85 protein-coding genes and 1 tRNA gene (1 of these 86 running past the window's edge) are annotated in these 115,343 nt (G+C 48.2%); 36 read left to right on the forward strand and 50 right to left on the reverse strand.

Features of this window, described 5'->3' with window-relative positions; all coding sequences use genetic code 11:
- Nucleotides 1-59: 59 nt before the first annotated feature.
- Nucleotides 60-1,670, forward strand: coding sequence for a PepSY-associated TM helix domain-containing protein (locus tag LQ567_RS02430; RefSeq protein ID WP_231002505.1), 1,611 nt, complete (start codon nucleotides 60-62; stop codon nucleotides 1,668-1,670).
- Here LQ567_RS02430 and LQ567_RS02435 read toward each other — a convergent pair.
- From LQ567_RS02435 to LQ567_RS02465, 7 genes are all read right to left on the reverse strand, one after another.
- Nucleotides 1,664-2,398, reverse strand: a complete 735-nt coding sequence (locus tag LQ567_RS02435) for a GntR family transcriptional regulator (protein WP_231002506.1) — start codon at nucleotides 2,396-2,398, stop codon at nucleotides 1,664-1,666. The genes LQ567_RS02430 and LQ567_RS02435 overlap by 7 nt on opposite strands.
- A 347-nt stretch (nucleotides 2,399-2,745) precedes the next feature.
- Nucleotides 2,746-4,617 carry a sodium:solute symporter family protein gene (locus LQ567_RS02440; protein ID WP_231002507.1) on the reverse strand — a complete coding sequence of 624 codons (1,872 nt, stop codon included), beginning with the start codon at nucleotides 4,615-4,617 and terminating at the stop codon, nucleotides 2,746-2,748.
- A 135-nt stretch (nucleotides 4,618-4,752) separates the two neighbouring features.
- Entirely contained in the window at nucleotides 4,753-5,937 is a 1,185-nt protein-coding gene (locus LQ567_RS02445; RefSeq protein WP_231002508.1) for a glycoside hydrolase family 130 protein, read from the reverse strand.
- A 40-nt stretch (nucleotides 5,938-5,977) separates the two neighbouring features.
- On the reverse strand, nucleotides 5,978-7,801 hold the full coding sequence (locus LQ567_RS02450; protein ID WP_231002509.1) for an aryl-sulfate sulfotransferase: 1,824 nt from the start codon (nucleotides 7,799-7,801) through the stop codon (nucleotides 5,978-5,980).
- A 192-nt stretch (nucleotides 7,802-7,993) separates the two neighbouring features.
- Nucleotides 7,994-9,619: a RagB/SusD family nutrient uptake outer membrane protein gene (locus LQ567_RS02455; RefSeq protein ID WP_231002510.1), complete on the reverse strand. Its 1,626-nt coding sequence runs from the start codon at nucleotides 9,617-9,619 to the stop codon at nucleotides 7,994-7,996.
- A 51-nt stretch (nucleotides 9,620-9,670) separates the two neighbouring features.
- Entirely contained in the window at nucleotides 9,671-12,685 is a 3,015-nt protein-coding gene (locus LQ567_RS02460) for a SusC/RagA family TonB-linked outer membrane protein (RefSeq protein WP_231002511.1), read from the reverse strand.
- A 702-nt stretch (nucleotides 12,686-13,387) separates the two neighbouring features.
- The gene (locus tag LQ567_RS02465; RefSeq protein ID WP_231002512.1) at nucleotides 13,388-14,260 is read right to left on the reverse strand and encodes an AraC family transcriptional regulator; all 873 of its coding nucleotides are present in this window, start codon (nucleotides 14,258-14,260) and stop codon (nucleotides 13,388-13,390) included.
- Between the two features lie 241 nt (nucleotides 14,261-14,501).
- Between LQ567_RS02465 and LQ567_RS02470 the strand changes: the two genes are divergently transcribed.
- Nucleotides 14,502-15,236: a DUF481 domain-containing protein gene (locus tag LQ567_RS02470; RefSeq protein WP_231002513.1), complete on the forward strand. Its 735-nt coding sequence runs from the start codon at nucleotides 14,502-14,504 to the stop codon at nucleotides 15,234-15,236.
- 116 nt (nucleotides 15,237-15,352) lie between these two features.
- Here LQ567_RS02470 and LQ567_RS02475 read toward each other — a convergent pair whose 3' ends face one another.
- The 7 genes from LQ567_RS02475 to LQ567_RS02505 all read right to left on the reverse strand — a co-directional run bounded on the left by LQ567_RS02475 (nucleotide 15,353) and on the right by LQ567_RS02505 (nucleotide 25,737).
- The gene (locus LQ567_RS02475; RefSeq protein ID WP_231002514.1) at nucleotides 15,353-16,216 is read right to left on the reverse strand and encodes an SDR family NAD(P)-dependent oxidoreductase; all 864 of its coding nucleotides are present in this window, start codon (nucleotides 16,214-16,216) and stop codon (nucleotides 15,353-15,355) included.
- 801 nt (nucleotides 16,217-17,017) lie between these two features.
- Nucleotides 17,018-18,223: an efflux RND transporter periplasmic adaptor subunit gene (locus tag LQ567_RS02480; RefSeq protein ID WP_231002515.1), complete on the reverse strand. Its 1,206-nt coding sequence runs from the start codon at nucleotides 18,221-18,223 to the stop codon at nucleotides 17,018-17,020.
- Between the two features lie 9 nt (nucleotides 18,224-18,232).
- Nucleotides 18,233-19,435, reverse strand: a complete 1,203-nt coding sequence (locus LQ567_RS02485) for a TolC family protein (protein ID WP_231002516.1) — start codon at nucleotides 19,433-19,435, stop codon at nucleotides 18,233-18,235.
- 4 nt (nucleotides 19,436-19,439) lie between these two features.
- The gene (locus LQ567_RS02490) at nucleotides 19,440-22,601 is read right to left on the reverse strand and encodes an efflux RND transporter permease subunit (RefSeq protein WP_231002517.1); all 3,162 of its coding nucleotides are present in this window, start codon (nucleotides 22,599-22,601) and stop codon (nucleotides 19,440-19,442) included.
- Nucleotides 22,602-22,764: 163 nt separating this feature from the next.
- A complete protein-coding gene (locus LQ567_RS02495) occupies nucleotides 22,765-23,085 on the reverse strand; it encodes a DUF6660 family protein (protein ID WP_231002518.1) in 321 nt (106 codons plus the stop codon).
- Nucleotides 23,086-23,477: 392 nt separating this feature from the next.
- Nucleotides 23,478-24,287 carry a patatin-like phospholipase family protein gene (locus tag LQ567_RS02500; RefSeq protein ID WP_231002519.1) on the reverse strand — a complete coding sequence of 270 codons (810 nt, stop codon included), beginning with the start codon at nucleotides 24,285-24,287 and terminating at the stop codon, nucleotides 23,478-23,480.
- Nucleotides 24,288-24,543: 256 nt separating this feature from the next.
- Nucleotides 24,544-25,737: a hypothetical protein gene (locus LQ567_RS02505; protein WP_231002520.1), complete on the reverse strand. Its 1,194-nt coding sequence runs from the start codon at nucleotides 25,735-25,737 to the stop codon at nucleotides 24,544-24,546.
- 251 nt (nucleotides 25,738-25,988) lie between these two features.
- Between LQ567_RS02505 and LQ567_RS02510 the strand changes: the two genes are divergently transcribed.
- Together LQ567_RS02510 and LQ567_RS02515 are read left to right on the forward strand one after the other, a co-directional pair.
- Nucleotides 25,989-27,830, forward strand: coding sequence for an ABC transporter ATP-binding protein (locus tag LQ567_RS02510; RefSeq protein WP_231002521.1), 1,842 nt, complete (start codon nucleotides 25,989-25,991; stop codon nucleotides 27,828-27,830).
- Between the two features lie 305 nt (nucleotides 27,831-28,135).
- On the forward strand, nucleotides 28,136-28,633 hold the full coding sequence (locus LQ567_RS02515) for a DUF3276 family protein (protein ID WP_231002522.1): 498 nt from the start codon (nucleotides 28,136-28,138) through the stop codon (nucleotides 28,631-28,633).
- 299 nt (nucleotides 28,634-28,932) lie between these two features.
- Here LQ567_RS02515 and LQ567_RS02520 read toward each other — a convergent pair whose 3' ends face one another.
- The 5 genes from LQ567_RS02520 to LQ567_RS02540 form a co-directional block, all read right to left on the reverse strand.
- Nucleotides 28,933-30,600, reverse strand: coding sequence for a metallopeptidase TldD-related protein (locus tag LQ567_RS02520; RefSeq protein WP_231002523.1), 1,668 nt, complete (start codon nucleotides 30,598-30,600; stop codon nucleotides 28,933-28,935).
- Between the two features lie 9 nt (nucleotides 30,601-30,609).
- The gene (locus LQ567_RS02525; protein WP_231002524.1) at nucleotides 30,610-32,310 is read right to left on the reverse strand and encodes a TldD/PmbA family protein; all 1,701 of its coding nucleotides are present in this window, start codon (nucleotides 32,308-32,310) and stop codon (nucleotides 30,610-30,612) included.
- Nucleotides 32,311-32,502: 192 nt separating this feature from the next.
- Nucleotides 32,503-32,868, reverse strand: a complete 366-nt coding sequence (locus LQ567_RS02530) for a hypothetical protein (RefSeq protein ID WP_231002525.1) — start codon at nucleotides 32,866-32,868, stop codon at nucleotides 32,503-32,505.
- Nucleotides 32,869-32,943: 75 nt separating this feature from the next.
- The gene (locus LQ567_RS02535; protein WP_231002526.1) at nucleotides 32,944-33,906 is read right to left on the reverse strand and encodes an electron transfer flavoprotein subunit alpha/FixB family protein; all 963 of its coding nucleotides are present in this window, start codon (nucleotides 33,904-33,906) and stop codon (nucleotides 32,944-32,946) included.
- A 77-nt stretch (nucleotides 33,907-33,983) separates the two neighbouring features.
- Nucleotides 33,984-34,727 carry an electron transfer flavoprotein subunit beta/FixA family protein gene (locus tag LQ567_RS02540; RefSeq protein WP_231002527.1) on the reverse strand — a complete coding sequence of 248 codons (744 nt, stop codon included), beginning with the start codon at nucleotides 34,725-34,727 and terminating at the stop codon, nucleotides 33,984-33,986.
- A gap of 110 nt (nucleotides 34,728-34,837) precedes the next feature.
- Between LQ567_RS02540 and LQ567_RS02545 the strand changes: the two genes are divergently transcribed.
- The 5 genes from LQ567_RS02545 (at nucleotide 34,838) to LQ567_RS02565 (ending at nucleotide 41,497) form a co-directional block, all read left to right on the forward strand.
- Entirely contained in the window at nucleotides 34,838-35,149 is a 312-nt protein-coding gene (locus tag LQ567_RS02545) for a tetratricopeptide repeat protein (RefSeq protein WP_231002528.1), read from the forward strand.
- Between the two features lie 9 nt (nucleotides 35,150-35,158).
- The gene (gene tilS, locus LQ567_RS02550) at nucleotides 35,159-36,484 is read left to right on the forward strand and encodes a tRNA lysidine(34) synthetase TilS (protein WP_231002529.1); all 1,326 of its coding nucleotides are present in this window, start codon (nucleotides 35,159-35,161) and stop codon (nucleotides 36,482-36,484) included.
- Between the two features lie 65 nt (nucleotides 36,485-36,549).
- Complete coding sequence (gene mltG / locus LQ567_RS02555) at nucleotides 36,550-37,590, forward strand: endolytic transglycosylase MltG (RefSeq protein WP_231002530.1); 1,041 nt, start codon at nucleotides 36,550-36,552, stop codon at nucleotides 37,588-37,590.
- Nucleotides 37,587-38,576 carry a YihY/virulence factor BrkB family protein gene (locus LQ567_RS02560; RefSeq protein WP_231002531.1) on the forward strand — a complete coding sequence of 330 codons (990 nt, stop codon included), beginning with the start codon at nucleotides 37,587-37,589 and terminating at the stop codon, nucleotides 38,574-38,576. Before mltG ends, LQ567_RS02560 begins: the two co-directional genes overlap by 4 nt.
- A 401-nt stretch (nucleotides 38,577-38,977) precedes the next feature.
- Complete coding sequence (locus LQ567_RS02565) at nucleotides 38,978-41,497, forward strand: phosphocholine-specific phospholipase C (RefSeq protein WP_231002532.1); 2,520 nt, start codon at nucleotides 38,978-38,980, stop codon at nucleotides 41,495-41,497.
- Here the strand turns inward: LQ567_RS02565 and LQ567_RS02570 are convergent.
- The gene (locus LQ567_RS02570) at nucleotides 41,494-42,252 is read right to left on the reverse strand and encodes a class I SAM-dependent methyltransferase (RefSeq protein ID WP_231002533.1); all 759 of its coding nucleotides are present in this window, start codon (nucleotides 42,250-42,252) and stop codon (nucleotides 41,494-41,496) included. The two genes, LQ567_RS02565 and LQ567_RS02570, sit on opposite strands and share 4 nt — an antisense overlap.
- Nucleotides 42,253-42,360: 108 nt before the next feature.
- Nucleotides 42,361-42,813 carry a SufE family protein gene (locus LQ567_RS02575; RefSeq protein ID WP_231002534.1) on the reverse strand — a complete coding sequence of 151 codons (453 nt, stop codon included), beginning with the start codon at nucleotides 42,811-42,813 and terminating at the stop codon, nucleotides 42,361-42,363.
- A gap of 156 nt (nucleotides 42,814-42,969) precedes the next feature.
- Between LQ567_RS02575 and LQ567_RS02580 the strand changes: the two genes are divergently transcribed.
- The 4 genes from LQ567_RS02580 to LQ567_RS02595 all read left to right on the forward strand — a co-directional run bounded on the left by LQ567_RS02580 (nucleotide 42,970) and on the right by LQ567_RS02595 (nucleotide 46,096).
- The gene (locus LQ567_RS02580) at nucleotides 42,970-43,215 is read left to right on the forward strand and encodes a hypothetical protein (RefSeq protein WP_231002535.1); all 246 of its coding nucleotides are present in this window, start codon (nucleotides 42,970-42,972) and stop codon (nucleotides 43,213-43,215) included.
- Nucleotides 43,216-43,360: 145 nt separating this feature from the next.
- Nucleotides 43,361-44,443, forward strand: coding sequence for a 3-phosphoserine/phosphohydroxythreonine transaminase (gene serC, locus LQ567_RS02585; RefSeq protein WP_231002536.1), 1,083 nt, complete (start codon nucleotides 43,361-43,363; stop codon nucleotides 44,441-44,443).
- A 72-nt stretch (nucleotides 44,444-44,515) separates the two neighbouring features.
- On the forward strand, nucleotides 44,516-45,103 hold the full coding sequence (locus tag LQ567_RS02590) for a Crp/Fnr family transcriptional regulator (protein ID WP_231002537.1): 588 nt from the start codon (nucleotides 44,516-44,518) through the stop codon (nucleotides 45,101-45,103).
- Nucleotides 45,104-45,163: 60 nt separating this feature from the next.
- Nucleotides 45,164-46,096 (forward strand): NAD-dependent epimerase/dehydratase family protein, encoded by a 933-nt coding sequence (locus LQ567_RS02595; protein WP_231002538.1) that lies wholly within the window; start codon nucleotides 45,164-45,166, stop codon nucleotides 46,094-46,096.
- 571 nt (nucleotides 46,097-46,667) lie between these two features.
- Here the strand turns inward: LQ567_RS02595 and LQ567_RS02600 are convergent.
- From LQ567_RS02600 to LQ567_RS02610, 3 genes are all read right to left on the reverse strand, one after another.
- Nucleotides 46,668-47,306 carry a response regulator gene (locus LQ567_RS02600; protein ID WP_231002539.1) on the reverse strand — a complete coding sequence of 213 codons (639 nt, stop codon included), beginning with the start codon at nucleotides 47,304-47,306 and terminating at the stop codon, nucleotides 46,668-46,670.
- A gap of 258 nt (nucleotides 47,307-47,564) precedes the next feature.
- Complete coding sequence (topA, locus tag LQ567_RS02605; RefSeq protein ID WP_231002540.1) at nucleotides 47,565-50,144, reverse strand: type I DNA topoisomerase; 2,580 nt, start codon at nucleotides 50,142-50,144, stop codon at nucleotides 47,565-47,567.
- A gap of 220 nt (nucleotides 50,145-50,364) precedes the next feature.
- The gene (locus LQ567_RS02610; protein WP_231002541.1) at nucleotides 50,365-51,207 is read right to left on the reverse strand and encodes an alpha/beta hydrolase; all 843 of its coding nucleotides are present in this window, start codon (nucleotides 51,205-51,207) and stop codon (nucleotides 50,365-50,367) included.
- 133 nt (nucleotides 51,208-51,340) lie between these two features.
- Between LQ567_RS02610 and LQ567_RS02615 the strand changes: the two genes are divergently transcribed.
- The 5 genes from LQ567_RS02615 to LQ567_RS02635 all read left to right on the forward strand — a co-directional run bounded on the left by LQ567_RS02615 (nucleotide 51,341) and on the right by LQ567_RS02635 (nucleotide 55,736).
- A complete protein-coding gene (locus tag LQ567_RS02615) occupies nucleotides 51,341-52,099 on the forward strand; it encodes a Rossmann-like and DUF2520 domain-containing protein (RefSeq protein WP_231002542.1) in 759 nt (252 codons plus the stop codon).
- Nucleotides 52,100-52,379: 280 nt separating this feature from the next.
- Nucleotides 52,380-52,901 carry a KdsC family phosphatase gene (locus LQ567_RS02620; protein WP_231002543.1) on the forward strand — a complete coding sequence of 174 codons (522 nt, stop codon included), beginning with the start codon at nucleotides 52,380-52,382 and terminating at the stop codon, nucleotides 52,899-52,901.
- Between the two features lie 14 nt (nucleotides 52,902-52,915).
- Nucleotides 52,916-53,848, forward strand: a complete 933-nt coding sequence (locus LQ567_RS02625) for a geranylgeranylglycerol-phosphate geranylgeranyltransferase (protein WP_231002544.1) — start codon at nucleotides 52,916-52,918, stop codon at nucleotides 53,846-53,848.
- Nucleotides 53,849-53,851: 3 nt separating this feature from the next.
- On the forward strand, nucleotides 53,852-54,442 hold the full coding sequence (locus LQ567_RS02630) for a Maf family protein (protein ID WP_231002545.1): 591 nt from the start codon (nucleotides 53,852-53,854) through the stop codon (nucleotides 54,440-54,442).
- Nucleotides 54,443-54,473: 31 nt separating this feature from the next.
- Complete coding sequence (locus LQ567_RS02635; protein ID WP_231002546.1) at nucleotides 54,474-55,736, forward strand: DUF2851 family protein; 1,263 nt, start codon at nucleotides 54,474-54,476, stop codon at nucleotides 55,734-55,736.
- 78 nt (nucleotides 55,737-55,814) lie between these two features.
- On the opposite strand, the gene LQ567_RS02640 is transcribed toward LQ567_RS02635, so the two are convergent.
- Together LQ567_RS02640 and LQ567_RS02645 are read right to left on the reverse strand one after the other, a co-directional pair.
- Complete coding sequence (locus LQ567_RS02640) at nucleotides 55,815-56,285, reverse strand: hypothetical protein (protein WP_231002547.1); 471 nt, start codon at nucleotides 56,283-56,285, stop codon at nucleotides 55,815-55,817.
- A gap of 924 nt (nucleotides 56,286-57,209) precedes the next feature.
- Nucleotides 57,210-57,839, reverse strand: a complete 630-nt coding sequence (locus tag LQ567_RS02645; protein ID WP_231002548.1) for an NUDIX hydrolase — start codon at nucleotides 57,837-57,839, stop codon at nucleotides 57,210-57,212.
- 59 nt (nucleotides 57,840-57,898) lie between these two features.
- Here LQ567_RS02645 and pyrE point away from each other — a divergent pair, with 59 nt between their 5' ends.
- Nucleotides 57,899-58,531, forward strand: a complete 633-nt coding sequence (pyrE, locus tag LQ567_RS02650) for an orotate phosphoribosyltransferase (protein ID WP_231002549.1) — start codon at nucleotides 57,899-57,901, stop codon at nucleotides 58,529-58,531.
- Here the strand turns inward: pyrE and LQ567_RS02655 are convergent.
- The 7 genes from LQ567_RS02655 to LQ567_RS02685 all read right to left on the reverse strand — a co-directional run bounded on the left by LQ567_RS02655 (nucleotide 58,528) and on the right by LQ567_RS02685 (nucleotide 66,501).
- Nucleotides 58,528-58,995: a hypothetical protein gene (locus LQ567_RS02655; RefSeq protein ID WP_231002550.1), complete on the reverse strand. Its 468-nt coding sequence runs from the start codon at nucleotides 58,993-58,995 to the stop codon at nucleotides 58,528-58,530. The two genes, pyrE and LQ567_RS02655, sit on opposite strands and share 4 nt — an antisense overlap.
- 414 nt (nucleotides 58,996-59,409) lie before the next feature.
- Complete coding sequence (locus LQ567_RS02660; protein WP_231002551.1) at nucleotides 59,410-60,537, reverse strand: glycosyltransferase family 4 protein; 1,128 nt, start codon at nucleotides 60,535-60,537, stop codon at nucleotides 59,410-59,412.
- Nucleotides 60,537-61,652 carry a glycosyltransferase gene (locus LQ567_RS02665; protein WP_231002552.1) on the reverse strand — a complete coding sequence of 372 codons (1,116 nt, stop codon included), beginning with the start codon at nucleotides 61,650-61,652 and terminating at the stop codon, nucleotides 60,537-60,539. The genes LQ567_RS02660 and LQ567_RS02665 overlap by 1 nt, the downstream gene beginning before the upstream one ends.
- 8 nt (nucleotides 61,653-61,660) lie before the next feature.
- Nucleotides 61,661-62,722: a UDP-N-acetyl glucosamine 2-epimerase gene (locus LQ567_RS02670; RefSeq protein WP_231002553.1), complete on the reverse strand. Its 1,062-nt coding sequence runs from the start codon at nucleotides 62,720-62,722 to the stop codon at nucleotides 61,661-61,663.
- 367 nt (nucleotides 62,723-63,089) lie between these two features.
- A complete protein-coding gene (locus LQ567_RS02675) occupies nucleotides 63,090-65,711 on the reverse strand; it encodes a TonB-dependent receptor (protein WP_231002554.1) in 2,622 nt (873 codons plus the stop codon).
- A 90-nt stretch (nucleotides 65,712-65,801) separates the two neighbouring features.
- Nucleotides 65,802-66,362 (reverse strand): hypothetical protein, encoded by a 561-nt coding sequence (locus tag LQ567_RS02680; RefSeq protein WP_231002555.1) that lies wholly within the window; start codon nucleotides 66,360-66,362, stop codon nucleotides 65,802-65,804.
- 65 nt (nucleotides 66,363-66,427) lie between these two features.
- Nucleotides 66,428-66,501: transfer RNA gene (locus LQ567_RS02685), tRNA-His, on the reverse strand.
- A 202-nt stretch (nucleotides 66,502-66,703) separates the two neighbouring features.
- Between LQ567_RS02685 and LQ567_RS02690 the strand changes: the two genes are divergently transcribed.
- Complete coding sequence (locus tag LQ567_RS02690) at nucleotides 66,704-68,845, forward strand: carboxy terminal-processing peptidase (RefSeq protein ID WP_231002556.1); 2,142 nt, start codon at nucleotides 66,704-66,706, stop codon at nucleotides 68,843-68,845.
- Nucleotides 68,846-68,929: 84 nt separating this feature from the next.
- On the opposite strand, the gene LQ567_RS02695 is transcribed toward LQ567_RS02690, so the two are convergent.
- The 4 genes from LQ567_RS02695 to LQ567_RS02710 form a co-directional block, all read right to left on the reverse strand.
- Nucleotides 68,930-69,814, reverse strand: coding sequence for a sugar phosphate isomerase/epimerase family protein (locus tag LQ567_RS02695; RefSeq protein WP_231002557.1), 885 nt, complete (start codon nucleotides 69,812-69,814; stop codon nucleotides 68,930-68,932).
- 22 nt (nucleotides 69,815-69,836) lie between these two features.
- Nucleotides 69,837-70,724: a hydroxypyruvate isomerase family protein gene (locus LQ567_RS02700; RefSeq protein WP_231002558.1), complete on the reverse strand. Its 888-nt coding sequence runs from the start codon at nucleotides 70,722-70,724 to the stop codon at nucleotides 69,837-69,839.
- Nucleotides 70,725-70,728: 4 nt separating this feature from the next.
- Complete coding sequence (locus tag LQ567_RS02705; protein WP_231002559.1) at nucleotides 70,729-71,961, reverse strand: nucleoside permease; 1,233 nt, start codon at nucleotides 71,959-71,961, stop codon at nucleotides 70,729-70,731.
- Nucleotides 71,962-72,029: 68 nt separating this feature from the next.
- On the reverse strand, nucleotides 72,030-73,310 hold the full coding sequence (locus tag LQ567_RS02710; RefSeq protein WP_231002560.1) for an MFS transporter: 1,281 nt from the start codon (nucleotides 73,308-73,310) through the stop codon (nucleotides 72,030-72,032).
- Nucleotides 73,311-73,569: 259 nt separating this feature from the next.
- Here LQ567_RS02710 and LQ567_RS02715 point away from each other — a divergent pair, with 259 nt between their 5' ends.
- The 4 genes from LQ567_RS02715 (at nucleotide 73,570) to LQ567_RS02730 (ending at nucleotide 78,177) form a co-directional block, all read left to right on the forward strand.
- Nucleotides 73,570-74,625, forward strand: coding sequence for a sugar phosphate isomerase/epimerase family protein (locus tag LQ567_RS02715; protein ID WP_231002561.1), 1,056 nt, complete (start codon nucleotides 73,570-73,572; stop codon nucleotides 74,623-74,625).
- 36 nt (nucleotides 74,626-74,661) lie between these two features.
- Nucleotides 74,662-75,063 carry a c-type cytochrome gene (locus LQ567_RS02720; protein ID WP_231002562.1) on the forward strand — a complete coding sequence of 134 codons (402 nt, stop codon included), beginning with the start codon at nucleotides 74,662-74,664 and terminating at the stop codon, nucleotides 75,061-75,063.
- Between the two features lie 19 nt (nucleotides 75,064-75,082).
- Nucleotides 75,083-75,814, forward strand: a complete 732-nt coding sequence (locus LQ567_RS02725) for a 3-keto-disaccharide hydrolase (RefSeq protein ID WP_231002563.1) — start codon at nucleotides 75,083-75,085, stop codon at nucleotides 75,812-75,814.
- Between the two features lie 74 nt (nucleotides 75,815-75,888).
- Complete coding sequence (locus LQ567_RS02730; protein WP_231002564.1) at nucleotides 75,889-78,177, forward strand: beta-galactosidase; 2,289 nt, start codon at nucleotides 75,889-75,891, stop codon at nucleotides 78,175-78,177.
- Between the two features lie 112 nt (nucleotides 78,178-78,289).
- Here the strand turns inward: LQ567_RS02730 and LQ567_RS02735 are convergent, their stop codons facing one another.
- The 6 genes from LQ567_RS02735 to LQ567_RS02760 all read right to left on the reverse strand — a co-directional run bounded on the left by LQ567_RS02735 (nucleotide 78,290) and on the right by LQ567_RS02760 (nucleotide 85,353).
- Nucleotides 78,290-78,802, reverse strand: a complete 513-nt coding sequence (locus LQ567_RS02735) for a hypothetical protein (protein ID WP_231002565.1) — start codon at nucleotides 78,800-78,802, stop codon at nucleotides 78,290-78,292.
- A 61-nt stretch (nucleotides 78,803-78,863) separates the two neighbouring features.
- Nucleotides 78,864-79,601: a Bax inhibitor-1/YccA family protein gene (locus LQ567_RS02740; RefSeq protein WP_231002566.1), complete on the reverse strand. Its 738-nt coding sequence runs from the start codon at nucleotides 79,599-79,601 to the stop codon at nucleotides 78,864-78,866.
- 222 nt (nucleotides 79,602-79,823) lie between these two features.
- Nucleotides 79,824-81,245 (reverse strand): cation:proton antiporter domain-containing protein, encoded by a 1,422-nt coding sequence (locus LQ567_RS02745; RefSeq protein WP_231002567.1) that lies wholly within the window; start codon nucleotides 81,243-81,245, stop codon nucleotides 79,824-79,826.
- Between the two features lie 256 nt (nucleotides 81,246-81,501).
- A complete protein-coding gene (locus tag LQ567_RS02750) occupies nucleotides 81,502-82,269 on the reverse strand; it encodes a hypothetical protein (protein ID WP_231002568.1) in 768 nt (255 codons plus the stop codon).
- A gap of 143 nt (nucleotides 82,270-82,412) precedes the next feature.
- A complete protein-coding gene (locus LQ567_RS02755) occupies nucleotides 82,413-82,847 on the reverse strand; it encodes a heavy-metal-associated domain-containing protein (protein WP_231002569.1) in 435 nt (144 codons plus the stop codon).
- A gap of 91 nt (nucleotides 82,848-82,938) precedes the next feature.
- Complete coding sequence (locus LQ567_RS02760) at nucleotides 82,939-85,353, reverse strand: heavy metal translocating P-type ATPase (protein WP_231002570.1); 2,415 nt, start codon at nucleotides 85,351-85,353, stop codon at nucleotides 82,939-82,941.
- A 276-nt stretch (nucleotides 85,354-85,629) separates the two neighbouring features.
- Between LQ567_RS02760 and LQ567_RS02765 the strand changes: the two genes are divergently transcribed.
- Nucleotides 85,630-86,286: a (4Fe-4S)-binding protein gene (locus LQ567_RS02765; RefSeq protein ID WP_231002571.1), complete on the forward strand. Its 657-nt coding sequence runs from the start codon at nucleotides 85,630-85,632 to the stop codon at nucleotides 86,284-86,286.
- A gap of 708 nt (nucleotides 86,287-86,994) precedes the next feature.
- Nucleotides 86,995-87,369: a hypothetical protein gene (locus LQ567_RS02770; RefSeq protein WP_231002572.1), complete on the forward strand. Its 375-nt coding sequence runs from the start codon at nucleotides 86,995-86,997 to the stop codon at nucleotides 87,367-87,369.
- 206 nt (nucleotides 87,370-87,575) lie between these two features.
- On the opposite strand, the gene LQ567_RS02775 is transcribed toward LQ567_RS02770, so the two are convergent.
- Nucleotides 87,576-87,764, reverse strand: coding sequence for a hypothetical protein (locus LQ567_RS02775; RefSeq protein ID WP_231002573.1), 189 nt, complete (start codon nucleotides 87,762-87,764; stop codon nucleotides 87,576-87,578).
- Between LQ567_RS02775 and LQ567_RS02780 the strand changes: the two genes are divergently transcribed.
- The 3 genes from LQ567_RS02780 to LQ567_RS02790 are packed head-to-tail and all read left to right on the forward strand — an operon-like array spanning nucleotide 87,749 to nucleotide 93,452.
- The gene (locus LQ567_RS02780; protein ID WP_231002574.1) at nucleotides 87,749-88,834 is read left to right on the forward strand and encodes an efflux RND transporter periplasmic adaptor subunit; all 1,086 of its coding nucleotides are present in this window, start codon (nucleotides 87,749-87,751) and stop codon (nucleotides 88,832-88,834) included. The two genes, LQ567_RS02775 and LQ567_RS02780, sit on opposite strands and share 16 nt — an antisense overlap.
- Before the next feature lie 24 nt (nucleotides 88,835-88,858).
- A complete protein-coding gene (locus LQ567_RS02785) occupies nucleotides 88,859-92,023 on the forward strand; it encodes an efflux RND transporter permease subunit (RefSeq protein ID WP_231002575.1) in 3,165 nt (1,054 codons plus the stop codon).
- Nucleotides 92,016-93,452, forward strand: a complete 1,437-nt coding sequence (locus tag LQ567_RS02790) for a TolC family protein (RefSeq protein WP_231002576.1) — start codon at nucleotides 92,016-92,018, stop codon at nucleotides 93,450-93,452. Before LQ567_RS02785 ends, LQ567_RS02790 begins: the two co-directional genes overlap by 8 nt.
- 152 nt (nucleotides 93,453-93,604) lie before the next feature.
- Here LQ567_RS02790 and LQ567_RS02795 read toward each other — a convergent pair whose 3' ends face one another.
- Nucleotides 93,605-94,156 carry an alpha/beta hydrolase gene (locus LQ567_RS02795; RefSeq protein ID WP_231002577.1) on the reverse strand — a complete coding sequence of 184 codons (552 nt, stop codon included), beginning with the start codon at nucleotides 94,154-94,156 and terminating at the stop codon, nucleotides 93,605-93,607.
- Nucleotides 94,157-94,318: 162 nt separating this feature from the next.
- Here LQ567_RS02795 and LQ567_RS02800 point away from each other — a divergent pair, with 162 nt between their 5' ends.
- Entirely contained in the window at nucleotides 94,319-94,708 is a 390-nt protein-coding gene (locus tag LQ567_RS02800; RefSeq protein WP_231002578.1) for a VOC family protein, read from the forward strand.
- A gap of 42 nt (nucleotides 94,709-94,750) precedes the next feature.
- On the opposite strand, the gene selD is transcribed toward LQ567_RS02800, so the two are convergent.
- The 3 genes from selD to LQ567_RS02815 form a co-directional block, all read right to left on the reverse strand.
- The gene (gene selD, locus LQ567_RS02805) at nucleotides 94,751-95,794 is read right to left on the reverse strand and encodes a selenide, water dikinase SelD (protein WP_231002579.1); all 1,044 of its coding nucleotides are present in this window, start codon (nucleotides 95,792-95,794) and stop codon (nucleotides 94,751-94,753) included.
- 58 nt (nucleotides 95,795-95,852) lie between these two features.
- Entirely contained in the window at nucleotides 95,853-96,887 is a 1,035-nt protein-coding gene (mnmH, locus tag LQ567_RS02810; protein WP_231002580.1) for a tRNA 2-selenouridine(34) synthase MnmH, read from the reverse strand.
- Nucleotides 96,888-96,973: 86 nt separating this feature from the next.
- Nucleotides 96,974-97,534: a helix-turn-helix domain-containing protein gene (locus LQ567_RS02815; RefSeq protein ID WP_231002581.1), complete on the reverse strand. Its 561-nt coding sequence runs from the start codon at nucleotides 97,532-97,534 to the stop codon at nucleotides 96,974-96,976.
- 245 nt (nucleotides 97,535-97,779) lie between these two features.
- Between LQ567_RS02815 and LQ567_RS02820 the strand changes: the two genes are divergently transcribed.
- Nucleotides 97,780-103,554, forward strand: a complete 5,775-nt coding sequence (locus LQ567_RS02820; RefSeq protein ID WP_231002582.1) for an alpha-2-macroglobulin family protein — start codon at nucleotides 97,780-97,782, stop codon at nucleotides 103,552-103,554.
- A gap of 377 nt (nucleotides 103,555-103,931) precedes the next feature.
- On the opposite strand, the gene LQ567_RS02825 is transcribed toward LQ567_RS02820, so the two are convergent.
- Nucleotides 103,932-106,160, reverse strand: coding sequence for an alpha-amylase family protein (locus LQ567_RS02825; RefSeq protein WP_231002583.1), 2,229 nt, complete (start codon nucleotides 106,158-106,160; stop codon nucleotides 103,932-103,934).
- Nucleotides 106,161-106,481: 321 nt separating this feature from the next.
- Here LQ567_RS02825 and LQ567_RS02830 point away from each other — a divergent pair, with 321 nt between their 5' ends.
- Nucleotides 106,482-107,888, forward strand: coding sequence for an alkaline phosphatase (locus tag LQ567_RS02830; RefSeq protein ID WP_231002584.1), 1,407 nt, complete (start codon nucleotides 106,482-106,484; stop codon nucleotides 107,886-107,888).
- Nucleotides 107,889-107,972: 84 nt separating this feature from the next.
- Nucleotides 107,973-109,037: a winged helix DNA-binding domain-containing protein gene (locus LQ567_RS02835; RefSeq protein WP_231002585.1), complete on the forward strand. Its 1,065-nt coding sequence runs from the start codon at nucleotides 107,973-107,975 to the stop codon at nucleotides 109,035-109,037.
- A 201-nt stretch (nucleotides 109,038-109,238) separates the two neighbouring features.
- On the opposite strand, the gene LQ567_RS02840 is transcribed toward LQ567_RS02835, so the two are convergent.
- Entirely contained in the window at nucleotides 109,239-110,471 is a 1,233-nt protein-coding gene (locus tag LQ567_RS02840; RefSeq protein WP_231002586.1) for an isocitrate dehydrogenase (NADP(+)), read from the reverse strand.
- Between the two features lie 122 nt (nucleotides 110,472-110,593).
- Here LQ567_RS02840 and LQ567_RS02845 point away from each other — a divergent pair, with 122 nt between their 5' ends.
- The 3 genes from LQ567_RS02845 to LQ567_RS02855 all read left to right on the forward strand — a co-directional run.
- Nucleotides 110,594-111,193, forward strand: coding sequence for a Crp/Fnr family transcriptional regulator (locus tag LQ567_RS02845; protein ID WP_231002587.1), 600 nt, complete (start codon nucleotides 110,594-110,596; stop codon nucleotides 111,191-111,193).
- Nucleotides 111,194-111,601: 408 nt separating this feature from the next.
- A complete protein-coding gene (locus LQ567_RS02850; protein ID WP_231002588.1) occupies nucleotides 111,602-111,991 on the forward strand; it encodes a septal ring lytic transglycosylase RlpA family protein in 390 nt (129 codons plus the stop codon).
- A 203-nt stretch (nucleotides 111,992-112,194) separates the two neighbouring features.
- Nucleotides 112,195-115,343, forward strand: the 5' portion of a protein-coding gene (locus LQ567_RS02855) for a DEAD/DEAH box helicase (RefSeq protein WP_231002589.1). It continues 190 nt past the right edge of the window; the window shows 3,149 of its 3,339 coding nt (coding positions 1-3,149); the start codon lies at nucleotides 112,195-112,197; the stop codon falls past the right edge of the window.

Raw genomic sequence — 115,343 nt, forward strand, 5'->3', positions numbered from 1 at the left:
ATCGCGATGCGGGCGTTTAAACGTGCTTTTAGGCACCTGCATTTTTTGAAAGCAATGTTATGACCGACAAAAAGAGCAGCAAGCTGAAATGGGCCGTTCACCAGAAACGCTGGTTTGGAAAATGGCATCTGTACCTGGGTATTATTGCAGGTGCTGTACTCTGCGTGGTGGGGCTTACCGGCAGCATCCTGGTTTTTGCAGATGAGATCGATCAGGCATTGAATAAAGAACTGTTCCGTTCGATGGCGTCCCAACGGCGGTATTCCATCGAGGAAATCGCCACCCTGGTGCCACAAAAATACCCCGGCAAAAGAGTAGATTATGTGTTCCTGCCAAAGGAAAACGATCCCAATATCAGTTATGTCTGTTACAATTTTACTACAGAAGAGCAGTTCTTTATCAACCCCTACACGGCAACCTTAACGGGAAAGCGCTTACACCACAGTTCCTTTATCGGGTTTGTTACCGAGCTGCATACCAACCTGCTGATGCACGGACCGGGGCAATACATCGTAGGCCTGGCCACGCTTTGTCTCCTGATCCTTACGATAAGCGGTTTGCGTTTGTGGGTGCCGCAGCAATACCGGAAATGGAAACAGTGGCGGTCGGTACTTACCGTAAACTTCAGGTCGGGATGGAAGCGACAGAACTACGACTGGCACAATGTGCTGGGGATTTATTCTGCACCAGTGGTGGTGATGCTTTCACTAACCGGTTTTGCGCTGACCTTCGGCCCGGTTTTTATCGCATTTTTATTTATTCTTACCGGCCGGTCTCCACAGTCGGTGCAGCAGATTTTCGGACAAAAATCGGAATGGGTACAGGGCCGTAAGGCCCTTACGCCGGCAGGTGCCGCAACGGCAGCCCGGGCGCAATTTCCGGATGCCGTTATCCGGGGGATTGCGTACCCGGCCGACAGTACCGCGGCCTATCGTTTTGATATGCGGTCTGATGGAGTGTCGAAGGAAGGAAATCGGATCATGCTGAGTATTGATCAGTATACCGGTAAGATCCTGTTGAATAGTGAAACGGATTTTCCAAATATCGGGAACAGTTATCTTACCTGGCTGGTACCGCTGCACCTGGGCACTTTTGGCGGGTTGCCTACCCGCATCCTGGCATTTTTGGGAGGGCTGGTGCCCTCGTTGTTATTTGTTACAGGGTTCATCGTGTGGTGGCCCCGGTTTAAGAAACAGCAGGGGAAGAAGGGCGCTGTTCCGCCCCGCCCGGCGAGGAATGAAGCACAATTGCAGGCCATCCGTACTTTGCCTGCTGCGGGCTATTTTGGCGTTCATTTTAAAAAAGGATTAAAGTACGGATTGCTGCTACTGGGATCGGCTTTGGTGGCAGGGGGGGCTTTACGGACTTATTTCGGGGATCGTGATTCAACCGGCCTTGTTTGCCATTTTATATACCGGTATCCCGGTAATCGTAAACGTGGTGATCGCCCTGCTGTTATTTATGATCGGCGGTCTCCTGTTGCTCATATTAAGACGACCGATCAAAGGATTGCTGAAATACCTTTCCTTATCCCTTGCCATCCTGCTGGTTTTCCTGCCATTTGTACTGGCCATCGCCCTGCTTTCGAGGAACCTGTTTTGACAACCGGCTTGCTGCCGGAAAGCGCTGCTGATGCGCGTTGCAAGTCGGAAGAGGGGTGTGGTTACTGATCCCTGCGGCTTTCGACCGTATAAACAAAGGAATCGGCCTTGTAATAACCCAGGTTGTATTCGATAGGGCGCTCGCCCCGGTCGTATACAAACCGTTTACGGAAAAGTACCGGATCGCCCTGGGGGATCTCCAGTTTCTCCGCAATAAATTTGGAAGCCGGTTTGGCACTGATCTCTTCCTTGGAAAGATTCACCACGATATGATGATTTTTTTCCAGCATCTCATACAGCGGGGTATTGAAATCTTCTTCACCGCTGAGCCCGATCCGGGGATGAAAAAAAGAAACAAAATACACGAAGGGCGCCTCGGGACGTCCGCGTAAGCGCTCCAGTTTCAGGATCTTTTTATCCGGTGCGATCTGGAAGAAATTAGCAATAGCTTCCTCCGGATGCACCCAGCTTACATGTAATTCATAGTTTTTAATGGGAATACCACGGGTTTGCATCTCCTGCGAAAAACTCAGCCAGTTGTTGGATTTGGAGCTTACAGCAGTTCCGGCAACGCGGGTACCGATCCCTTTTTTGCGTATCAATAAACCATCATACACCAGCTTGTTCAGCGCCTGCCGCAATGTGGTACGGGAAATCGCCAACTGCTTGGCAAGGTCTACCTCGTTTGGCAATAATTTTCCATTGGCAAACTGGGGATCCTTGATCAGGTTGCGGAGCAATTGTTCGGCCTGTACGTGAAGCGGAACATGATTTTTATGATCCAGCGAAAGTTTCATCGTTTTTTAATTCTTAAAGACAAAAATAGAACTATTTATACATTTATTACCTGCTATGCTGCTATACATATGGAGTATACCAGTAGCTGATGAAAGGTACAAAAAAGAATGCCAAATAATTGGTTTTCTGCCATCTCGCTGATTTTAGTGCTTCAATTTCGCTAAAAATGATAGAACTTTCCTCACAAACAGGGTATTATCGGGAGGGTTTATGTGGTTATGTATGAACAATTGAATGTTTGTTGAAAATCACCCGTTTAATACGCTTAAGCATTATGTTCATGCATATATGACGGCATTGCCGGCAACGGGTGGTTGCGGAAAGATGGAGGGTGAATGAACCGCTATTACTGTTCCAGCGATTTCATGAATGCATCGTAGGCTTTTTCCTCCCGGTTCATTTTATCGTACCAGTTTTTTTTCAGGATCAATGTGGTAATGCCCAGTACCAGGATGGTGCTGATCAGCGACAGTTTCTGCTGAAGTACGATATACATGGGGATGAGGGTTAAACAGCATTGCCAGATGATGCCCACGGCCACATTCAGCATATCGCGTTTGAAGCCGGTATTGGTTTGCAGGCCGGGGTACCGCTCCCGCGCTTTTTGCGCTACGGGCTTCCAGAAACCCCAGGGACGTACTTTGGTATAAAAATCAATGAGGGTATCCATATCTGTTGGCCGGGATGTAAGTGTGCCCGCAATACAGCCGGCAAAGGACAATATCAGCAGTATGGGGAAATAATACAGCGGAAGGGTGTGCGGGAAGAATTCGGGAATGATCATTGCTGCGGCAATACCGGTAAGCATTCCCCAGAAAAATCCGTTGCCGTTAAACCGCCACCAGTACCATTTGAGCACGTTTGCGGAAATATATCCTCCATATAATGCGGATACGATCCATTGTAATACGGTATTGATGTTATGGATATAGATACCGATAATGGTACTGAAAGCAACCACTACCACGGCAATGATATAGCTGGCACGGATCTGTACTTTTGAAGATGCCCCCGGGTTAATGTATTTGAGGTATACGTCGTTGATAAGGTAGGCGGGCGCTGCATTAACGGTTGATGCAAATGTAGACATGAAGGCAGACAACAGTGCCGCCAGTAACAAACCGGTGAGTCCAACACCCAGGAACTGATGAATCGCCCGGGGGAGAATGGTTTCGAAATCGATCCCGGTGCCCTGTGCCCTGAAGTCGCTGCTGAAGAATACCACTGCCAGTACGGTAAAGCCCATGATCATAAGGTATCGTGGAATAAGCAGGAATACGGATACAGAACCGCTCATCAATGCCGCTTCCCGGGGTGTGCGGCAGGCCAGGATCTTCTGCATGTCGTAATTTGGCGCAGGGCCCGCCATGCTGAAGAATATTCCTTTGAACAACATCATCATTACAAAAATGGAAAACAGTCCGTACTGGTCTTCTGCTATTTTATGTGTAATGGAAGGCAGGAGCAGGCTCCAGTCGAGGTCCAGCGTCCAGCCAAAGAAAGGGGTATCCCAGCCGGCCGGTATGTGGGCTGCCAGCAGTTCCGGGCTTACCCGTGTGATGGCGGTAACCGCAATCACAATGCCGGCCGTTGTTTTAATCACAAACTGGATCACATCGCCCCATACAATACCCTTCATGCCACCCAGCATTCCATAAAAAGTAGCGATGGCAGTAAAGAAAATGCCATAAACATGGGGTGCATATTGCGGATCGATCCGGAACGGAATATAGGGCGCTACGGCTTTCCAGGGCAGGAACACTTCAATGAATTTACCGATACCAACGAAACCATAGCTCAGGAATCCCACCACACCAATAACCGCGTACAACACAACGATGGTATGGGAAAGGTTGGCGCCTTTTCCATAACCAAACCGCGTGCGGATCCATTCGGCACCGGTACGCACGCCGGAGCGGCGCAGCCATACGGAAAGATACACCATCATAAAGATCTGGTTGAACACCGGCCATAGCCAGGGGATCCAAAGGCTTTTTAAACCATAGGTAAAGGCCAGGTATACGAGCCACATGGTGCCCGAGATATCAAACATCCCCGAAGAATTGGAAAGTCCCAGCAGGTAAAAGGGCATGGTTTTGCCCCCCAGGAAATAAGTATCCATATTCTTCGAAGCCTTTTTTTTGAGCACCAGCCCAATAACGACCATCGTGAGCAGGTATACGACAATAATCAGGGCATCGATCCATTCAAGCTTCATGCAACATATTTTATCCTTTAATCGTTAGATGCGCAAATATCGGCTTCCCGGAAGAATTTTCATAAAGCAGCTTGCATCCGGACCTGTTGCTGCGTCCGTTGCAGGTGGTCATCCTGTAACAACGGCCTGCATATTCTATGCGTATTGCTCCAGGAATGCATTGTTTTTATCAATCAGTTCATTGATCTGGCGCACCGATTCCGCGGAGCGAAAGCCGTCGCGCGGCGTATGTAAACAGTAGTCCAGCAGCCGGTCGGTGGATGATACCGCTACATGCATGCGCGTATCGCTGGATGCATAGTAAATGTACAGGGTGCCATCCTCGTCGGCGATCCAGCCGTTGGAGAATAGTACATTGGATACATCACCGGTTCGTTCCTCATTTTCAGGAGCCAGCAGGTAGCCGCCCGGTTCGGCAATCAGTACCGAAGGGTCTTCCAGTGAAGTAAGATATACGTACAATACATAACGCAAACCGGAAGCGCAGCCGCGTACGCCATGTGCCAGGTGCAGCCAGCCCCTGGATGTTTTAATGGGAGGGGGGCCTTCACCGTTCTTTAATTCCTTTATGGTGTGATAATGGCGGTTGTTAATGATGGTTTCCGACCGGATCACCGGGTTGCGGATATCGTCTACCAGGGCCCAGCCGATGCCTTCCCCTTTGCCCGCGAGGATAAAATTGTCCTGCGGTCTGGTATAAAATGCATACCGCCCCTGTACAAATTCAGGATGCAGCACTACGTTGCGTTGCTGGCTGCAGGCCTGTATATTGGGAAGCCGCTCCCAGTGTATAAAGTCTTTGGTGCGTACAATGCCGGAGCTGGCGAAGGCGGCAGTCAGGTCGCCAGGTGCAGCATCCGGATGCTGCCGTTCGCTACAAAAGATTCCATAGATCCAGCCGTCTTCATGTTCGGTAAGCCGGATGTCATAAATATTTGTTTCAGCGGGCGAAAGATCCGGTAGTGAAACCGGCCGGGGCCAGAAGCAGAACTGGTCGATGCCGTTGGGACTTTCTGCAATGGCAAAAAACGATTTGCGGTCCACACCTTCCACCCGTACCATCAGGAGGTACCGGTCTTTCCATTTGATGGCGCCGGCGTTCAGGGTGGTATTGATGCCAATGCGTTCTATAAAAAGCGGGTTGGTACGGGGATCCAGGTCGTAACGCCAGGAAATAGGTACATGCTTCCTGGTAATTACCGGATGCTGGTATCTGCGCACAATGCCGTTATAATCGGCGATGGGGGTATTGGTTTTGGCAATCAGGAGTTCCTGCTCCCGGATGATGGTCTCCAAACGTTGCTGAAAATGTTCTGTCATAATTACTGTCTTTCTTGCACGAATCTTTTTTGGATCATTATCAGAATGTATCGGGATACAACGGCATGCGGGTTACCCGGTGAAATGCGGTACCACTCGGCGCCGTGATTTCCATTTCAAAGCTCACGGCTTTTGTAACGGGATCTATTTCCACAATCCTTCCTCCGTATCCGCGGGATGTGCGAACACCCAATCCCGGACAGAAGAGGATATGCCCCGTCTGCCTGAGGTATTGCACGCCCGACACCGCCTGTGCAAAGCCTTCTGCACCCAGCGCCTGTCCATAGGTCCAAACCTGTTGTACGGTTTTTTTGCTTTCATCGATCCTGTATTCTACCGCGCGGCTATAGTTGTCGGAGCGCAGACTGTTGGGGATCCAGTTCCGGTTATAACCGTTGTCAAATACGAGGATGTTGTTGTTGGGAAGTACCACGGGCGTATGGGGGCCCCATGGCCAGTCGAAATCAGGCGCGGCCGCATCACCGGAGATCACGTCCGGGTCTGTAATGGGTTGCCCGTTTTTATCAACAGGGTTCAACAGGTAGGGCTGATAGGAGGCACTCCAGTATTTGTGGGGTGAAATGATCCAGCGCACCGCGCCCGAGTGGGTGAAGCTAAAAATACCCTGGTAACGTGCCGTAGCCAGCAGGTTACCCCCTATTTCGCCTATAGAATTATTATGTGCCCAGTTATTGGGCGTTTGCGAAAATTCGGGCGGGGTGATACCGTCTGGTTTCTGGTAGCGGGAAGAATCCAGCTGTGTGGTAAGGTCCCATTCTTTTACAACGGTACCTCCGGCAGGATCCAGCTCAATAATATGATCGTTAACCCGGGGCTGTCCGTTCTTCAGCCTTGCAGCGGATTTGGTTACGGTAATCAGGAAATTACCATTGGCGGCCTCGGTAACTTCATGGTGAAACGTGTAACCAAGCTTCTGCAGATCCCACTGGTGCAGCAGGTTACCAAACATATCCATCTCCACAATCCGCTGTTGTATCTGATCACCGGCGATAAAACTGCCCTTCTTTGTACGTTTTAACCCGATGGAAGCCGAAAGTTTTTGCAGGTCGGGGGATGATTTCAGGAGCAACAACCACCGTATTTCTCCCTGGCTGTCTAACATATAGGGAAGGGATACATCGATCTCGCTCATTCCGGGATAACTAACCAGGTTCACCCCCGGCTCCATTTTCTGAGGATCGGACTTTATGACCTGTAATATGGGAAAATCGGTTACAGGAATGGCAGCGGTACGTATGCTGATTTGTGTGGTACCCCGTTCTTTGCCGTCCTTATCGGTAAAGGTAAGATCCACCTTGTTGTCATAATTGGCATACAAACCCAAAACGGGAATACTCTGCCGCTCCATTTGTTCCTGGAATAAATGAGTGATCGTGCCGGCTTCGCCATTCCTGCCGTGCACCGTCACTTTTACCCGTCCCAACGCCGGCAGCCGCAAATAAACCATTGCCGCCAGTGGGTTGTACCCGGAGGGATTGAGTTTTACATCTTCCACAATAAAATCCAGTGAAGTTCCTTTGGAGGGAATGATCAAGGTGGATCCATCACTGAAGGTAAGGGTGGTTCTCCAGCGTTCCGGCTCGGCAGCCACTTTTGTGATTTCCTGTTCCGGAATGGTTAAGGGACCTGTTTCAAAATTAAACACATAGGTGTTGCCTGCTTTGGAAACATCATTTAAAAGATCCCCTTTGTCTGCCCGGGACTGCAAGGTGGCCTTGGATGCTATTTGAACAGGGGTATCGTTCTTGCGGCTACAGGAAAACAACAGCAGCAGCAGCCATAACAGGCCCTGCCGTTGTAGCATATTCCTGAACGCTGTTTTTAACCGTACAGATAGGATCATCGTGCATATGATTTGATCCTGGCAGTTGCTTTCGATATAGCAAAGAAAGAACCAGGTAATGAGAAACATCGGCTACTTAAAAACCTCCGGGCGCTTTGCGGCAAACCCGGAGGGGAGAGGAAACCTAAGAAGGTACATTGAACGCCGCCATTTATGAAATCGTTTAATAAACCTCTTTATAAAACCGGAGGGTTACCGCCATAGCGGATGTTGCTGAATGGCGGTATTGGTATTGAGTTCCGATTCAGGAATCGGGAGGTAATAGTGCTTGGCCTGGAAGTATTCGGCACCCTGCTTTTTATTATCGGTAAAGATCTGTTTCATCTGGGCATAAGGATAGGTACGTTTCAGGTCGAAGAAACGGTGACCCTCGAAGAAGAATTCCAGTTCATTTTGTTTGATAACTTCATTCATCAGGGCATCGGCTCCATTCCAGGTTTTGTTTTCGTTAAGACCTGCACGTTTGCGGATACGTTTCAGATCGGCAATGGCATCCGGCAGATTCCCGTTTTTGATACAGGCTTCGGCATGCAGCAGCAATACCTCCGCAAAGCGGAACATCCGGAAATTATTATTCTGATTAGCCTGGTCGTACATACTGTTGGCGCCGGCTACATTTTTATAAAAGTTGGTGAACTTTTTGATCAGGAACCGGCCGGTTTTACCATCGATTACAGGGTAAACAGGCTCACCGCGCTGCCGTTTACCGGAAGCATTGTCCCACATTTTGTCGAAAGACTGGTTGCCAAACCATGCACCATCCGCAATCTTATCATTGTAATCGGAGTATTTCCAAAAAAAGCTGGTGTACATCCGCTTGTCGAAGCGGGTATCGGAGCCCGCAGGACGCTCTTCTGCGATAAAGTCTTTTACCACGGAAGCGCCGGGCATCCATTTAAACCAGGCACCTGTTTCTGCGGGGCCGGCAAAGTTGGGAATTACAAAGCCCTGTGTACAGGTAGCGCATTCGGCACCCCAGCTGCCGGAACCGTATTTGCCGTCGTACTGGAGTTCAAAAACCGACTCTTTGTTCAGCTCGGTGGTCTCTTTAAAATTGTCTTCAAAGTCGTCCGTGAGGTCGTAGGTATATGGAGCACTCAGTAATGCTTTCAGCTCGGTTTCTGCTTCTGTATAACTTTTCATATATACATAGGTCTTACCCAGGAAGGCGATAGCCGCACCCCTGGTTGCTCTTCCGGCTTCTGCGGCGGGTCTTGTAACCGGCAGGTTGTTCTTGGCCGTTTTAAAATCTTCCGCCACCTGTTTCCAAACCGCTGCTTCCGGTGAAGCCGGCTTATTGGAACCATCAGGATCATCGCCTGCAGGAACCAGGCGCAGGGGTACATCGCCAAAGTTAGATGCCAGCAAAAAATAATAGATACCGCGCATGAAGCTGGCTTCCCCGATGAGTTGCTTACGCCGTTCTTCATCCATAGTAACCCTGGATATATTTTTCAGGAACACATTGGCCCGGTTTACGCCGGTATACAGTCTCCCAAATTCGCTTTCGGCCGTACCGGCGGTGTTGGTGAAGTTGGCGTACTCCCAGCTAAATTGTTCTTCTCCGGAAAAGAACCAGATATCATCTGCCCGGTTCATGGTATGCCAGCCGGTGTATCCCCCGTAATAGCCATACATCTGACCCCGGATGGGGGAATAGATGGTAGCGATAGCAGCCTGGGCGTCTGATTCTGTTTTCCAATAGGTTTCTTCAACCGGTAAATTAGGATTTACCCGGTCCAGGAAGCTCGGTTTGCAGCTTCCCAAAGCGAGCAGAAGCGCTGTTGCAACCGACCAGTTTTTTATTGAAGTCTTCATTTATATCGTTTTTAAGAAATAAGAGTTGTTGTGAAAATGTTCATACCGTCTTTAGAAATTCGCCTGGATGCCAAAGATGATGGTGCGGGCCAACGGAAAACGGCCGTGGTCTGTACCGCCGGTCAATGCGCCGGAACCGCCCGAGTTCTGTCCGTCATTTTGTCCAAGGTCGGGTGTGTATCCTTTATATTTTGTGGCGGTAAACAAATTGTCGGCCGCAATATATACCCGTCCGGTCTTCAGGGTGGCTTTGCTTAACCATTGAGCAGGTAACGCATAGCCCAGCTCAATGGTCTTTAAGCGGAAGAAGGCTCCGTCTTCGATCCAGCGATCGCTTACGCGGCGCTTATTGTCATTGGGATCCTGCCGGGTATAACGGGGGATATCAGTATTGGTATTATTCGGCGTCCACGAATTTAACAGGCTGGTAGAATGGTTATTTACTTCATTGGTTGATTCGATCCGTGCCCGGGTATAGTTGTAAATCTTATTGCCATACATGCCGTCAAAGAAAAAGCCCAGATCAATGCCTTTGTACAGGAAATTGCCGCGGATGCCATAGGCCAGTTTAGGGAAGGCGCTGCCTACATACTGACGGTCGTCATTAGTAATGGTGCCGTCTCCGTTGAAATCGATGAACCTGATATCACCGGCTTTTGCATTCGGCTGTATTACGTTGCCTTTGGCATCCTTATACGCCTGCACTTCAGCATCGGATTGAAAGAGTCCATCTGTTTTGATAACCCAGAATCCGCCGATGGGATATCCTACTTTGGCCCAGGTAATGACCCCTTCACCCTGTGGATTGTATCCTTCAAATTGCTGCACATTGCCTACGGTTACGGCGGTTACCTCATTTTTTACAGTGGAAGCATTGGCACCGATATTGTAGGTGAGCTCACCGATCGAGTTGCGGTAGTTGGCTGCAAATTCAAAACCTTTATTGCGGATGGTACCGGCATTCATATAGGGCCGGCCGCCAAGTCCTGCTGATGGTGCCTGGTTAATATACAAGAGGATATTCTTTGTTTCCCGGGTATAATAGTCGGCATTAATGGTGAGTTTATTTTTCAGGAAGGCCAGGTCCAAACCAATATTACTGGTAACGGTTTCTTCCCAGGTAAGGTTTCTTGGAGAAACCCAGTTAATACCGGTGCTGGCGCCCTGCCACCAGGTACCACCCTGGATATAGTTGATGCCGTATACCGCTACACTTTGTGTACTATAGTTGGAAATCTCCTGGTTGCCCAGCTTACCATAGCTGGCGCGGATCTTCAGTTCGTTTACCTTGTCTTTGGCGGCTTCAAAGAATTTTTCGTTCATAAGGTTCCAGCCCAGGGCCACGGAGGGAAATACGCCATAGCGATGCCCTTCTGCAAAGCGCGAGGATCCATCCCGGCGCACCGAGGCGGTGAACAGGTACCGGTTGTCATAGCTGTAGATCAACCGGGAAAACTGAGAGATCAGCGCTGCTTCCTGCAGATTTCCCGAGGTCGTTTGCTGGGTAGGAGATCCTGCATCGATAGCGTCGGTTCCTGCCGGAAGATCGGTGCGACTGGCGCCAAAAGAGCGGATGGCATTTTCCTGTGCAGAATAACCGGCTAAAAAGGAAATATTGTGCTTGCCAAAATCGCGGTCGTAATGCAGGGTATTTTCGGCTAACCACTGGTTATTGGCGCTGGTACCTTCAGACAATGCCGACTTATTAAGGGCACTGCCATATACATAGGCCTCGCTCTTATTGTAGCTACGACCGGTGGTGCGGTTAACCCCTAAGTTGAATTTATATTTTAACCCTTTTAAAAACAGGTCCACTTCAGCATATGCATTCACCAGGATGTCTGTTTGATAATTGTGCCGGTTGTGTAAATTCAGGTAACCTACCGGGTTTTCGAGGTTTTTCATCCATCCGGCATAGGTAGCATAGCCGCCTGTGATGGTTGGATCATATATGGCCAGGAGCGGGTTCTGCCGCAGGATATCGGTGATGGCCATATCCGAAGATTTGAGATCGCCCGATTTTATGAGGAAGGTATTCCCCAGGCGGAAGTGATTATTGAAAAAACTAAACGTATTCTTTGCACGGATGTTAAAAGCTTTATACCCGGTGGTCATAAGGATCCCGTCCTGGTCGAGATAACCGGCGGAAACACTGTAGGTAGACCGTTCGCCACCGCCGGAAACATCCAGGTTGATCTTATTCACCGGTGCTGTGCGAAAGACTTCGTTCTGCCAGTTGGTATTGCTGTTGAAATCTGCTGCCTGCGTGGGCAGATAGCCGTATTCTTTCTGGAACGCCTTCCATTGGGGGGCGTCCATCAGGTCCAGTTTCTTGGTGATGTTCTGCACTCCTGTATAGGCATTTACGCTGATGGTGGGTGGCGCCGCTTTTTTTCCTCCTTTGGTAGTGATGAGCACCACACCATTGGCAGCGCGCGAGCCATAGATCGCAGCCGCAGAAGCATCCTTTAAAACGTTGATCGATTCGATGTCGTTCGGGTCTACCATATTGATATCTCCGTAAACGCCGTCAATCAGGTATAGCGGCGTGTTGGAGCCGAGTGAACTTAACCCGCGGATATTAACGCTCATTCCGGAGCCAGGCTGTCCTCCGGCATTGGATACCGTTACGCCGGCGATACGGCCCTGTAGGGCACCGGCCACGCTCTTGGCTAAATTGGCCTGCAGGTCCTTACCGGTTACGGAAGCAACTGCTCCGGTAAGATCTTTCTTCTTTACGGTACCGTATCCGATCACCACCACTTCATCCATCTGGTTGCTCTCGAGCAGCGATATAGAAATGGCGTTGGCTCCGGTAATGGTGGTTTCCGAGGTTTGCATGCCGGCATAGGAAAACTCAAGGGTTTGTCCCTTGGCGGCATCTAAAATAAAGTTTCCGTTTTGGTCGGTTACGGTTGCGGTTCCCGTTCCTTTTACGGTTACAGTTGCTCCTGGCAGGGGATTGTTATTCTTATCCCGTACCGTTCCTTTGATCTGTAACGCTTGCTGTGCCCACGTAAGGTGGCTAATGGCTCCTAAAAGCAGTATGAGTACTATTTTTTTCATACATATGGCTTGTTTGGTAAAAAAATTAGAGGGTAAAACTAACTGAAACGGCCGCAGGAGTATTTCACAATCGCATCAACTTCATTGAACAATCCGTTCTTTTTATAAAGATGAATAGGGGACTATGGAAACCCGGCATTCATGCGGGAAAGCAGGTATTCTAATGATAAATAAAGTAAGTACAACAGTCGGGTAATACTGGATCAGCGGTGCAGATTTTTTGAGTGGCGGTCTATCCGGTATCTGCTGAAGACCCATTTATTGAACGATTGGTTCATCCGGCTTGAATAATGGGCTCATGTAGTGTGTGCAGCGCTTCTTGGCGTCGTTGTGTAGAATGAGTGCCACGAAGACCGGAAGGCACGAAGAAACACAAAGGGATGGGATCGTTGGGTTGGCTGGCTCTTGGCGCCGTTGCGTGGAATAAGGGCCACAAAGACCGGAAGGCACAAAGAGACACAAAGGGGAGGATCTGTTAAGTTTGTTGGCTCTTGGCGTCGTTGCGTTGAATGAGCGCCACAAAGACCGGAAGGCACGAAGAGACACAAAGGGGAGGATCTGTTAAGTTTGTTGGCTCTTGGCGTCGTTGCGTTGAATGAGCGCCACAAAGACCGGAAGGCACGAAGAAACACAAAGGGATGGGATCGTTGGATTGGCTGGCTCTTGGCGTCGTTGCGTGAAATGAACCGTCCCGGAGACCACTCACACGATCACCTGTTGCTTTTTGAAATTATTACGGAATTCGGCGGGTGTTACGCCTTTTGCTTTTTTAAATACGCGATAAAAATAAGAGATGCTGTTGAAGCCACATTGATCGGCTACATCCTGGATCGCTGCGGTGCCTTTGAGCTTCCGCATGGCAACATTGATCCGGAAATCGAGCAGGTAATCCGTAAAGCTCATGCCGGTTTGGGTTTGCAAAAAACGGGAAAAGGTAGAGCGGCTCATATTGAGCAGGGCAGCAGCGTCGGAGAGCCGGATCATGTCGGTGATATGCTGGCTCACGTAATCCTGGAGCCGGTTGAAGCGTTCGGCGCTCCGGGTTATTTCGGGAGGGGCACCGCTGGAGAGTTCGCGGCAATCCTCGGATTTTGATAACTCGTGCAACAGGATCAGCAAACGCATGACCGAATAAAAACCATCATTTTCCATGGTGATGATGTGCAGCAATGGCTGGATCCTTTCTATGGTGGCCACACCAAAACACAAACCCTTGGCGGCCCGTTCAAAAAGCCGCTGAATGCTCCGGAACTGGTTTTTATTCAGGTATTGTTCGATGAGCTGCGGATGAAACTGGATGGTGATTTCGTGGATATTGGTAAAGCTGCAGCCGCCGTCCTTCCAGGCGTGCTTCAGTTCGGGGTTGGCGATCAGCACCAGGTCTTTTTCACCGATGCTTTCTACAGAATCGCCGATGATGCGCTGCGCACCAGCTGCACCATCTACAAAGTTTAACTCAAATTCCGGATGTACATGCACAGGAAAGGTAAAACTGGATTTACGGCGGTCAAATACAACAAAGCAATCTTTTTCAGACAACGGGGATTTTTCGCGATAAATCTCTGGTACAACCATTTCAACATTTTTACATTCAGTTACCTATGCTCAAATGTAATGCTTTTTAGGAGTTGCACTGTATTCCCGGCGCTTTTGTTGATGTTCATGAATTTAGGAGCCCCCGCAGGGGACGCCGCAGATGGGAATGCTGCTTTCCACGTTCCTTCCCGGAGACGCGGAAAGGAAGACCGTGCTGTTTGCCGCAATGGCTCCGGCAGAAGAGGCTTTATTTAAAAAATTCCGTGTTATTTTCGTAACTATGGGCAGATATTGTTTAACATTATTGTTTTTGTGGATATCGCAGGTGGCTATTGCGCAGTTCAATGATTCGACCCATCATTACCTGAATGCGGGTTTATCGGGTACGCTGAACCAGTCTTCCGGCAGTAAGAACTATCTTTTAAATAACGCGTTAAAATACCGGTTCTATAAACGGAAGTCGGAGCTTAATGCAAATGCCGCCTGGATCTATGGACAAAATAATGACGGCATCACCAATAATGATGTTACCACAGCGCTCGATTTTAATATTTACAGGGATACAGCTTCCCGTTTAAATTACTGGGGTCTTACCGCCTACACTAGCAGTTATTCCTTACGGATCAACGGTCAGTTCCAGGCCGGACTGGGAGGGGCGTATAAGCTGATCGATGACGGATTGTTGTATTTCAGGATCAGTGACGGTATTTTATTTGAACAAAGCGATATCGCACCAACCGATAGTACCCGGGAGCGTTACCATACCTTCCGGAACTCGCTGCGCCTGCAGTTGCGGTGGCATCCCTACCATGCCCTTTCTTTTGAAAGCACTTCATTCTGGCAGCCGTCGTTAAAGAGCATGGATGATTACATCGTTACCTGTCAGCTGGGGCTCAACCTTAAGCTGGTAAAATGGCTTTCTTTATCAACCCGGCTGAACTATAACCGCATTAACCGGACGGGCAAAGAAAACCTGTTGTTTACCTACGGGGTGTTGTTTGAACGTTATTTCTAACCTGGGCTAATTGGTGTTCGCAGCGTTCCCTGCGGGAGACACTGCGGTAACGGAAGGAGCGCTGCACCGCAGTCTCTTGCATCATTGCGCGAAACCCGCACCCCGCTGGTCATCAATTATTGGTATTTGGGATTAAAAAATGATTGACCTGAACTGCCGTCCTTCACCAGGTTGGTGCCGGCTACAGGTTGTTGGAAGTGATAATTTAAAGCGCCGGTGGTACCCACGGTAAGGTCGATGGTGGTTCCGGTAATCCTGGACGCTTTGGCAGAACAAAGAAACACGGCGGCATCTGCAATATCCTGCATCAGCGGTAGTGCTTTTAGCATCGTGTCATTGCGCATATTGCCCAGTACGGCGTTTGATAAAGCCGGATGCATTGCTGCAAAATCGCGGAATACCTTCGAATCCGGTGAACCGGCCGAGCGGATATTGACCACGCGGATGCCGTAGGGACCCAATTCTGAAGCCAGGTTTCTTGAAAAACTTTCGATGGCGCAGCAGGTGGGTCCAAAACCGCCGGTTAACGGGTAACCAATGCCGCCGGGTGTAGCGGTAAGCGAAAGGATTATTCCTGAACGCTGTTGCTGCATGATCCGGGCTGCGGCCGTTGCGGTGATGAAATGGGAGCGCATCGCCCGGTGAATGGGGCGTAGAAAGTCTTCCAGGTCCATTGCACTTAGCGGAATATCCTGGGTGTCCTCAAGCCCGATAAGATTCATTGAAAGATCTACCGTACCGGCTGTTGCTGCAACCTGCAGCAGGTGTTCGTTGACAGATGATTGATCCAATCCATCGACAACGGCCATAGTAGCGTTTCCTCCCGTGTTGCGGATGGCTGTAGCTACTGCCTGTACGGGTGCCTCCCGGTGACCGGTTACAAATACATGTGCGCCTTCCTTTGCAAGGGCATGGGCGATGGTTGCGCCGAGGGAGCCACCAGCGCCATAAATAACTGCATTTTTATTTTGTAGCAACATGGTCTCTTTTTTTAATGAAGTACAAATTTAAACATGCGGCATTGTACTATAATTGATAGATCGGACAATATAAGGGGGTGTTTGCGACATATGGGAGATAGATACCTTGCAGTTCAGTTTTTACTGCTAAAGCGCGCAAAGAGAATAGTGGTGATAGATATATTTGGAGCCCTTGCGAAATCCCTGTGCCCTTGTGGTTGTACTTATCGCAAACAGATGAAAATATTCGGGTCAATACCTTCGCTGGCTGCTCAAAAAATCCTTGCGCTTATTGCGGTTTAGTTTTTATCGCTAAGGGCGCAAAGCGGATAATGGTGATAGATATCTTTGAGATCCTTGCGAAGTCCCTGTGCCCTTGCGGTTGCACTTACTGCAAAGAGCGCGATGAAAACATTCGGGTCAATATACTCGCTGGCTGGTCAAAAAATCCTTGCGTTCAATGCGGTTTGGTTTTTACCGCTGAGGGTGCCAGGAGGATAATGGTAACAGATATCTTTGAGATCCTTGCGAAGTCCCTGTGCCCTTGCGGTTGCACTTACTGCAAAGAGCGCGATGAAAACATTCGGGTCAATATACTCGCCGGCTGCTCAAAAAATCCTTGCGTTCATTGCGGTTTAGTTTTACCGCAAAGCGCACCAGGAGGATGAACGTGATAGCTATCTTCGCTAATCTCGTGAGGTTGTCGTGTCCTTGCGGTTGCGTTTACTGCAACGATCGCAATGGAACTATTCCGGCCGAAACCCTTGCATCCCTTTCGGCTAAAACTGAACTATACGCTGCGCATCATTTACTCCGATGGATTTAATGTGCATGTCCTTCCGTGTTGGTCATTTTTGCCAGCAGGAAGAAGGCTCCCTTTACGGCCACCATCGCACCGGGCGGGATACTGGCCAGCGGGGTGATTTGTGTATAGCCTACATCCGATACCCCGCGGGCCACCGGAACCATCATGAAATGCGTTTCTTCCGCATGCCCTTTTTCATGTTGTGCATGTTCGTCGGCTCCGTGTGCAGGTTTATCGGTTGCTACAATAAAAATATAATCCTTCCCCTGGAAATTGACCAGTGATGCATCCGGAACAGCGGGGGCTGTTTGGGTGTTCAGACTGATATTTGCAGTTACGCCCATTCCATCGATGAGCCCGGTCTTTTCGCCTGTCACCGATGCATGTACGGGTACCGATTTTGTATCTCCCTCAAACGCTGTTCCGATCGAAAACACTTTTGCATCGTATTCCTTACCGGGGTTGTTGGTGAGCGTGAAATGAATGACCTGTCCCACGCTGATCAGCGGCAGGTCTTTTTCATATACGTTCAGGTCGAGGTGAATCTGGGAATTATTCACGATTTCCGCAATAGGGGCACTTACCGTAACATTACTGCCAATTTGTGCCATTACCTTGCTTACCGTACCGCTGATGGGCGAGCGTACCGGCAATGTGGCGGAGAACGAACGGCCGGCACCCATAGCACTAAGTTGCTGCTCAATACCGGCACGCTGGCTGCGCAGTGTTTTTAATTCGGTGCTGGCCCGCTGGTAATTCTTCAGCGGCGCAGCGTTGCCTTTATACAGATCCTGCTGGCGGGTTACTTCCAGCTCAGCGAGCTGTATCTGGGCATTGAGCTGCTGAAGCTGCTGTTGCAGGGGGATCAGGTCCGGATTTACAATGATGGCCAGTACCTGGCCCTTGTTTACAAATGCCCCGGGCCGCACATTTAGGGTGCGTACAACGCCTCCGGATAATGGGGTAACAAAGGCCTTGTTCTCATTGGGTACAGTAAGCATGCCCATCGCCTTTACAGTATTGGACAATTCTTTGTTTTCAATAGGGCCTAACTGCAGCCCGATAGATTTGATCTGGTCCGCCGTCATGGATACACCATCTTCCGCATGGGTTTCTGTTTCGGCGGCTTCCTTTTCTTCAGCGGCCGGTTCCGGCTTGCTGTTACAGGCAAAGAGAAGGCTTACTGTAAATACGATAGATAATATATGGATCTGTTTTAGCATGTGTTTGGATTATTGATGAATGAAATATAGATACTGGATTACGGCCTGGTTATACCGGTTTAATGCATCCAGGTAGTTTTTCTGCATATCTGTTGCCTGGCCCAGGTATTGCGTCAGTTCCATAAAACTGATCTCACCGCCTTTATAGCCGATGGTAGCCGCTTTAATAATGGCATCTGACTGGTGCAGGCCGCTGTCCTCATAATATTGCAGTAAAGCGTTTGCCTGTGCGGTTTCAGTAAGAGCCTGTTGTTTTTGATGCTCCATTTTTTGTGCCTGCCATTCCAGCGTCTTTTGCTGCGCTTCCATTTCTGCCTGTGCTGCAAGCATTTTTTGTTTATTGGCTCCTGCGCTAAAAATCGGGATCCCTACAGAAACAGAAAATCCTGAATACGGATTTTTCATCCCATACAGCGCCTGTGAAAAAAAGCGCCCTGAGAACTCAGGTTTTACGGCGTTTTTTTGCATGCGGATATTGGAGGCGGCGATGGTTATATTTTGCTGCTGAAGTGCCAGCAACGGATGCGACTGGCCGTTTTCCCCGCCGGGAAGCAGCAGTTTCCGCAACGGAGCATCCGGGGGCAGCAGGGATTGGTCTGTGTTCAACAGCAACATCAGCTGTTGTTGCTGTACGCGCATTTCGTTCTGTACCTCTTTTGCCTGTGCCTGCAGCTCTTTAAACCGCATTTCCGCCGCGATCTTTTCAATGCCCGCGGCTTCTCCTTTTTGGTACCGCAGTGTGGCAGCCTGTAACAAGGCACGGTAGGTACTGTCTAGCTGGCTGTATAAATGGTAACGGCCCTGCAGGTACCAAAGCTGATAATAGGCTTTCCGCACGTCTTTTTTTATTTGCACTTCTATAGCAGCGGTATTCATTTCATAATACCGGGCCTGTTCTTTAAAATATTGCTGCCGGGCTTTGTAAACGCCGGGCCATTCCAGGCTCTGGCTCACACCGATCTTTAAAACGCCTTTGGCATTGCCGGGTTGCAGGTCTTCATTTTCCGCAAAGATGCCCGTGTTCGCCAGTCCCTTTGCCGTTTTTGTAAGGGCATTGGCTTTTTTCAGTTCCGCTTTATTTACGTCGTATTCCAGATTGGCACCGGCGGTAGCCAGGGCCTCATCAATGGTGATGCGCTGTGCCGCAACGGGCAGACTTGCCATGCATAACAAGACCAAATAAAGTATATATGGATATAGGATCCGGTTCATGATTTTAATTTTCAGGATTAACAGAAGGGGAGGAGCCTCCCGGTGTGGTACTGCTTCTTGTTTCGCTCCGGTTGAACAACAGGTAGAGACAGGGAAGCACGATCAATGTAAGCAGGGTAGCGGAGATCAGTCCGCCGATCACTACTGTAGCCAGCGGACGCTGCACCTCGGCGCCCGCCCCCTGGCTCAATGCCATGGGCAAAAAACCAAGGGAGGCAACGGCCGCTGTCATGAGTACGGGGCGCAAACGCGTCATAGCCCCGGTGATCACACGCCGGTAGATGTTTTGTTCGCCTTCTGTTTTTAACTGGTTAAACGTACCTACCAGCACGATCCCGTTGAGCACGGCTACTCCAAACAGGGCAATAAAGCCCACACCGGCGGAGATGCTGAAGGGCATACCACGCAAGGCCAGGGCGCAAACGCCGCCAATAGCACTTAATGGAATCGCTGTAAAAATCAGTAAGGCCTGTTTTACGGAATGGAAGGTGAAGTACAATAAGGCAAATATGAGCAGTAAGGCTATCGGAACGGCGATCTGTAAACGGGCCGAGGCCTCTTTGAGATTTTGAAACGTACCGCCGAATGTAGTATAATAACCTGCCGGCAGCTGAAACCGGGGCTGCTTCAGCAATTGCTGGATATCTTCCACTACGCTTTCTACATCCCGGTTGCGTACATTGAACCCGATCACGATCCGGCGTTTGGCGTCTTCCCGCGTGATCTGCGCCGGCCCTTCTTTAAAGGTAACGGCTGCCAGTTCGGAAAGCGGTACCTGGTGGCCGGCCGGTGTTGGAACAAACAGGGAGGCCACGCTTTCGAGTGAGCTGCGGTAGGCACTGTCTACACGCACTACCAGGTCAAATTTCCGTTCGTTCTCAAAGATTACACCGGCGGCCGTACCTGCAAAGGCCGTGGTAACCACATCATTGATGGCGGCAATACTCAACCCATAGCTGGCAATGCGCGCGCGATCGTATTCAATGGTGATCTGGGGCAGGCCGGCGATCCGTTCGATCTGGGGAGACGATACACCCTTTATGCCGCTGATGGCCTTTGAAATGTTCTGTGCCTGTGCCAGCAGCGTGTCCAGGTTCTCTCCAAAGATCTTTACGGCCACATCCTGCTTGATGCCCGTCATCAGTTCATTAAATCGCATTTGAATGGGCTGGCTGGGCTCGGCAATAACGCCGGGTAATGTTTCCAGTTTTTCTTTCATCAGCGCTGCCATTTTTGTATAGTCCTTTGTAGTGGTCCATTCGCTTTTGTCCTTCATCACTACGATCAGGTCTGATGCATTCATAGGCATGGGGTCTGTTGCTACATCTGCGGATCCGGTTTTTCCCACAACCATTTTTACCTCGGGAAATGTCCGCAGTATTTTCTCTGCCTGGAAAGCCGTCTCTATGGTTTGCGCCAGTGAGGTACCCTGCGGCAGTCCGAACTCAATGGCATAATCACCTTCTTCCAGGCTGGGGATAAATTCGCCGCCCATACGTGTGAATAAAAACAGGGCACCCGCAAATAATACCAGGGCAATGGCAACCACGCTTTTCTTAACGCGGAGTGTTTTTTGCAATATCGGGTGATAAAAGCGTTGTAACCGCTGCATCATACGATCGGAAAAGGTTTCCTTCTGCGCGCCGTTTTTTGAAAGAAACAGTGCGCACATCATGGGGATATAGGTCAAAGAAAGCAGCAGGGCTCCCAGGATGGCAAAACTTACCGTTTGTGCCATGGGACGAAACATTTTGCCTTCGATGCCTACCAGGGTAAGAATGGGCAGATAAACAATAAGAATGATGATCTCTCCAAAAGCCGCACTGCTCCTTATTTTAGAAGCAGCCTGGTATACTTCAGAATCCATCTGCTGCTGGGTTAGCCGCTGCATCCGTTTTTTACTGTAGAGATGATGCAGGGTTGCTTCTACAATGATCACGGCACCGTCTACGATCAGCCCGAAATCGATCGCACCAAGGCTCATCAGGTTGGCGCTTACGCCAAAGAGGTTCATCATGCCGAGTGCAAACAGGAGGGAGAGCGGAATAGCGGAAGCTACAATAAGGCCGGCACGCAGGTTTCCCAGGAAAAGCAGCAATACAAAAATCACGATAAGGGCCCCTTCGATCAGATTTTTTTCTACCGTGCCGATAGCCCGGTTCACCAATGCACTGCGATCAAGAAAAGGTTCCACTTCCACATCGGCGGGTAAGGACTGCTGGATGGAGACCATCCGCTCTTTTACCCGCTTTACCACTTCGTTGCTGTTAGCGCCTTTCAGCATCAGCACAATACCGCCCACCACTTCTTTTTCGCCATTATAGGTAAGCGCTCCATAACGGGGTGGTGACCCAAACTGTACGGTGGCCACATCCCGGATCAGCACCGGAATGCCATTGGAAGCGGTTTTGATCACCATGTTCTCAATGTCCCGGAAATCCCGGGCCATGCCAATGCCCCTGATAAAATAGGCATTGGGTTTTTTATCGATATAGGCGCCTCCGGTATTCTGATTGTTTTTTTCAAGAGCGGCCACAACCTCGGGTATAGTAATGTTCATTGCCTGTAACCGGTCCGGGTTCAAACTCACCTCATATTGTTTGGTTATACCACCGAAGCCGCTGATCTCGGCTACGCCTTCAATGCCGGCCAGCTGGCGCGCCACGATCCAGTCCTGCAGCGTCCGCAGGTCCATCGGTGTATACTTTTGTTCGCTGCCTTTTCTGGGATGCAGTACGTACTGGTAGATCTCTCCCAAGCCGGTGGTTACAGGTGCAATGCCCGGGCTGCCCATACCTTCAGGGATCTGCTTTTCGGCATCCTTAAGTTTTTCACCGATGAGCTGGCGGGCAAAATAAATATCTACATTGTCTTTAAACACAATGGTGATTACACTCAATCCAAAACGGGAAAAGGAACGCATCTCTACCACATTGGGCAGGTTTGCCATTACCCGTTCAATGGGGCTGGTTACAAACTGCTCTACCTCCTGGGCGGCCAGGGTAGGCGACTGGGTAATGATCTGCACCTGGTTGTTGGTAATGTCCGGAAGGGCATCGATCGGTAGTTTGCTGGCGCTCCAGATACCCCAGATGATCAACCCGAGTGTACATACGGCAATAACGAGTTTATTCTGTATGCTGAAACGTATGATTTTTTCTAACACATGAATTCGGTTTAATGATAAAAGACGGTAATGCCGTTAGGGCATCCTTAAAACAAGGGGAAACGACGGCGCTGCTGCAACCGGCACAAATGATTGCGCGGCATGCATCTGTATACATACAGAAATAACAAAGGCTTTAGAGAAAATCCGTCGCTAAAAGGAATCAGCAAACAGGTTTGGGAGGCTGCCAGATCCGGGCTTTAAAACCGGCCAGGTACTGATCTGCATAAAGGGCGGTTTTAAAACCGGCAGGAACAATGGCACCGGACGAAACGGCGGGTGCCAGCGGAATTTTTGCTACAACAGAACTGCAGCAATTGCACAAACAAAGTGGTGTGCAATGCTCGGTGGTATGTGTATGACCGGACGCTGTTTGAAGGGCTACTACGTTATCGTCGCCATTGCAGGCATCACCGCCATCCGAACAAGGTACGGCGATAAGCGATAACAGGTAAAACCCAAAAAGAAACAGGAATCCTTTCATTGGTTGCAAAGCTAAATCATCGCAAATTGCTGAACAAATAATCCGCGGGGTTTTAATGTAACCATAGTGCAGAATTCAGCCATCAGCCTTCAGATGGCCCTGTCAGATCTTGAAGTCGGGCGTTTGCTTTGTGGATCTTGTTTTTTGAGATTTGAGATTTGAGAATCGAGACTTCAGATTTGAGATTTGTTTTTTGGTTCTCAGATTTTGCCCTTTTAGAATTTAGGGTTTAGTATTTATTAATTAGAATTTCAAGCACCGGGCTTGCTATTTGCTTTTTTGGATCTTGTTTTTTGAGATTTGAGGTTTGAGAATCGAGACTTCAGATTTGAGATTTGTTTTTTGGTTCTCAGTTTTTACCCTTTTGGAATTTAGGGTTTAGTATTTAGAATTTAAGATTTAGCATTCGGCATTTGCCTCCGGTATCCCTTTTCTTCCAGTACCCGTACAGTATTGGTGTAGGTAATGTCCAGCATCTGTGGGATCCCTCTTTTATCGAAAAGGCTGAATTGTGTCATGCCGGGCGGATCAAAGAACAGATCGCAGGCGTGTGCTTTGGAGTAAACAGATTTACCGATCGCCAGGTGCACTACCCGGTCAAATACTTTGCGGGCGCTTATTTTTTGCATGTCATCGTACATCAATGAATTTACATGCGAACCGATAAGTACATCGCATTTATTATAAATGGGTTCGATGGGGAAATTATTCAGGATGCCTCCGTCCATATATACCTTACTGCCGATGCGGATCGGGGGAAAAATATAAGGGATGCTTGCCGAAGCCAGCAGTGCCTGGAAGAGTTTGCCGTCGGAGAAATATTCCGTTCTGCCATGGGTAATTTCGGTTGCGGCGACATACAAAGGGGTTTTAAGTACGTTAAAATTATCGTCGGGAAAAGACTCTTTAAAGAGCCGTTGCAAAAAGACTGTATTAAAGATGCCGGTGGTACCCAGGCGGAACGAAGACCGGGAGAAAAAAGAGGTCCTGATCACGATCTCTTGCATTTGCTGGGGAGAAAAGCCGGCGGCATAAAAAGCACCGATGATTGCACCCGCACTGCTTCCGGATATGATACCTGGTTTAAGACCATACTCCTCCAGGGCTTTTAATACGCCGATATGTGCCACACCGCGCATGCCGCCACCGGAAAGCGTGAGACCGATGATCTTTTGTTTTTTTCGAAATGAGAAGAGGCTCATAATGGATTAAGGAATATAAAATCTAAAATAAGGAATTTAAAATTTTTGCAGCGAAGATGTTTTCAATGAGACGTTGCCGGCAAGGCATGCGCTTCTTCATTGCGGTTGGGCTTTTACCGCTAAGGTCGCAAGGGGTCCGCAAAGAGCACTATAGGAAGATGACAGGAATTATCCGGATTTCTTTGTGTTCATTGGGGTTGAATTTAAAACTGCAAGGGCGCTATAGCATGTTTTATAAAGTTTGAAACTGCCGGTTTTATTGCTCAAACAATGCAAAACCGCCACCCGTCCAGGTTTTGTCCTTGTTAAAACGTACGCCGATCATTTTACCTTTACTTAACCGCGCCAGGTTATTCACCGGCCGGGGCCGCGGAGCGCCTTCCTCCCAAAAATAAAAAATGCGTATTTCGGATTTAGCTGGTTCATCGGGGGTTTGAATCACCGCCGCATATTCCACTTTTTTCTGCAGGATCCAGTTCTCCGGATCCTTAATAGCACTGATGTCGCCGGGGGTTACGTCGATAACCACGCCCTGACCTGCAAAAGAGAAGAGCGGCTTTAATACATAGTGCTCAAGGTCTTCAGGAATTACTTTTACATCATTCAGAAAGCGGGTTTCCGGTATATTGGGATGCTGGATCATGGGGAGGGTGAATTTGCTGATCCGGTAAAACCAGTTGGGATGGGTAACCCATTCCAGGTCCAGATCTTCAAACAGGACCTTTGCTTTTTCCTGAATGGCGGCGTCCTGCTGTTGCAATTCGTCGAAGATCACCCGGTTATAGATCCGTTTAATACGCGTTTCCTTTCCGTCTTTGAGATAAAACAACTGATTTCCCCTTTTGATCAGCTCGGTAATGCATACCATTTTTATACCCAGGTAGTCTTCCGTGCAATAGAAATCGATATTGGTTTTTTGTTGCTGCGGAAAGATCTCCAGCAGGATCACGTTTTCCGGGTCTTCCCCGGCCACCACGATCTTCCGGAACAATTCCAGGTAGGTGTTCCGGTTTAACCCGCCCAGGTAGGAGGAATATCCCGGCGGAATGCCGAAATGTGCATTGAACACATCATCCAGCAGTACCTCGTAACCAAAGAGGGTGGGGAAGCCCTGCATTTCGATCAGTTGCGGCTCCAGCCCGCCGGAGGCATTCCGGCAAACGCCAAAATCGAAGGCAATAAAATGCGGGTGGGCATTTTCCCCGGGCACCCGGAAATTTTCCGGTATGGCGCGTTCCGTTTTTTCCCTGAAATCCGGTTGTGTCAATACATCCACGATCTGCTCGCAGGCGTCGATCATTTGCCGGGAAAAACTCCGGGGAACAAAAACGGGCGTTTCGGCAATGCGGAACTGTATCGGGGTACGATACCTGTTCAATGCCTGTACAAAACCCTGGAATTTCTCATCGGTAAATGCCGCATTATAAGCCTGTCTGAGTTCCGGAACCATAGTAACAATTTGTGTAAACAAGATACTGTTTTAAATTGAGATTTGAATATTCAGATTTGAGAATTCAGAATCCAGATTTGAGAATCCAGATTCCAGATTCGAGATTTGAGAATCCAGATTTGAGCATCCGGGGTTGGGATACCAGGTATCAGATTTGAGATTTCAGTATTTATATTTTTAGGATTTAGAATTTATGGTTTAGAATTTTGATTTTAGTAATTGTAATTTGAGTTTTCTTTTACTTTGCATCTATGAAGCACTTAGGCGCGCTGGGAAAATATTTCTGGAAGTATCGGGTACGGTTGGGAGCGGGCATTCTGTTTGTGGCATTGTCCAATTATTTTAATGTATTGTCACCTCAGCTGATGCGTTTTATTGTGAATTACGTTGATCAGTCGCTTACCCTTACCGGAAGCAGTCATCTTACGGAAACCCGGGGATATGATGTGCTGGTAAAGAAAATGGTGGAATGGATCACGCAATTCGGCAGCATTGCACAGGTGGTATTGGTTGCCAGTATCATTATATTGATCATGGCGTTGCTGCGGGGCTTTTTTATGTTCCTGATGCGGCAAACCATTATCGTAATGAGCCGGCATATCGAATACGATCAGAAAAACGAAGTGTATACCCAGTATCAGCGCCTGGATAGCCTTTTTTTTAAAAACCACACCACCGGTGACCTGATGAACCGGATTGCTGAAGATGTAAGCCGGGTGCGCATCTTTACCGGGCCGGCGATCATGTATATTGTTAACCTGGTTACGGTAATTGTACTCAGTGTGTTTTTTATGGTGCAAAGCAGCCTGGAACTTACCATCTATGTACTCATTCCACTGCCGGTACTGGCGGTGATCATTTATATTGTAAACAGTAATATTCATAAAAAAAGCGAAAGGATCCAGGCGGCCCTGTCTGACCTCACTACCAATGCGCAGGAATCCTATTCCGGGATCCGGGTAATCAAATCCTTTGTTCAGGAAAATGCGATGTTCCGTTTTTTCGCCATTAACAGTGAGCAGTACCGGAAAAATGCTATTGCGCTGGCAAGGGTAGAAGCCATTTATTTTCCGTCGATCCAGCTGCTGATCGGTATCAGCACGCTGTTTACCATTATGATCGGCGGACTTTATTATATTCATCATGAACACAACATCACGTTGGGAACCATCGTAGAATTTATTGTATATGTAAATATGCTCACCTTCCCGGTAAGCGCCATTGGGTTAACGGCCAGCATGGTTCAGCGGGCAGCGGCATCTCAAAAGCGGCTCAATGAATTCCTGGACATCGTACCGGAAATAAAAAATGAAACAGGCGCCACACCGGTTGCCCTCGACGGAACAATTGCTTTTAATGATGTCAATTTTACCTATCCCGATACCGGGATCCGGGCGTTGCAGCAATTTGACCTGAAGATAAAAAAAGGAGAGAAGATCGCTATCACCGGAAAGACCGGGAGCGGTAAAACAACGATTGCCCAGCTGCTGTTGCGGATGTATGATGCCAACGATGGATCGATCGTTATGCATGACCGGAATATCCGGGATATGGATGTTTTTGCTCTCAGAGAACAGATCAGCTATGTGCCGCAGGATGTGTTTTTGTTCAGCGATACGGTGGAGAACAATATCCGGTTTGGCAAGCCCGGCGCCACCAGGGAAGAGGTGGTTGCGGCAGCCGAAATTGCAGGCGTGGCAGGAGAAATAAACGGATTTGAAAAGGGGTATGATACCCTGATCGGCGAAAGGGGAGTAACCCTTAGTGGCGGTCAAAAACAGCGCATCTCCATTGCGCGGGCGCTGATCAAGGAATCGGCGCTGGTTATTTTTGACGATTCGCTGAGTGCGGTAGATGCAAAAACGGAAAAGGAGATTATGGGACGGCTGAACGCTTACCTGAGTGGGAAAACGGCCATCATCATAACGCACCGGGTCTTTTCGCTGCTTTCCTTTGACCGGATCATCGTATTGGACGAGGGCCGCATTGCTGAACAGGGCTCCCATGAAGCACTGATGAAGATCCCCGATGGGTTTTACGCCCGCCTGTATCAACGGCAGCAAATGGGATTGGGTACTGAAGAAACGGTTTGACCCTTTATGCCGGGTACATTAGCCCTGGAGCCAACAGCTATGTATCGTATACGGTTATAATAAAAAACGCTACGGGTTGTGGGATTGTTTGTGCCGTCCGTTTCCGGTGTTTTAATGGTCTTAAAAAGAAGGATGCGCTCCCGGATCGTATAAAATTTACCAGTAATGGGTCTTATAGATGCCTGATTTTGTGCATATAAAAATTGTTTAAAAAAATATGGTAAAACTTCAATAAATTTAATTTTTATTGAAAACATACATATATTTGTTTGTGTATTAATCTTTATACTTAAAAAAAGAAACACGTGGAGAACGAGCATAACGATCGTAAATTGGAGAGCATCTACAGCAAGAGACTCCGTGCCGGGAAAAGAAGAACCTATTTCTTTGACGTAAGGTCTACGAAGGGGAATGACTATTACCTGACCATTACAGAGAGCCGCAAGCGTTTTGATGATAATGGGTATGACCGTCACAAAGTGTTCCTGTACAAAGAAGATTTTAATAAGTTTTTGAAAGCATTGAATGAGGCGATCGACTATGTGAAAACAGACCTGATGCCCGACTTTAATTTTGATGCATTCAATCATGAAGACTATGATGAAGAAGGCGGGTCTGTAGCCTACCAGCCAGCATCTGTAGCGGCACCTGCAGCCACGCCGGATTTGCCGGAAGAAGAGGCGGCGCCTGCACCGGAAGCAGCGCCTGTTGCCAGTGAAAAAGCCGAGGAGGAGCTGGATACACCCGCTTCGCAGAACGATGCTCCCGCTTCCAGCAATCATGAAGAAGTAGAAAAATGGTAAGAACTTTTTAAGGATAAGAAAAAGCCGCCTCCGGGTGGCTTTTTTTATTCCCACGGTTCTTGCAAGGTATGCGACAGGTGGTGCTTGTTTTACGCTGTGCTGCTACGAAGCAAAGGCGCAGCGGGTTCATTTTAGTATATCGCTCGCAGAGGACGCAACAGAATCCGTAGGTTCATGTTGTCCGGATGAATAATGCTTTTTGATTTCCCGGAGTTTTGGATTGCACGCAACGGCGCATAAGGCAGGGCACAATGGTCCTTTGTGTTTCTTTGTGCCTTTCCGTCTTCGCGGTTCTTATTTTAGCGTTTTTTTACCTTTGATTTCCGCGCTGCTGCCTCCGGTTCTTTATCCAGCAGGGGATTGCTCACAATGATCGGTTTTGCTTTTACCACGCTGTTTTCTGCTTCCAGTTCGATTTCGCCAATGATCATGCTTTGCGGACAGATAACGGAGTATAACGATTGGTTCCACAAATGCTGCTGGTCTGCTGCTGCAATAAACCTCCGCAGGCTGCGCATATTGAGATTGGTAAATTTAAAGCCGGTAAGCAGTTCTTCCTTCATGGTAGCCGTATCAACCCGGTACAGGTAGGGTACCTGGCCATAACTTACGTTCACCCCCCGTACAATATAAGCATAGGGAAGCCCTTCTTCCCGGGCGGCTTTCACCAGCTCTTTCTTCATGTTATTTAATGGCACCACAACATCCGCCGAAAGGTTCAGTATACCCGCGCTGTAGCCGCGCTCGCCGGCGGCAAACCCTCCCGGTGCGCGAAATTTTTGAGTAGGGGTGCGGCCATTCAGCAGGTTCTTTAATACGCCGTTCTGTATCAGTACCAGTGAATCCGGAGGTATTACGCCATTATAATCGATATCAAAGGCTCCGGTGGTATGCCGGCCTTCATAGGTTTTTAAATGGGGCAGTGCGGTAAGCGTTAAGCCGGAGGCGATCAGTTTCTGCCCGAGCTTGTCTTCATAAAACGTAGTACCATTATCCGGATAAAGGATCGATTTTCTGTTTACTCCAAGACTGTAGCGGAAAAAACCGGAAATAAGATCAGCAAGCGATGCACCTTCAAAAAGCACCGGCCCAAGATATGAGCCTTCAAACTGAGGCGCATTGTCGCGCTCAATGATTTTACGGATCAGCCCCCGGGTGGTATCCTCCAGTGTTTTGTAATCGGGTAACTCCTCCATCCGGGTAACATATGTATTATAGGTTTCAAAAATATTGCTGCCTTCTTTTCCCTGCATGGAGGCTGAAATGGTCAGCGTAATTTGTGAAACGGGTTTGCGTACAATGGAGCCTTCACTGGATACGAGGTATTCCTCCCCGTTGTTAATGGCCAGATAGCAGGCTGATGAGGTGATCTGCGGATATGCAATAAACAGTGCGGAAAGCTTTTCCAGCAGTGGCTTCCATCGTTCCGCACCGGATATTGCGGGAAGGCCCCCATAGTCTTTAACAACCGGATCGATCTTTGCGAGGTCCGGCAGATCGAGTTCCTTTTGGTCTACCGTTACCCGTTTTAATGCAGCCGTGGTTGCATTGTATTGCTGCGCCGTCATTTTATACGCCCGGTCGGTTTCCAGCCAGAGCAGGCGCCGGAATTCATCGGCATTGTTTTCATCCGGCAGCATAACATAGGAACCGTCGTCAAAAAGATAATCAAAATTCCGGTGATAGTCGCCTACCAGCAATTTTACGGATGCGGTCTTTATTTCCGATGGTCCGTAGAACGGGGTTACGATCCGGCCCCGTTCGGCACGGATGGTTTGCGAAACGGCATTTCTTAATTTATAGCTGATAAAAAAAGGTTTCCCCAGATCGGGAAGACGCAACTGCTCTATGTTGCGGTTGAGTTCCTGCGAAAGTACTTTTACATAAAAGTTATCGCGCAACTCCTGTGCATCCGTTATCAAAATGAAGAAAAGGGCAGCGGCAGACAATAAAAATTTCTTTAACATCGGATGATTTTAAAAAGAAGTAGATGTGGAGGAATGTGCTGAACGGTCAAGATCGGGCCTGGGCAGCACCGGTAGTCGGTCATTAGATTTGCTTTTTTTCTGGGTTTCGATCACATCCACAAAAATCGCGGGGGAGGAAGCGGAAACGGGTACCCAGCCCGAATTGGAGCCGCACATGCCGTTAAAGGTTTCCAGGGTATTGTCGGCCGCAATGATCCTGCGGAACATCGAAAGCGGGGTGCCGATGAGGTCAACACCCCGTACCAGCTGATCCGGACGGCCATCTACAAAGACCCGGTATACCTCAATCGGCATTACATTAAATGCGTTGGGAGTGGTGCGGCCAACGGTGGTAAAACCACCCTGTACATCTTCAAAATAGTAGCCGTATTCATGCCCCTGTTTTTTGGCCTCCTTGCGGAGCAGCTCTTTTAAGGCATCGGCTGTTTGGGTTGCGGAGGCTTTAACGATCAGGTTGCTTTGCCGGCTTTCGGGAATACCACCCGGGGCTGTACGGGCATGTCCGTTTGAGCCGCTGGAACCATTGATGGGGGTACGGGTCATCAGAAAGCTCCGGAGGATACCGGCCTCTACCACATTTACTTTTTGGGCAGCAACACCTTCATCGTCATACCGGTAAAATCCGTTCACTTCGTTTTGGCCCACCTGTTTAATCGTTGGATCCAGCGTGATGCTCAGGAAATCCGGTAGCACGGGTGTTCCGATCTTATTTTTAAACGTATGACCGTCAAAATCACTTTTCATCCGTTTCCCTTCCAGGCGGTGTCCGAAGATCTCATGAAAAAACACACCGGATGCACGCCCGGATAAAATGGCCGGTCCCACAAAAGGATCGGCTACCGGGGCAGACCGGAGCGCGGTAAGCTTGGCACTCATGGTACGGATGTCCTTTAATACGCTGTCCCTGGAGGGTAAACCCGAAGGTTCATAGGCATAGTACATTTGAAACAGGGGCAGTTCCATGCCATCCGGGGCTTTGGTGGAGCTGTATACCGATTGCCAGGTACTGGTACTGTTTTCTATAATGGAAGATCCGTCGGTATCTGTAAAATATTTACGGATGATCTTGAATTCAATCGTCGCTATCCCGGTAAGCAGATCCGGGTTGGATTTTAAAACGGCTGAATAGGCGGCAAGGTTTTTACCAAGGGCATCCAGATCCGGCCGGAGCGCAGCATAACGCAGGGGCGGATCCTGGTACACCACTTTAGGGGCCGGAGAAAAATCGGCGGCTGAGTCTTCCTCGGCTACCTTTACTTTTTTATTGGTAAGGATCTGTTCGTAAGCCTGCACCGCGTTCTTGTAAGCATTGTCTGTATTCTTCCAGACTGCCAGCCGGATGATAGCGGCGTCGTCTACTGCGGGTATGCCCCCCGGAAACTGTCCAAATCCAACATTATGGGTATTATCCAGCTTGTAACTGCCCAGCCGCACTGTGGGTGAAAACACGCGGTACCGGGAGGAATCAATACCGGTAATGGCGCCAAAGGAAGTACGGATACTATAAGTGGTAATATCATCTACCCGGTAACTCATATAATACAGCCGGTCATCCGCCTTTTTCAGCTGATCAAATTCTCTTTGCAGCTCTTTTGAAAGGGTGGTCATGAGCAGATCCTGGGCAACTAAGGTTTGGGTGAGAAAGGTTAGTCCGATTGCAGCGAGCCCCGATCGCAGGTTAAAGATCATATAGTGGGTTTAAATAATTGATTTGATTAAGGATCACATCCATCACGGAAGATACCGATTTTTATGGTTCTCTGAGTAAACAGATCCGTTAAAAACGTGTCAGTCAGCGGGTCGCCGGTGTGCTCATTGTGGAGGATCCCAAACAGGGGGAAGGGCGCCGCTCCATTGACCGGTTATCAACAAGGATCCGTTTTACCGGGCAGACAATGAAGGAATAACATCGTAATACAGCGGCCGTTTATAAAAGCGTTGATCCCGGGTGGTGCTGTCCTTTTGTGGTTTGTTCCATAAATTGGGTATACGGCCTGCATGGTTTATACTCTTGCCGGCATTCAGAATGGGCTTGCCGGTTCTGTATGGGAGCAGTACCGGCATGCGATCCTGCCCGGCTATGCCTGCATGAAATTTATCGTTAAGCTTCTTAATCGTTGCGGTGTCAATAATGTAGGGGTTGGGTATGGAATATAAGTTTAAGTGGGCCGGTTTTTTAGGTGTTGTTGCCTCCTGGCCCCGCGCTGCTGTAGTACAGCATAACATTGCAATAATGAGATATTTCATGTCCGTTTTCCGGACATGATGCTACAAACCCGCTTTTTGCATAAAAAAACCGGGAAAAAATCCCGGTTCTTAATATTATCCTTTTAGTTGTTTGATGGCTTCCGTTAGTTTGGGTACTACTTCAAACAGGTCTCCAACAATTCCATAGTCGGCTGCTTTAAAGAAAGGCGCTTCGGGGTCTTTATTGATCACCACAATCACCTTGCTGCGGTTTACACCCGCCAGGTGCTGGATGGCACCGGAGATGCCTACTGCCAGGTAAAGATTTGGTGCAATGGCACCACCGGTTTGACCCACGTGCTCATTATGCGGGCGCCAGTGAGCGTCTGCCACCGGGCGGCTGCAGGCAAGGGCGGCATTCAATGCTTTTGCCAGGTCTTCCAGTATACCCCAGTTTTCCGGTCCTTTCATGCCACGCCCGCCACTTACCACGCGTTCGGCTTCGGCCAGCGGCACTTCTGAAGACTGGCGGTTAACGCTAACCGTTTTCACTTTTGGAGCATCAACAGTTACTTCAACCGGAGTAACGGTAGCCGTACCTGCGCCTGCTTCAATGGTAAAGGAATTCGGATTGAGCGTAATGATCTTTACAGGCGTAGCGATCTTTATATCGGCAAAGGCCTTCCCGGAGAATACCGATTTTTTTACGATAAAGCCGTTGGCCGTTTCCGGCAATGCTACGGCTCCGGATACCAGGCCTGCTTTCAGGCGTGCCGATAAGCGGGGAGCCAGCGCTTTACCATCGGTGTTATTGGAAAACAGGATCACACTTGCACCTGTTTTTTCTGCTATCTGCGCAATGGCTTTGGTATATACCTGCGCATCAAAATGAGCCAGGGCCTCGTTTTGAACCTGATGAATGGTTTGCACACCATATTTTCCAAGAGCCGCCAGCTCTTCTTTTACGGGTGCCAGTACCAGCCCCTCTGCCGGTACACCCAGCTGTTGTGCCAACCGGGCTCCGTAGGTTAAAACTTCAAGCGATGTTTTTTTTACCGCACCTTCTTCATTGATATCGATGAATATTAAAACAGACATTTTTAAGTTTATTGTTTTTTATTTGTCGTTTATGGTGTTCGCTGCCGCCGATAAATGACAAACCGGAAATTATTTACTTAGATCACTTTTGCTTCTTCGTGTAACAACCGTACCAGTTCCTGCACATTATCTGCATCAACCAGCTTTACTCCGGCCTTTGCAGGCGGAAGACTGAATGCGGCCACTTCTGTAAGCGCATCCGATGCCGCAGGTTCTACCACTTTAAGCGGTTTTGTACGGGCCGCCATAATACCGCGCATATTGGGGATCCGCTGTTCTGCCATTCCTTTGTTGCAGCTTACCACCACAGGCAGGGATACTTCGCATACTTCCTCGCCACCTTCTATTTCGCGGGTAACCGTAGCCGTTGTTCCATTCAACTCAAATTTTGTAGCCAGTGAAATATAAGGCAGGTCCAGCAATTCGGCCACCATGCCACCTACAGCGCTGCCATTGTAATCGATGGTTTCTTTTCCTAAAAAGATCAGGTCATAATTGTTTTCCTTTGCAATCTGCGCGATCTGAGAGGCAATTCCAAAACTATCCAGGTTTTCTGCATTTACCCGGATCGCCTCATCACCCCCCAGGGCCAGTGCCTTACGGATGATGGCATCACTGTCTGCGCCGCCTACATTGATCAGGTGAATGGCAGCAGCAGGATCGGCCTCTTTCAACTCGATGGCTCTTACCAGTGCATAGTATTCATCGTTGGGATTAATGATCCACTGTACACCCGCCGCATCAAATTTCGTATTATTATCCGTGAAGGCTATTTTTGCCGTGGTATCAGGCGTCTTACTAATACAAACTAATATCTTCATTATGGTATCACTTTTATGTTTGAAAGTTGTTTATGCAACTGTTTATGTAACCAAACAAAGATAACAGTTGTAAGGTAATAATGGACGTGATCATTAAAAAAAAGTTCATAATGAGCCGGATTGAAAAATTAGAGGAATTGTTGCGGGAAAACAGCGGAGACGCGTTCCTGAACCATGCACTGGCATTGGAATATGTAAAGACGGGCGATGATGCAAAAGCTGGTACAATTTTTAAAAACCTCCTGGAAAAGAACGAAGATTATGTGGGCAGTTATTATCATCTGGGCAAATTGCTGGAGCGCAGCGGGGATGAAACCGGAGCGATAACCGTGTATAAAAAAGGAATGGAAGTAGCACAACGGCTGGGGGAGCGGCACGCGTATAATGAACTCCGGGCGGCTTGTGAATACCTCGAATTTTAAAAAAAGGGAATGAATTTATTAAACCGGTTTATAAGGCATATTTATGAGCAGCATCTTTTTGCAAAAAATGACCGGCTTTTGCTGGCCGTAAGCGGGGGAGTGGACTCGGTGGTACTGGGGCAGCTTTGCAAACAGGCCGGTTTTGATTTTGGGGTGGCGCATTGCAATTTTCAATTAAGAGGGGCTGATAGCGATGCCGACGAGCAGTTTGTAAAAACGCTTGCCGGAAACTGGAACGTTCCGTTTTACAGCATCCGCTTTAATACCCGCGCTTTTGCCGAAGAAAACAAACTGTCAACCCAGGAAGCTGCAAGGCTGTTACGATACGAATGGTTTGGGGAGATCCGGAAGCGGGAGGTATTTGACTATGTACTTACCGCGCATCATGTTAACGACAATATTGAAACGGTAATGATGAGTTTTTTCCGGGGTACGGGCATCAACGGACTTACCGGCATCAAAGAAAAAAACGGTGCCGTGGTACGACCGCTGTTGTTTGCCAGGAGAACCGAGCTGGAGCAATTCCTGAATGAGCAGTCGCTTTCCTTTGTGCAGGATGCTTCGAACCTGAAAGACGATTATACCCGCAACTTTATCCGGAACCGGTTGCTTCCCCAAGTGGCAACTATTTACCCTGAGGTGGAACAGAACCTGGCCGGCAATATTCATCGTTTTCAGGAGGTGCATGCGTTATACCAGCAGTCGGTTGCACAATACCGGAAAAAGCTGGTAACGGAGAAGGGCAATGAGTTGCATATTCCGGTGTTGCTGTTATTGAAAACGGTTGCCCCTGCTACCGTGCTGTTTGAAATTGTCAAAGACTATGGCTTTAGTGCCGGGCAGTTGCCGGAGGTTTTTGCGCTTACCGGATCCGACCCGGGAAAATTTATTACATCGGCTACCCACAGGGTGATCCGCGACCGGAAGCATCTTATTATAGCGCCGTTGGCCGTGTCGGCCGGATCACGCATACTGATTGAAGCACCGGGAGATCATTTTTTTGAGGAAGGGCGGTTAAAGATCCTGCAACAGCAAAAGGCAGGCGCCATCCCCGAAGGAGCAAACACTGCATGGATCGATGCCCGCCTGCTGGTGTTTCCCCTCACACTCCGGCCCTGGAAAACGGGCGATTATTTTTACCCGTTGGGTATGACCAAAAAAAAGAAAGTGGCCCGCTTCCTGATCGATCTTAAACTGACGACCACTCAAAAGGAAAAAGTATGGGTACTGGAAATGGGCCAAAAGATCGTTTGGGTAGTAGGTTTGCGCATCGATAACCGCTTCCGGGTAACAGATCGTACCGGGGAAATCATCGAAATTCAATATCAAAAATAATTACCGCAGCTTTCACATTTTCCGGGAGGATCTGTAAGGGCTGCTGAAAAATCTGACTTATAATCATGGCAAAAAAGAAAAAAAAGATTCCGTATCTCCTGTTGCTGCTGCTTTTGCTGGCAGCTTTCATCCTGTTTAAGTTCCTCGGTCCCGCTGCCCACAAAACGGAAAAAGGCTTTTTATATGTAAAAACCGGAACCACGATGGAACAGCTGAAAACACAGCTGGTGAACGAAAAATTCCTTCCGGGAACTACCTGGTTCAATATGGCGGCAAGTGCACTGGGATTTAAAGCCGTAAAACCCGGTAAGTACAAAGTAGGAGGAGGTACCAGCCTGCTTTCGCTGGTGCGGATGCTGAAAAATGGCAATCAGGTGCCGGTAGACCTGGTGATTACCAAGATCCGCACAAAAGAGGCGCTGGCCGGCCGGATTGGGAAATTGTTTGAATGCGATTCGCTGAAAACGATCGGGTTCCTGAACAGCAATGATTCGCTGGCGGCGTATGAGCTGGATAGCAATACGGTAATGGCCGCGGTATTGCCGCTGAGCTATGAAATAAAATGGAACACAACGCCCCGGGCGATCTTTGACCGGTTCTTCGATGCCTATAAAAAATTCTGGACCGGTGACCGGACGAAAAAAGCCGCAGGACAGGGACTCTCACAGCTGGAGGTGATCACACTGGCTTCGATTATTGATGAGGAAACCAATAAAGCGGTAGATAAACCTAAAATTGCCAGCACCTATATGAACCGTATAGCCAAAGGAATGCCTTTGCAGGCCGATCCTACGGTAAAGTTTGCTCTAAAGGATTTTGGGATCAAGCGCATTCTATTTGGTCATCTGGCCGTAGTATCGCCCTACAATACCTACAAAAATAAAGGCTTGCCACCCGGGCCCATCTGTACGCCCCAGCAATCGACCATCGATTCGGTATTGAATGCGCCCAAAACAGATTACCTGTATTTTGTGGCCAGCAGCAATTTTGACGGGTCGCATGTTTTTACCAGTAATTATACCGAACATACTAAGTTTGCTAAAATGTACCAGCAGGCCCTGGATGTACAGATCCGGAAAAGGGATAGTATCAACGCAACACCATGAGCCCGATAAAAAATATCGTCAAACACATCAAAAATTCCCGGAGGGTAGGCTGGCTGCGGCATAAAGGCGAAACAACCGCTATCCCCGGCTTTGAGCGCGTTTCGGTATTGGATACATTCCGCGGATTCCGGAGCCAGATCAAAGACGATAATATTATCGAGCGGGCTTCGGCCATTTCGTATAATTTCTTTATGGCTATTCCGCCCACGATGATCTTTTTATTTACGCTGGTGCCGGTTATATTGGGGCTGTTTCCTACCAATTTTGATTTTAAGACCCAGATCGAGGAACAGGTTGAAACATTGATCAAGGGTGTCATTCCTGCTCCTAAAAATTACGAGCCGATTCTTGAATTTATTTTTAACATCATTCACCGGCCCCGTACCGACCTTTTATCGGCGGGTATCCTGCTTTCATTGTTCTTCTCATCAAACGCCATTATGGGACTGATGCGTTCCTTTGATAAAGACCTGCCTGGTTTTATTAAGCGAAAAGGCCTGCAGAAAAGGGGAAATGCATTGAAAGTAACATTGGTACTCGATTTCCTGTTCATACTTTGTATGGCATTGCTGGCCGCACAGGGCAATGTACTGGAATGGCTGGGTATTGAGCAGCAATGGCTCATCAACCTTATCAGCAGTACCCGCTGGGTGGTAGTGGCAGGATTGTTTTGGGTAATTGTTTCCTATATCTACCGGGCGGTTCCCTCGGTGCATAAAAAATGGACATGGATCACACCGGGCTCTGTTCTGGCTGCAGTGCTGATGACGATACTGGCCCTGGGCTTTTCGTGGTGGGTGAGCAGCTTTGGCAATTTTAATAAATTATATGGCTCCCTCGGAACCGTGCTGATCGTACTGGTGTATATTTTCATTAATTCACTCATCCTGCTGATTGGCTTTGAGATCAATGTCAGCATCCGGTCCAATGCATTAAAGCGGGACACCCGCCAGGAAGATCTCTTTGCAGAGGATGTGTTGATATAGAGTGGTTTCAGGTTTAAGGTTCAACGTTCCAGGTTAGATCCGTGCTATGCCTGGAACAAATATTTAACTCCTGATTCCTGCAACCATCCTGATCGAAGGAAAGATCATAAAGCCGTAACGGCATCTTTGCCTCCACATTTAATATTTTTCATTTCTTATTTAAATTCCCCCGTGCCAGTTGGTCTGGCCGGCGTCAGCTGAAAACTGAATCTAAGCGATCAGTAAAATCCCTCAATACTTTTTATCTCTTTATTTTTCTTTCTTTCTGTTAAACTTTCTTAATTTTCTACCGTCAAAGGACGCATAGAACCGGTTAACAATGTTTTAATCTGGCCCTGGGCTTTGTTCAATTATATTTGACCGGTTCTTTAAACAATTGCTTCATTAATAAAAAAGATTGAATGGATAACAGACGCGTATTTCTCAAAAAGTCCATGCTATTGTCGGGCGCAGCGGGGATAAAGGCAGCCGTTCCCGATAGCCTTTTAAAGGCCCTCTCCATCGACCCCAAACCGGGCAGTACCTTTTTAGATGCGGAACACATTGTGATCCTGATGCAGGAGAACCGTTCTTTTGATCATTGTTTTGGCACCCTGCAGGGAGTACGCGGTTTTAATGACCCGCGGGCCATTACCCTGCCTGATCAGAAGCCTGTTTGGTTCCAGACCAACGAAAAAGGCGAAACCTATGCTCCCTTTCGGATGAACATTAAAGAAACCAAGGCCACCTGGCTGGGGGCGTTGCCCCATTCGCGCCACAGCCAGGTAGATGCATTTAATAGCGGCAAGTATGATAAATGGTTGCCTGCAAAAAAAATGGGGAACAAAAAATACGCGGCCATGCCGCTAACCATGGGCTACTATACCCGGGAAGATCTGCCGTTTAACTACGCGCTGGCAGATGCGTTTACGGTATGTGATCAGAATTTCTGCTCGGCCATGACCAGCACTACGCCGAACCGGTCTTTTTTCTGGACCGGAAAGATCCGGGATACGGATGACGGGTATCCGAGGGATAATATCCGCAATGATAATTTTGCACATGCAAAAATGAGCTGGAAAACATTTCCGGAATTGCTTACGGAAAATAATATCAACTGGAAATTCTACCAGAATGATATTTCCTGTGGCGGCGGATACAAGGGTGAAGAGCGTTCCTGGTTATCGAACTTCGGATGCAATCTGCTGGAGTTTTTTAAAGCATACAATGTAAAATATACCCCCCGCTATGTTGAAGGGTTAAAACAGCTGGTGGAAACACTGCCGGGAGAGATCAATCAGCTGCAGGAGGAAAGCCCTTCCAGCGAAGAGGCCTCAAAAAAAATAAAGGCAGCTCTTGCTAAAAAACAGGCGGCACTGGACAATGCCCGGGCCGAGCTGGAGCGCTGGAGCCGGACCAATTTTGAGCGGCTGACGGAAAAGCAAAAGGAACTTTTTTACAGTGCTTTTGTCAACAATCAAAAAGATGCAGATTATCGCTCGGTTTCCCAGCTCAAATACGGCGATGGCGGCGCAGAGCGGTTGATGACGGTTCCTTCCGGCGATCTCCTGTACCAGTTCCGCAAAGATGTAGATGAGGGGCGTTTGCCCACGGTGTCCTGGCTGGCGGGGCCGCAGAATTTTTCAGACCATCCCAGCGCACCCTGGTATGGGGCCTGGTATGTTTCGGAGATCCTGGACATTCTTACGAAGAATCCCGAGGTTTGGAAAAAGACCATCTTTATCCTTACCTATGATGAAAACGACGGTTATTATGATCATGTGCCGCCTTTTTCGATCGCCGATAATAAAAAGCCCGGCACCGGGAAATGCAGTACGGGAATCGACACTGAGGTGGAACATGTACGGATGGAATATGAATTAAAACAGGGCATTCCCGAAAAGCAGGCCCGTGAGGCTCCGATCGGGCTTGGGTTCCGGGTACCGATGGTGATTGCTTCGCCCTGGAGCCGGGGTGGTAAGGTTTGCTCCCAGTTATTTGAGCATACGTCCACATTACAGTTCCTGGAAACCTTTCTCAACCAGAAGTATAATAAAAAGATCCGTATTGATAATATCAGCGAATGGCGCAGGGCCATCAGCGGTGATCTTACTTCTGCATTCAGTCCTTTTAACGGGGAACCGGTGCGCCAACTGCCCTTCCTGAAACGGGACGCATTTGTGGAAACCATTTACAACGCACAGTTTCAAAAGGACCCCGGGGGATTTCATCGCCTTTCGGATCATGACCTGAAACAGGCCGGAAAAGGCGGACAGGAATTTGCTTTTATGCCCCGGCAGGAGCAGGGCACCCGTCCTTCTCCCGCAATTCCATATGAATGGTATGCTGATGGAAATCTTTCAGAGGATAAAACATCCCTGCTTGTTTCCTTAAAGGCGGGAACCACCGTGTTTGGTCAAAAAGCACAGGGAGCTCCGTTTACCGTTTATGCGCCGGCGGCATTTACAGATGAAAAAGGCAATACCGATGTTTGCCGTAACTGGTCGTTTGCGGTAAAGAAAGGAGATAAACTGAGCTACGAATGGCCGGTGAAAGCTTTTGCCGATGGGAACTATCACCTCCGGCTGCACGGCCCCAACGGATTTTACAGGGAGTTCCGGGGCAGCCGCCAGGATCCTGCGTTGAAGGTGCTGTGTACCTATGAAATGAACAGGGATCAGCCTACAGGCAATGTGTTGCTACAGTTTAGCAGCGCAGTGCCGGTAACCATTGATATTGTTGACAACGCTTACAAAAATAACACGCTTAGCAAAGCCATCAACGGCAATCAGAACCTGGTGCTCAATCTGACGAAAAGTGCCGGCTGGTATGATTTCAGCATAAAGATCAAAGGCGATGAGCGCTTTGAAAAACGATATGCAGGTCGGGTGGAAACAACAAAAGAAGGGATCACAGATCCGGGTATGGGACGTGCGGTTTAGCTAAGCCGGCCCCAGTAAACCTTGGTGGCATAATGAATAATGACCTGGTTGCCGGTTTGGTACTGATTAAACAGTGCTTTAAGATCGGCAACCATTTCTGTATATCCCGGCCCATCTTTCACCGGCATGTAAGAAGAGGAAAGCAGGCGCCCTTCAAGGCCTTCATAGGTAAAGACCTGTTGGTTATTGAAAACGGATAAGGTTACCGTTCCGGGTGCAAAGAATGCTTCAATAGCAGCATCATCAATATTCCGGTGGTCTACTTTCTGGTATTGGTTGCCATGCCGTACAATGAGTTCCTCATAATCTTTTTCAAAGGCGGTTGCCGTAAGCCGTTCATTCCAGATGAGCGCCACACCACCACCAGGTTTCAGGATCCGTTTAAATTCCCGGCGGCACTGCTCGCGGTTAAACCAATGAAACGCCTGTCCGGCTGCCACCAGTGCCACGCTATGATCCGGGAGGGTGGTAGCTTCCGCGGTGCCATCAATTGCTTTAAAATCCGGGTACGATTGAAGTAATGCCTCACTTTTTTGCCGCATTTCAACATTGGGTTCAATGCCCCATACGGTATAACCTTTTTGCAAAAAAAGTTCAGCCGAGATTCCCGTACCGGAGCCGATGTCTGCAACCGGCAGCCCCGGTTTTAACAGGTGCTGCTGTTCCAGCAGGGGAATGATGGCGGCCGGATAATGCGGACGGTACTTTACATAGTCTTCTACACGGTTACTAAAACGAAGGGTGCTGTTTTGCATGGATACCATTAGAAATAGAAAATACGAAATCGGGAATGTAAAATGCAAAAGTAGTAAAAGCAAACGCTTTCAGCAAGAGGCTGGCAAGAGAACGTAGTTGTAGATATTTTAGTATGGACTATTTTTCTGCGGAGCTACTTCGAGGTGCTGCACAATCGCCAGTGACTTGATACGCTGTACTACCGAAAGGAAATCCCGCAGCCAGGAGGCAGACAGGTATTGAAATAATTTTATTTCATGCAAAAAATACAGATCGGTATTGGTAATGGTGGAAACCGTATGCCCGGAATATACTTTTAACAGGAGGTTGACCATGCCGCGTGTGATACTGTGATCACTGTCTGCCTTAAAATAGATCCGTCCATCTTCCTTATAGGCGATTACCCATACTTTTTTACTGCATCCGGCAACCAGGTTTTCATCATTCTTATCTGCCACATCCATTGAACCAGTGCCGTTGGAAACCTGTTTTAGGTGCCGGAAATAAGAGAATTTATTAACCGCAGCGGCCAGATGCTCAAACTCTGCGATGATTTTGTCCTGCATTCTGTTTATATCCATTGCTTGGTAGTTTACGGGTATTCCTAATATGTTTTGAACATAAGATAAAACGCTGAAATGACCCCAAATCGTATGTGTGTGAATAAATAATATTTACACGCATAAAACACACTGGGTATGAATGCGTTCGGAATTGATTATCTTTGGGGATAAGCTATGGATTATAAATATACACTGGATGCTGCAGACAGTTTCCTGGAGCTGCTGAAATCGCATCTGGAAAACCATCAGAAAGTGTCCCTGTTGTCCGATATCGGCGGCTGGGAGCGGGCCGAAGGAATGATCCACAAGATCGTTCAGAAGGATGGCTCGTATTACCTGGTGCTGGATAACGGCACTACCCTTGATATTTCAAAGATCATTGCGGTAAACGGAACCTTCAAAACAGATTGTTCCTGCTAACGGCGCAGATATGCTGCGAAACAATGATGTTTGTTGAAAAAAAATCAACAGATCAACATCTTATTAGAAATTAATTAAAGCCTTTAACGGGGTGCGCGGTTCTTATTAATTTTGCACCTCATTTATTTTAAAAACAGTTTTCAGAATGGAAAGAGTCTACAATTTTTCGGCCGGGCCCTGTGCATTACCGGAAGCGGTGTTATTAAGAGCACAAAAAGAGTTATTGAACTACAACAATACCGGAATGTCCGTAATGGAGATGAGTCACCGATCGAAAGATTATATGGCCATTATTGAGTCAGCAGAACAATTGTTCCGCGAGCTGATGCAGGTACCCGACAATTACAAAGTATTGTTCCTTCAGGGAGGTGCATCCAGCCAGTTTGCTATGGTTCCCTTAAACCTGATGAGCCGGAGTAAAAAAGCCGATTATGTGAATACGGGTGTATGGTCCGATAAAGCGATCAAAGAAGCATCCCGCTATGGAACCGTAAATGTAGTGGCCAGTTCAAAGGATAAAATCTTTAACTATATACCCAAGCTGGATCCGGCTACTTTTACACCGGATGCGGATTATTTTCATATTACCACTAACAATACCATCTACGGTACGCGCTACAATGAGCTGCCGGATACCGGTGCTGTAACGTTGGTGGCCGATATGTCTTCCGATATCCTGTCAAAATATTACGATGTCCGGAAATTCGGTCTGATCTATGCCGGCGCTCAAAAGAATATGGGTGCAGCGGGTGTGTGCGTGGTCATCGTAAGGGAAGACCTGTTGGGAAATGCTATGGAATTTACTCCTGCAATGATGAACTATAAAAATCATGCAGACAACGGATCCATGTTCAATACACCGCCTACCTATGGCATTTATTTGTGTAAGCTGGTTTATGAATGGCTGAAAGATCTGGGTGGGGTGGATGCCATCGCTGCAATAAATATTGAAAAAGCGCGTGTGCTGTATGAGTTCCTGGATAATTCGGCATTGTTCAGCGGTACCGCGGTTACAGAAGATCGTTCTATTATGAATGTGCCCTTTATTACAAAGGATCATGCGCTGGACGACCAGTTTCTGAAAGAAGCAAATGCCAGCGGATTTGTAAACCTGAAGGGACACCGCACCACTGGTGGCATGCGGGCGAGCATTTATAATGCCACTCCGTTGGAAACCGTACAAAAGCTGGTTGATTTTATGAAACAGTTTGAGCTGGCGAACGCATAAAGCTACATACAGCACTATATAGCATTAAGCCTCCGGTAACCTGCCGGAGGCTTAATTGTTTATCTTTATGGTATGTTGCATCCACTGATCGCTACGGTACGCCGGTTTACAACGTTTCCAGACGCAGAAGCGGCTTATTTCCTGTCTCTTTTTTCTGAAAGAAAATATAAGAGAGGCGCCCGCTTGCTGGAAGAAGGGCAGGTGGCCAATGAAGTTTTCTTTGTTATGAAAGGCAGCCTTCGCCAGTACTTTCTGAATGAAGACGGACAGGAGCGTACCTGTAATTTTTCTATGGAACAGGAGTTCCTTACCGATCTTGAAAGCTTTTCGAGGAAGTCGCGGTCGGCTTCCAGCATCGAGGCGCTTGAACCTACTACCTGTTTGGTCATTGCCTGCCCAGACCTGGTAACGGCCCTGCATACATCTCCCGCTACTGCAGAATTCTTTCGCCTCATCGTGGAAAATGTAGCCGCCGAAAATATCCGACGTACGAAATCGCTATTGTCGCTTTCACCTGAAAAGCAGTTTACAGATCTGCTCCGGGAAAAGCCCCAGTTATTTCAACGGGTGCCGCAACGTTATATTGCCCAGTACCTGGGAATTGCCCCGGAGAGCCTGAGCCGCATCCGTAAGCGCATGATGATTCCTCAGAAATCTTAACACAGATCATCGTTTGAGTAAAAGACCGGCAGTAGGTTTGCAGTTATAAAACAACCGATCATGCAAACAATTTTAGGAGCCGGTGGCGATATTGGAAAATTTCTTGCCACTGCTTTAAGTGCTTATACTAACCGGGTGCGACTGGTAGGACGACATCCGCAAAAAGTAAATGAAACCGATGAACTGATGGCCGGCGATCTGCAGGATGCGGCGCTGGTGCAACAGGCCGTAGCGGGCAGCGAGGTGGTATATATAACCGCCGGCCTGCCGTATAATGCCTCCGTTTGGGAGCAGCAATGGCCGGTGATGATGCAGAACGTGATTGACGCCTGTGTCCGGCATCGGTGCAAACTGGTATTTTTTGATAATGTGTATGCCTATGCAAAAACAGCAATACCTCACATGACCGAGGAAAGTCGTATCGATCCTCCTTCAAGAAAGGGCAGGGTAAGGGCACAACTGATCCGGATGCTGACTGCGGCTGCTGCAACAAGGGGATTGCAATACCTGATCGCACGCAGCGCCGATTTTTATGGCCCGGAAGCACGCAACGGTATATTGAACCAGCTTGTGCTGAATAATGTTAAAAAAGGAAGCCGCGCCAACTGGCAGGCCAATGTACATAAAGTGCACTCCTTCACCTATACTCCCGACGCGGCAAGGGCCACGGCGCTATTGGGTAATACCGAAGCGGCCTATGGCCAGGTATGGCATCTGCCTACATCGGAGGAACGCCTTACGGGGAAACAATTTATTGAGCTGGCAGCCGCACAAATGCAGGTACAGCCCCGCTACTTTGTATTATCGCCATTACTGCTGGCACTGGGCGGATTGTTTTCCCGCACGATAAAAGAACTCCGGGAAATGCAATACCAGAATAACCAGGATTACTATTTTGACAGTTCAAAGTTTACAAAAACATTTGGGTTTAAGCCTACGAGCTATAAGGAAGGCATCCGGCAAACGATGCTGGGAAGTAATGAAAGGGACTAATGCCACAAAGCGTTTTCGAACGCTATCTGCAGTTGCCTTGTCGGTCTTGGCGCATCTTGTGGTAACAATTTAAATGCAAGGCGCGCGAAGAAAACGCGAAGGGCGCAACGCGTTTTCGAACGCCATCTTCGGTTGCCTTAGAGCCCTTGCGGATTCCTGGCGTACCTTGCGGTTTACCATTTGCCGCGCAGGAAGCGGTAACGCGGGCTACAGACCAGATGAATAAATCCTGGCTGTTCTAAAGGCGCCTTGCCGGTCTTGGCGCATCTTGTGGTAACAATTTAAACGCGAAGGGCGCAAAGAAAATGCGAAGGGCGCAACGCGTTTTCGAACGCCATCTGCGGTTACCTTAGAGCCCTTGCGGATTCCTGGCGTACCTGGCGGTTTAATTTTTTCCGCATCGTGCACAATGGCCAAGTAACATAAAGATCTTTACATTGCTCTTCACCTTACACCTGAAGTCTTACGTACTTTATGGCCGGAGTTGGAAGGGGTGCTTGCATCGTAACAACGAAGTTTCTTCGTGCGTCTTAGTGTCTTTGAGGCTTTGTGGTACTCCGTCCCTCACCGCTTAAATGATCTTGTGTTCCAGGGCCAGCCTGATCACGGAGAACATATTGCTGGTCTGGAACTTTTGTATGATATTCCTGCGATGGGTTTCTACGGTTAACTGGCTCAGAAATAATTTATCAGCAATATCCGTACTGGAAAGTCCTTCCGAAATGAGGCGAAGGATTTCTTTTTCCCGTTTCGTAAGAACCGGGATCCCATTCCAGTCGTTGGGGCTTGGGCGGGACAGGATCTCTTTAACGGCAGGGCTCAACACCGTTTCTCCTTTCAGTCCGTTTTCAATACCATCCAGCAACTCATCGGCCGAGGCATTTTTAAGGAGATAGCCACTGGCACCGTTTTGAAGCATCTGCGAGATAATACTGCGTTCGGCCTGGTTACTGATCGCCAGCACGGTTATTTCCGGATAGTTCTTTTTCACCGCTGCGCAAAGCTCCAGCCCGGTCATATCCGGTAACACTACATCCAGCAACACCATATCCGCATTATTGGTTTTGAGATAATCCAGGAACTGGCTCCCCCTTGTAAAACTTACAATTTCAAACGGGGTTTCTGAAGTCAGCAGGTTTTTGAGTCCCTCAATAACGATGGGATGATCATCAACGATAGCAATAACGGGAAGAGGAGGGTGCTGCAACATGTAATTCCATATTTATGGTGGTATTCGCCGGTTATCTGTTGATCCACAACATGTGCAACCCGTTCAGATATCGACGATCCGGTTTAAATTTAGGTACAGCTTCTGGCATTGACCGGGGGGCGGAATCGCTGTTCTGAAAGTATCTTCCAGGCATGCCCCGTACAACAGGCCCTCCGGAACGGAGATCGGCTAATGCCTTCATTCGGTCATCCGGCGGTTGAGCCATTCAACATCGCTTACAACGCATCGGCCGGTATTTTATTTTTTCGTGGCCTTTTTAGCCGCCGCCTTCTTCTTGGCAGGCGCTTTTTTTGCTGCGGTTTTCTTTGCGGGTTTTGTAAACGCTCCCGGCAGCTCTGCCTCGATCATTTTTTTAACGGTTTCTATATTTAACTGGGCCACTTCCTCCGGCGTATATTTTGTACCGTCTTCCTTTCTTCCGAGTTTCACCATTTTTTTACCAAAACGGATAAATGCGCCCCAGCGTCCGTTTTCAAGAGCGATCTTTTCTTCGGGCCATTGCTGGATGTACCGGTTGGATTCCTTCTCCATCTTTGTTTTGATCAGCTCATCAATATCTCCCTGCGAAAGATTATCAAAATCATAACGGCGCGGCACATTAATAAACAGATCATTCCATTTGATATAGGGACCAAAACGGCCCTTGCCTTTTGTAACGGGTTTTTCTTCAAAATGAGCAATGGGCGCATCTGCTACCTGTTTTTCGCTGATCAATGCAACAGCACGCTCCATATCAACGGACAGGGGATCTTCTGTCCGGGGGATAGAGATAAATTCTTCACCCCATTTCACATAAGGACCAAAACGGCCCACATTTACAGATACCTCTTTGTCTTCATAGGTGCCCAGTGTAACCGGAAGCTTAAACAGGTCCATAGCCTCCTCGAAGGTGATGGTTTCAATGCTTTGGCCTTTCCGCAGCGTGGCAAACCGTGGTTTTTCTTCATCATCTGCGTTTCCGATCTGGATCATGGGACCAAAACGGCCCATCCGGGCAATAACCGGCTTGCCGGTTTCAGGATCGGCACCCAGTTCCCGTTCGCCTTTAATGCGCTCGGCGGTTTCAATGGTATTATCGACACCTTCCTTAAAGGGATGATAAAATTCGTCGATGAGTTTATTCCACAACAATTTACCGTTGGCAATTTCATCAAATTCTTCCTCGATCCTGGCGGTAAAGCCATAATCCATGATATTCTCAAAGTATTGCTTCAGGAAATCGGTTACCACCAGCCCCAGGTCTGTTGGAAATAATTTGGCTTTTTCAGCTCCGGTGATTTCAGTATGCTCTTTTTGGGAAAGCTGGTTCTCTTTTAAGGTAATGATTCGGTATTTGCGCTCAAGCCCTTCCTTATCGCGTTTTTCCACATATTCCCGTTTCAGGATGGTTGAAATAGTGGGGGCATAAGTAGAAGGGCGTCCGATGCCAAGTTCTTCCAGTTTTTTTACAAGAGAAGCTTCCGTATAGCGGGGAGAAGGGCGGGTAAACCGTTCGGTGCCGGTCATTTCCACCAGCGGAAGCTGTTGCCCGATGGTTAATGGCGGCAGCATGCCTTCCTGCGCTTCATCCTCCTGGATGTCTTCATCATCCCGGTCTTCGCGGTACAGCTTCAGGAACCCGTCAAATTTTACAACTTCACCGGTTGCCGACAGGAATTCCTTATTGGTGGAGATCTCTATTTTGGCGGTGGTTTTTTCCAGCTGCGCATCGGCCATCTGGCTGGCCATCGTCCGCTTCCATATAAGATCGTACAGCCGCTTCCAATCTGCATTTTCAACGGTAGTGTTGTTCATGTAGGTTGGACGGATGGCTTCGTGCGCTTCCTGTGCGCTTTCGTTCTTATTTTTAAAACGGCGGAATTGATGGTATTGCTCCCCGTACATACTCTTAATGGTATTGGTAAGATCTCCAAGTGCCGTATTACTCAGGTTCACACTATCCGTACGCATATAGGTAATATGCCCGTTCTCATACAATTGCTGTGCAAGTTGCATGGTACGGCTTACGCTATAGCCAAATTTCCGGCTGGCTTCCTGTTGCAGTGTAGACGTGGTGAAGGGCGGTGCCGGACTCCGCTTTCCCGGTTTTACCTGGATATCTTTTACCGTATAGTCGGCATTCAGGCAGGACTGTAAAAAACGTTCGGCATCTGCGGCATTGTTGAATTTGGCACCTTCTGCTTTAAATGAGATCTTTTTCCCGGCGATATCCGTTGCCGTAAAAACAGCAACAATTTTAAAGCTGCTTTGTGGTTCAAACGCGTTGATCTCCCGTTCTCTTTCAGCAATCAGCCGTACCGCCACACTCTGAACCCTTCCGGCGCTCAGGTTGTTCTTTACACTTATTTTCCGCCACAATACCGGGCTCAGCTCAAATCCAACGATCCGGTCCAGTACCCGGCGGGCCTGCTGTGCATCTACCAGGTTCATGTCTACATGCCGGGGAGCTGCCACTGCCTGCTGGATGGCCGGTTTGGTAATTTCGTTAAAAACAATGCGTTTTGTTGTTTTAGGATCGAGTCCCAGCACCTCGCATAAATGCCAGCTGATGGCCTCACCCTCCCGGTCCTCATCCGTTGCCAGCCATACTTCTTCGCTTTTTGAGGCCAGTTGCTTCAGGTCGCGCACCACTTTCTCTTTTCCCTCCGAAACCACATAGCGGGGGTGGAACTGCTTCTCAATATCGATACCCATTCCTGCTTTCTCAAGATCACGAATGTGCCCGAAACTGCTCTTAACCTGGAAGTCTTTGCCTAAAAATTTCTCAATGGTTTTTGCCTTTGCCGGGCTCTCTACGATCAGTAAATTCTTCGCCATATGCTTTTCTGAACAACGCTTTTTATTACCAAATTTTGGGCAAGATTAGAATTTTTTTTTTAAATCCGCTTATTTTTTCCCCGGAGGCGGTTCCCGTTTTTACATTTCAGTTGCTGTTTTTCATCGGGTTATACCATATATTATAATTCTGTGATGCCCTTCAAAGCAGCAGCCACAGGTGGGAAAAGTGTCAAACGAATGGTTGTTTGCCGGGTAGGTTTTAAAGAAAACCGGCTACTTTTTCCAGCACGGCAGCATCGCGGTAAATCTTGCTATGCCCAAGCCCTTCAGTAAAAATAAAATGAATATGGGCAGGAGCCATTTGCTGTATTTCGTAGGCTTCCGCCACGGGAGTGATCGGATCCTGTTTGTCGTGGATCCAAAGAATATCACTTTTAAGTGCCGGCAGGCATCTCTTTATGGTGAACCAGTTCAGGTCTTTGCCGCTAAGCCGGGTTACATTATTAAAAAATGATTGCTGTATTTGCGGGTCTCTAATGGCCATTTGTTGTAAAAAGGTGGCGGCAAGGCCGGTGGTGTCGGCCGCCGGGGCAAACAGCACTATTTTGATCAAGGCGTTATGCGGCAGTTCCGAAACGGCCAGGGTTACGGCAAGCCCACCGAAGGAATGACCGATATAGGCATCAAAAGGACCATATTGTTCTGTTAACTGTGTAACCAGTTGCATATAATCAATGGCGTTGATCCGTTTACCACCGCTGCGCCCGTGCGCCGGCGCATCAAAAGCCGTAATTTCATATCCTTTTTCTACCAGCAAAGGGATCAGGTGCTCGAAACGTTGTGTATGCGAGCGAAAGCCATGCGCAATAAGGAGCTTGCGGGCACCGCCTTTATTCCAGCAGTATCCTTTTAGCTGCTGCTCCCCGTACAAAAGGGAACGCTGTTCGGCCGACTGCAGCAACGGGCTCAATGCATAACCGGCCTTACCCAACGGGGTACAGAAAAGCCGGAAAGCATTGTTGCCCGCCCGCTCTTTGGATACCAGTGCCAGGAGGCGGATACGGGTTTTGTAAAGCTCCTTTATAAAATTTTGTAATTTCATCCGTTGAATTTTTATTTTCCGCCGTTGGTGGATGTATTATGGTCGGATGGAACCTGGTTTGAACCTACTCCTGAATATATCCGGGAGCTTCATAGCCATTTCATCAGCGATCGCAAAGGTATCTATATTTATTATGAACATTGTTATCATCGGGTCGGGAAATGTGGCGGCAGTACTCGGCCGTAAATTGCTGAAGGCGGGACATGTGATCCAGCAGATCTACGGCCGCAATGCAACCGCGGCTTCGGAGCTTGCGTACGAATGGAATACGGAATCGGCCAACTATACCAGCCTTGTTGTTAAAACCGCCGATGTATACCTGATAGCTGTGGCCGATACGGCTATTGCTGCTGTTGCCGCAGACCTGCGGTTGAAGAACAAGATCGTGGCACATACCGCCGCAGCCGTACCGATGGATGTATTAAAGGGGGTTACGGACAACTATGGGGTGTTTTACCCCTTGCAAAGCATGCGCAAGCAGCAGGAAAACAGCCCGGAGCTAACAATTTACACGGAGGCTTCCAACGCGGATACAAAAAAAGTACTGGACCAGTTGGCTGCCTCTATTACCAATAACCCGGTGCAGCCGGCAGACCTCGACAAACGGTCGCGCTTGCATGTGGCGGCCGTATTTGCCAGCAATTTTACCAACTATCTGTTTGACCTGGCAGCATCCTTTTGTAACAAAGAAGGGATCTCCTTCAGCGAATTGCTGCCATTGATCCGCAATACGGTGGAACGCCTGAACGAAGAATCGCCTTCCCAGATGCAAACCGGGCCTGCTGTGCGAAAAGACCTGGATACGATTCATAAACATCAGGAACTTTTAAAGGATTACCCCGAGCACCTTATGGTATATAATTTTTTAACGGAGGCGCTGATGCGGCATTGATGAAATAAACACAAACGCACGCAGGATTTGTTCCATTGCAGTCGTTGGGGTGCGTTGATACTCGCAGTTCAGTTTAAACCGCCAGGGACGCAAGGTTTTTTCGCAAGGTTCGCGAAGATATCTATCCCCAATAATCCTCGTTGCGTATTCTTTGCGGGTCCATAGCGTACTTTGCGGTTGAATTAAAAACTTCAGGCTACGGGAAAACGCCTCTATCCCGTTTCGGCGATTCACTTGAATCCAATACATTTGCATCACCCTTAACAATAATAAAGATCACATGAACCTGTTGCAGCGATTTCAGCGAATAAAGGTGTTTGTTTTTGACGTGGATGGTGTACTTACCAATGGCGACCTTTTGGTGCTGGAAAGCGGCGAAATGGCCCGTGTAATGTATGTGAAAGACGGCTATGCGCTGCAGCTGGCCATTAAGCAGGGGTATGCGGTCCTTGTGGTTTCCGGATCCGCGCCCTCGGCGGTGCTGGGACGTTTGAATAAGCTGGGTATCCGTGAGGTTCATTTTGCGATCAAAGATAAACAGGCCTTTATCCGGCAATGGATGGAGGAACGGCAGGTGGCTCCTGAAACGGTATTGTTTATGGGCGACGATATACCCGATCTGCCGGTGTTCGATTTGGTAGGCTTATCGGCCTGTCCTGCGGATGCCGTGAGCGAGATCCTGCATAAAGCCATTTTTGTTTCCGGCTATCCGGGTGGCAGGGGGTGTGTGCGGGAAGTGATCGAAAAAGTACTCCGCAGCAATGATCATTGGGGAAATGATGCACAGGTTGCTTCTACTTAAATTTAAAAAACCGGATGAAGAAGATAGCTGCATTTTTCAGGTTGATACGCTACCCCAACCTTATTTTTATTGCGCTCACGCAGGCGATGTTCCAGTATTGCATTTACTATCCCATTTACCATGACCGGATACCGGCCGGCGATTTGACACAATTTATACTTTTGGTGCTGGCATCCGTTTTTATTGCCGCTGCGGGAAATATCATCAATGACTATTTCGATATGAATATCGACCGGATCAACAAGCCGCAGAAAATGGTCATCGGCAAATACATCAACCGCAGGTGGGCCCTGGTATGGCATCTGGGCCTGAGTGTGCTGGGAGTGGCATTAACTGCCGTTGCCGTTAACCCGTTTTCGAGATGGTATCTTGTGGTGGCTAATATTGCCTGTGTATTGCTGCTCTGGTTCTATTCTGTAAAATTTAAAAAGGAGATCCTGATCGGCAATGTAGTGATCTCATTGCTTACGGCCTGGACGATCATGATCATCTTTCTCTCCAAATTTTCCTTCTCAGATGCTTTCGGAAACGGACATCCGGGCCAGCTGAAGCTGTTTCGTTTTGCAGTATTGTATGCCGGTTTTGCTTTTATTATTTCACTGGTACGGGAAGCTATAAAGGATGTGGAGGACATCGCCGGCGACCGCAAGTATGGGTGTAATACCATGCCGATTGCCTGGGGTGTAAATGCTACCAAAGTGTATGTGGCCGTTTGGCTGACCCTGCTGATCGCCCTGTTGCTGGTGGTGCAGTTTTATATCCTGCAACTTGGCTGGTGGCCGGGTGTGGTATATTGTGTGGCATTGATCCTGCTGCCGGCCGGATACCTGTTCCGCAAGCTAATACCGGCAAGTACGCCTGCAGACTATCATTACCTGAGTATGGTAACAAAGGGGTTGATGTTGACCGGTATTTTATCCATGGGTATTTTTTATTTTTATTTATAACGTATGGCCGGTAACCGAGTTATCCTTGCATCTTCATCGCCCCGCCGGAAACAGATCCTGGAATGGGCCGATGTGCCGTTTGAGATCCGCACAAAGGAAATTGACGAAAGCTTTAATCCCGAACTTGACCTGCCATCCGCCATTGCAGACGTGGCCCTGCGGAAGGCACAGGCCATTTTGGAAGGTGTAAGCGCCGATATCATTGTGCTGGCGGCGGATACGGTAGTGGTACTGGACAACCAGGTAATTGGCAAGCCCAAAAGCCGGGAAGCGGCGATCAACACCCTTACCCGCCTGCAGGATCGTACCCACCAGGTAATTACCGGGGTGGCCCTGGTAAAGGGGCCGGAGGAGCTGCTCTTTTCAGACATAACGGAAGTAACCTTTCACCCGTTAACACACCGGCAGATTGTTTATTACATAGACCGGTACCAGCCTTTTGATAAAGCCGGTTCCTATGCCATACAGGAATGGATCGGAGTGGCAGGTATCAAAAATATCAACGGGGATTTTTATAATGTAATGGGATTGCCGGTGAGCAGAATATTACAGGAAATGCGTAAATTGCAGTACCGATTCGTGGAAGACGAATAGGTATTTAATAACCTAGAAAAACAACAACCATATGAACGAACAGCTACTCCAGTATATCTGGCAGTTCCAGTATTTTAATGCCCGGTCTTTAGCTACCACAGATGGAACGCCTGTTCAGGTATTGAATGTAGGCATGCTGAACCGTAACCAGGGACCGGATTTTGAACATGCACGCATCCGTATCGGGAGCACTTTATGGGCCGGCTCCGTTGAACTGCATCTCAGAACCTCGGACTGGGACCGGCACCTGCATCAACACGACCGCAACTACCGGAAAGTGATCCTCCATGTAGTATACGAAGATGATGTGGCCGGCACAGCGGCACTTCCGGTGGTGGAGCTGAAAACACTGATCTCAAGAAGCTTGCTGCACCGGTATGAAGGCCTGCTGAATGCCCGGGCATTTATTCCCTGCGAAAAAATGATCGCCACTGTACCCAGCATTATCCTGAATGTGTGGAAAAGCAGGCTGGTAGCCGAGCGCCTTATACGGAAAGGCGCCCTGATCGAAGATTACCTGGAGGTCAATCATCAGCACTGGGAAGAAAGCTTCTGGTGGCTGCTGGCAAAAAACTTCGGTTTGCCCGTTAATGCAGATACCTTTGAAGCCATTGCAAAAAGCCTTCCGGTAACCTTGCTGGCCAAACATAAGCAACGGATCCAGCAGCTGGAAGCATTGCTGTTGGGGCAGGCGGGCTTGCTTGACGGTCGTTTCGAAGATCCATATCCGGTCCTGTTGCAACGGGAATACCGGTTCCTTCAAAAGAAATATAATCTCAAGCCGGTTGCCCATCCGGTACATTTTTTACGGATGCGCCCCGGCAGTTTTCCTACCGTGCGATTGGCTCAACTGGCAGCGGTGATCGCCTCGTCGGCACATTTATTCTCAAAAATCATCCGCGAAGATTCATTGGATGCAGTGCGGGCCTGGTTCCGTGTAGATGCCAACGATTTCTGGCATTATCATTATACGCTAAATGAATCCAGCACAATGAAGGTAAAATCGGTAGGTGCTTCAATGATCGATAATATCATTATCAATACCATTGCGCCCATGCTCTTTGCCTATGGTAATGTATATGGAAATGACCAGTTGAAGGAAAAGGCTATCCGGTGGCTGGAAGAAACAAAGCCAGAGAAAAACAGCATTACAAAGGGATTCGAATGCCTGGGGGCGGCCAGCCAGTCGGCGATGGATTCGCAGGCATTTATTGAATTAAAGACCCGCTACTGTGATGCCCGTAAATGTCTTTATTGTTCTGCTGGAAATTACCTGCTCAAACGGGAGAAATAAGGCGCCATAAAATGCTTTATAAAAAAAGGGCTGTATCCGCATACGGACACAGCCCCGATATTCCTTCAACAAAAACAGTTAATAACGTCTGTTACCGCCCCGGTCGTGTGCATAATCCTTGTTCCGGTTCACGCGATCATAGGTGCCTTTGTCCCGTTTATTACTACGGTAAGCATAATCTCTTATAGATACCTGTGTATGATCATACCGGTACCGGTCATAACGGTTGCGGTGGGCGATATTATCCCTCCAGGGATTGGGTGTATTGATCACTACTTTATAGGTGTTATAAAGATTAATGTTTGCAAACTGACGGGGCAGCTGGCGTACGGTTACCCAGCTTCTCCGGTCCTGGTAAATATAGGTACGGTTATATACATCGTAGTACGCATTGATCTCCGGCAGATAATAATAGCGGACCTGGTTATAGCCATGAGGTCCCCATTGTGGCTGGTTCCCGATATTAACATTGATGTTTACCTGCGCGTTTGCAGATTGTACTGCCGCCATTCCGCTTACCAGCATCATTACAATGAATAACTTTTTCATAACGACCTCCTTTGTTTTTTTGATGAATGTTGTTCTGTTATATAGACGTGATTCTAAAGAAAAAGTCTGCAAGAAAAGCGTTAATAAATTACTAAGGTTAAGCAGCGTCTATCTTGGTGTTTTTGTGCAGCTTGGATTGGGGTTTAACCGCGAAGACGCAGGGCGCAAGGCTTTCGCAATATTCGCCATGCAAGCGATATAGTGTTGACCGTATTACCATTGCGGCCTTAGCGGGTTCTTTGCGCACGTTGCGGTTAAACTTTTACCAGAGAAGGGCGAGGGGGAGATTTAATGATACGATGATCCTATTCTGCGCAGTTCTTTGATCAATGTAACCCCTGCAGCTCCCGGGTTTCTTTTTAACGCAATGGGCGCAAGGCTTTCGCAATGTTCGCCATGCAAGCGATATAGTGTTGACCGTATAACCATTGCGGCCTTAGCGGGTTCTTTGCGCACATTGCGTTTATGCTTTTACCAGAGAAGGGCGAGGGGGAGATTTAATGATACGATGATCCTATTCTGCGCAGTTCTTTGATCAATGTAACCCCTGCAGCTCCCGGGTTTCTTTTTTAACGCAATGGGCGCAAGGCTTCAGCAATGTTCGCCATGCACAGCGATATAAGTGTTGACCCTATTGCCATTGCGGCCTCAGCGATTTCTTTGCGCACGTTGCGTTAAAACTTTTACCAGAGAAGGGCGAGGGGGAGATTTAATGATACGATGATCCTATTCTGCGCAGTTCTTTGATCAATGTAACCCCTGCAGCTCCCGGGTTTCTTTTTTAACGCAACGGGCGCAAGGCTTCCGCAATGTTCGCCATGCACAGCGATATAAGTGTTGACCGTATTGCCATTGCGGCCTTAGCGATTTCTTTACGCACGTTGCGTTTAAACTTTTATCAGAGAAGGAGGGCTATCCACAAACTCATGAGGCTTGTTCCCAGGCATCCAGTACATCCACGATGGAAGGGTAGGCCTGTTCCTTGTAGGCGGCTATCTGTACAGGGGCCACCCAGCTGATTGCTGTAATGTCTTCCTCGGTTTGCGGCACCAGTTGTTCCGTAGCCGTTCCTTTCATCATAAACCAATGCGATTCTTTCAGGATATGATGCGTTCCCTGTTCATAGGTGTGATAGGTAATAAGCAAGGGGGCTCCCAGCTCAATCTTCGAAAGCCCGGTTTCTTCTTTTACTTCCCTGAGAGCGCAGGCTTCGATGGTTTCTCCCTCGTCCAGTTTACCCTTGGGCAGATCCCAGAACCCCCGCCGGTGAATCATCAGCACTTCACCGCTTTCATTCAATACCAGGCCGCCACCGGCCGGGATGATTTCGAATCTCCGGAAAAATGCATTTTTGAGCTGTTCAAAATCCGGATGGATAAAGATGCCGGTTTTGATTTCCGGCAGGGTTAGTTCCCGCAGCATCGCCTTGATCGAATGCGTGTCCAGTTCATCGATCAATACCGTTTCGGGGTGGTGGAGCAACTCCCGGAGCAGGTCATCGGGCTGGTCGCAGAGATAGAGTACTTTATTATGGGTGTGTATTTTAATTTGCATATAATTTCTGTTTTATAAAAGATGCGCTTAATTTCGCAGCCTAAATTTAGGGAGCTATTATGAACGATGCAAAAGTAGTTGCAGAAAAGTTACTGCAGGTAAATGCGGTAAAACTAAGGCCACAGGAGCCTTTTACCTGGGCCAGCGGCTGGAAGAGCCCGATCTATTGCGATAACCGGAGCGTGCTTTCGTTTCCGTTTGTGCGCGATTTTATTAAAAGTGAAATGTGCAACGTTCTGTTTGAGCAGTTTGGCGATGCCGATTGCATTGCCGGTGTAGCTACCGGGGCCATTGCCTGGGGCGCCCTTGCTGCCGATCAGCTCAAATTGCCCTTTATTTATGTACGTCCCAAACCCAAAGAGCATGGATTGGGTAACCAGGTGGAAGGTTTGTTTGAAAAAGGACAGAAAGTAGCCGTGGTAGAAGACCTGGTGAGCACCGGGAAAAGCAGCCTGCAGGCCGTAGATGCGCTGGAAGCTGCGGGGCTTAACATTGTAGGAATGGTATCGATCTTTACCTACGATTTTGCGGTGGCCCAGGCTGCCTTTGCGGAACGCCAGATCAAGTATCACCCGCTTACCAGCTACCCGGTTTTACTGGAGCTGGCACAGGAAAAGGGATTGATCAAAGAAGAAGATGCCGGATTATTGCTGAAATGGCGGGAAGACCCGGCAAACTGGACAGGGGTTTAAAATTTAAACTGACTCAATAAATCATTGGATGCCTTTTTCCCGCTGTACCGCAGCGGGAAATTTTTTATAACGCCTCCCTTGCTGAGACGGGCGTTGCCATCCAGCCTGATGTTAACGGAATCCCGGGTGATGAGGCTGAGGGAATTCGTCAGCAAATCCTTCATATTTACCTTTAACCGTACCGGAACCGAAAAATCACTTCGCGCAGGTATTTTTACATCTTCGTTTAGCAGGAAATCGCCAATATAAATATCCTGTATCCACGCCTTCCCGCCGGCATTGTTCAGCAGGGCGCCCAGTTTGTTGGGATTATTGAAAACAAGATTCATCTCCATCGTTGTTTCATTCATCCCGATCTTACCCATTTTCACGTTTTCAATACCCACAAATTTGATATCCTGGTACCGCATACAGGAGGGCAGGAGAAGCACGGCAATGGCCAATACAAAAAAGAATTTCTTCATTTCCTAGAATATTAATGAGGGCAAATTAAGGGCATTTACTGAAGCTGCGAAAAATGCACTGTTAAAACCCAGGCGGCTGATGCCATTTCTTTTAGTAATTAAGGCCAGGCAAAGGCTTCAAAGAATACTAATATTTTTGATTTTAAAAAATATTAGCAATTGATTGATTAATAAGTATTTAATATGTGTATAATTTTATTTAAAATGATACAAAATGAGGCTATTTTGATTCCGGAATTCAGTATTGCAAACATGTTTGTATTTAGGATAAAATACATTGTTTTGTGCTGATATACACCAAATTAAAATGATAATGTATATTTATAGTTGATATAAAGTATATATTCGGTTTTTCCCAAATAACAGTGCAGATTTCTTCAGGGAAATAGGGAATACCGTTTCAGGAGCAGACTATTACCAAAGGCGTTGTATGAGCTGACTGGTATTGCGGTCGTTATTAAAGGAGGTTTCGACGAGTGATTTCCGCAGTCGGATCTCGTCTTCCTCAAAGGGTTTGTAGTAGAGCTGGGAAATAATAGATGCAATGGCATTGGAGTTGTTGCCGATATGACAGGCGCTCTCCAGGCCGGTTCCGGTTACCATTGATGGTGTGGTTACGCAATGGCGACCAGAAAATAGTGAATGTAAAAGCTTTAGACGTATTCCTGTTATATTTTTATTGAAGCAGGGGAGCACGTTGATATGCGCTTTCTGAACCAGGTCGTTGATCTCCGATTCGCTGGGATTGCTGATGAGGCAGGTATGCTGGCATAGCGCAGCGGCTTTCTGCAGAGGGCGGCCGGGATCTTTACCCGCTATGATAAAGGGCACCCGTACTTTATTGAATACTTTGCTAAGCAGCCATAATGCCGCCTCCTCATTTTCTGCCACCGAAAGATTGCCATGAAAAAGACAATGGGTACCCATACCTTCCAGGCTGTTTACCTTTTGCCAGGATGGAAAAGTGGGCAATAGAAAGGCCTGATCAAACCCTTGCTCCCTAAAAAAGTCAACATCGGTTTCGGAAACGCAGGCAAGCAGGATGTTTTTGGGAAGGGTAGGTACGTATTTCTTTATCAGCCGGCTTTCTGTTTTGTAGTACAGCTTTTTAAAAAGATCGGAAGAGGCCCGGGCCAGCTCTTTATAGTAAATTTCTTCGTTATTGTGCATCCGCACACAGATCCTTCGATCCATCTGCTCTATAAAGGGAATGATGCCCGTACAATGTAACCCTTCCAGCAACACCGGGTAATTGTCTTTAGCCAGCTGTTCTTTCAGTGCTTCATTGATCCTTGAGGAAACAATATAGGGCAGGGAAAGGTTCAGGCATTCCGTTTTTTTCCGGCGTTCATACACATGCACGGATTCACAGAAAATATTCAATTCCCTGGGAACGCCCCGTTCGTTATAGCTGAAATAATGCAGGTGAACCTTTACTCCCAACCGGTGAAACGCCCGGATACGGTTCATCATATCGATTACACCTCCGTAGTCTGCCGGCCAGGGCACATCCAAACAAACAATATGCAAGTGTTGCTGCATTATAAATAAGGTTCGTAAATTTTTATCAGTACCTGCTTCTCCTGGTTCCAGTTCAGCACTTTTTGCGCTTTTAACACGTTCATTTTTACCTGCTGCACGTTTTCAACATCCTCCAGGAAGCGTGCTATTTCAGCCGCCATTTCTTTTGGGGTACGGTTATTTAAACAAAATCCAACACCGTATTGTTCGATGATGCGTTTTACCTCCGGCAACGGGGTGGCCGCTACCGGTATACCAGCTAATATATAATCAAAAAGCTTATTGGGCAAGCTTACAAGGAAATTTTCATCGGTGAACCCGTCCAGCGACAGCCCCAGGTTTGCATGAGGGGTATAATTCTTTAACTGATCCGGGGGCAGTTTATGGATCATTTCCACGCGGTTTTCAAGGCCCCACTCCGCACGTTTTTGCCGGATCTGTTCCCAAAGAAGCCCGCCACCGATATATACCAGGTAATAATCATCGGGCAGGTACTGCATCATCTCCAGGGATTCCAATCCCCCGCGTCCATGATTGATCCCCATTCCCTGCATCAGCAGCACTTTTTTGCCCACCCAGGCTACCGGACGCGCTATGGAAGAAGGCGGCGGAGGCACGGGCAGGTTGCGCACAACAGAGATGGGTGTTCCATAGGATGCCTGGTACTTGGCCTTTACCGCATCACTTACGGTATACACAATGGGAAGCCGGGGAAAAATGGCATCTTCGAGGCGCTTCCAGAATCGTTTTTTTGCGGGTGAACCTGCCAGTTCCGGTACGCCCGTAAAATATTCGTGGGTATCATAGAACAGGAATTTTTTCCGCAATTTGGCGATCATATAGCTGGGGGCAAGCGTGTCCAGGTCGTTGGCCAGCAAATAATCGGTTTTGCAAAACAATAATTTAAAAAACAGCCGGAGGTTAAATTCGGCATATTGCAAAACGCCCTTTTTAAAATAGCAGCGCATTCGTTGCGCATGAAAAGTATAATCGCCCAGGGGCAAACTGTTTCCAAAGGCCCGGCCGATCAGGCGTACATCAAAACCCATTTCCTGAAGCGTGGTACAGATCCGTATCACCCGTTGATCGGTTGTTACTTCAGATATCACAGATACGGTGATGCGCTTGCTCTTCATAACGGAATTTACAGAGAATCGGATAAATGATCGCAAATGTGTTGTGCGGCATTACCATACCCGAAGAGTGCGGCCTCATATCCCGGTGTTAACTGTGCCAGTCGCATAAATGCCTGCAGGAGGGCATCCCGGTCGGGTGCGCAGGTAAGGCCGGCTCCGGACCGGATGATCTCCGGCCATACCGGGCGCTCCATAACAACCAGTGATGGCTTTTCGGCAAAGTAAGCTTCGCGGCTCACGCCCCCGCTATCGGTAATTACAAAACTCGCCTGTTTTATAAATGCCTTCATCTGCGGGTAGCCCAGGGGCGGCATCACCCGGAAAGAGATGGTTGCCCCGGTTTCTGCGATCCTCTTTTGCGTATGCGGATGAAGGGGAACGATTACGGGTATTTGACGGTGCAGATCGTTCAGCGCGTTAATGATCGCCTCTAGATTTTTCTTTACAAGGATGTTCTCTGCCCGGTGTATGGTACAGGCCACGTAGGGGGCCGTTTCCGGCCGGAAGGAAACATCTTCCGGTATTTTGAGGTACGCATCCAGCATCAGGTCGCCGGTAAAAACCGGGCTGGCTGTTATGGCCGTGCCAAAACCTTCTGCTTTTAATGTTTGAAGGTTATGCATCGTGCAACAATAGTGCACGGACGAAAGGCGGTCTGCCAACAGGCGGTTGATTTCCTCCGGCGCTTTCAGATCCCCGGTACGCACACCGGCTTCAAAATGATGCAGTAACTGGCCCGTGCGTGCGGCTGCTATTGCTGCGGCATGCGTGGTATTGGTATCTCCATAAATGATAACGGTACCGGGCTTTTCCTGAGCCAGGCATTGTTGTATCTGCCGGGTTGTATGCGCTATAAAAAGATCGGGATCTGTATTTTCAACCTGCAATTGGATATCCGGGGCAGGCAAGGCCAGGTCATTAAAAAAGACCCCGCTCATTTCCTGACTGTGATGCTGACCCGTATGCAGGATCAGCTGCCGGGCTATTTTTCGTGCTGCGATCGCTTTGTATAAAACAGCCAGCTTGATAAACTGGGGCCGGTTCCCCACGATGTGAATGATTTGCTTCAAGAAACAAATATAACAAACCCCTGCGGGGAATGAAAAATATTCAATGTAGAATATTCAATGTAGAAGTGGAGATGCCGTTACTGCTTTATAATTTTTTGGAAATTTGAAAATTTGAGAATGTGGAAATGTGATAATGACGTAATAGCAAATAGGCAAGATAGCTCCTGCATTAAACAAAATCCCCCGTCCCCAGGTCTTCCTGACCCCTGAAAGCCAGACCTGAACGTTGAAATGTAAAACACCGTTTAGCCTTTTACCTTCTAGCGCTGATCTCCTGTTGGGTATAACAGAACTATAAAGCATCCGCATTGAATAATGATCTCCCTATCCTGAACGCAGCGTCTGATATCTGAAAACTGATTGCCATTTACTGTCCGCCCATGCCCTGCATGCCACTCTGCATACTTTCCTGTTCGCCTTTCATGTTCTTGCGTTTGAACAGGGAAGCATCGAATTTCCCGAAGCGATAGGCAAAATTGAGCCGGAAGAACTGCTGGTCGCGGGTGCGCATCTGGTGCTGTTCAAAAAAGCCGGAGCTGGTATAGATATCGCTTTTCCGTGTTTTAAAGAGATCGTTTACACTAAGGGTAACGGAAGCTGCCTTGCCTTTCAGGAACTCATATTTTAATGCCGCATCAATACCATAATTGGGCATGGTATATCCCTGGGCATTACCACTTACAGTACCACCCATAAAGCCGCGCCCCCCGCCGGAATTATTGCCGCTGCTGCCACCGGGACCCAACACGGTTTTAGAATTATAATCACCGGATAACTGCAATGTAAAGTTAGCGGGCAGTTTAAAGTCGTTATTGATCTTTCCGAACCAGCTGTAAAGCTGATCTGCGGTTGGGATCGTGGGGTCATCGATCGTGATCTTTGATGTATAGACATTGATATTGCTGGTAAGATCCCACCAGGGGGTGAGCTTGTTTTTACCAACGGCCTCAAAGCCGCCTACAAAGCTGGAATTGGCGTTGATAAAGGTATTAACCAATATCTGGCGATTATCGATGGGATGCACATCGGGCGACTGGTACCGGGTAATGAGCCCTGCGGTATGTTTATAGTATACCGAAAGGATCAGGTTGTTATTCCGGTTAAAGTTGTTGGAATAAGACAACTCAAAGGAATTGGTAAACTCCGGCTTAAGGTTGGGATTTCCCTTGTTAAGATTGAGTGAATCCGAATAATCGATGAAGGGAAACAACTGGAAGAAGCCCGGCCGGTTGATGCGCCGGCTATAGTTCAGCTGGAGATCCTGCTGATCATTGAGCTTCTGACTCAGGAACACGCTTGGAAATAAGCTAATGGGATATTTGATACTGAAATGCTGATTGGTGCCGTTCGTGAGCACGGTACCGTCGTAGTTGGAGCTTTCTACCCTTAAGCCCAACTGGTAACCGAACCGTTCGCCGATCTTACTGGAAAAGTTGCCATAGGCAGCCAGTACCTGGTCCTTATAATTGAATTGCGAAGAGAGCAGGGGTTGTAAGATCGAAGACCCGTCGGCCTGTATATAATACATATTATTAATGCTGGCCACTTTGGACTGGTTCATGCGCACGCCGGCTTCCAGTTTCGATTTATCCGAAAGGGGATTGGTATAATCGGCCTGTGCGGTGATGCGCTGGTTATTGCCATCTCCCAGTTGCTGCTGGCTGAAGCTCCGGGTTTGCGGCCCGGAGGCATCGTCAAAAATGCGGTTGCCAATTGCGGTATTGTTATCATTGCGGCTTTTGTTATAATTGAAATCAGCCGTAAGCTGGTGCCCGCTTTTCGGGAAATTATGTACGTACCCAAGGCTTCCTCCAAGATTGCGGAAACTGAAATTGCCGTTCGATTCCCTTATGGTTCTGGAATGCGCGGCATAACCATCGGCCAGGGTATCTACGAACAGGTCGCTGCCGGTATAATTTTTAAATTTACCCTTCACGCCCATTCCGGAAACGGTAATGGTATTGCGGTTATCCAGGAAATAATCAAAACCGGCCCTGCCAAACATAAACGTACCGTCTCCTACATTATGATCGGTTTGAAGGAGTTGCAGAGTGGTATCTTTTAAAAAGGTTTTCCTTGTTGTGGTACCATCCGAAATGGATTTCCGCTGACCGTAGTTGGCATTGGCAAACACATTGAATTTGCCCTGCCGTATATTGATATTCCCTCCAAAATTGGCTTTTCCCCGCTGATCGATACCAGCTCGTACATTACCGCTGTAACCAACCCGTTTTGTTTTCTTCAGTACAATATTCAGGATGCCCGCGGTTCCTCCGGATGCGTCATACTTGGCCGAGGGATTGGTGATCACTTCAACGCTTTCGATCTGGTCAGAAGGAATCTGATCCAGCGTAAGGGTAGTGGGGCGTCCGTCTACAAAGATCTGGGGGCTGCTGTTGCGGATGCTGATGTTGCCGTCGATATCCACGTTTACGGATGGAATGTTCTTGAGCAGATCCGTTGCAGTACCGCCGGCGGCCATCAGGTTATTTTCTACATTGTATACTTTGCGGTCGATGCCCAGGCTTACCGATGGCTTGGAACCGGTAACGGTTACCGTGGAAAGCGTTTGGTTGTCGATCCCCAATTTGATATTTCCAAGATCCTTGTCCAGGTTGCCCAGCAGGGACGCAATATCCCGGCTGCCTTGTTTTAACTTGGACGGATCGATAAAGGAAAACGGTTTTCTATAAGCGATATAGCCAATGCCGGTAATTTCCAGCAGGTACCGGCCCATAGCAGGTACACCGTCCAGGCGAAATTCTCCATTGGCCTTTGTCAGCATGCCGCTAACTACCGTCGTTTTATTTTGTCCGGTAGCCGAGTCTTTTTTTACCAGTAACAGTTGAATGGATGCGGCGTCGATCCCTTTTCCGGTAGCGGAATCAACTACTTTTCCATAAAGTGATCCTGCAGGCATCTGGCCATTCTGGGCATTGATACCCATTGCGAATAAGAGCATCAGCCCCAGGAAGAGTTGTTTTTTCATCAAAAATTATTTTTAGTGCGTTAGACGGTTAATTAAAGGAATACTTGTACCGCGTAAAAAAAAGGTGGTATGCATTATATGAACGGTCAATCAGCACCGGATCAGGTAAATGAACAACAGGTTTATCAACCCGATGACCAGCCCTAAAAGAAGTCCTGCATTCCGGTATTGCCGGAGTTGCAGAGACGCCTGCTTTTTAACGAGGGCCGATACCGGCTGGTTGTTCAGCTGACGGGTTACGATCTGCTCCGGATCCAGCTCTGTTTTTAAATTTCCGGCGATCTGAAGCATTACCTGGGGAAACAGGAGCTTCAGTTGATTTACAAATACTTCTTTTACTTTATCAGTAGTTTTATTGCCGATGAACATGGCCAGCATCGGGATCTCTTCCTTCAGCTTCACGTTCAAAAAATCATCAATATGTTGCTCAATCGCCGGCATTGCTTTTTCAATAAGCGCCGGATCGCTGATCTTTTGTTCGATATTTAATGATTGGTTTACGAGTGCGCCGGCCCATTGACCTGCTTTAGCGGCTAGTTGTGCATCCTGCGCCGGAAGGTACCGGTTCAGGAAATAATTGCCCGCTATAACATGAAGCAACCAACCAGTGAGGGCGGAAACCGGAAGGAGTAGTAATAAGCAATAGGACATAAAAATGAATTTTGTCGTGAGGTGCTTACAAAAAAACCCCGAATAACGATTCGGGGTTTGATCAGGGTGGCTAACCGGGTTCGAACCGGCGACCCTCAGAACCACAATCTGATGCTCTAACCAACTGAGCTATAGCCACCATTAACAGGGCTGCAAATGTAAATAAAAAATGAATATAAAAGGCAAGAAATTATTTATTTAGGAGCAAATATTTTTAATGGCGTAACTTTATTAGGAAAATTTACCAATTTATTGTCTTAAAAAAAATAACGAAATACGTAAGTCATCGTTTTAAATATTATTTTTGGGAAATGCGTGGTTTGTTAAAGTATATATTGAATATGAAAAGATTACCTTTTATACTGTTAATTATATTATTAACGGGTTCCTTTTTTGCATTTAAATCATCCATGGCCCGTACACCTCCGGGCAAATATGAGCAGATCATGGGGCTGGTGGGTCAGCTCCTGGTTCAAGGACATTTCAGCCCTCAGAATATTGATGATAACTTTTCAAAAAAAGTGTTCGACAAGTTTATGGACGACCTCGACTTTGAAAAGAATGTGTTCCTGAAATCCGATTATGATTCGCTGGCAGCCTTGTATGCTACGCGGATCGACGATGAAATAAAAGGTGCGCCGGTGCAGAGTTTCCTGGCGGTGTCTTCTGTGTTCGACAGAAGGATCCAGGAAACGGCAGAATGGAGTCAGAACATTCTTGCAAAGCCATTCGACTATACCGTAAATGAATCGATCACCCTGAATGCGGATAAGCTGCAGTACCCCACCAGCACTGCTGAGCGGCAGGATCGCTGGAGAAAGAAGTTGAAATACCTGGCACTTGAACGCTATGTTGACCTGCTGGATGAAAGAACGGCTAATAAGAACCAGAAGGGCTATGTGGTTAAGAACGATACGGAGCTGGAAAAGCAGGCGCGCAGCCGCACCGATACAGTGATCGGAAGATTGTTTGAGCGGTATAAGGCGAAGTATCGCGATGAAGATAAGTTCGATATGTTTATGAACGACATTGCCAATACGATGGATCCGCATACCAGTTTTATGGCGCCGGTTGATAAGCGGTATTTTGATGAAGAAATGAGCGGTGTGTTCTTTGGTATTGGCGCGGCACTGCAGCAGGTGGATGGGAAGATAAAAATAACCTCACTGAATGCCGGAAGTCCTGCTGAAAAATCGGGGCAATTACAAAGCGGTGATATCATTACCAAAGTGGCACAGGGCAATGGCCCCGCAGAAGACCTGATGGGATATAATGTACAGGATGCCGTGAAGCTGATCCGTGGTAAAGAAGGTACCATCGTAAAACTGACGGTCCGGAAAACAGACGGTGTGGTGAAAGTAGTGAGCCTGAAGCGGGAGAAGATCGAAAATGACTTTGATACCTACGCCAGAAGCGCGGTGATCAATGACCCGGTAAAACATACAAATGTCGGGATCATTTATCTGCCGGAATTCTATGCTGCATTTGATGATCCGAACGGGCGCCGCAGTTACCTGGATGTAGCCAAAGAAGTACAAAAACTCAAAGATGCCAAAGTGGACGGCATCATTATCGATCTGCGTTATAATGGCGGTGGTTCTTTATATGATGTGGTACAGATGGTGGGTCTTTTTGTTGGAAAGGGCCCCGTGGTTCAGGTAAAGGGCCGAATCAACAAGCCCGATGTGCTGGACGTAAAAGATGAGTCGGTGTTGTATGACGGACCACTGGCCGTGATGGTAAACGAATTCAGTGCTTCGGCTTCTGAAATATTTGCGGCTGCCATACAGGATTACGGAAGAGGGGTGATCATTGGTGGCACTTCTACTTTTGGTAAGGGAACAGTGCAGCGCAACTTTGGCCTGGATGCAAAAAATGGTATCACTTACGGAGAGTCTGACCTGGGAAATGTAAAACTGACTCTCCAGAAGTTCTACCGGGTTAGCGGAGGTTCTACCCAGTTAAAAGGAGTAGAGTCTGATATCGTGTTACCGAGCTATATGGATGTGCTGAAACTGAAAGAGAAAGACAATAAAGATGCCTTGCCTTATGATGAAATTGCAAAGGCCGATTATATGCCCTGGAAAAGTGCCTGGAACCTGCCTGAAATAAAGGCGTTGAGCGAACAGCGGCTGAAAGCAGATTCGTCGTTCAAAGTGATCAAAGAGAACAGCCAATGGCTGGTACGGGAGAATGATGAAAGCTCGCTGAATATCGAAAGCTACCGCCAGGAGCGGAAGGCGATCAAGGAAAAATCGGATCAGATGAATGCCGCTCAGAAATTAAAGAATAAAATGGATGTGACCCTTATACCGGCTGAAGCAAATAAATTTGCAAAAGACAAGAATAAGGAAGAAAGGGCCAAGCAATGGTTAAAGATATTGAGCGAAGATATCTATTTGAACCAGGCTGCTAATGTGGTGGATGATATGGTGAATATTGACCGGCTGGCCAAGAACACCGCACCACCGGCACATCCGTAATCATACATTGAAACAATCATATTAAGTATATGAAAAAACCGGCTGGAAGGCCGGTTTTTTTTGATATAGATGATTTGGTTTACGCTAAAAAACAAGCTTGTTCAAATAAGCCGCACCCTCCTTTACACATTCAACCGGGGCCTTTTCGTAAGCTTCCTGCTCCAGGATATAATGCTGCATACCTTCTGCACGGGCGGCTGCCAGGATGGTTTTAAAATCGATGGAGCCGGTACCTACGATCACACTCAGGTTCGGCTCTCCCTTTTGCGGAACAGCGCCTTTCTTCCGGTCTTTTACGTGGCAGAGTTTAAACCGGCCATTGTATTTCTTTAACCAGGCAATGGGATCCTGCCCGGCCGTAACCACCCAGTAAATATCCATTTCATAGTCCATCAGGCTTTGGTCCGTGTGCTGCATAAAAATATCCTGGGGGTACTGGCCGTCCTGCTGGCGGAAGCTATAATCATGGTTATGATAGGCAAACCGGATCCCGTTCTTTTTACAGATTTCTCCCGCCTTATTGAATTCATCTGCCAGTTTCTTGTAATCATCCAGGGTTTTCTGCGGACCCACATACGGACAGATCAGGTAGCTCATTCCGATTTCAGCCGCTTCGGCTGCCTTGCGTTCAAAGTCGGCCCGGAAATCGCAGTGACTGCTTACGATCTTCATGCCCAAACCGTCAACGTACGATTTAAATCCTTTATTTCCCATTCCCCAAAACATGCCCTGTGCTCCTTCATAGCTCTCAATCTCTTTATAGCCAAAAGCGGCGAGTTGTTTCAGAATGCCTTTCGGGTCTTTGGGCAGATCGTCTCTCAGGCTGTAAAGCTGTATGCCCAGGGCCTTGATGCTGCCGTTGATTTTTACACGGGACGAAGTATTACAGGCTGCGCTCAGCGTTGATCCCAGCATTAAGCCAAGAGCAGCGCCGCCAGACCTTTTTAAGAATTCTTTTCTATTATACATAATTTATACGTTTAGCGGGTAATTACACATCACATACAAGAACGGCATCTTTTAAGGCCTGTTTACGGTCTTCGTCTGTTTTTCCTGTTGGAATAAATTCCTGGGCTACATATCCCTTAAAACCGGTTGCGGCAATGGCTTTCATAATCGCCGGATAATTCAGCTCCTGGAGCTCATTGAGCTCGTGTCTGCCCGGAACACCTGCCGTATGATAATGGGCGAAATAGGGGTGGAAGGACCGTATATTCGCGATCACATTTCCCTCATCCACCTGCATGTGATAAATATCATAAAGCAGTTTAAAATGATCCGATCCCAAACGCTTGCAGAGTTCTACACCCCATGCACTGTGATCGCACATATAGTCGTGATGGTCTACCTTGCTGTTCAGCAGTTCCATTATCAGGGTCACATTGTGCTTTTCTGCATGTTGCAGGATCTTTTTTAATCCCTGCACGCAATTTTTGAGACCGCTTTCATCATCCATCCCCCGGCGGTTGCCGCTGAAACAGATCAGGTTTTTATAGCCGGCTTTGGCTACGTATTCGATATGCTCTGTATAATTTTTGATCAGTGTGCTGTGAAAGTTCGGCTCATTCCAGCCATCCACGAGGTTGATCTCGGCCCCGTTGCACATGCTGGAATAAATGCCGTGCTTCTTTAGTGTATCCCAGTCTTTTGGTCCTACCAGGTCAATGGCGGCAAATCCTAACTCTTTCACGGTGGTACAAAGTTGCTCCAGCGAAAGACTTCCATAGGTCCAGCGGCACACACTATGATTGATATTACCTTTTAAACTCATGTTTTTTTTATTGTTCTTTAAAACCGAGCTCCAGCCGGAAACATTGCCGGCCAGGGCTGCTGTTATTGCAATGGTTTGGATCGCTTTTCTGCGGGAGGTCTTCTTCATATAACTATTGTGGCAATTCTGCTGCTTTTGATTTATCCCTGAAAAGTAATACGAATAAGATCATCACTACGGCCGCAATACCTGCCGGAACCAGCCACACCATTTTCCATTCGGGCGTTCCTGCTGCCGTTTTATAATGCTCGGATATAAAACCTGCTACCCAGAAACCGATCAGCATCCCTACGCCATAGGTAGCTAATGTGATGAGCCCCTGAGCTGAACTTTTATATTGTTCACCGGCTTTTGCATCCGTATAGATCTGTCCGGATACAAAGAAGAAGTCATAACATACGCCATGCAGCACAATACCGGTGATGAGCATAAACGCCAGTTCGCCGGAATTGCCATATGCAAACAGGATATAACGGACTACCCATGCAAGCATCCCAACAAGAATAGTATTCTTAAATCCAAAACGTTTAAAGAATACGGGCAGCAGTAAGATAAACAGGGCTTCGGATACCTGGCCGAACGCCATCATTCCGGTAGCATTTTCGAGGCCGATGCCTGTAAGGAAGGGATTGGCATTTTGATAATAGAATGCAAGCGGAATACAGATAGCGATGGAGGCAAGAAAAAAAATCAAAAAGTTGGGGTCCTTTAGCAATTTGAGTGCATCCAGCCCGAGAATCTGCGAAACGCTGGCATTGCCCTGCGCTTTTTTGGGTGGCGTTTTGGGAAGGGTGAAGCTGAAGAGTCCCAGTATACCGGCAGCAACGGAGGCCATCAGGAAGGTGTTCCTTAAGGTGCCGTTTGTGGTATTGTTTTGCACCTCGTCCCATTTGAGCCAGCTGATCAATAAACCCGCCAGGATCCAGCCAACGGTACCAAATACCCGGATATTGGAGAACTGCTTTTCGGGATTGGTCATCTGCCGGAAAGAAACGGAATTCACCAGGGCCAGTGTGGGCATGTATACGATCATATAGCCAAAGGTATAGGGATAAAATACGCTTACATCCGGAGCCGTATACATCATGTACATCAGGATGGCGCCGGCAATATGCAAAACACCCAGGATCCGTTCGGCATTAAAGAAGCGGTCGGCGATCAGCCCGATAATAAAGGGCGCAATAATGGCTCCGTAAGATTGGGTTGAAAATACTTTCGCAATATCCAGGCCGTCTGCTTTTAAGTTTGTTCCCAGGTAGGTACCCAGTGTTACAAACCAGGCGCCCCAGATAAAAAATTCCAGGAACATCATAACCGATAACTGAACTTTGATGGATGATCTCATATTGATACTTTAACGGACGTTTAAATATTTAGTAAGAAAAGATAATTTGAAAAGGGCTAAAAAAACGGTCAGGCTGCCTGAAGCTTTTTGCTTCTGTTACGCATATAAATATTGAGGCCAATAAAGGCAGCGATCAGCACGATCGGGATCACGAGTGTGGTATTGATGATTTCAGGACCTGCTGCTTTGTTGGCCTCCGCCAGGGCCGTCTTCATTTCGAGGGAAGCTTCCGGCGCGTTGTAGGCCTTAAGGTCGGCTCCGGCCGGCAGCTTTTCACCAATCAGGCGGTCATATACACCGCCCATCAGCATCATGTATATGGACACGGCAAACATTCCTGCCCCGCCCATCAGGTTGAGCCCGATGGCCCCGGTTTTTGGAAGGTATTCGGAAACAAAACCCAGCATTGTTGGCCAGAAATAGCAAACACCCGCTCCAAAAATTAGGGCTCCTATAAAAATCATATTGCCTGAAGTATTGCCTAACAGGTAAAGTCCGATGGTAGCCACAATTGCCGACATCAGCAGCACGCCCTGTGGTGCCAGACGTTCAACGATCGGTCCGGCCAAAGCCCGGCCGATGACCATAACACCTGTAGATACCGTTAACACCAGCAGGGCATTATCGGTAATGTTGCGCAGGAGCACATCGATCCACTGACCGGTAAATAATTCGGTGATGGCCGTGCCGAACATGCAGATCAGCATAAAAATAAAAAGCGGATTGCCGAGTGAACGGTACATTTCAGAAGTAGAAATTCCGCTCGAAACGCGCTCCGTTACCGGGAACTTCAGTTTGGAAAAAAGAAATCCATAGATCAATGTCGGAATCAGCATGATACCTACCTGAACCTGCCAGCTTAATGCGGCTTTATCAAAGAAGTAAACAATAAGTGTACCTAGCACAATGCCCCCCGGAAACCATAAATGAAAGTGATTCAGCTTGGTGGTCTTATTTTCAGGATACAGTGCCGTAACCAGCGGGTTGCAGGCCGCTTCCACCGTGCCGTTGGCAATACCAATAAGCAGGGTTGAGAAGAACAGGGCCCAGAACGGATTGCCGAATTTTCCGGAAAAGATCGTTAACAGGATCCCTAAAAGATGGAAGACAAATGCAACCACTAACAGGCGCTTCATGCCAATAATATCTACTACAACGCCCCCGATAATAACCGCTAACGGAAACCCCCAGAATGCAGTGGCCGCAATGGTACCCAATTCTGCTTTATCCAGGCCAAAATCTACACCCAGCTTATTTAATATCCCGGCTCTGATTCCAAAAGAGAGCGAAGTTACCAGAAGTGCCAGGCAGCTTGCTACAAATAGTTGATGACGTTGAATGGACTTCATACCAATGCTTTCGTTATTTAATTTTTGCGTTAAAACGTATTCAGATGCTAAATGTACTATTTTTTCATTCTTGAAAATAATTATGCTGATTTTTTTTAAACCGCCAAAAAGACGGTAATTACACAGACGATTTTGGTATCCCAACCGTTTATATTACAGGAACAGGAGAAAGTGTTCAGAATACACGAAAAACTGAATTGGATTATTGAAAGTTTTGTACATTTAGCCGGTCTATTATTAAAATAAATAACGATTATATATGACTACGCTGAAAGGACCCGGTATCTTCCTGGCACAATTTGCCGGAGATCAAGCTCCCTTTAACACACTGGAATCTATTTGCACCTGGGCCGCCTCACTGGGATTTAAGGGCGTACAGATCCCCACCAACAATGACCAGTTCATCGATCTGCAAAAGGCCGCTGAAAGCAAAACCTATGCGGATGAGATCAAGGGCATCGTAAACGCAAGCGGAATGGAGATCACCGAGCTTTCTACTCACTTACAGGGGCAGCTGGTAGCCGTGCATCCGGCTTACGATCTGTTGTTTGATTCCTTTGCGCCGGAATCGGTGCGCAATAATTCAAAAGCCCGTACTGAATGGGCCATCCAGCAAATGAAGTATGCGGCAAAGGCTTCGCAGAACCTGGGACTGAACGCACATGCCACGTTTAGCGGATCCTTATTATGGCATGCATTTCATCCATGGCCGCAGCGGCCTGCCGGACTGGTAGAAGAAGGATTTAACGAACTGGCCCGCCGGTGGACGCCCATATTGAACGCCTTTGACGAATCGGGGGTTGATGTATGCTATGAGGTCCACCCGGGGGAAGATCTGTTTGACGGGGATACCTATGAGATGTTCCTGGAGAAAGTAAACAATCACCCAAGGGCCTGCCTGCTATACGACCCCTCGCATTTTGTACTGCAATGCCTGGATTACATTGAGTACATCGATATCTTTCATGAACGCATCAAGGCTTTTCACGTAAAGGATTCGGAGTTTAACCCAACGGGCAGGAAGGGGGCTTTTGGCGGTTACCAGCCCTGGCTGAAGCGTGCCGGACGGTACCGGAGCCCGGGTGATGGCCAGGTAGATTTTAAAACCATCTTCTCCAAGCTGGCCGAATACGACTTTAAGGGATGGGCCGTAATGGAATGGGAGTGCTGCCTCAAGCATCCTGAAGACGGAGCGAGAGAAGGCGCACAGTTTATCAAAGATCATATCATCCGGGTTACCGATAAGGCGTTCGACGATTTTGCCGCTACGGTAAAAGATGACGCATTAAATCGAAAAGTTTTAGGGATCAATTAATATCTTTATAAAAAAATTCAAACAAATACACAGAACATGAAGAAAGTTATTTTATCTGCGGTTATCGTGGCGGCCATCGCTGCTGCATGTGGTGGCGGAGAGCAAAAGAAATCGGAAGGAACCGGCACGGAGCCCTCATCAACCGAGAAAAAGGACGATGTATCCGCCAATCCGGATTACCAGGCGGGTTTGGCAATGGTAGGCCAGTATCAATGTATCACCTGTCATAAGATCGACGAAAAATTAACGGGTCCTGCTTACCGCGATGTGGCCAATAAGTATGCCGGTGCCGATGATGCTACGATTACTAAGCTGGCGCAGAAAGTAATTTCCGGTGGTAGCGGTGTTTGGGGTGAAGTGCCCATGACTCCACATCCGAATGTGTCTGAAGCCGATGCCAAGACTATGGTAAAATACATCCTGCTGTTAAAAAAATAACCCGATTTAAACCTTGATTATGACAAAAACCTTTTTGATCGCCGCCGCACTCGGACTGACGGCCTATTCCTGTTCTGGCCAGAAGCACAGCCAGGGAAATGAAACGCCGAATACGCTTAATAAAAAAGAAAAGGCAGCTGGCTGGAAGCTGCTGTTTGACGGCAAAACAACGGCCGGGTGGCATACCTATGGTACCACGGCTCCGGGAACTGCCTGGCAGGCGGTGGATGGTACCCTGCAACTGAACGGTGATGCCCAATCCGGCAGGGGCGACCTGGTAAGTGATGAGGAGTATGGCAACTTTGAGCTGCAGCTGGACTGGAAAATTTCTCAAAAAGGAAACAGCGGTGTATGTCTTTATGTGATCGATAACAAAGACAAGTATAAGTATATGTGGTATACCGGACCCGAAATGCAGATCCTGGATAATGACGGGCATCCGGATGGAAAGATCACCAAGCACCGTGCCGGTGATTTGTATGATATTATTAAAAGCAGCAGCGAGCCTGTAAAGGCCGTTGGAGAATGGAACCATGTAGTCATCAAAAGTCTGAATGGCAAACTGGATTTCTATTTGAATGGGGTGCATGTTATTGATACCCGTATGTGGGATGATAACTGGCGTGCACTGGTAGCCCAAAGCAAGTTTAAAAATCTTCCGGATTTTGCTGCGTTCAAATCAGGCCGCATCGGTTTGCAGGATCATGGCAATACAGTATGGTTCCGTAATATCAAGATCAAGAGACTCTAACTTTTTTAATACGCATCTCTTTCATGCACTGCTACAGAAGATTCCGTTGCGGTCTGATGCTTATATGTGTGTCGTTGCTCTTACAATACGGAGTCACCGCACAAACAGCCGGGTCGTCATTTGCCATTGGTGATACCAGTTTCTTATTAAACAACCAGTCATTTGTGATCCGTTGCGGGGAGATGCATTATACGCGTATCCCCAGGGATTATTGGCGGCACCGGTTAAAAATGGCAAAGGCCATGGGGCTGAATACCGTGTGTGCCTACCTGTTCTGGAATTTTACGGAACGGGAGCCCGGGAAATTCAACTGGAGCGAACAGGCGGATGCCGCCGAGTTTTGCCGGATGGCACAACAGGAGGGCCTGTATGTGATCCTCCGGCCAGGACCTTATTCCTGTGCGGAATGGGAGTTTGGCGGATTCCCCTGGTGGCTGCTAAAAGATAAAAGCATGCGTGTGCGTACCCAGCACCCGCATTATCTGGAAGCATGTAAGCGTTACCTGCTGGAGGTTGGAAAGCAGCTGGCGCCCCTGCAGATCAGCAATGGCGGTAATATCCTGATGGTGCAGGTAGAAAATGAATATGGTAGTTTTGGCGCTGATAAAGCCTATATCGGGCTGATCCGAGATTACCTGAAAGCTGCCGGTTTTACCGTCCCTTTTTTTACCTGCGACGGACCTGTTCAGCTAAAGAATGATGTGCGGCCGGACATTTTTGCTGCGGTTAATTTTGGAGGCAATCCCGAAAGCGGCTTTAAGGCATTACGCGGGGTTCAGGCACATGGTCCGTTAATGTGTGCCGAATATTATCCCGGTTGGTTCGACAGCTGGGGAAGGCCGCATCACACCGGTTCCAGCCAGCGCGTAATCGATGAACTGAAATGGATGCTGGATCATAATGCATCCTTTAGTATTTACATGGCGCATGGTGGTACTACCTTTGGCACTTACTCCGGCGCCAACGCACCGCCGTACCTGCCGCAAACCAGCAGCTACGACTATGATGCACCCATTAACGAAGCAGGAAACCCAACCTCCAAGTTTTATGCAATCCGGGAACTGCTGGGCAAATACCTGCAACCCGGTGAAACCCTTCCGGCGGTACCACAGGCGGCAGATGCCCAGCTGTTAGCGCCTATACGCTTTACGGCAGTGGCTCCTTTATGGAAAAACTTACCGGCTCCCGTTGTTTCGGATACCACATTGTTTATGGAAGACCTGAACCAGGGATATGGCGCGGTATTGTATCAGACCACACTACCTGCCGGAGGAACGGCTACGCTTCAGTTTGCAGACATCCATGACTATGCCCTGGTGTATATCAATAACAAACAGACCGCTATTCTGGACCGGAGAAAAGGCAACTTTACCGTTAGCATTCCTGCCCGTACCAGGGCTACTCCGCTCAGCGTATTGGTGGAAGCCACCGGCCGGGTGAATTACGGGTACCTGATGCACGACCGCAAGGGTATTCATGGTCCGGTAGTGTTGAACGACGGAGCTACAAAGAAAGCATTACGGCAATGGAAGCAGTACCCGATCCGGCTGGGCGATCAAAACATTCCAGTAAAATATCAACCGCTAACCGGCCAGGTGCCGGCAGGAGCCGGTTTTTATAAAGCCACCTTCCGGGTGAAAGATCTTAAAGATACTTATCTCGATCTGCAGCAATGGAATAAGGGGCTGGTTTGGGTAAACGGCGTTTGTTTGGGCCGGTACTGGAATATCGGACCCACACAAACCATGTACCTGCCGGGTTGCTGGCTGAAGAAGGGGGAGAACGAGGTGGTGGTGTTTGATCTGTTGGGCACGAATAAACCGGAGCTACGCGGGTTGGACAAACCCATCCTGGATATGGTTACTGAAAAGCGTGCGGAGGGCCATAAAAAGGCCTCGCAAAAATGGCTGGTACCGGTGGCCCAGGCATATCATTCCGGCAGTTTTGAAGACAGCAAGGAATGGCAAACCACTTCTTTTAAACCCGTAACTGCCCGGTATTTTTGCCTGGAGGCCCTAAATGAATTTAAAAACCAGCCCTATGCCTCTGCAGCAGAGATCCAGTTGATAGATGCGGATGGAAAAGAGATCCCGCGCAGCACCTGGAAAGTGGTGTATGCAGACAGTGAGGAACTGGATGGTGACGACGGGAATGCATCCAATCTCTTCGACCTGCAGTTTACCAGTATCTGGCATACCGAATGGCAGGACCGAAGCCCCAAACATCCCCACCAGGTGGTAATAGATCTGGGTAAAGCCTATAAAATAGCCGGTTTAAAGCTGTTGCCCCGGCAAGACAATCCCAACGGCCGGATCAAAGATTACCGGGTCTACTTTTCGCCAACACCTTTCAAAGGGATATAAATTGCTGCCGCTGAGGCACTGATTTCATGCAACGACGCAAAGGAGCAGGGAAGCAAGGAAGGTAATAGCCATCAGTGTTTCAGTGCCTCTGTGGCTATTGCTTCAACACCCCTCACTTTTTCTTCAACACTTTTAATGCCCGGCTGCGTACACCGGGGGAGGCATTGGGCAAAACAAATGCTACTGCTGTTTTCAGCTCGGGTAATATTTCCGGATATACATCGGTCATACGGGAAAGAATGCCAATAGCAAAGGCACGCGCGGCAATCGTTTCCTCCGGGTCTTCCAGGATGCGGAAACAATTATCCATCACCGGGCCATGAAACTTTTTGGGTACTTCCGGGCTCTGATCCATCAAACGCAGGATGTTCCTTTTTACTGCGGCCGGTTGTGCCGGATCGTTCAATAGCCGGATGATCTTCCCGTAGTGCGGTGTAATCAGCTCCGGATAACGGATCACGCAATAGCTCATGGGCCAGGCAGCCCGTTGCACCACGCGGCGTTCACCTTTTGAAAAAAGCAGAAACAACTGAGCAAACCGCTTTTGATCTGCGCCGATCCATTCGACGATTTCCGCAACGGTTTCTTTTCTGATGGATGCTGAAAGCAACACCGGGAGGTTCATAACAGTAGGTTAAAAGAAAAAAGCCGGGAAAACCGGCTTTCAAAAATAAGATTTATTAATATTAATTCCTTCTTCCAAACAAACGCAGCAGCATCAGGAACAGGTTGATGAAATCCAGGTAAAGACTTAAAGCACCCATAATGGCCAGCTTCTTTACATCACCTGCAATCACATTGCCTTCCTGGTCGATCCCTTCGCCGATCCGTTTCAGTTTCTGCACGTCATATGCGGTTAAACCGGTAAATACGATCACCCCGATAAAGCTGATGATATAACCCATGGAGTCGCTTTTCAGGAAAAAGTTCACAATAGAGGCAATGATGATACCGATAAGACCCATCATCATGATACGTCCCATGGATGTAAGATCCTGCTTGGTGGTATAACCCATTACGGCCATGATCCCAAACATCAGCGCTGCTGTAAGGAAACAGCCAAATACAGAAGTGCTCGTATATACCAGTAAAATAAAACTGAAGCTGATTCCGTTTATTGCCGAATAAGCCAGCAGTAAGGCCATTAAAACAGGAGCGGAAAGCCGGTTGAAGGCAAAGGACATTAACAATACAAATCCGAGTGGTGCAAATACAATTGCATAAAACAAGAGCTTATTGGATAGAATCGGGGCGATGTATTGCTCTGGGTTGCTCGCAAAAAAATAGGCCACTACCGCAGTGATGCCCAATGCCACGAACATATAGGTAAATACATTGGCGAGAAAGGAGCGCGACCGGGAGCCAACGGCCTCATTTCTCGAAAAAATACTGTCTGGAGTGCTTCTTGAATAATTGTCTTCCATTGTTTTGTCAATTTTGTACGTGAAAATAAACGAAAAAAGCTAGTTTACAAAAGATTAGATCGTTAAAATAATGCCGCTCACAGATCCTCCCGCAGCGTTTCAACATATAAACAAGGAAAGCTGCGAAATGTTTCCGAAACAGGAAAAAAATGTCAACGGTTCCTTTCAGCGGATATCCGCAGGTGTTGGTTGTCGGATATCTCAGCAGGATAGCTGTTTTCCTTAAGGAGTTATGGCCTCTGCCTTTTTGGAAGAGCGGAATAGTTTCTGGATCCGGTTGAGTGCCGGTCCGGTCATGAGGGTTGTAGACAGCGCCATGATCACCAGGATCGTAAAAATCTCCTGTGAAATCACGCCCAGGTCATAACCGATATTCAGTACCACCAGTTCCGTTAGTCCGCGGGTGTTCATCAGTGCGCCCAGCTGGAGGCTTTCACTCCATGACTGGCCGGTGAACCGGGCGGCTGCAGCGCTGGCACCAAACTTGGCAATCACCGCAATAATCAATACAATGATACAAATGCTCCAGAGTGCAGGATTATTGAGCAAGGCGATCTGTGTTTTTAACCCTGTAGCAACAAAGAACAGCGGCAGCAGCAGGAGCAGGGCCACGCTTTCGATCTTTTCGATCAGTTGTGTGCGAAACTCCATGTCTGCCGGCATAATCATACCGGCCACGAAGGCACCAAACAAGGCGTGGATCCCGATGGCATCGGTAAGGTATGCAGAGGCGATCAGTACGATCATGCAGATCGCTATAAAGGGCGTTGTGAGGCGGTTGTTTACTTTTTTATAATATTTAGCCATCAGGGGGCGCAGCACTTTTATCATTACGAGGATATAGGCAATGGAAAGCAGGATCGTGTATAAGGCGCTCCAGGCAGAGCCGGCTTTTACCACCGCGATCACCAGCGCCAGGATACACCAGGCCGTAACATCATCCGCTGCGGCGCAGGTGATGGCCAGTACCCCCAGGTTGGTTTTAGACAGATTGCGTTCCTGTATGATGCGGGCCAGCACGGGGAAGGCGGTAATGCTTAATGAAATACCGATAAACAAGGCATAGGAAATGAACTGCACACCTTGCGGAGCAAACTGCTGATAGGTGAAGTAGGCGGTGGCCACGCCCAGGGTAAAGGGTACAATGATACTGGTATGACTGATCATTACTGCGGCATTGGTCTTGCCTCTCAGCATGGACAGATCCAGTTCCAACCCGACAATGAACATAAATAACACCAGTCCGATCTGACTAAGCAGGTTCAGGTTGCCCAGTGATTTTGGCGGAAAAACAAAGGCTGAAACCTCCGGAAAATAATAGCCCAGGAATGAAGCCCCCAGCAGGATGCCTGCGGCCATTTCACCGATCACACGGGGTTGTTTGAGCTTTTTAAACAGGAAGCCCATTAATGAACCGGCCAGCAGGATCACAAAGATCTGCAGCAGCAGGATGGCCAGCGGTTCCCGGATATTATGCTTCAGTACCGCCGTAAAAGGAATACCCAGTGCCGGCTTGCTGTCGATAATGGATTTGATATTCTTTTGCGACTGTAACTGGTTGCCCATGGTAAGGATCCACCAGATGATCGCGATAGCAGCGGTGATCGTTAACACATAAAAAAGAAGGTTCCTGTATCGTTGCATGCCTAAAAAGTTTCACCCGCAAGATATTCCGTTTCTTTCTAATGCAATGATTATTTTTATGTCAATACCGGTATACCACCACAGCGGTGCCGAAAGACAGAATACGATCATGGATTTTTTTGATATCCAAATAACCGGAACAAGCCCGGGATGACATTTTCAAAGCGACAGGTTATTCTTTTAGTCCTGCTGTCCCGATCAATCGGTATCGTTCCGGCATCTGTCCCGTTTAGATCCTGAACAGGAACGGTTCCGGCTATCCATGATGGTGCGCGTGGTGCTGCTGTGGCAGGTTTGAATGGGGTGCTTCTTTTACATCCAGCGTGAAATCTGCCGTGTATACCGTGCCGTTGATGTTAAACTGGATCCACATCCGGTAAAGACCTGCCTTTTGAAATTGCGTATGTGCCACTACCGGAACATCCGTACCCGCCTGGGGATGAATGTGCAGAAAGTCTTTATCATCCTGGTGAATGAGGATCAGGTGTGCCACGGCGCCAAGATAAGGTAACAGCTCGGTCGCTCTCAACAGTTTCCCTTCACGCCCGATCCGGAAGGGAAGCTCGGCGGCAGCTCCCGTATGCAAGGGCGCTGTAAGATCAATTTCAATATCAAGGTTGGCGGTAGTTGCGGTTAATTTTTCGCCGGTTGCTGTGGCTGCATGAGGGCCGTTGCCCGCAACGGTTAATGGAATCCGGTCCGCCACGGCCGTTGCTCCCTCTGGCTGGTAGTCTGCATACAACAGGTAGTTGCCGCTGCGGGGAAAGGTAATTGTGATCCTGTAACTGCCGTCTGCCTGTAATTCCGGGTGCAGGTGCCGGAACCAGGTAAGGGATGCATCCAGTACGATCAGGTGAAATGCGGCCTCGTGGTGTTGCACCAATGGCACCGGTTTTCCGGATGCTGTATGCCGGATGGGCTTAAATGAAAGCGGTGTTTCCTTCCCCGGGATAATGGATTCCGGCGCTGTTAAAAGATGCATTTGTACATCGGATCCGGGAACAGGGTGTACGTGATGATTCATATACTTATTTTTTATGCCGGTTTAGAAAAGACATTTACAGCGCATTCTGAAAACCATTAAGAAGTTAAGGATCATTAAGGTCATACAAAACTTAACGACGCTTCATATCTTAATGGTTCCTGAACGGCTGTTTTAAAGGGCTATTAAACAGCCTCGATCTTAAATCCTGCGTTTTTTACGGTATTGATGATTTCTTCAGAAGTGGCACCGGCAGTTTTTACAGTAAGGATCTTATCCTTGTTCAGCGTATCAACATGCCATTCGGCAATGCCGCTGTTGCCATCCAGTGCCGGTCTTACGGTTGCCACACAGCCACCGCAGTTGATATTCGTTTTAAAACTCAGGGCGGTGCCTGCCTGCGGTTCATCTTCCGGTGCAATACCGGCCACTGTATAACCGGCCTTTTCAATGGCTGCGGTAACCGCAGATTGCTGCTGCGGGTCGTTCAGGACTATTGTGGCTTGGCCTGCCTGAATTTCATTTACCTGAATACCTTCCACATTACCGAGTGCCTGTTGAACGCGTGCCTGGCAATGGGTACTTTGCATATCGGGAATAGCGATTTGAATTGTTTTCATAATTATTATTTTTCTTTTATAAGTTCAGACACAAATTTCGTTTCTGCCGGCCGGTGAACCATTACATCATTCCGGATAATTCTTACATGTTTTACCGTTTCCATTTCAAACGTAGGCTATTGGTAACTACACTTACGCTGCTGAGTGCCATTGCGGCTCCGGCAATCATGGGGTTGAGCAGGAACCCGTTCACCGGATACAATATGCCCGCCGCTACCGGAATGCCAATCACATTGTAAATAAAGGCCCAAAACAGGTTCTGCCGGATAGTGGCTACCGTTTGGCGGGACAACTGAATGGCTTCCGGGATCTTGTTCAGATCCGATGAAATAATCGTCATCTTAGCCACATCCATTGCGATATCACTGCCTTTACCCATTGCGATGCTTACATCGGCCTGTGCCAGTGCTGTGCTGTCGTTGATGCCATCGCCTACCATCGCTACGGTGTTACCCTGCGCCTGCAGTTGTTTTACAAAGGCGGCTTTCTGTTCGGGCAACACCTCTGCCTTGTAGGCATTGATACCGGTTTGCCGGGCAATAGCTGCTGCAGTGGCTTCATTATCTCCTGTTAGCATGTATACCTCGATGCCAGCCTGCTTTAACGTTTGTATGGCCTGTTGGGATGTGTGCTTGATCTGGTCGGCGATGGCAAATACACCCAATGCCTGTTGTTCGTCGGCAAACCAGATCACGGTTTTGGAGGCGAGGCTCCATGCTGCGGCCTTTTCTAAAAACGACGCATCGATCCGGATCCCTTTTTCATCTAACAGCCTGCGGTTGCCGGCATAGTATATCATTGTTCCGGCGCGGGCACTGGCACCGCGGCCGGTTAAGCTTTCAAAGTCTGTAATAGCCGTGGGGGATAAGTCTCCGAAATGTTTTACCACGGCTTCTGCAAGCGGATGCTCCGATTGTTTTTCAATGCTGAAGAAAAGCTGTTTTAAACGGGCGTCTTCAGTTGCCCAGTAACTATCGGTAACCACCGGCTTCCCTTCGGTAATGGTGCCGGTTTTGTCCAGCACGATCGCCGTTATTTTTTTAGCCAGCTCCAGGCTTACAGCGTCCTTGATGAGGATGCCTTTTTCTGCACCCTTGCCAATGCCAACCATAATGGCGGTAGGTGTGGCCAGGCCCAGGGCACAGGGACAGGCAATTACCAGAACCGTGGCAAAGGCGATCAGGCCCTGTGTAAATCCATTATCGCCTCCCAGCAGGATCCAGCTGGCAAAAGCCAGGATGGCGATACCGATAACAACGGGTACAAAGATGCCTGCAATTTTATCCACGAGCTTCTGTACCGGAGCCTTGCTGCCCTGTGCTTCCTGTACCATACGGATGATCTGCGCCAGCATGGTTTCGGATCCTACTTTATCAGCCCGGAACCGGAAACTGCCTTTCTGATTAATGGTACCTGCAAATACGGCGTCGTTTTCATTTTTTAATACCGGCACCGGCTCCCCACTCAGCATGCTTTCATCAATATAGGAACTACCCCCCGTAACCAAACCGTCTACGGCTATTTTTTCACCGGGCTTTACCAGGATGATGTCTCCTTTTTGTACCGCTTCAATGGGCTGTACAACTTGCTGGCCATCGGCCCGGATAATGGTAACGGTTTGGGGCTGTAGTCCCATTAACTTTTTAATAGCCGAAGATGTATTCCCTTTTGCTTTTTCTTCCAGCAGCTTTCCAAGAAGAATAAAAGTGATGATCACCGCCGCCGCTTCAAAGTACACGTGCCCATGCAGTCCGCGGCTATGCCAGAACCCCGGGAACAGCGTATTGAACACACTGAACAGGTATGCCGTTCCGGAACCAAGCGCCACCAATGTATCCATATTGGCCGAACGGTGGCGGGCCTGTTTCCAGGCGTTGATAAAGAAATCTTTTCCAAAGTAAAGTACCACGGGTGTGGAAAGTACCCACATGATCTCATTGGCATAGGGCATGTCCATAAAGAACATACCGATAATCACCAACGGAACCGTGATCAGGGCTGCCCACAGCGTTTTCTTTTTGAGCGCTCCGAATTTTTTCTGATGGATGGCTTCCAGCGTTTCGGCTTCTTTTTCCGCGCTTTCGATCAACAGGTCGTACCCGATGGATTGGATCGCCTTTTGCATGCCGGCGGTATCAATGATATTGGGCAGGTATTCTACCGCCACGGAAGTAGTGGCAAAATTTACCGACGCGGATACGACCCCCGGCTGGTTTTTCAGCATGCTTTCCACGCTGATGGCACAGGATGCACAGGTCATGTCCAGTACCGGGATGTTCTTTTTTACGGTGGGTACATCATAACCCAGGTCGCGGATCGCTGATACTGCTTTTGATACCACTTCAATTTCGTCGGTAGTAATCACCGCCCGGCGATTGTTCAGCTCCACTTTATGCGTAGCAATGCCGGCCACTTTGTCCAGTCCCTTCTCTACAATAAGGGCACAATGTTCACTTTCTACACCTTCCAGCGGGATGGCTATTGCGTTTAACGGATCGGTTGTCATAATAATCGTTTTGTGATTCCCTGCAAAGTTCGTTCAGGCAACTGGCAGCACTGTTACACAATTATGGATTTGGTTTATATAATTGCAAGGTCTGTTGGTTACAGAGGCGTAAGGTTCAACGCGGTAGCAATGACCGGCGGTTTCGGCGTCTTTGTTTCCGTAAGCAGCGATATATTTACAGAAATGAAAAGGAACTGGATGCTGTGACCGTCCACTTAACCTGGATTAACCGGAGAATAAACGAAATAATGTAGCTTGCTGTCTAAATAAAAAGGTATGAAATACAGATTCGAAAAACCAATAAATGCTGCAATCGGCACTGAAAAATACCAATGCGCCATTACCTGGCGTAATGGTGGTTTTATTGCGGATGAGCCGGTAAGCCAGGGTGGGCGGGACAGCGGTCCGGATCCCTATACCTTGTTGCTTTCTTCGCTGGCATCCTGTACACTGATCACCCTGCGGATGTATATCGACCGCAAGGGATGGGAGGTACCCGAGATCCGGGTAAATACCAATATGTACAGCGAGATCCGGGAGGGGGCAACCATTACGGTCATTGACCGGGATATTTATTTTCCACAGGCGGTACCCGATGATCAAAAGCTGCGTTTGCAGGAAATTGCCAAAGCCTGCCCGATATCCAGGATACTGGAAAACCAGGTTACGGTACGTACGTTTATGCAGCGGGATCCGGAGACAGCGAAGAAGATCCTTTACCAAAATGATTCAATCGCGGTGGTTTGGCGTCCTGAGCTGTGCCAGCATGCCACCCGTTGCTGGAAGGAGCTGCCGCAGGTATTCCGGCCGAAGGAGAAAAAATGGGTAGATGTAGATGGTGCCCCTGCAACGCAGATCATTGAACAGGTGCATCGCTGCCCCAGCGGGGCGCTGGCAGTGGAGGCGATTGTAAAAGATGCAGGCGCTGCGTAATAATGCTGACGCTTCTTGCGGTTGTTTTTTTACCGCAGAGTGCGCAAAGCATCTGCAAAGTGCGCGATGGTAAGTTGAGCCGGCATCTGAGTACTCTTTGCGAATAGTGCTGTCCCCTTGCGTTCTTAGCGTTTAAAATAATCCCAAGGTTTGTAAGCCCTTAATGCTGACGCTTCCAGTGGTTGTTTTTTTACCGCAGAGTGCGCAGGGAACACGCAAAGGCCGCTATGATAAATTGGGCTGACGGTATTCTTTGCGAGCATTGCAGCCCTCTTGCGATCTTTGCGTTTTAAAATAACCCCGAGGTTTGTAAGTTCTTAATGCTGAAGCTTCTTGTGGTTGTTTTTTACCGCAGAGCGCGCAGGGAACACGCAAAGGCCGCTATGATAAATTGGGCTGACGGTATTCTTTGCGAGTATTGCAGCCCTCTTGCGATCCTAGCGTTTTAAGATAACCCCGAGGTTTGTAAGTTTTTAATGCTGACGCTTCTTGCGGTTGTTTTTTACCGCAGAGCGCGCAGGGAACACGCAAAGGCCGCGATGATAAATTGGGCTGACGGTATTCTTTGCGAGCATTGCGGATTCCTTGCGCTCTTAGCGTTTAAAAATACCCCCCCAACCCGTAATACTTAAAGCACGGTGTTATAAAATATTTAAATTGAAAAGTATTTTTTTGCAAAACAGCCGGAAGAATTAATTTTACGCCCTTATGAAGCGGGGCGGTGTTTTGATAGTGGTTTACAGTCTGCTGTTTGCGGGGGGATTTTTAATATGGAATTCTGCGCAAAAAGCGGCACACCGTTCTCCTGCCCCGGTATTTGTACAAAAAGACGCCCGTTACTCTGCCACACCGGATCTTCCTGTTTTTCCCCCTGATCTTTTTCTGGATCGCACCGATGACAAGGAAGAAGACGTGGCGCCAGGGCTGCATGAACATACTTTTGCCGATGTACCGCACTGGGTTTTTAATTGGGTCACCAACCGGCTGCTTCATATTCACGATAAAGAAAAACCATACCGGCGACCTTATCCGGCCTGTCTGACTGCGGGGAAATATATTTTCTTCCGCTCCATCCGGGTATGACGGCTGCAGCCCAGCGTTAAACACCATATTCTACTTCAGATTCGCTGGAATGATCTTAAAACGCGTCTGCGTATTCTACAACAATATAAATCAAAATTACCAACCCCGGCCACCAGTTAGCCGGAGCAATACTTATAAACCATAAGGAAGGGTATAAGATAAGCGCATGCGCCGGAACGCATATCCCGGATGTACGGATTACAGGGTCATCGCAGGTGCAAAAGTCTTCTGTTTACGGCACCGGTGATGCCGAATCCGCCGTAGTTGTTTCCCAAACCTTTCACTCCGGTAAGTGTTACTTCCGCAGTTGTGGCCATTTTTAGCAGCCTCCAGTTTTCCAGCTGAGCCGGCTGTACTCCTTTAAAATTTCCATTCAACAATGAACAAAGTCGCATTGCTGATCAGCTTGTGCGTGATTACGTACGGAACAACAGGCTGTAAGTCGAGCAAAGAAGAAAAAGCAGAAACCGAATCGTTTTCCGTTACCAGTCCATTAAAAATCGATACCAATTATGTAAAAGAATATGTCGCACAATTGCAATCGGTGCGCAATGTAGAAATACGCGCCCAGGAGAAGGGATATCTTGAAAAAAGCTATGTAGACGAAGGGCAATATGTAAAGGCCGGCCAGGTCTTGTTCCGCATCATGCCCCGGATTTACGAAGCAGAATTTCAAAAAGCCAAGGCGGAAGCGCATTCTGCCGAACTGGAAATGCAAAATACCCGTTTGCTGGCAGATAAAGAGATCGTTTCCAAAAATGAGCTCGCCCTGTCGAAAGCAAAATACGATGTAGCGAAGGCCGAAATGACCCTGGCCGGAGCACATTTATCCTTTACGGAGATCCGGGCACCCTTCAGCGGGGTCATCGACCGGATCCGGTTTAAACAGGGAAGCCTTATTGATGAGGGTACCTTACTGACTACCTTATCCGACAACAGCGGTATCTACGCCTATTTTAACGTATCGGAAAGTGAATACCTGAATTTTAAAACGGATAGCAGTGGTACTACCCAAACACCACTGGCACTTACACTGGCCAATGCCGGCCGGTATCCCTATCCGGGAAGGATCGAAACCATCGAAGGTGAGTTTGACAACACCACCGGAAATATTGCGTTCCGGGCAAAATTCCCCAATCCGAATGCACTTTTAAAACACGGCGAAACCGGAAAAGTGCTGATGCAGATCCCGCTGAGAAACGCACTCGTAATTCCGCAGAAAGCGACCTATGAGCTCCAGGACAAGATCTATGTATATGTAGTGGATAAAGATAATAAAGTACGGTCGCGGAATATTACGGTGCAATATGAATTGCCCAACCTGTATGTGATCGGTGATGGTCTGGAAGCAACCGACCATATTTTGCTGGAAGGCCTGCAAACCATCAAGGAAGACCAGAAAATAAAGCCGGTGTACACCGCACCCGAAGAGGTAGCCCGTAAACTGCAACTCCTGAACCCTTAAAAATGCGATTCCAAAACAGTTTTTATGTTTAATAAATTTATTAACAGGCCCGTACTGTCCATAGTTATTTCACTCATCATCCTATTCCTGGGCATACTGGCGCTTACCCAATTACCGGTAACCCAGTTTCCATCGGTTTCTCCGCCCAAGGTAAACGTTACAGCGGAGTACCCCGGTGCCAACAGCGAACTGATGATCAAGGCCGTGGTGATTCCACTGGAACAGGCCATCAACGGTATTCCCGGTATGAAATATATGGCCTCCGATGCCGGTAACGACGGGGAAGCCAGCATCCAGGTGGTTTTTGAACTAGGTACCGATCCGAATCTGGCTTCTGTAAACGTTCAGAACCGTGTGGCGGCAGTCGTAAACAAATTACCCCCTCTGGTAGTACGTGAAGGCGTAAAGATCACCCGGGAAGAATCCAATATGCTGATGTATGTAAACCTGTACAGCGACGATCCCAAGCTGGATGGCAGCTTTATTTACAACTTTGCCGATCTGAACCTGCTTGCGGAACTGAAACGCGTGAACGGAGTGGGGTTTGCGGATATCCTGGGCGATAAAGAATACTCTATGCGGGTATGGCTGAAGCCCGACCGTATGCTGGCGTATAAGATCACCGCTAATGAAGTAATGGAAGCGCTCAGTGATCAGAGTCTTGAGGCATCACCAGGCCGTTTGGGAGAAAGTTCCGGCAAGAAGTCACAGGCCTTTGAATATGTACTTAAGTATACCGGCCGGTATAACAAGAAAGAAGATTATGAGAACATCGTGCTGAAAACCGGGCCAGACGGTCAGTTGTTGCACTTAAAAGACATTGCCGATATTGAGCTGGGCAGTGCCTTCTATAATATTTATTCAAAACTGAACGGGCGCACATCGGCGGCGATTGTGATCAAACAATCTTATGGAAGTAATGCCAGTGAAGTCATCAAAAATGTAAAGGCCAAGCTGAAAGAGATCGAAGAATCCTCCTTTCCCAAAGGTATGCATTACGAGTTGAGCTATGATGTATCCAAGTTCCTGGATGCATCCATGGAAAAAGTAATACACACGCTGGTAGAAGCCTTTATCCTTGTAGGGTTTGTAGTGTTCCTGTTCCTGGGCGACTGGCGTTCGACCCTGATCCCCATCCTGGCCGTACCTATTTCACTCATTGGTACCTTCTTTTTTATGCAGTTCCTGGGCATTACATTAAACCTGATCACACTCTTTGCCCTTGTGCTGGCAATCGGAATCGTGGTAGATGATGCCATTGTGGTCGTAGAAGCGGTGCACGCAAAAATGGAAAGCGAGGGCCTGAGCGCCAAAGCCGCTACCATGGCGGCCATGCATGAAATAGGCGGTGCCATTATTGCCATTACGCTCATCATGGCTGCGGTATTCATTCCCATTGCCTTTATGTCGGGGCCGGTAGGTGTATTCTACCGTCAGTTCTCGGTTACTATGGCAACGGCCATCATTCTTTCCGGTATTGTGGCGCTTACATTTACCCCGGCTATGTGCGCCATGATCCTGAAAAATACACATGGTAAAAAGAAGGCAACGGTGATCAACCGCGCTATTGACGGCTTTAATAACTGGTTTAACAATTTGCAGGGCTGGTATAAGAAGCTGGTGTCAGTCATTGTAAATCGCCGTGTACTTACGTTTCTGGTGCTGGCCGCCTTTATTGCCGGAACCTGGGGCCTCAGTACGGCTGTGCCCGCCGGCTTTATTCCCGGCGAGGATCAGGGCATGTTCTACGCCATTATTGTTACCCCTCCGGGATCTACACTTGAGCGTACGGACGACGTAGCGGCCCAACTGCAGCAAATCGCTTCCAAGATGGACGACATCCAGTCGGTATCGACTACCGCGGGATATGAAGTACTGTCGGAAGGAACCGGCTCCAATTCCGGAACCGTACTGATCAACCTGAAGGATTGGAGCGAACGCAAACATTCGATGCAGGAGGTGATGGAAGCGCTGGAGGAAAAAGCCAAAAACATTAAGGGGGCCACGCTGGAATTCTTTCCGCCGCCCGCTGTACCGGGCTATGGTGCGGCCGGTGGTTTTGAATTGCGGTTACTGGATAAAGCGGGTACGGGCGACTATAAATTAATGGAAACCGTTAGCCGTGACTTTGTAAAAGAGCTGAACAAACGGCCCGAACTGAGCTCTGTATTTACGTTTTACAGTGCCAGTTTTCCACAATATCAGCTGGCGGTGGATAACGACAAGGCCAAGCAAAAAGGTGTCTCTGTTGAGAATGCGATGGACAATCTTTCCACATTGGTGGGCAGCAACTATGAAACAGGATTCATCAAATTCGACCGACCCTATAAGGTAATGGTGCAGGCACTGCCACAGTACCGGCAGTTACCGGAAGATGTATTCAATTATTATGTAAAAAATGATCATGATGAAATGGTGCCTTATTCGGCTTTTATGACCATGAAGAAAACCTATGGGTTATCGGAAATCACACGGCATAATATGTACAACGCTTCAGAGATCAGCGGAGGATCCGCCCCCGGCGTTAGCAGTGGTACGGCGATTGATGTGATCAACGAAGTGGCTAAAGAAAAACTGCCCAGAGGTTTTGGTATCGATTGGGCGGGGATCTCAAAAGACCAGACCCGCCGCGGCAACCAGGCCATCTATATCTTCCTGATATCGCTGGTGTTCGTATACCTGGTGCTGTCTGCGCAATACGAAAGTTTCGTATTGCCGCTGCCCATCCTGCTTTCATTGCCCATCGGCATCTTTGGTGCATTTTGTTTTCTAAAGATCTTCGGACTGGAAAATAATATCTATGCACAGATCGCCATGGTTATGCTGATTGGTATCCTGGGAAAAAACGCCGTGTTGATCGTGGAATATGCGGTACAACGGCACCGCGACGGCTATTCACCGGCGCAGGCAGCTATTGAAGGAGCGGCGGCCCGGTTACGCCCGATATTGATGACATCCTTTGCATTTATTGCCGGTGTGATTCCGCTGATGGTAGCTACCGGCCCCGGAGCCATCGCCAACCATACCATCGGATCCGCAGCAGCAGGGGGGATGTTATTTGGTACCCTCTTTGGTGTGCTCATTATACCCGGCCTGTACTACATTTTTGCCCGCATATCGGAACGGCATATCCTGGTGGAAGATGAAGAAGAAAACCCGTTAACAGAAGAAATTGATCATAATGAATAGCATTAAAATATACCTGATCGGTACTGCAGCCTTTGCCTTCGCGGGCATTACGGGTTGTAAAGTGCCGGCCATAGTGAACCACGAAGTAAAAACGGCGCCGCCGCCATCCTTTGAAGCTTCGCCGGCGGATACCCTGAGCAGTGCGTCCGTAAGATGGCAGGACTTTTTTGCCGATCCTTACCTGCTAAAACTGGTGGATACGGCGCTCCATAATAACCGGGAGTTGCTGAGTACCCTGCAGGAAATTGAGATCGCCCGCAATGATATCCGGGTAAAAAAAGGAGAGCTGTTACCCAGCGTAATGGCCAAGGCCGGAAGCGGGGTAGAAAAAGTAGGCCGCTATACCAGCCAGGGTGCGGGAGATGCCTCTACGGATATTGAACCGGGCAAGGAAATACCCGATGTCCTGGGTGATCATGAGCTGGGGCTTTATGCCACCTGGGAAGCCGATATCTGGAAAAAACTGCGCAATGGCAAACAGGCGGCGGTGGATCGCTACCTGGCCACCGTGGAAGGTAAGAACTTTGTTATGACCAACCTCGTTGCAGAGATCGCGGATTCCTATTATGAACTGCTGGCGCTGGACAACCAGCTGGCTATTGTAAAAGAAAGTATACAGTTGCAGAAGAATGGACTGGAGATCGTAAAGGTGCAGAAGGAAGCGGCAAGGGCTACCGAACTGGCGGTTAAAAAATTTGAAGCAGAAGTGCTCAATTCCCAAAGCCGCGAATACGAGATCCTGCAGCAAATAAAGGAAGGAGAAAATAAGATCAATTTCCTGCTGGGACGAAATCCCCAGCCGGTAGAACGGTCTTCCGGCGGCTTTTTAACCGCGTTGCCCCGGCAAGTAAGTACAGGCATCCCGTCGCAGTTGCTGGCCAACCGGCCGGATATCCGTCAGGCAGAACTGGCATTGGCGGCAGCCCGGCTGGATGTAAAGGTGGCCCGGGCGGCTTTTTATCCTACACTGGATATTTCTGCGGCAATCGGATTGCAGGCGTTTAAACCTTCCTACCTGGCAAAGTTGCCGGAATCGGTGCTCTTCTCCCTGGCGGGCGAACTGGCCGGGCCGCTGATCAACAAAAATGCCATCAAAGCGGAATTTGCGAGCGCCGATGCGCGTCAGCAGCAGGCACTGTATGCGTACGAAAAAACCATATTAAATGCCGTACGGGAAGTATCGAACGAACTATCCAATATCAGCAACCTGGAGCAAAAGTACCAGCTGAAAAATAACGAGGTAAACGCATTGGGCCGGTCTATTGCTGTATCCAATGAATTGTACAAGGCCGCAAGGGCCGATTACCTGGAAGTATTGATGACGCAGCGGGATGCATTGGAATCCCGGCTGGAGCTGGTAGAAACCCGGGAGCAGCAGTTCAGTGCGGTTACCCATATTTACCGGGCATTGGGCGGTGGATGGAAATAATTGAAGGACGGTTATTTCCCGCAGGTTTATGCAGATGAGGGCTGATCGTTTATCTCTTGAATTGGCGCAAGATGACATTGGTTTGGCGTACGTGTCTGCACAGGTCTGCGGGATACCGTTCCTGCTTTACCGTTTATTTCGCACGATACGGTTTACAGCCTTTTTATATCTGTAGCTACTATGGACAGGTCATTATGCAACTGATGCCCTCCGCTGGCCAGTTCCCGGAAGATGGCGCCGGGTAATTGTTGCTGATAATGGATGAAATGCGCAAACGGCACCACTTCATCATCCCGGCACTGGTAATAGTAAATAGGTAAATCCTGGGGTAATTGCTCCGCAAAACCATCCTGTAGTTTCAATGGTTGTACCCAGTCCTGGTTGCCATTCCAGAAAGGGGGGGCTACCAGGAAAACCCCGGCGATGGCTGTTTTAACAGTGTTTTCTGAAAGGTATTTTACCAGCAGGGAAGCACCAAGCGAGTGGCCTGCCAGTATAAGTCCATCTTCGGCCACGGCAATCTGTTCGCCGATCTGGCGGAGCCATTGTGCTGCAAAATCGGGTGCGGTTTCATCAGCACTCATTTTTGGATAATGCACCTCGTAATTGCTGCCCAGTGCCGCCTGCAAAGAGGCAACCAGAGGGATATCGGTTTTATATCCGCCATTGCCGCCACCCTGTATAAAAAGAACCTGTTTCTTCATATGGTCATTCGATTTAAAAAAAATGACTGCCTGCATTTACAGGAGTTCCTGGTATTCCAGAACCAGTCAGGCATCGTATGCATAAAGGTACGCAAAATAGAATGGGAAACAAATGGAGAAACAGGAAGAAGGAGATACGTGTTTTTTGCTAATTTTATAACTATGAACCAGCATACATTCTTTGCGCCCGAGCTCTTTATTCCCAACGGCAGCTACGATATTTCCTTTTATGAAAAGGCGTTCGGGGCTGTAGAATTAAGACGCTTTTCCAATGAGGACGGCAGCATTCATGTATCCGAACTAAGTATTGATGGGGCTTTGTTTCACCTGCATGAAACCACGGCAAAGTCCTATTATTTTTCGCCGGACGCACACAGCGGTACAACGGTTTGCATCGGCCTTTTTGTGACCGATGTGGATGCTATCGTGAAAAACGCCCTGGAGGCCGGTGCCGGAGAAATAAGCCCTGCACAGGATTACGATTATGGTTACCGGCAGGCGACCATTAAAGATCCGTTTGGCCATTACTGGCAGCTGCAACAGCAGATCTGAACGCAATTGTATATACTGAGCGAATCTGGGTTTGACCGGATATCAGGCAATACGGATCAGCGGCCCGTTGTCCTGCGGTTGCAACCAGCCGAAGGATGTTAAATGATAGCCTTGTTCCTGCATCAGTCGTTCAAAACGACCGGTGCCATCTTCCGATACGGCTACTAATAAACCGCCGCTGGTTTGCGGATCGGCAAGGATCTGTTGCTGATGCTCGGTCAGCGGACCGATCCTGTTTCCATAACTGGACCAATTGCGGAGGGTACCACCGGGTACACAGCCCTGGTTCAGGTAGGTATCGATACCGGGTATCACGGGTACTTTATCAAATTCCACCACAGCAGATAACCCGCTGCCGGCGCACATTTCAGCCAGGTGCCCTAACAGCCCGAAGCCGGTTACGTCGGTCATTGCCTTAACGGCATCCAATCCTCCCAATACTGCTCCCGGCTTGTTGAGCGCCGTCATACTTTTCAGGGCGATAGCTGCATCTTCCGGTTGCAATAACCCACGTTTTTGAGCAGTGGATAATACGCCTACACCCAGCGCCTTGGTCAGGTATAACCGGCATCCCGGCAAAGCCGTGGCATTCTGTTTTAAATGCGAAAGTGCTACCAGGCCATTTACGGCAAGGCCAAACACCGGTTCGGGACAGTCGATACTGTGCCCTCCGGCCAGGGTAATACCTGCATCGGCGCAAACAGCTCTGGCGCCGTCAAGTACCAGGCCGGCTACTTCCGGAGGAAGTTTCTCGATGGGCCAGCCGAGTATGGCAATAGCCAGCACGGGTTTGCCGCCCATGGCATACACATCACTGATGGCGTTGGTTGCGGCAATGCGGCCAAAATCGTAGGCATCATCCACAATCGGCATAAAAAAATCGGTGGTGGAGATCAGCGCGGTGCCATTGCCCAGGTCCAGCACCGCCGCGTCATCGCGTTTATCATTGCCTACCAGCAAGCGCGGATCGGCTATCGCTGTAGGAATAGCTGTATGTAATATTTTATCCAACAGGGCCGGACTGATCTTGCAGCCACAGCCGGCACCATGCGAATATTGAGTGAGTCTGAATGTTGTTGTTTCCATAAAAAAATGTTCTGTTACCGGTATGGGTCTGAAACTGTATGGCAGATACCTGCGCCTTTTATGGTGTTGAAAATGCTTCGGTAAAAGCTACGAGCCGCTGATAATCCGCCGGCATATCTTCACCGGAGGTTTGCAGTTCAAACACATTACCCGGTGGGCGCATGGCCAGGCCTTTGCGATAGGCTTTGTCATAATACACCAGCGCTACGCGGATAAAATCGTTCATACGGCCTTCCCGGATAGCGGCAACGGCTTGTTTGGTCTGCAGCGGGCCCAGCCGTTTGTGGATGCGCTCGGTACTTTCTGCTAAAAAATCGGGATCCAGGTGGCCATAATCCCGTAGTAAAGTAGCCACCCGCTGCTCCAGGGAAACCTGTAAGTCGATGAGTAAAGCGGTGCGCATTTGCTGCCACAGGGATAGGGGAATACTCCGTTTGCCGATCTTCTGGCATTCATCCTCCAGCCACAACAGCGGCTCCGGGTGCATATCCTTTAGCTGCCAGGCCAGGTCGTTCTCAAACTGCTCCTGTGTAGGCTGTACCATTTTATTCATAGTACCGTAAGAAGAACCCTGGTGTTGTGCCAGCTCCTCCAGGTCGATGACCTGTTGCCCCTGTTTTTTCATATACTGCAGTAAACGCGTTTTGCCGGATCCGGTCATGCCGCCCAATACCCGGATATTATAGCTCCGCTCAAATTGTCGGTGCGCCCAGCGGCGGTAAGACTTGTAACCTCCGGTTATGGTATATACTTCAAAGCCATACAAGCCCAGGGCCCAGGCCATGGCACCGCTGCGCATGCCGCCCCGCCAACAGTGTACGGCAATCCGTTTACCAGGGGCTATTTGCAGGCATTGCCGGATGAAGCCGGCCCATTTGGGACCGGTGAGCTCAAAACCCAGGAGAATAGCTGCTTCCCGGCTCACCTGCTTATACGTAGTACCAACCTGCGCCCGCTCTTCATTACTGAATAACGGTACATTAACAGCACCGGGAATATGTCCCTGTGTGAATTCTGCCGGCGTACGCACATCCACCAGGGGCAGTATTTGTGCCTCCTGTATCCAATGATTGATGGTTATCGTTTGGGTCATATTACCGCGCTAAAGGTAATGTATTTTACAGTGCGGCTCCGGTAAGAAGGGTACTGCAACCAAGCGAACGGGTGAAATAAATGCAGTTATACCATATCCAGCGGTTTGCGTTTTTCTGCCCGGATGTTTTTAAAATGGCTGGGGGTAAATCCGGTTACTTTTTTAAACTGGTTGCTTAAATGGGCCACGCTGGAATAATTGAGCTGAAAGGCGATCTCGCTAAGGGACAGTTCATCATATACCAGCAGCTCCTTTACACGTTCGATCTTTTGGTGGATAAAGTACTTTTCAATGGTGGTACCCTCTACCTCGGAAAAAAGATTCGACATATAATTGTAATCATGATGCAGCCGGCTGCTGAGGTAATCGGAAAGATTCACTTTTAATTCCCCATCCTGTTGATGTACCAGTTGTATAATATGTTTTTTGATGGTTTCGATCATCCGGCTTTTTTTATCATCGATCAGCTCGAACCCCAGCTCGTTCAAACCGGTCTCCAGCTGCTGTTTTTCACCGGGAGTAAGTTCTCGTTCCAGTTCTACTTCACCCAATTCAACAGAAACGGGGTGGAGGTGTAGCTTTTCCAATTCGGTTTTTACCGCCATTTTGCAGCGGTTGCATACCATATTTTTTATATAGAGTTTCATTGTATTCTTATTTGTTTACCGGCAAAGCGGTGAGTGCCTTTCCGGGGCCATAAAATTAAGCAAATAGCAGAGGATAAGCAACGTGCGGCAGGAACCTGTTGTTTTACCGCAGATAAGCGGGCTGTCTTTCTGCCATCTATAAAGGAGCGCTCAACATTTGCATATCAGCCGCCGTTAAAAAAATATTCCGCGTTCCTTGTGTAATTCCGCAGCGGGTTGCATCCTGTGCATAGCATATCTATATTATGAGAAAAACGATACTACTACTTGCGCTGCTGCTTTCCATCTGTACGTTAAGGGCTCAAAGCCGCCTGTCTGTGAGCGCTACCAATGGCCCCCTTACCGAAGTGTACCAGCTTACGGATAAGGAAACAGAACTGCTGATCCTTAAACCCCTGTCATTAACCGATGCATTCCTACACACATTAGTAGACCGTTACGACACAAAAAGCGGAAAGCCCCGGGCCTTGCCCTATGGAAATTACCTCAGCGTACAGGCACAGGGCAACCAGTTGCACTATACCCTGATCATGAATGGCAATACCCGGCTTTCTTTTATTAACAATAAAAAGGAGTTTCAGTTCAGCATCACAGATCCGGCCGGAAAACCGGTTGTAGATGCAACCGTGTTTACAGCCCGGGGCAAACGGTTGTATTATAACCCGGCGGCCCATTTGTACAGGGGGCGTTACCCCAGCGGAGCGGCCTATCTGAAAATAGTACATAAAGGCGTGTCCAGCTATTTTACCTACGATTCAGATGATGAGGATGTACCCGGCCGGCCATCCTTCCGGAAACGGATACGTTCCGTGTTCCCGGTAAAACAGGTACGGTCTGTTTTTGTAAAGAAGCCGAGCCGGAGGGCGGTATCAACGGGCCCCGGCAGTTTTTTCGTGTTTAGCAAACCCAAATACAAACCCTACGACACGGTAAGGTTTAAAGCCTATCTCTTTTCTGATAAAAAGGAAGCAGGTAAGCGTCGCCCCTTACAGGTGCTGCTTAGCGGGCCATCCGGGCAAAAGCAACTAACCCTGCTTAACCCTTACAGGGATGGGGGCTATGAATACCAGTTTGTACTGGCCGATTCGCTGAAACTAATGCTGGATCAACCGTATAAGATCCTGCTTATGGATTCTGTGGCCGGCCGGCCGGTTACACGGGCATCGGGAAATTTTTATTATGAGGAATATGAATTAAATGCATTGCGTTTTGCGGTACGAACAGACAAGAAAATACAATATCCCGGTCAACCCATTGCAGTTTATATGAAGGCCACGGATGAAAACGAGCTGGCGGTTCCGGATGCACGCGTGGAGATCGTTGCGCGTACGCAAGGAGTTGCCTCTTTTTATAAGGACGTTGTTTTTGTGCCGGACACCCTTTGGAAAACCACGGTCAGCCTCGATCCGGTGGGCGAGACACGGTTGTTTATACCCGATAGCATTTTCCCGGAGGCTCGGCTTTCCTACAGCCTCCATTTCAAAATGCTGAACAGTAATAATGAAACCCGCACGGCAGACCTGTATCTGAATTATGATCAGCAACAGCTCAAAGACAGCGGAACCATTGCAGCGCGTTTTGTGAAAGACAGTCTTTACCTGGAGTACCAAAAAGATAGTATAAGACAACCGCAGGCCGGGTGGCTTTATACCCGTTCCGGCGAACAGCCGGTCGATTCCCAACGGGTGCAATTACCGCTGGCCCTTCAAATGAACTATCAGGCCGCCTGGTATGAACTGGTATTGGACAATGGCGTGAAAGCTATAAAATCGCCGTATCAATTTGATGATGGTATCGAGATCGCCGCGGTTCATTCAGAAAAGCAGGTACACCTCGCGGTTGCCAACGAACATAAAATCCCTTTCTGGTATACGGTGCTCTCCGGAAGTGACGTATTGTTAAGAGGATATGGCACAACACTCGATACAGTGATCAATCACACGAACAAACGCGCGGCACATTTTCATATCAGTTATTTCTGGAATGATGCGGAACAACAAAAAGAAGTAAGCAGTTTTTACAATGCGCAAATACTGAATATAAAATTGCTGGCACCGGAAGTGATTTACCCGGGACAAAAAGTGCACATGAAAGTGGCAATAACCGATGCCCGGAATAAACCCGTGCCCGGTGCAGATCTGACGGCCTATGCCCATACCGCTAAATTTAATTCGGTTGCACCCTTTGTACGTGATTTCGGCCGCAGCTTTTATGCACGGAATACCTGGCGTGTTGAGCTGGAGGGAGAAGCCGCGGGGGCCAGTGGTAACATACGGATGAACTGGCAGAAATGGGGACGCCAGCTGGGACTGGATACCATCGAGTACTATCGGTTTACCAATCCCCGGGGTTTATACCTGCAAACCGAAGCAATAAAAGATAGCCTTACACAGTTTGCGCCATTTGTGGTAAACAACGGCGCTATAGAACCGGTCAGCATCGTTTATGTAGATGAAGTGCCCGTGTATTTTGAGCAGGCCCAACAGCTGCAGCACTATGCCTTTCGCATCACACCCGGTGCACACAGCATCCGTTTGCGAACACCGGAACATGAGGTATGGATCCGGGACTTTTATTTTAAAAAAGGAATGCGCACCGTATTCAGCGTGGAGGCCGATACGCTGAACACGCAGGCCCGGGTAACCCGCCTGAAGAACATTTTAACGCCGGTAGAACGGCAGCGGCTGCACCCTTATTTTCTGCGCGTACAAGATAATTTTAACGACGGGCAAACCTTTATCCGGTATGACTCCATTCGTTTGCTGCTCAATCCGCCCGGAACATCCATCTCATGGCAGCGCGATCTGCTGGTAGGCCCTATACGAACCGACCGGCTATTCTTCCAGTCGGAGTTGATAGACCAGTTGTTTACCAAGGAGCCCGGTTTTGTATACACGTTTTCCCCGGGGTTAATCAAACAAAAATCGTATCCCGGTATGTACACGTTTGATACCCTGCTCCGGGGCAACAATGCATTGAGCCAAAATTACCGCCAGCAGGTGCTGCGTAATGCGGATATAGATACCCTGTGGAATGATTTCTTCGACCTGCGCAGCCGCACCACGCAATTATTCTCAACATATGCTCCGAACGAGAAAACCACCGGTACACTGCGCTTTTATATCGATACGGCATTCACGAATCAACTGCCGTATATAAAAAACATCATTCTGACAGACCCTTCACGGCCACATTTTTTACAGGTATACAATGGTGCTGCCACAGCGTTTGCGCCCTTATTGCCGGGCCATTATCAGCTCCTGTTTCTCTTAAAGGACAACCGCTATTTTAAAGCCGATAACGTACAGGTAACAGCCAGCGGCATTAATTATTATTCCTGGTCGCAGTTTAAGATCCATCCGGCAGACAGCTTCACCCTGTCGCTGGACCGGTACATCAAAGAAGATAAGCGCACGCAATACGGTTATTACCGACCACCCGTACCGGAAGCGATCATCCGCCTGTTTAATAAATCGTATTTTAACCCGGAAGTACTGCACCAGGAAGTAAAAGGCGTAGTGATGTCATTTGATGGCAAACCCATTGGAGGAGCAACGGTAGAAATACAGGGCTTGAACCAACAGGTGGGCACGGTTACCGATAAAGCCGGACGCTTCCGCTTAAAAATACCTGAAAGAGGAACGCTTGCCGTTTCCGCATTGGGTTATCTTTCAAAACAGGTGGAGGCCGGTGGCCGTTCCGACACCATTATACTGGAAGACGCAAAAGGACAGCTGAACGAGGTAGTGGTAGTAGGATATGGTACGCAGCGGAAAAGCAATCTTACAGGAGCGGTAACGAGCATTTCCAATAACCGTCTTTCTACTTCCTTAAGCGGAAGGGTAGCAGGAGTGGCAGTAGGTGATATTCAGCTGAGGGGTACCGGCACGCTGCCCGCAAAAAATCCGATGATACTGGTAGATGGCCTTCCTTTTGATGGGGATATCAGCGCCCTGAACCCGGATGATATTGAACAAATGAATATCCTTAAGGAAGCCGATGCCACGGCTATTTACGGATCAAGAGGAGCAAACGGAGTTGTGATCGTTAAAACCAAAAAAGGTAATAGTGTGGTCAACGAATCGGGTGTCTTGCAGGAAGGAGCTCAAACGCTGCGTGCACGTTTCTCCGATGAAGGTTTCTGGCAGCCGCGCCTGGTAACGGATGCCAGCGGAGAGGCCAGCTTTACAGTAACTTTTCCGGATGATATCACCAGCTGGAAAACCCGGCTGATTGCCCTTACCGGTGAACGGCAAAGCGGCTACCTCGAGCAAACCATCCGCTCTTTCAAAACCTTGAGTGCTAATTTTGTTGCGCCGCAGTTTGCAGTGGAAGGGGATAGCATGAATGTGATTGGGAAACTGATGAATTATACGCCAATACCGGAGAAACTTGTACGTAGCTTCAGGTTTATGGATACCACGTTACGCAACAGCGAGCTAACCGTTATGCATGCCCACCTGGATACGGTAATGATCGGCGCACAGGGAAAAGATAGCCTGCACTTTGAATATGCACTCAAACAATCCAATGGTTATTTTGACGGAGAACGGAGAAGCATCCCCCTGTATCCGGCTGGTGTAAAGGAAACGGTAGGTTGGTTTTCCGTATTACTGGGAGATACGGCCTTGCAATACCGGCTCCACAAAGACAAAGGTGCCGGCATTGTGCGGGCAGAAACCTCTGTTTTTCCTGTATTGCTGGATGAGATGAAACGCCTGCGGGATTATGAATACCTGTGTAACGAACAACTGGCCTCCAAACTAAAGTCCCTGTTGCTGGAAAAGAAACTGCGGGCGTATATGAAAGAACCATTTCCTTATGAAAAGAGTATCCGGGTGGTATTGAAAAAACTGGACGACAATAAATCAACCGACGGTCTTTGGGGCTGGTGGCAGGGAACGGTGGTAGAACCCTGGATCAGCTTGCATGTGGTGGAAGCATTGATGGAAGCGCAACGCCAGGGATATACCACAACGTTGAATACCGACCTGCTGTACCGTTACCTGCAGGCTAAAGTTGCCGACCAGGGCGCCGATGCCCATCCCAAACTGGTGCGTTTGCTGGCGCAGCTGAATGGTAACCAGGTGCTCCGGGACTGGATCCGGTTAAAAGAAGCCGACACGCTTTACCAAAAACGGAAAAAGACATTGTATGAACAGCTGGAATTACTGGAATTAAAGCAGCAGGGCGGGTTGACGGTCCGTATAGACTCCCTTGTAAAGCTGCATAAACAAACAATGTTTGGCGGTATTTACTGGGGCGAGGATGGCTGGCGGTTCTGGAATAACAGCATCCAGAATACGCTGATGATGTACCGGATACTGCGGCGCGCCGGTGGCCATACCAACGAACTGAGCCAGATCCGCCAGTATTTCCTGGAACAGCGGAAAGATGGGCAATGGCGCAATACATACGAGTCGTCCCTGATACTTGAAACTATTTTGCCGGAATTATTTGATGCGGAAAAGAAACCCAAACCCGCCGTAGTTGAGATCAATCGCACACGGTTCGACAAGTTCCCCTTTGAGCAGCAATATGAAGCTGGTACTCATCTGCAGATTAAAAAAGAGGGCGACATGCCGGTATATATCACCGCCTACCAGCAGTTTCAGAACAGGACGCCGCAGGCCATATCCAAAGATTTTACAGTAAACTCCCGCCTGATACAGGATAACCAGGATGTACAGGTATTGAAGGCCGGTAAAACAGCCTTGTTACGGGTGGAGGTAACGGCAAGGGCTGATGCAGATTATGTAATGATTGAAATACCCATCCCCGCAGGGTGCAGTTATGAAAATAAGATGCAGCGATTTTGGGGCGTGGAAACACATCGCGAATATTTCAAAAACAAAACCGCCATCTTCTGTACAAAAATGCAGCAGGGAAGCTATACGTTTGATATTCAGCTGATGCCCCGATACACCGGAAATTATATATTAAATCCCGCCAAAGCCGAGCTGATGTACTACCCGGTTTTTTACGGCAGAGAAACAATGAAGAAAGTTACGATCCATTAATGAGGAATAAGGAATGGAAAAGTATTTGAAAATTTAAAAATGAGTAAATGAATGCCTCATCGCAATGTGACATCATTCTCCAGCTCCGTAGGACTGCAATATTTATGCTCCCAATCCAGCGGTACATAAAAACAGGATCGTAGAAGTGGTGGATAGGTCTGATGCTACTGAACGAGATTCAAAATGAGAGATTTGAAAATTTGAAAATGAGCAAATGAATGCCTCATCGGCATGTGACATCGTTCTCCAGCTCCATAGGAGCGCAATCTTTATACCCCAATCAACGAAACAACATAGCGTCCCATAGGGACGAATGATAAAAGGATACGTAACCACATATTATTAATAAGCAGCAACGATTTTTTTTATTTAAGATGTTACATTCCCCGCTGGGCGCCCTCAATAACCCACCAGGAATAAGAAGCCGGCGGAAGCGTAACGGACAATGTTACCTCATAATTGCGGTTGAGCACATAATTTTTAGCCGGCCCTTCCTTTTCGCGGATGCGGGCCGTTTGAGTTAATCCCGTATAATAAAGCGGAACCATGACCGTACGTTTTATGGGCCGGTCAGTAGGGTTGAACACCATTAACAAACCCTTTTGTTTTAGTGCGGCATTTACATGCAGCCATCCGTCCCAGTCGCGGCCGTCGGCACGGCGTAAATGGATCAGATCGGCATTCAGGATCTCCCGGTATTTCTTATACCAGGTAACCACGCTTGCAACGGTCTGCCGGGTAGCGTCCGTATCATAAAGCCGGGGGCCACGGTAGCAGGCCTGAACACCGGCACCATAATACTGCATCATCAGCTGTTCGTAGTCCTTCAGATGTTCCGAAAGCGGCTCCAGCACCGCTTCTGGTCCGCCTCCCTGGTAACGGGTCAGCGGAACAAAGCCCCATCCCATTGATGGTGTTTTTTCCCAGGTACCGTCAAATATGTTCTGGCGGTTTAATATTTTCTGCTGTTCACGGGGCAGTGAAAAATTTACCTCCCGGTAGCCGAGCGCAATTTTATTGGTACCATCCAGGAAATACCAATCGGGCGCATTGATATAAATACCCCGGTTGTTTAGCCAGTGATACAATCCCTTCTGGATCTCCATCTGCCGCCACTGGCTATCGCCCAGTCCCTTATGCCCCGGATGTGTGGTAGATGCACAGCGGTCTCCCGGATAAGGCCCGTCATTTTCCCATATATCAAATCCGGTAACGGTAAAAAATTGCTGGATCTTATCGCGATAGGCCAATCCCCACTTGCTGCCGAAACAAGGTGCATTTCCAAAGAAAGCGCCACCGGTCTTTCCCGTTAACGGGTTAATCACATCATCGGCTTCGCTGATCTTCCGTGAACTAAAAAGAGAATATACACCAATCTTTATTCTCTTTTGATGCGCATAATCTGCCAGGGCCTTACAGCGCGTAAGGTTGGCATCCCGGTTATCTTCCATATTAATATGACTGCCAAAACTCAGGATCAGGGCCTCATATCCGGTTTGCACGCATTGATCGATGGCCTGTTTTACTTCTTCATCGTTTTTGCTGACGAGGTGCATGAAGATGGGATTGGCCGTTGTCCAGGGGGCTACCGTACGGTACATTTTCTGGATCGCCATGCCCCGGCGCTGCCGGTCGTAACTGTCCATGGCCAGTTCATACGTGCGAACGGAGATAAACGAATCGCGTGGTGCGAGGTCGATTCCCGGCCCATACTCGGGGTATACTTCCAGTAAACAGGGGGTTTCATAATTATAATTCACCTGTGATGTATAGGTACTATCGGTTTTCCAGTGTGTGGTCTGATCACTTAGATCATAGCGCATAGCATTGTTAAATGCATAGTTGGATTCGATATATAACCCCGCCGGTTTTTTCATTTGCGACGGGCTGCCCACCACGGCGCTTTCTTCCTCCACCATTCCCAGGATCTCATGTACCACCTTATCCAGGTGAACGGCCTGTTGCGATTGATTAAGGATCCGCAGCCATTTTGCCATCAATGGCAGGCCGTCATAAAGCTCATAATTGATTTCTACATCAATATTTTTTAATTCCGGCAGGGGAGACCGGAACAGGAAACGTACCCGTTTTCCCGTGGCCGCTCGCTGATTGGTTGCCCAGAATGAAGACCTGGAATTGAGATAGGGCTGTAGCCCGGTTACCTCATAGGATACAAATTCAAAATCCCTGCTGCCTTTTCGCAGCTGATCTACCCATTCAGGAAGCAGGTAGGCATTTTCTTTTTGCCCGTAAAGCCCGCCAACATTGTATGATTGACCATTGATCGTTACCCCGGCCTCTGCTTTCACCGAGCGCAGTAACTGCTGGTTGTTGATCTTGTTTTTGTAATCAATACATACCAGGTTGGGCTGTATCCGGAACCGGCGTTGCACCAGGCCGTTATCAAGAATAAGCTCTTTTTCATCCGCAGTTTTATACACCGCTGCCCTTGCCGTAACGGGCGTCACCAGCCAGTCGCTGCTGGAAAATGTGGGATTATTTTCTGTCCAAACCGGCAACGACTGGCTCCGCACCGGTTGCACCCCGGCCAACATAAAAAAGAGAGCTGAATAGAAACTTCTTTTTGCGATAACAGCTTTGATCATACGCATCGTTAATAGTAGATATGAGGGGCACAAGTTACGGTTTTGATCGTAGCCCGCCATATAATTGGGTACCGGCTGTACATAATTGAATATAGCAGCAAGGCGATCGTTGATGCGTTTGCAATCAGCGCGCCGGTTACAACGGAAATACCACCGTTTTCAATGAGCACCCGGCAACGATTCAAAAATAGCGGATACAATTTGATAACAGGAAGCGAGGATAAGTTTCCTGGCCGGAGCAAACACACTTGCAGAAGAACGGGTATTTTGCGGCGCATCTGAACGCAATGAAGATCGATCACAATCAAATAAATGGAACCGATGAACCGCAAGTATTTTTTTAGGAACAGCGCGCTGGCATTAACCGGAACAGTATTGTCTGGAAACCTGTTGGGTCAAACACCCCCAACTCAGATACGCCGTGCTACAGGTGGCACCAAAAATATTATTTTTATGGTGAGCGATGGTATGAGCACGGGCACCCTGAATATGGCAGACCTGCTGATGCAACGGAAATATGGCCGTCGAAGCAGCTGGCTGCGCTTGTATGATGAACAGCGGGCCGTTCGCGCCCTCATGGATACGGCTTCTGCCAGTTCCCTGGTCACCGATTCGGCAGCCGGCAGCTCGTCCTGGGGCGGTGGTGTACGGGTGCCCAATGGCAAATTGAATGTAGGTGCAAATGGTGAGCATTACATGCCCATCCTCCAAAAATTTAAAGCAGCCGGCAAGGCTGTTGGCTGTGTTACAACGGTACCTATCGGACATGCCACACCCGCCGGCTTTTGCATCAACAATGACAGCCGGGGCGACATGGATGAAATTTCCCGGCAATACCTCGACCTTCGGTTCGACGTAATGCTGGGCGGCGGTGCTGATAATTTTAAAGCCACCACCCGGAAGGACAAAACGGATCTGTTGCAGCAATATCAAAAAAAGGGATATACAGTGGTGACCAGCCGGGATGCCTTACTACGGCAACCGGTAACCGGCGCACCGCTGCTGGGTGTCTTTCACGACGGGGCCCTGCCGTATGCACTGGACCGGGAACATGATACCGCTTTGCAACAGCAAACACCCACACTTGCTGAGATGACTCAAAAAGCCATCGAAAAATTAAATACCTATCCCAACGGATTTGTAATGCAGGTGGAAGGTGGTAAAGTAGACTGGGGAGCACATGCAAATGATGCGGCCGCCATGCTGTACGATCAGATCGCGTTTGACGAAACCATTAAAGCCGTGGTTGATTTTGCAGAAAAAGACGGAAAGACACTGGTCATTATCACTACCGATCATGGAAATGCAAACCCAGGTTTATTCTATAGCAATGAGGCCAACCGGAATTTTGACCGGTTGCATCAATTTAAACATACCAATGACTGGCTGCTCAACGGAATCAACAAAAATTTTACAGTAGCACAGGTGCTGGAGCGTATGGAAGCCGCGCAGGGCTTTGCATTAAAAAAAGAAGATGCGGCCCTCCTTTTAAAAAATTACGCGCAGCTGGATGAAGCGGGCGTATACAACTCCGGGCATTTGCCCTTTAAAACCCTGGCAGCGCTTCAGCAATCCTATACCTCTATTGGGTGGGGATCGATGGAGCACTCCGGCGATTATGTAGAGCTGGCAATGTTTGGTCCGGGAAAAGAGCTTTTAAAACCCTTTGTAAAAAATACCGACCTGCACCAGCTGATGTTACAGGCAACAGGCGTAATAGCGGGCTAACCAGCCAGAAAATACCTGGTAGCGATCTGCGGGAAAATTACCCGATCTGTTCTATTTTTGAGCAGGCGCCTCAATGCCCGCATTATGATCTTAAAAGAATTACTACAACACCGCATCTATAACCAGCAGTTGCACCGGCCGGAAGCATACAGTCCGGAATCCCTGGTAGCCCATATGGGAGCCATACAAGCGCAGGATTATGCCATGGCCAAATGGGCGATCGGCCTGCGTATGCAGGACCCCGGCGAACAGCCTATCGAAGACGCTATTAATAGCGGTGGAATTATCCGGCTGCATGTAGTGCGGCCCACCTGGCATTTTGTAACCATAGAAAATGTACGCTGGATGATGGAATTGTCCGCACCTTCCATACAAAAAGCTGCCCGGTATATCGATCAGCAAACCGGGCTTACCACCGCCATCTATACAAAGGCCCGTAAGGTGTTGGAAAAAGAACTGGAAGGAGAGGATCTCACCAAAGAGGAGCTCCTGGAACGGTTGGCATTGCGTGGAATAAAGGTAGATAACCTGCTGGCCACCCAGCTGCTGATCCGTGCAGAAACGGAAATGATCATCTGCAGCGGCAAACGGAAAGGCAGGCGTTTTACTTATACACTATTTGATAAACGGGTACCGCCGGCTGCTGCTATCAGCAGGGAAGAGGCGCTGGCAAAACTGGCCATGCTCTATTTCAAAACCAGGGGTCCTGCTACCATAAAAGACTTTGCCTGGTGGAGCGGACTTGCGGTCACCGACGCCACAAAGGGCTGGAAGGTGATTGAAAAACAACTGACGGCCGTAACGGTAAATGGAACGACTTACTGGACGTTTGATGGAAAGACACCGGCACTGACCACAATGCCGCATTCTTTTTTATTACCACCCTATGATGAGCTTACGGTAAGCTATTCCGAAAGTCGCGGATTGCTTTATGACGGTGATGGAGCATTGGTGGGCAATGGAATCTTCCGGCCGGTAATGATGGAAAAACAAAAACTGACCGGTATCTGGAAACGGACAGAGAAAAAGCAGGGGATCGAATTAGACTTCAGCTTCCTGCCCCAGCATCCTGGGAAACCATCCCGCCATTTACTGGGCTCAGTGCGGCTCTTTGAACAACACACCGGCAAACCGGCCATCCTGCGTTAGCGCCGCTGCACAACGTTAAGAAAGTACGCCTTTGTGAACAAAAAAGCACTCACGGCTTCCACTGAAATATACAGAAGAGGCGACTCTATGGATATACGGATTGAAAGATCAATAGAAAATCCGTGTCATCTGTAAGAAAAAATAAACCACAAAAAAAGCACGCCACAATGGCGTGCTTTTCCAGATCATTTATATACCGGATCAGTTCAGTTTCTTCTTCAGATTTTCATCAATAGCTTCCAGGAATTCTTCGGTATACAGGTAGTGTTCACCGTGCTGAACCTTGGAGCCATGGATACAAACGGCCAGATCCTTGGTCATTTTGCCCTGCTCTACGGTTTCAATACAAACCGCTTCCAGTGCATTGGCAAAATCGATCAGCGCCTGGTTGCCATCCAGTTTGCCCCGGAAGGCCAGGCCCCTGGTCCAGGCAAAAATGCTGGCAATCGGGTTGGTGCTGGTCGGTTTACCCTGCTGATGATCCCGGTAGTGGCGGGTTACGGTACCGTGTGCTGCTTCTGCTTCCAGTGTTTTACCATCAGGTGTTACCAGTACAGAAGTCATCAGTCCCAATGAACCAAAGCCCTGTGCCACGGTATCGCTCTGTACATCGCCGTCATAGTTTTTACAGGCCCATACAAAGTTGCCATTCCATTTTAAAGCGCTGGCCACCATGTCATCGATCAGGCGGTGTTCGTACGTGATACCGGCTTTATCAAATTCAGCCTTGAATTCGTTTTCGTAGATCTCCTGGAAAATATCCTTAAAGCGGCCATCATATTTTTTCAGGATGGTATTCTTGGTAGACAGATACAAAGGCCATTTTTTGCTCAGGGCCATATTGAAACAGCTTCTTGCAAAACCTTTGATGCTCTCATCCGTATTATACATGGTCATCGCCACACCGTCACCCTTGAAATTGTATACATCAAAAACCTGCGGCTCACCACCGTCTTCAGGAGTAAAGGTCATGGTCAGTTTACCTTTCCCTTTGATCACAGTATCGGTAGCACGGTACTGGTCGCCAAAGGCATGACGTCCTACAATAATGGGGGCCGTCCAGTTGGTAACCAGGCGGGGGATATTGCTGATCACAATGGGCTCGCGGAATACGGTACCGTCCAGGATATTCCGGATCGTTCCGTTAGGGCTCTTCCACATTTGTTTCAGGTTAAATTCCGTTACACGGGCTTCATCCGGTGTGATGGTGGCACATTTGATACCCACACCGTGTTCTTTAATGGCATTTGCAGCGTCAATCGTAACCTGGTCATCCGTAGCGTCCCGGTGTTCCACTCCCAGATCATAGTATTTAATATCCACATCAATATAGGGGAGGATCAGTTTATCCTTAATAAATTTCCAAATGATCCTTGTCATCTCATCTCCGTCCAGTTCTACAACCGGGTTGGCTACTTTAATTTTCTGGGCCATGATCTTATTTTGATTTAATAATAAAAAGTGATAGTCGCAAATCTAGCGATTTCATAGAATATTTCTCGTCAGAATTCACAATACATTTGGCAGGGCGTCTTTTTTTTCGCTTACATTTGCGTATGAATGCGACCCTAACCGATATTGACGACTTTATAACATTTCTACGCCAGTTTGTAACGCTTTCGCTGGAAGAGGTGAAAACCATATTGCTTCCGGCAATACAGGTTCGGGAGTTTAATAAGCGGGACGTGGTTACCCGTGCGGGCGAGGTAGAAGAGTATATGAATTTTATCAAGAAGGGTACCCTGCGCAAATATTATGTGCAGGACAAAGACGAGATCATTGTGCAAATATCAATTGAAGGGCACCTGATCTCCAGCCAGGAATCTTTTTATACCCGCACACCTTCCGAATATTTTATTGATGCGGTGGAACCAACCACTGTTTTAAGCATGCAATATGATGTCCTGGAAAAGGTATTTGCATCGAGCCATAACCTGGAACGCCTGGGCCGTTTGGTAACGGAGCACACCATGGTATTGAAAGATAAATGGCAGTTCAGCCTGATTCGTCAAACCCCCAGGGAACGCTTTTTGAGTTTTGTAGATAAATACCCGGAAATATTACAACGGGTACCCCAAAAATACCTGGCCTCTTATTTAAACATCAAGCCGGAAACCTTTAGCCGGTTCAAGCATCTTACCCGGCAGAAGCATTAAAGCCGGTTTGTTGTCGTAAAAAGATTCGTTAACGTTCATCAAAGCTCCATTCCCAATTTTATTTGTGTATTTACTGTATGTTTACTTTTTAATTTTTTGATTTTCAATAGATTGATTTTTTGAATATCAAATTAAATAAAAAGCGGACGGTGCTTTATACTGTTAAAAATAGCTGCGGATGTGAACTACTTGTGAACAGATGTTAGCATTTTTGCTTGGAAATTCGGTTCAGATGTATTACCTTTGCATCTTTCTTGCGTTTCTGGTTTGGCAACCAGTTCGTGTAATTCAGTAAAACAGCCCGGAAGGACTGTTCTAAAAAAGTTCACAGTTTCTGCAAAGACACTGCGTTCAAACTTCCACTGAAACAAATTCCTTGGAAGCTATTGTTTAACTTAAACCTGTTACATGAAGAGAGTTATAATCTTTGTAACCGCAATGGCCATTTCCCTGGCCGGTTTCTCCCAAAGCGGGAATGGAACCTCTGCAAAAGCATCATTTTACAGTAAAAGTTTTAACGGACGTAAAACCGCGACCGGAGAAACATACTGGGATCATCTTTTAACCGCCGCTTCCAATATTTATAAGCTGGGTACCCGTTTGCTCGTGGTAAACAAGAGCACCGGCAAAAAAGTAGAGGTAGTGGTAAATGACCGAATGGCTCCTCATATGAAAGGCAGGGTAGATCTGAGCAGATCCGCCTTCCAGAAAATAGCTTCCGTTAACTCGGGTGTAGTTCCTGTAAAAGTTTATGTACTAGACGGTAAGGAACCGGATAACGATGATAAAACACTATAAGGGTTGAAATTTTTATAATGGTAAACCGCTCCTCACCGGGGCGGTTTTTTCATGCTTATGGACCGCACCCGACCACAATTTTTCAGCATGGCTTAATGATATAGCAATAGGCCATTTTAGGGGATCACATAAAAAGTTATTTACCATTTTGGTCAGCAGAATTTTTCTATTTTTACCCATCCGGAAATTCGGATTGGAACAATATGGCAATACCAGGAGTTTACATGCTGCCCCATACAACCATCAGCACGCTTTCAGCGTATGATGTGCTGAAACATACTGCCGCTACCGGCTTTATGGAAGCCGAAAACCTCCGGGATATTTACCCGCTCACGCTTGAACTGAATACCGGCGTGTTTACGAAAAGAATGCCGGCAAGCGATGTTCCAAAAGTTGCCGTTAGTCAAACCGACACCTCGCTGGTGTTATCCTGTTCCTGTAATAATGATACCGCCCGGTTATGTGTGCACCAGGCAACGGTCATTTGTTGTATCCTGGAACAAAAAAATTACCGCGTTTTTTTTGATACAGCATTGCGGCGCGAGCTGCTGTTGCCTGCAGCCAAACGATACGGTTTAGAAACAGAGCCGGATCTGGACCGTTACTTTCACCTGGCCCTACTGGAAGGGAAACTCCACATTGAACCCTGCGTTAAAGAGCTTCTTCCGGTAGATGAGCCGGTCGTTAAAAAAGCCCTGCTGCCCCAACGGGTATCCGTTGTAAAGGACCGGGCGGCGGCCGATGCGCGTGAAAAACCGATACTGGTGATCTGTAAACACCGCTACTCCAATCAGCTGAACCTGCTGCTGATGGAAGCTGGCCGCACACAAACCGGGAAGCTCAAAAATCCCGTAACGAATCTTGACCCGCTGCAATGCATCTGGAAAACGGATCAACCTCCGGAAATCAAATTTTATACGGCCATCACTACGTTTCAGAATAAATATGCGGAGTTGAGCAATGCTATGCAACTGGAAGCATTGAAGCAGATCGTTCAAAACCCAATGAACCTGGAAGTATACCATCATGACCGGGAGCTTTCGGAAACCATTGCTGCAAAATCCCTGCAGCCGGTTAAACTGGAAATACTCAATGCAGCGATACAGCTTACCGTGCTACGGAAGAACCCTTTTTATGAGATCACCGGCGCGTTGCTTTTTGATGATGGCGTTGTGCCGCTTAAAGAAGCAGTGATCAGGAACGAATATTTTTTATACCTCCAGGGGAAATGGCGTCTGGTTGCAGACCCGGACCTGCAGCGCATGATTCAGTTCTTTAAAACAAATAACGAACGGCTGCTCATTCATGCATCCAAATATGATACATTTTCCCAAACGATCCTTGCTCCGCTGGAACACCGGGTGCAGATCAACTATGGGTATATTCATGCAGCAACGCCGGCACAACTAACAGAAAGATCCGCTCATACCAGCAGGATCCTCTACCTGCAGCAGGAGGGGAATTTTGTTGCCCTCACACCGGTTATGAAATACGGTTCGGTAGAGATACCGGTATATTCCCGGAAACAGCTGTTTGATACAGACCAAAATGGAAACACTTTTAAAATAGAACGGGACCAGGAGGCGGAGATCCATTTCACGGCTTTAATAATGGAGCAGCATACCGATTTTGCAAATCAAATAGATGCACACGAATATTTTTACCTCCATAAAGATCAGTTCTTAGACGAGCAGTGGTTTCTGAATGCTTTTGAAACCTGGCGCAATGAAGGAATTGCGATCCTTGGTTTTAATGAAATAAAAAATAATAAACGGAATGCCCACCGGGCAAAAATAAGTATTGCGGTTAACAGCGGTACCGATTGGTTCAATGCCCGGCTGACGGTATCTTTTGGAGCACAGCAGGCCTCGTTAAAGCAGTTACACAGCGCTATCCGCAATAAAAGAACATTTGTTCAACTGGATGATGGAACCCAGGGCATATTACCGGATGAATGGATCGGGCGCATACACCGTTATTTCAACGCAGCAGATATTGATGGTGACCTGCTGAAAATACCCAAGACCAACTTTAGCGAGCTATCTGGTTTATTTGAACCGGAAGTATTGGGAGCCGCGGTTGAAAAGGAAATAGATGCCTATACACAAGGCTTTTCCGGTATCCGGAGGCTTCCGCATACAACGGTACCGGCAGCTTTAAATGCTGAACTGAGGGATTATCAGCATGAAGGGCTCAATTGGCTCTGCCTGTTGGACCAGTTTAATTTTGGGGGATGTTTGGCCGATGATATGGGGTTGGGAAAAACGCTGCAGATCATCGCATTCATTTTATGGCAGCGGGAAAAATATGGCCACCAGACCAACCTGGTGGTGGTGCCCACTTCATTGTTGTTTAACTGGCAGGAGGAACTGCAAAAGTTTGCGCCTTCAGTACGTGTATTGCTGCATCACGGTGCAGAGCGGCAGCGGGATACAGATGCGTTGAGGCATTACGAGGTGGTGCTGACCAGTTATGGAATGATGGTTTCGGATATCCGGTTTTTAAAGGCCTTCCGGTTTAATTATATTTTCCTGGATGAATCGCAGGCCATCAAAAATCCGGGTTCGGAACGATATAAGGCCGCCCGGCTTTTGCAGTCGAAGAATAAAATAGTGCTAACGGGTACCCCCGTTGAAAACAATACATTTGACCTGTATGGACAGCTTTCTTTTGCCTGCCCGGGGTTACTGGGGAGCAAACAGCATTTCAGGGACATTTATGCGATACCGATTGATAAATTTGAGTACAGCAAGCGCGCAACAGAACTGCAGCAAAAGATCCAGCCCTTTATTTTACGAAGAACCAAAAAGCAGGTAGCAACGCAGTTGCCGGCAAAGACCGAAATGGTGATCTATTGCGAAATGAATGCAGCACAACGTAAAATATACGACCATTACGAACGTGAACTACGTGCATTGATTTCGGCAACAGATGAAGAAACCATCCATAAAAACAGCATGCATGTATTGACCGGTTTAACCAAATTGCGCCAGATCTGTAATGCACCGGTCTTGCTGAAAGAAGGCCATTCCGGGGAACATTCCGTTAAAATTGAAGTGCTCACGGAACAAATCGAAAACAAATCCAAAGAACATAAAATATTAGTATTTTCCCAGTTTGTGGGGATGCTCGATCTTATTAAAGCGGAACTGGAACGCCGTAATATTCCGTTCGAATACCTAACGGGGCAAACGAAAGACAGGGGCGCGAAAGTGCACCATTTTCAGACCAATGAACAGGTACGCGTGTTTTTGATCAGTTTGAAAGCCGGCGGTGTTGGCTTAAATCTTACAGCCGCCGATTATGTGTACCTGGTGGATCCCTGGTGGAATCCTGCGGCAGAGAACCAGGC

This window comes from Niabella pedocola, from assembly GCF_021044425.1.
GTDB lineage: Bacteria > Bacteroidota > Bacteroidia > Chitinophagales > Chitinophagaceae > Niabella > Niabella pedocola.

What these genes read in the sequence shown, in the direction of transcription:
- LQ567_RS02430 (WP_231002505.1), top strand. Translation starts at nt 60, where the DNA reads ATGACCGACAAAAAGAGCAGCAAGCTGAAATGGGCCGTTCACCAGAAA.
- LQ567_RS02435 (WP_231002506.1), bottom strand. Translation starts at nt 2,398, where the DNA reads ATGAAACTTTCGCTGGATCATAAAAATCATGTTCCGCTTCACGTACAG.
- LQ567_RS02440 (WP_231002507.1), bottom strand. Translation starts at nt 4,617, where the DNA reads ATGAAGCTTGAATGGATCGATGCCCTGATTATTGTCGTATACCTGCTC.
- LQ567_RS02445 (WP_231002508.1), bottom strand. Translation starts at nt 5,937, where the DNA reads ATGACAGAACATTTTCAGCAACGTTTGGAGACCATCATCCGGGAGCAG.
- LQ567_RS02450 (WP_231002509.1), bottom strand. Translation starts at nt 7,801, where the DNA reads ATGATCCTATCTGTACGGTTAAAAACAGCGTTCAGGAATATGCTACAA.
- LQ567_RS02455 (WP_231002510.1), bottom strand. Translation starts at nt 9,619, where the DNA reads ATGAAGACTTCAATAAAAAACTGGTCGGTTGCAACAGCGCTTCTGCTC.
- LQ567_RS02460 (WP_231002511.1), bottom strand. Translation starts at nt 12,685, where the DNA reads ATGAAAAAAATAGTACTCATACTGCTTTTAGGAGCCATTAGCCACCTT.
- LQ567_RS02465 (WP_231002512.1), bottom strand. Translation starts at nt 14,260, where the DNA reads ATGGTTGTACCAGAGATTTATCGCGAAAAATCCCCGTTGTCTGAAAAA.
- LQ567_RS02470 (WP_231002513.1), top strand. Translation starts at nt 14,502, where the DNA reads ATGGGCAGATATTGTTTAACATTATTGTTTTTGTGGATATCGCAGGTG.
- LQ567_RS02475 (WP_231002514.1), bottom strand. Translation starts at nt 16,216, where the DNA reads ATGTTGCTACAAAATAAAAATGCAGTTATTTATGGCGCTGGTGGCTCC.
- LQ567_RS02480 (WP_231002515.1), bottom strand. Translation starts at nt 18,223, where the DNA reads ATGCTAAAACAGATCCATATATTATCTATCGTATTTACAGTAAGCCTT.
- LQ567_RS02485 (WP_231002516.1), bottom strand. Translation starts at nt 19,435, where the DNA reads ATGAACCGGATCCTATATCCATATATACTTTATTTGGTCTTGTTATGC.
- LQ567_RS02495 (WP_231002518.1), bottom strand. Translation starts at nt 23,085, where the DNA reads ATGAAAGGATTCCTGTTTCTTTTTGGGTTTTACCTGTTATCGCTTATC.
- LQ567_RS02500 (WP_231002519.1), bottom strand. Translation starts at nt 24,287, where the DNA reads ATGAGCCTCTTCTCATTTCGAAAAAAACAAAAGATCATCGGTCTCACG.
- LQ567_RS02505 (WP_231002520.1), bottom strand. Translation starts at nt 25,737, where the DNA reads ATGGTTCCGGAACTCAGACAGGCTTATAATGCGGCATTTACCGATGAG.
- LQ567_RS02510 (WP_231002521.1), top strand. Translation starts at nt 25,989, where the DNA reads ATGAAGCACTTAGGCGCGCTGGGAAAATATTTCTGGAAGTATCGGGTA.
- LQ567_RS02520 (WP_231002523.1), bottom strand. Translation starts at nt 30,600, where the DNA reads ATGTTAAAGAAATTTTTATTGTCTGCCGCTGCCCTTTTCTTCATTTTG.
- LQ567_RS02525 (WP_231002524.1), bottom strand. Translation starts at nt 32,310, where the DNA reads ATGATCTTTAACCTGCGATCGGGGCTCGCTGCAATCGGACTAACCTTT.
- LQ567_RS02530 (WP_231002525.1), bottom strand. Translation starts at nt 32,868, where the DNA reads ATGAAATATCTCATTATTGCAATGTTATGCTGTACTACAGCAGCGCGG.
- LQ567_RS02535 (WP_231002526.1), bottom strand. Translation starts at nt 33,906, where the DNA reads ATGTCTGTTTTAATATTCATCGATATCAATGAAGAAGGTGCGGTAAAA.
- LQ567_RS02540 (WP_231002527.1), bottom strand. Translation starts at nt 34,727, where the DNA reads ATGAAGATATTAGTTTGTATTAGTAAGACGCCTGATACCACGGCAAAA.
- LQ567_RS02545 (WP_231002528.1), top strand. Translation starts at nt 34,838, where the DNA reads ATGAGCCGGATTGAAAAATTAGAGGAATTGTTGCGGGAAAACAGCGGA.
- tilS (WP_231002529.1), top strand. Translation starts at nt 35,159, where the DNA reads ATGAATTTATTAAACCGGTTTATAAGGCATATTTATGAGCAGCATCTT.
- mltG (WP_231002530.1), top strand. Translation starts at nt 36,550, where the DNA reads ATGGCAAAAAAGAAAAAAAAGATTCCGTATCTCCTGTTGCTGCTGCTT.
- LQ567_RS02560 (WP_231002531.1), top strand. Translation starts at nt 37,587, where the DNA reads ATGAGCCCGATAAAAAATATCGTCAAACACATCAAAAATTCCCGGAGG.
- LQ567_RS02565 (WP_231002532.1), top strand. Translation starts at nt 38,978, where the DNA reads ATGGATAACAGACGCGTATTTCTCAAAAAGTCCATGCTATTGTCGGGC.
- LQ567_RS02570 (WP_231002533.1), bottom strand. Translation starts at nt 42,252, where the DNA reads ATGCAAAACAGCACCCTTCGTTTTAGTAACCGTGTAGAAGACTATGTA.
- LQ567_RS02575 (WP_231002534.1), bottom strand. Translation starts at nt 42,813, where the DNA reads ATGGATATAAACAGAATGCAGGACAAAATCATCGCAGAGTTTGAGCAT.
- LQ567_RS02580 (WP_231002535.1), top strand. Translation starts at nt 42,970, where the DNA reads ATGGATTATAAATATACACTGGATGCTGCAGACAGTTTCCTGGAGCTG.
- serC (WP_231002536.1), top strand. Translation starts at nt 43,361, where the DNA reads ATGGAAAGAGTCTACAATTTTTCGGCCGGGCCCTGTGCATTACCGGAA.
- LQ567_RS02590 (WP_231002537.1), top strand. Translation starts at nt 44,516, where the DNA reads ATGTTGCATCCACTGATCGCTACGGTACGCCGGTTTACAACGTTTCCA.
- LQ567_RS02595 (WP_231002538.1), top strand. Translation starts at nt 45,164, where the DNA reads ATGCAAACAATTTTAGGAGCCGGTGGCGATATTGGAAAATTTCTTGCC.
- LQ567_RS02600 (WP_231002539.1), bottom strand. Translation starts at nt 47,306, where the DNA reads ATGTTGCAGCACCCTCCTCTTCCCGTTATTGCTATCGTTGATGATCAT.
- topA (WP_231002540.1), bottom strand. Translation starts at nt 50,144, where the DNA reads ATGGCGAAGAATTTACTGATCGTAGAGAGCCCGGCAAAGGCAAAAACC.
- LQ567_RS02610 (WP_231002541.1), bottom strand. Translation starts at nt 51,207, where the DNA reads ATGAAATTACAAAATTTTATAAAGGAGCTTTACAAAACCCGTATCCGC.
- LQ567_RS02615 (WP_231002542.1), top strand. Translation starts at nt 51,341, where the DNA reads ATGAACATTGTTATCATCGGGTCGGGAAATGTGGCGGCAGTACTCGGC.
- LQ567_RS02620 (WP_231002543.1), top strand. Translation starts at nt 52,380, where the DNA reads ATGAACCTGTTGCAGCGATTTCAGCGAATAAAGGTGTTTGTTTTTGAC.
- LQ567_RS02625 (WP_231002544.1), top strand. Translation starts at nt 52,916, where the DNA reads ATGAAGAAGATAGCTGCATTTTTCAGGTTGATACGCTACCCCAACCTT.
- LQ567_RS02630 (WP_231002545.1), top strand. Translation starts at nt 53,852, where the DNA reads ATGGCCGGTAACCGAGTTATCCTTGCATCTTCATCGCCCCGCCGGAAA.
- LQ567_RS02635 (WP_231002546.1), top strand. Translation starts at nt 54,474, where the DNA reads ATGAACGAACAGCTACTCCAGTATATCTGGCAGTTCCAGTATTTTAAT.
- LQ567_RS02640 (WP_231002547.1), bottom strand. Translation starts at nt 56,285, where the DNA reads ATGAAAAAGTTATTCATTGTAATGATGCTGGTAAGCGGAATGGCGGCA.
- LQ567_RS02645 (WP_231002548.1), bottom strand. Translation starts at nt 57,839, where the DNA reads ATGCAAATTAAAATACACACCCATAATAAAGTACTCTATCTCTGCGAC.
- pyrE (WP_231002549.1), top strand. Translation starts at nt 57,899, where the DNA reads ATGAACGATGCAAAAGTAGTTGCAGAAAAGTTACTGCAGGTAAATGCG.
- LQ567_RS02655 (WP_231002550.1), bottom strand. Translation starts at nt 58,995, where the DNA reads ATGAAGAAATTCTTTTTTGTATTGGCCATTGCCGTGCTTCTCCTGCCC.
- LQ567_RS02660 (WP_231002551.1), bottom strand. Translation starts at nt 60,537, where the DNA reads ATGCAGCAACACTTGCATATTGTTTGTTTGGATGTGCCCTGGCCGGCA.
- LQ567_RS02665 (WP_231002552.1), bottom strand. Translation starts at nt 61,652, where the DNA reads ATGAAGAGCAAGCGCATCACCGTATCTGTGATATCTGAAGTAACAACC.
- LQ567_RS02675 (WP_231002554.1), bottom strand. Translation starts at nt 65,711, where the DNA reads ATGAAAAAACAACTCTTCCTGGGGCTGATGCTCTTATTCGCAATGGGT.
- LQ567_RS02680 (WP_231002555.1), bottom strand. Translation starts at nt 66,362, where the DNA reads ATGTCCTATTGCTTATTACTACTCCTTCCGGTTTCCGCCCTCACTGGT.
- LQ567_RS02690 (WP_231002556.1), top strand. Translation starts at nt 66,704, where the DNA reads ATGAAAAGATTACCTTTTATACTGTTAATTATATTATTAACGGGTTCC.
- LQ567_RS02695 (WP_231002557.1), bottom strand. Translation starts at nt 69,814, where the DNA reads ATGTATAATAGAAAAGAATTCTTAAAAAGGTCTGGCGGCGCTGCTCTT.
- LQ567_RS02700 (WP_231002558.1), bottom strand. Translation starts at nt 70,724, where the DNA reads ATGAAGAAGACCTCCCGCAGAAAAGCGATCCAAACCATTGCAATAACA.
- LQ567_RS02705 (WP_231002559.1), bottom strand. Translation starts at nt 71,961, where the DNA reads ATGAGATCATCCATCAAAGTTCAGTTATCGGTTATGATGTTCCTGGAA.
- LQ567_RS02710 (WP_231002560.1), bottom strand. Translation starts at nt 73,310, where the DNA reads ATGAAGTCCATTCAACGTCATCAACTATTTGTAGCAAGCTGCCTGGCA.
- LQ567_RS02715 (WP_231002561.1), top strand. Translation starts at nt 73,570, where the DNA reads ATGACTACGCTGAAAGGACCCGGTATCTTCCTGGCACAATTTGCCGGA.
- LQ567_RS02720 (WP_231002562.1), top strand. Translation starts at nt 74,662, where the DNA reads ATGAAGAAAGTTATTTTATCTGCGGTTATCGTGGCGGCCATCGCTGCT.
- LQ567_RS02725 (WP_231002563.1), top strand. Translation starts at nt 75,083, where the DNA reads ATGACAAAAACCTTTTTGATCGCCGCCGCACTCGGACTGACGGCCTAT.
- LQ567_RS02735 (WP_231002565.1), bottom strand. Translation starts at nt 78,802, where the DNA reads ATGAACCTCCCGGTGTTGCTTTCAGCATCCATCAGAAAAGAAACCGTT.
- LQ567_RS02740 (WP_231002566.1), bottom strand. Translation starts at nt 79,601, where the DNA reads ATGGAAGACAATTATTCAAGAAGCACTCCAGACAGTATTTTTTCGAGA.
- LQ567_RS02745 (WP_231002567.1), bottom strand. Translation starts at nt 81,245, where the DNA reads ATGCAACGATACAGGAACCTTCTTTTTTATGTGTTAACGATCACCGCT.
- LQ567_RS02750 (WP_231002568.1), bottom strand. Translation starts at nt 82,269, where the DNA reads ATGAATCATCACGTACACCCTGTTCCCGGATCCGATGTACAAATGCAT.
- LQ567_RS02755 (WP_231002569.1), bottom strand. Translation starts at nt 82,847, where the DNA reads ATGAAAACAATTCAAATCGCTATTCCCGATATGCAAAGTACCCATTGC.
- LQ567_RS02760 (WP_231002570.1), bottom strand. Translation starts at nt 85,353, where the DNA reads ATGACAACCGATCCGTTAAACGCAATAGCCATCCCGCTGGAAGGTGTA.
- LQ567_RS02765 (WP_231002571.1), top strand. Translation starts at nt 85,630, where the DNA reads ATGAAATACAGATTCGAAAAACCAATAAATGCTGCAATCGGCACTGAA.
- LQ567_RS02770 (WP_231002572.1), top strand. Translation starts at nt 86,995, where the DNA reads ATGAAGCGGGGCGGTGTTTTGATAGTGGTTTACAGTCTGCTGTTTGCG.
- LQ567_RS02780 (WP_231002574.1), top strand. Translation starts at nt 87,749, where the DNA reads ATGAACAAAGTCGCATTGCTGATCAGCTTGTGCGTGATTACGTACGGA.
- LQ567_RS02775 (WP_231002573.1), bottom strand. Translation starts at nt 87,764, where the DNA reads ATGCGACTTTGTTCATTGTTGAATGGAAATTTTAAAGGAGTACAGCCG.
- LQ567_RS02785 (WP_231002575.1), top strand. Translation starts at nt 88,859, where the DNA reads ATGTTTAATAAATTTATTAACAGGCCCGTACTGTCCATAGTTATTTCA.
- LQ567_RS02790 (WP_231002576.1), top strand. Translation starts at nt 92,016, where the DNA reads ATGAATAGCATTAAAATATACCTGATCGGTACTGCAGCCTTTGCCTTC.
- LQ567_RS02795 (WP_231002577.1), bottom strand. Translation starts at nt 94,156, where the DNA reads ATGAAGAAACAGGTTCTTTTTATACAGGGTGGCGGCAATGGCGGATAT.
- LQ567_RS02800 (WP_231002578.1), top strand. Translation starts at nt 94,319, where the DNA reads ATGAACCAGCATACATTCTTTGCGCCCGAGCTCTTTATTCCCAACGGC.
- selD (WP_231002579.1), bottom strand. Translation starts at nt 95,794, where the DNA reads ATGGAAACAACAACATTCAGACTCACTCAATATTCGCATGGTGCCGGC.
- mnmH (WP_231002580.1), bottom strand. Translation starts at nt 96,887, where the DNA reads ATGACCCAAACGATAACCATCAATCATTGGATACAGGAGGCACAAATA.
- LQ567_RS02815 (WP_231002581.1), bottom strand. Translation starts at nt 97,534, where the DNA reads ATGAAACTCTATATAAAAAATATGGTATGCAACCGCTGCAAAATGGCG.
- LQ567_RS02820 (WP_231002582.1), top strand. Translation starts at nt 97,780, where the DNA reads ATGAGAAAAACGATACTACTACTTGCGCTGCTGCTTTCCATCTGTACG.
- LQ567_RS02825 (WP_231002583.1), bottom strand. Translation starts at nt 106,160, where the DNA reads ATGATCAAAGCTGTTATCGCAAAAAGAAGTTTCTATTCAGCTCTCTTT.
- LQ567_RS02830 (WP_231002584.1), top strand. Translation starts at nt 106,482, where the DNA reads ATGAACCGCAAGTATTTTTTTAGGAACAGCGCGCTGGCATTAACCGGA.
- LQ567_RS02835 (WP_231002585.1), top strand. Translation starts at nt 107,973, where the DNA reads ATGATCTTAAAAGAATTACTACAACACCGCATCTATAACCAGCAGTTG.
- LQ567_RS02840 (WP_231002586.1), bottom strand. Translation starts at nt 110,471, where the DNA reads ATGGCCCAGAAAATTAAAGTAGCCAACCCGGTTGTAGAACTGGACGGA.
- LQ567_RS02845 (WP_231002587.1), top strand. Translation starts at nt 110,594, where the DNA reads ATGAATGCGACCCTAACCGATATTGACGACTTTATAACATTTCTACGC.
- LQ567_RS02850 (WP_231002588.1), top strand. Translation starts at nt 111,602, where the DNA reads ATGAAGAGAGTTATAATCTTTGTAACCGCAATGGCCATTTCCCTGGCC.